The organism is Pseudomonas sp. GW821-FHT01E10 (assembly GCF_059422365.1).
Map to the genome: position 1 here is coordinate 1 of NZ_JBWKWT010000013.1, position 112,141 is coordinate 112,141.

The window sequence follows — 112,141 nt, forward strand, 5'->3', positions numbered from 1 at the left end:
CCATGTGAGAGTAGGTCATCGTCAAGATTAAATTCCGAAACCCCTATCTGCGTATGCAGGTAGGGGTTTTGTTTTGCCCGTAGGAAAGTGCTTTGGCAACAGAGGGCTAGCGGATGGCCATCCCTGGTAATGGTCGCATCGTTCGTGAAACTTCGGCAGAGCGCGCTAAAAACCATGCCGTTTTTGGTATGGTGCAGCTCGTTTCAACGGACTGACTGCAAGCCTACGGATCGGTACTCCCGTTTATAGTCAAAGAGTTGCTGCAGAAATGCCCGGACCGATACCAATCAAGGACCACGAGAAAGAGACGCTCCTGGTCAACAAAAGACTGATGGCCTGCGCCTTGTTCGTCGCCGCCATTACTTGCGCGCTGGTGGTGCGCATGTACGTCCTGCAGGTTGTCGAGTTCGACTATCACTCGACAATCTCCGAAAACAACCGCGTCCATGTCCTGCCGATCACTCCAACTCGTGGGCTGATCTACGACCGCAATGGTGTGGTCCTGGCAGACAACCGGCCCAGCTTCAACCTGACCATCACCCGCGAACGCGCTTCCGATGTCAAACGCGAGCTGGATGAAGTGGTCAACCTCCTGCACCTGCCGGCCGAGGACCGTACACTGTTCGACAAGGCGATGAAGCAGGCCAGGCACCCCTTCGTCCCGGTCACGCTGTTCTATGAGCTCAGCGAAGAACAGATCGCCGTACTCGCGGTCAACGAGTTCCGTCTGCCCGGAATCGATGTAGAGCCGCAGTTCGTTCGCCACTACCCCATGGGCGCGCACTTTGCGCATTCGATCGGCTACGTCGGTCGCATTAACGAAAAAGAATCCAAAGCCCTGGACACGGTGGAATACCGTGGCACCCAATCCATTGGCAAAACCGGTATCGAGAAATTCTACGAATCAGAATTGCACGGCCATGTGGGGTACGAAGAAGTCGAAACCAATGCCCAGGGCCGCGTGCTGCGAGTGCTCAAGCACACCGACCCGATCCCCGGCAAAAACATCGTCCTGAGCCTCGACGTCAAGCTTCAGGAAGCCGCCGAGGAGGCATTGGGCGATCGGCGTGGCTCGGTGGTCGCTCTCGATCCGTCGACCGGCGAAGTATTGGCCATGGTCAGCAAGCCAAGCTTCGACCCGAACCTGTTTGTGACGGGCATCAGCTTCAAGGAATACGCGGCGTTGCACGATTCCATCGACCGGCCGCTGTTCAACCGCGTGCTGCGCGGGCTCTACGCACCTGGCTCGACCATCAAGCCGGAAGTGGCGATCGCCGGCCTCGACGCCGGAGTCGTAACCCCGCAGACCCGCGTCTTCGATCCGGGCTATTACCAGTTACCGGATTTCGATCATAAGTACCGTAACTGGAATCACAGCGGTGATGGCTGGGTGAACATGGACACGGCGATCATGCGCTCCAACGACACCTACTTCTACGATTTGGCCCATAAGCTGGGCATTGATCGTCTGCACGACTACATGGCGATGTTCGGCCTGGGCGAGAAGGTCTCGCTGGACATGTTCGAAGAGTCTCCCGGGTTGATGCCGTCTCAGGCCTGGAAGCGAGCCACGCGGCGACAGGCGTGGTTCCCCGGCGAGACAGTGATCCTCGGCATTGGCCAGGGCTACATGCAGGTCACCCCTCTGCAATTGGCCCAGGCCACCGCGCTGATCGCCAACAAAGGTGTATGGAACCGGCCGCACCTGGCCAAGACCGTGGATGGCGTCGCGCCGGTGGACGAGCATCCGATGCCGAACATCCTGCTCAAGGATCCGCGTGACTGGGAGCAGGTCAATCACGGCATGCAGATGGTAATGCACGACGCCCGCGGGATTGCCCGAGCGGCGGCGCAGGGCGCGCAGTACCGCATCGCCGGCAAAAGTGGCACCGCGCAAGTGGTGGCGATCAAGCAGGGTGAACGCTACAACCGGGCGAAAACCCTGGAGCGCAACCGCGACAACGCCTTGTTCGTCGGATTTGCTCCGGCCGAACATCCGCAGATTGTCATCTCGGTGATGATCGAAAACGGCGAGGCCGGTGGTCGCGTCGCCGGCCCTGTGGTGCGGCAGATCATGGATGCCTGGCTACTTGATCAGGACGGCCACCTGAAGCCGCAATACGCCGCGCCGAGCAAAGCCCCGGGCGACCCTCACGTTTAAGGATCAAGGCTTCACAGCACAGGCTCCCGAATGCTGAGCATGTGCTGGAAGCTTTCCAGGAACACGGTTTCGGCCTGATTCATCTTCTGCTCGCGATTCCACAACAGCTGGATATCGAAATCCACCACGCCGTCTTCCGGCGGCAAACGCCAGAGCAAACCTTGCTCGACATCCCTGCGCACCAGATGAGTTGGCAAACACCCAATACCAAACCCTGCGCAGATCAAGCGGTAAATCTCTTCGAAACTGGTGGATGACGCAACGATCTTGCCGGTAAAGCCTTGCTGGTCGCGAAACAGGGTCAGGGGTGAAAGATTGCCGCCGAGCTGATCGCTGGTGAAACTGACGAAGTTCTCTGCAGCGAGCTGTTCAAGGGTCAGATTCTCTTGTCCGAAAAGTCGATGACGCTGCCCGCAAAAGTACGCATAACGCTCGCGAAACAATACTCTCTGTTCCAGTCGCGGCTGCGGTAAACGGCATAATCCGACGCCAATGGTCGCGGTCTTTTGCAGCAACGAACTGATGATGTTCGAACTGCCCATCACCTCAACTTCCAGCTCGACTTTCGGGTGGGTTTCATGGAAGTCGGCGAGGAACTCATCGTAGTGTCGTGCTTGCACGCCGCTGACGGTGAGGATGCGGATCTTGCCGACCACGTCGTCGTGCCGACTCTCCAGCACCGTTCCCAGGCGCGAAATATCGCCGTAAATGTCCGTTGCAATGCGCAGGACTTCTTCCCCGGTTTCCGTCAGATCGAACCGCCTTCCACTGCGGGCGATCAACACACATTCCAGTTGTTCTTCCAGACGCTTCAAAGCCTGGCTGACCGCCGACTGGGTGATGTGCAGCCGCGCGGCGGCCCGACTCATGCTGCCTTCCTGACCGATCACCAGATAAGTGCGCAGCAGGTTCCAGTCGAGACGGTCATTCAGAAAGCGGCGACCAACCCACGGGTTCGAAGTGGAGGGCATAAGGATTCCATGTAGTAGCAGTACTAATAGTAAATATAAGATTATGAAAATTGACTAATCCTGTCATGGCAGCGATAAAGCCCACAAGCGCCACAGAGTGCGCTGCTAAAGAGGTGTATTCGTGAGTAAACCTGAACACATCGGCACGGTTGAATGGCAAGCCCGTTGCGAACTGGCCGCGCTGTATCGCCTGGTCGCGCACTTTCGCATGACCGACCTGATCGACACCCACATTACCCTGCGGATTCCAGGGCCTGAGCATCACTTTCTGATCAACCGCTACGGGGTTATTTTCGACCGCATGCGCGCCTCGGATCTGGTGCGCATCGATCAGGAAGGGCGAGTGGTCGATCCGGCCTACAAAGGTCATCGGGTCAATGCCGCAGGCTTTGTGATCCACTCGGCAATCCACATGGCTCGCCCTGACCTGAATTGTGTGATCCATACCCACACCGCCGCCGGCATGGCCGTCGCCGCGCAGAAGCACGGCTTGTTGCCGATCAGTCAGCACGCGTTGAAGTTTTACGGCAAGTTGGCGTATCACACCTATGAAGGCATTGCCCTTTCGCTGGATGAGCGAGAGCGTCTGATTGCCGATCTGGGGCCGCATCGGGCGATGATCCTGCGTAATCATGGCCTACTGGTCGGTGGCTCCGGCGTGGCCCAGGCATTTCAGGAAATTCACTTCCTGGAGCGTGCCTGTCAGGCACAGGTTCAAGCGCTGGCCGGTGGTTCGGCGCTGCATTACCCGTCTCGGGAAGTCTGTGCGCACACCGCCGAACAGTTTGACCGCGATGAACAGGACAACATCATCGACCTGGCCTGGGAGGCTGCTCTGACCCTGATCGAATCCCAGCGCGAGTCCTACTTATCGTAAACTCTGTCATCAACAGCATTGTTTTGCTGTCCCGCGAAGGCGTCAGCGCATTCAACATCGACGTTGACTGACACACCGCCTTCGCGGGCAAGCCTCGCGCCTGTAGGAGGACATGTCCGATTTCAGAAGACCCCTTTCGCGAGCAAGTTCCCGCAGGATTGCTGCTCACCCTGTGGGGGCAAGCTTGCTCGCAATGACGATCTGACTATCCCTGCTACTTATCAATTTTTTCTGGCAGCGGCGCAAACAACGCCTCGATATCATCGCTCTGCAACTTCCAGTCCCCGGTCTTGCGTCCATCCAGCACGCCTGCGGCCAGATCGGATTTTTCCTTCTGCAGATGCTGAATCTTCTCTTCCACCGTGCCCCTGGCAATCATCTTGTAGACGAACACCGGCTTCTCCTGACCAATGCGATACGCACGATCCGTCGCCTGATTTTCCGTCGCCGGGTTCCACCAAGGGTCGTAGTGAATCACCGTATCGGCTTCGGTCAGGTTCAGGCCTACACCGCCAGCCTTCAAGCTGATCAGAAAGATCTGACGCTTGCCGCTCTGGAATTCCTTGACTGGCGTGCGTCGGTCACGGGTCTGGCCGGTCAGGATTGCATACGCCACGCCACGTTTGTTCAGTTCGTCCTCGATCAGCGACAGCATTGAAGTGAACTGCGAGAACAGCAAAATCCGCCGACCTTCCTCGAACAGCTCTTCAAGCATTTCCATCAGGCTATCGAGTTTGCCGGAGGTACTGCCGCGAGCGGGTAGGGCAGCATCGTTGACCAGGCGCAAATCACAGCACACCTGACGCAGCTTCAGCAGTGCCTCAAGAATGATGATCTGGCTGCGTGCCACGCCTTTGCGGGTGATCTCGTCGCGGACTTTTTTGTCCATGGCCAGGCGCATGGTTTCGTACACATCGCGCTGGGCTTCATTGAGCTCGACCCAATGGACGATTTCGGTTTTCGGCGGCAGTTCGGTGGCCACTTGTTCCTTGGTCCGGCGCAGCAGGAACGGTTTGATCCGACCGTTCAGGTGTTGAAGTCGTACTTCACTGGCACGTTTTTCTATCGGCACGCGGTAATCACGGTTGAAGTTTTTCACGTCACCGAGCCAACCCGGCAGCAGGAAGTGGAACAGCGACCACAGCTCGCCCAAGTGGTTTTCCAGCGGCGTGCCACTGAGGCACAGGCGTTGGCGAGCATTCAGCTCGCGGGCGGCATGGGCGGCCTTGCTGTTGGGGTTCTTGATGTACTGCGCTTCATCCAGCACCAGTACGTGCAACGGCTGCGCGGCCAGACGTTCGACGTCCTTGGGCAGCAGTGCATAGGTGGTCAGGATCAGGTCGTAATCGGCCAGGTTATCGAAATGCTTTTTGCGACTGACGCCGTACAGCGCCAGCACTTTGAGTTGCGGCGTGAAATGCGCCGCTTCGTCGAGCCAGTTCGGAATCAGGCTGGTGGGCATGACCACCATGCACGGCCGATCGAGGCGCCCGGCATTCTTCTCGCTGAGAATGTGTGCCAGGGTCTGTAGGGTTTTGCCCAGGCCCATGTCGTCCGCGAGAATCCCGCCGACTTCCAGTTGTCGCAACGACTGCATCCAGCTCAGGCCTTCCAGCTGATACGGACGCAAGGTGGCATTCAAGCCTTCGGGCGCTGCGGCGGTGTGGTCCTTGATGTCGCGCAGGCGCTGGGCAAAGGTGCGGATCTGCTCGCCACCTTCCCAGAGCAGCGGCAGGCCTTCCAGCGGGTTCAGTCGCGTGGCGTCGGCCTTGCTCAGGCGCAGCGTGGTTTCGCCGGGCTCTTGCAGGTAAAACTCGCCAAGGGTGGCCAGCACTGGTTTCAGGCGGCCGAAGGGCAGGGCGACCTGCAACGGGCCCTGGTCGGTGCTGCGACGTTGTGGGATGTTCACCAGGATCAGTTCGTCGTCACGACGTCGGGCGAGCCGTTCCGGGTTGAGGATTTCGGTGTGGGAGCGCATCAGGTTCAACAGGATCGGCAGCAGGCTCAGGCGTTCGCCGTTGACGATGATCCCCAGTTCCAGGTCGAACCAGTCGCGCTCCGGTGCCTGCTCGACGGTGGCGTACCAGTCGTCCACGGCGGTCAGGTCGAAGCCGAAATCCTCGTCGATCTGCAACTCCCAGCCTTGGGTGCGCAACTTTGGCAGTTCATTGAGGGTGAAGGTCAGCCAGGCGCTATCGTTGACCATCTCGTAGAGTTCGCCGGCACTTTCCGGCAAGGCCTTGCTTTGTCGGGTGGCGACTTTGAAACCGAGGATCCGCAGCTGCTCCCTGTAGGTCTGTTCGACTTCCGGGTGACGTTTTATCCGCAGCGTCTGTGTCTCCTGACGAATCAGGATGTCAGCGTTTTTCTGTCCGCTGACGTATTCGTCCAGATAGCTGAAGGACAGCGCCGCGCGATGCTGAATGTAACGCTGCATTTTTCCGTTGCGCGGTTCGAAGGCGCTGAACTCGATGCTCGCCAGCCACAGGCGCGGCACCGGTTGCACGTTGTCCACCAGCACTTGCGGCGGCGCTTTCGGGCTACGGTTTTCCAATACGGCCTGAAGTTTTTCCAGCAGTTCGGCGTCTTTCGCGGCTGCCGGATACGCGAGGGTTTCCTGCACTTGCAGCAACACCGCTGCGCAATGTTTGCAGTTGCTGTGAACCGGGCAGGTGCACGTGGCGTCGATCATCAGCAAGGTGCCTTTGGCCGACTCGCGCAGGCGAATGGTCTGACGGTAAACGTTACCGCCAGAGCCTTCGCAACTGGCGGTGATGGTGGTGTCGCCGACTTCGACGATCCTGACGCGGTTCTCCAGTGCGTAGCGGCGGCCACGCTCCAGGCTCTGTTCCTTGAATCGGCTGACCCAGGATGTTGCCAGGGGTTTGCTCAGGGTCGCGGACATAGGGGGCGTTCTCAATTAGTTTTCCCGTCGCGTTGTCGCCTTAAAGCGGGCCAGGCAAGGCGCAGGCCGCTGGGAATGGTTGTTCCCTTTCCAAGGCCTGCAACGCAGCCTGGCCCGCTTTAAGGCACAACCCGAAGGGCCGGGCCTGCTGTTGTGCAGGGCTGCGTTGCTCGAAGCTTATTTGGAATGACCAAACCACGCTTCTCGCGCCTTGCCCTGCACAACAGCAGACCCGGCGCGGCGTGAAAACTAATTGAGAACGCCCCCTAGCCTTCAATCAGTCCGGAATTTCATCAGGGACTGGCCGAGGTGCAGGGGCGGTCAGCGAGGTGATTTTGATCAACAGGCCCAGGTGACCATTGTCGAGGAAGTTCAGCAGGCCGTTCTTGGTGTGGCTTTCCTGCTTCAGGCGTTCGCTGGCGGTGACCATGCCGTTGGCGTCAATCTGATTGACCCAGAAGTCGGCGTCGACGTCAGTGAAACGCCCCAGTTTCAGGTTCAACGTGCCCTCGATCGGGAATTGGCCGAACTGTTCCTTGCCTTCGCTGATCGCGATTTTGCTGGCTTCTTCACCCAGGTTCTGTTGCCAGGCCTTGTGCAGCAACACCGTGTACTCGTTGCTGGCAGTGAGTTTTTCCACTTCGGCATTCAGGCTTGGCGTGCGAAAGCTGTCGGGGCTGATGCGTTGGGCACCGGCAGCCCAGTCTTCTGGCGCGGCGCGGCTGACGATGGCAGGCACGGCGTTTTGCCGTACCAGAATCATTTCAACCTGATACAGATCAGCGGCAAACGCGGTCGAGGCGAGCAGCGACATCAACAACGTCATCAGCAAGGTCAGTGAGCGAAACAGGCGCATGCGGCGTCCTTCAAGCAGTGGTCGGAATGAGGCGCTCGAATAGCGCCTCTACAGTATTAAAGCGTTCTTCGGGGCGCTCCATCGGCACGAGGAACTTGAACATCGTGGCGCCTTCGAATTTGTAGCGTTTGGGCTGGCTCTGGATCAGTTTGATCAGTGTCAGCGGGTCGACCGGGGTCTGTGCCGCGAATTCGATCCGACCGCCTTGCGGGCCGCCGTCGACTTTCTTGATGCCCAGCTGTTCGGCTTGCAATTTCAGCGCCGTGATCCGCACCAGGTTCTTGGTCGGTTCCGGCAACAGGCCGAAGCGGTCGATCATCTCCACTTGCAGGTCCTTGAGGCCTTCCTCATCGGTGGCCGAGGCAATGCGTTTGTAGAGAATCAGTCGAGCATGAACGTCCGGCAGGTAGTCTTCAGGAATCAACGCCGGTACACGCAGATTGACTTCCGGACCGCCACCCAGCGGTTGATCGAGGTTCGGCTGTTCGCCCTTGCGGATCGACTTCACCGCACGCTCGAGCATTTCCATGTACAGCGTGAAGCCCACGGCCTGGATCTGCCCGCTCTGGCCGTCGCCCAGCAGTTCGCCGGCGCCACGGATTTCCAGGTCGTTGGTGGCGAGCACGAAGCCCGCGCCGAGGTCCTGGGTGTTGGCGATCGCTTCCAGACGCTTTTCCGCGTCGGGAGTGATTTGCTGGCGTGGCGGTGTCAGCAGGTAAGCATACGCCTGGTGGTGACTGCGACCTACCCGGCCACGCAACTGGTGCAACTGGGCCAGGCCGAACTTGTCGGCGCGCTCGATGATGATGGTGTTGGCGCTCGGCACGTCGATGCCGGTCTCGATGATGGTCGAGGCGATCAGCACGTTGAAGCGCTTGTGGTAGAAGTCGCTCATCACCTGTTCGAGTTCGCGTTCGCGCATCTGCCCGTGGCCGATGCCGATCCGCGCTTCCGGCACCAGTTCGGCGAGGTCGGCGGCGCATTTCTCGATGGTCTTCACATCGTTGTGCAGGTAGTAGACCTGGCCGCCACGTAGCAACTCACGCAGCAGGGCCTCTTTGACCGTGCTCTTGTTCTGCTCCATGACGAAGGTACGCACCGACAAGCGACGGGCCGGCGGTGTGGCGATGATCGACAGGTCGCGCATACCCGACACCGCCATGTTCAGCGTCCGCGGAATCGGCGTTGCGGTCAGTGTCAGGATGTCGACTTCACTGCGCAGTGCCTTGAGCTGTTCTTTCTGACGGACACCGAAACGGTGCTCTTCGTCGATGATCACCAGCCCCAGGTTTTTGATTTTTACGTCATCTTGCAGCAGCTTGTGTGTGCCGATAACGATGTCGATCTTGCCTTCGGCCAGGTCCGCAACCGCGGCGTTCACTTCCTTGGCCGACTTGAAACGGCTCATCACTTCCACGGTCACCGGCCAGTCGGCAAAGCGGTCGCGGAAGCTGTTGTAGTGTTGCTGGGCGAGCAGGGTGGTCGGCACCAGAATCGCCACCTGACGACCGCCGTGCACCGCGATGAACGCCGCGCGCATGGCCACTTCGGTCTTGCCGAAGCCGACGTCGCCGCAGACCAGCCGATCCATCGGTTTGGGCGCGAGCATGTCTTCGCGCACCGCTTCGATGGTGGTTTGCTGGTCCGGGGTTTCTTCGAACGGGAAACCGGCGCTGAAGGTCGCGTAATCGGCTTTCGGGTCGGCGAAGGCATAACCCTCGCGAGCGGCGCGGCGGGCATAGATGTCGAGCAACTCGGCGGCCACGTCGCGCACCTGTTCGGCGGCCTTGCGCTTGGCTTTCTGCCAGGTCTCGGAGCCAAGGCGGTGCAGCGGGGCCAAGGCATCGTCACTGCCGGTGTAGCGGGCGATCAGGTGCAGGTTGGCCACCGGCACGTACAGCTTGGCGCCTTCGGCGTATTCGAGGGTCAGGAACTCGGCGGCCTGGTTGTCGATTTCCAGGATCGTCAGCCCCAGATAGCGGCCGACACCATGATCGATGTGCACCACCGGCGCACCTTCGCGCAGCTCGGTGAGGTTTTTGATCACCGCATCGTTGTTCGCGTCGGCGCGTTTTTCGCGGCGACGGCGCTGCATTACGCGCTGACCGAACAATGGGCTTTCGGCAACCAGGGCCAGCGCTGGGTCGTCCAGCAACAGGCCCTCGTCGAGCGGTGCAATGGTGATCGCCAGGCGCTCTTTGCTGGCGACAAAGTCTGGCCAGCTGTCGACGGTTTTCGGTCGCAGCTTCAAGCGTTCGAGCAATTCCAGCAGCACTTCACGACGGCCCGCGGACTCGGCGGTAAACAGCACGCGGCCGGGGAATTCGTCGAGGAAACTGGCCAGCGCCGCCAACGGCTGAGTGGCCTTGGCTTCGATGGCCAGGTTCGGCAGCGGCTGAGCCGGGAAGCGCTCGCGGCCGACACCGGTTTCGACGTCTTGTTGACTGGCCACCACACGGGGCCAGCTCTTCAGGCGCGCAAAGCAGTCTTCCACCGGCAGGAACAACTCGGCCGGTGGCAGTAAAGGACGGGACGGATCGACGCGGCGCTCTTCATAGCGGTTGCGCACATCGTTCCAGAAATTTTCCGCAGCCTGTTCGATGCCCGGCAGGGAAAACACTTGCGTGTCCTGGGGCAGGTAATCGAACAGAGTGGAGGTTTCCTCGAAGAACAGTGGCAGGTAGTACTCGATGCCCGCCGGCGTAATCCCGCTGCTCAAATCCTGGAAAATCGGGCAGCGACGGAAGTCGACATCGAAGCGCTCGCGAAACCGCGCCTTGAAACGGGTCACGGCTTCTTTCTGCAGCGGGAATTCCTTGGCCGGTAACAGTTTGACCGAGTCGACCTTGTCGATGGAACGCTGGTTTTCCGGGTCGAAAGTGCGCAGGGTTTCGATTTCGTCGTCGAACAGGTCAATGCGATAAGGCAACTTGCTGCCCATCGGGAACAGGTCGATCAGCGAGCCACGCACAGTGAATTCGCCATGCTCGTACACGGTATCGACGTATCGATATCCGGTGGCTTCAAGCCGGGTGCGCATCTGCTCGACATCGAGTTTCTGGCCGACATCCAGCACCAGGCTGCTGCCGAGCAGGAATTTGGTCGGCGCCAGACGGTGCAGGGCAGTGGTGATCGGCACCACCAGAACGCCATGCGCCAGCTCCGGCAACCGATACAGGCTGGCGATGCGTTGCGAGATGATGTCCTGGTGTGGCGAGAACAGGTCGTAGGGCAGGGTTTCCCAGTCGGGGAAGTGCAGAACAGGCAAATCCGGGGCGAAGAAACTCAGCTCCTGTTCCAGCCGTTCGGCACTCTGGCTGTCGGCGGTCAGTAGCAAGGTAAAGCGCTTGGCAGCGCTGGCGGCCTCGGCGATGGCCAGGCTCAGGGCGGCACCGGGCAGGTTGCCCCAGTGCTGTTTACCTGCCGCGGCAGGGAGAAGCGGTAGACGCAGAACGGGCACGGAAGGTTGAGCTCCAAGCGTTGCGACAAAGTCGGTAATTGTAACGGTCTCGGGTGCCGGCTGTCAGTTGCAGACTGTGTCTATATACACAGGGTGAGCAAAATGTAGTGGTAATGACAAAAACTGGCGATTTAATACTGGAAATGTAGTGCTAAAATCGCTCGGTGTTACGGATGGTTACGGACACTGTGGCGTTATCGTCGAAAAATTGACTGTGCTGAAAGCCCCGTATTTACTGGGCTGGCGCGGGGCGTGATTTTTTTGAACGGAATTTTGTTACCGCTCGTGCGACAGGCGCGCATTGCTACGGGAGGCACTCGGCGGCATAATGTAGCCCCTTTTTTCTGCCCCTACATGTGGAAGGTTCCCGTGACTCAGAAGCCCGACCAGTGTCTTGGTGAATGGATCGACCGTGAAGCACTCGCAGAAGCGATGATTCCGCTTATCGGTCAGCTCTACCGCAATAACAACGTGGTGAGCTCGATCTATGGCCGCAGTCTGATCAACCAGTCTGTCATCGCGATTCTCAAAGCTCACCGCTTTGCTCGCCATCGCCAGTCCGATGACAGCGAATTGTCCGTCCACGAAACATTCCCGCTGCTCAAGGCAATGAGCGAGCTCAAGCTCGGCGCTGCTTCGGTAGATCTGGGCAAGTTGGCCGTCAAGTTCAAGGCCGAAGGCAATGGCCGTACCGCCGAAGCGTTCGTCCGTGACGAACTGGCTGATGTGGTCGGCAAGCAGAATGGTTCCGGCCGTACCGGCACCGACGTTGTCCTGTACGGCTTCGGTCGTATCGGTCGTCTGCTGGCGCGCATCCTGATCGAGAAAACCGGTGGTGGCGACGGCCTGCGTCTGCGCGCCATCGTTGTCCGCAAGGGCGCCGAGAACGATCTGGTCAAGCGTGCCAGCCTGCTGCGTCGCGACTCGGTGCACGGTTCGTTCAACGGCACCATCACCATCGATGAAGCCAACAACACCATCACCGCCAACGGCAACCTGATCCAGGTTATCTACGCGAAGAACCCGACTGAAGTGGACTACACCCAGTACGGCATCAAAAACGCGTTGCTGGTGGACAACACCGGTGTATGGCGTGACGCCGACGGCCTGGGTCAGCACCTGGCCTGCCCGGGTATCGACCGCGTTGTTCTGACCGCGCCTGGCAAAGGCAAGCTGAAGAACATCGTTCACGGTATCAACCACGGTGAAATCACCGCTGACGACAAGATCGTTTCTGCCGCTTCCTGCACCACCAACGCCATCGTGCCGGTGCTGAAAGCTGTCAACGACAAGTTCGGCATCGTCAACGGTCACGTTGAAACGGTTCACTCGTACACCAACGACCAGAACCTGATCGACAACTTCCACAAAGGCAATCGTCGTGGCCGTAGCGCCGCGTTGAACATGGTGATCACCGAGACCGGTGCTGCCACTGCTGCCGCCAAGGCGCTGCCTGAACTGGCCGGCAAGCTGACCGGTAACGCGATTCGCGTTCCGACGCCAAACGTGTCGATGGCCATTCTCAACCTGAACCTTGAGAAAGCCACCACCCGTGAAGAGATGAACGAGTACCTGCGCTACATGGCGCTGCACTCCGATCTGCATAAGCAAATCGACTTCGTCAATTCGCAGGAAGTGGTTTCCACCGACTTCGTGGGCTCGCGCCACGCAGGCGTAGTGGACGCTGAAGCGACCATCTGCAACGACAACCGCGTTGTTCTGTACGTCTGGTACGACAACGAATTCGGTTACAGCTGCCAGGTAGTTCGCGTGATGGAAGACATGGCCGGTGTAAACCCGCCAGCATTCCCGCGCTAAGCCTTAGCCGCACATGAAAACGCCCCGACTTCGGTCGGGGCGTTTTTTTTTTTTTTGTGCGGGGCGCAATCTGCCGGGAGAAAGTGCTGGCAGCCGGTTAGCCGCAAGCCTTCATGTCTACGGGGCCGACAAACTCGTTGCCGCGGCCCATCACGCACGCCACGCTCTGGTTGCGCTGACGTTCCCATGCCTGAACCGGATAGGTCTTGTTCCAGGCTTCGTACAATTGCCGATCCTGTTTCGACAGGCGTAAGCCGTACTGCTTGCTCATGTAGAAATAGGTTCGGGCGATCATGCCGCGAATGGAAGGTCGGGGCATGACCTTCTTCGCCTTGAAGTCGATCTGAGTCAGGCACGAGCCATATTGACCCGATTGCACGGGTAGCCAGCCGAAACTGAAATTGCTCCGATCGCCATTTACCTCGCCGATGCTGGGTACCAGATTGTGCAGGTCGGCCTCAGCTTTTTGATAGGTCGGATCGTAGCGCGTGCAGTTCTTGCGACCTCCTTGTTGCCAGCACTGACGCTGATGGCCGATCTGCCAGGCCGGGACAATGTGTTCCCACTCGATGCGCGAGGCGCGCTTGGCGTTTTTGCGTGGCACATAACCACAGGCGGCGAGGTTCACGCGGTCGCCGGTGTATTTGCAGCCGCAATAGAACTCGGTGGATTGCGGAGCGTACAACTTCCAGGCGACTTCCTTGGCTTCGTTGAAGGTGCGTGGGGCGCCAGCCTGGGCGCCAAGGGTGATGAGCAGAAACAGCAAAGCAAGCCAGCGGACGCTCATTGACTCAGTCTTCCTTCGGCACAACCCAGAAAATCTGCACGCCGCCATCGTCGCGATGGGCGAGGGTGACGTTGTCGTTCTCGTCGATTTCTTCGAGCAAACGCTCCCACTCATCCACGGGTTCGTCCGGAAGACGGAAGATCAGTGCAGCTTTGGCTTTCTGGGCGGTGGGGGAATTGATGATTTTCTGAATGCGCATACCCAGGCGTTCGTAAGCGTCAGGAGAGGCGGAGGTAGTGGCCACGGAGTTATCCTTATTAAGCTGTACGTGCATACAGTATTTAACTGTAGGCATTTTCGCAACTGCTTAAAATTCAAGAAAATCCTCTGACAGTGGTTTTTTCCGTTTGGTGTAGGGCGAAGGGAGATTTTTTATCGGAAAGAGGTCGTGAACCACTCGCCAGGACTGGCGAGTGGTGACAGCGGTGCCCGACCGCGAACGGGGCGGGCGCGGGCGAATCAGTACTCCCAGAACATCCGTTGCAGCTCTTTGCTGTCGTTGGTCTTGGTCAGTGCGACCATGGCCAGGATGCGGGCTTTTTGCGGGTTCAGGTCGTGAGCAACAACCCAGTCGTACTTGTCGTCAGGCTGTTCAGCGTTACGCAACACGAAACCGCCGGCATTGACGTGAGAAGAGCGAATGATTTGTACGCCGTCTTTACGCAAGGCCTGCAGGGCGGGAACCACGCGGGACGATACCGAGCCATTGCCGGTGCCGGCGTGGATGATGGCTTTGGCGCCCGACTGCGCAAGGGCTTTGTAGGCGGTGTCGCTGACGTTGCCATAGGAGTAGGCAATTTCGACGTCAGGCAGACTCTTGATGGTTTTGATGTCGAATTCCGAGTCCATGGTGTGACGCTTGGCCGGCAGGCGGAACCAGTAGGATTTGCCTTCGACCACCATGCCCAACGGGCCCCAGGCACTTTTGAACGCCTCGGTCTTGATGTTGATCATTTTGCTGACATCGCGACCCGACTGGATTTCATCGTTCATGGTCACCAATACGCCTTTGCCGCGCGCGTCTTTGCTGCTGGCCACGGCGACGGCGTTGTACAGGTTCAGCATGCCGTCGGCCGACATGGCGGTGCCAGGGCGCATGGAGCCGACGACGATAATCGGCTTGTCGGTTTTCTCCACCAGGTTCAGGAAGTAAGCAGTTTCTTCCAGGGTGTCGGTGCCGTGGGTGATGACAATGCCATCGACGTCTTTGCTGTCGGCCAGTTCAGCCACGCGACGTCCCAGTTGCAGCAGGTTGTCGTTGGTGATGCTTTCGGATGCGATCTGCATGACTTGTTCGCCGCGAACGTTGGCCAATTGGCTCAGTTCCGGAACTCCTGCGATCAATTGTTCGATGCCGACTTTCGCCGCTTGGTAGGTGGCGCTGTTGGCGGCGCTGGCGCCCGCGCCGGCAATGGTGCCGCCGGTGGCCAGGATCACCACGTTCGCCAGTTTCTGTTGGGTTTCGATTTCTTTTGCCTGAAGGGCTGTAGGCAGAAGCATAAGCAGGGCCAAGGCGCCCGGAATAAAAGTGTTGAAGGCAGATTTCATTATTGTTTTCTCTAGTAGTGAGGCGGTGCAGATGCAAGTTCATCTAGAAGCGCCCCAAGCAGATCTGAACGCCGGGGGTGTAGAGGAAGAGCAGGATCTGTACCAGTCGGACGCTGGAGAAGGTGATCTTTTAACCTGATGATTTTTATCAATATTGTTGCCGTGGCTGGCGATACTTCGCGCCTGGCTGTCCGGGTTTCCGAATATGTTCAGCTTTTATGTTCGGCTCACCGACCTTCATTGAGAAGGTCGCCTTGCAAAATCGAAAATCGGTGCTAAAGAAAACCCCGCACAGGTCGATGCTCCTTTAAAGGATCTATTTTTTCAGGAGTTCACATGTCGTTTACTGTCGGTTTTGCAAATGCAGGCGCAATCACTATCGGGGGTAAATCCCCGGCGACCATCAACGACTTGAGTGAAGCAACATCCGACGCCTCGGCCCAGGCGCTCGGCGAAGAGCAGGGCGACGATAAGCAGGTCAGAACCGCTGGCGGCGCGGCGGCTCAGAGCGAAAGCAAATCCGAGAAAACCAGCAGTCAGAGTATTGCGGTGCAGGTATTGCTCAAGCGCATGCAGGAACTGCAGCAGCAACTGCGCGAACAGCAACAGCAACTGGCGGCCGCTCAGGCGGCGAATTATTCGACCCCGGAAGCCAAGGCCAGCGCAGTCATGACAATCCAGGGGCAAATCGCCAGTACCAGCGCTGCGCTGGCGCAAGTGACCGGCAATCTGGTCAAGGAGCTGGCCAAGGATTCCAGCGGCGGCGGTCTGGTCAACACCACGGCGTGAGGCAAAACGGGGTTGGCTTTTGCCAACCGAGACACGGAACGGGGCGTTGACAAATCTCGGCAGGGTTCGCATAGTTCGGTCTACGCAAACGTTTGCGCGGTCGCCGTCGATGGGTTGATCCATTGATGATCCAGCGCAAGCGTTGCTAAGAATAATCATAAGATCGGAGTGAACCCATGAAGCTGCCATTCGCTGGACGTCTTCTCGCTGTCGCTATGCTGGCTGCCGCATCCGCCGCGTTGCCTGTCTCTTCGGCATTCGCCGCAACCCCTGAAAAACCTAAAGTCGCGCTGGTCATGAAATCCCTGGCCAACGAGTTCTTCCTGACCATGGAAGACGGCGCCAAGGCCTACCAGAAAGACCACTCCGGCGACTTCGAGCTGATCTCCAACGGCATCAAGGACGAAACGGACACGGCCGGCCAGACGCGCATCGTCGAGCAAATGATCCTGTCCAAGGTCAACGCACTGGTCATCGCTCCGGCAGACTCCAAGGCCATGGTCCCGGTTATCAAGAAAGCAGTCGATGCTGGTATCACCGTGATCAACATCGATAACCAGCTGGACCCGGCTGTCGTCAAAAGCAAAAACATCACCGTTCCATTCGTAGGCCCGGACAACCGCAAAGGTGCGCGCCTGGTGGGTGAATACCTGGCCAAGCAACTGAAGGCCGGTGACGAAGTCGGCATCATCGAAGGCGTTTCCACCACCACCAACGCCCAGCAGCGCACGGCCGGCTTCAAGGATGCGATGGAAGCGGCGCAGATCAAAGTCGTGTCCCTGCAGTCCGGCGATTGGGAAATCGACAAGGGCGGCAAAGTGGCCTCGTCGATGCTCAGCGAATACCCGAACATCAAGGCCCTGCTTGCCGGCAACGACAGCATGGCGGTCGGCGCGGTCTCTGCCGTACGTGCCGCCGGCAAGGCCGGCAAGGTGCAAGTGGTCGGTTACGACAACATCAATGCGATCAAGCCAATGCTCAAGGATGGCCGCGTCCTGGCCACCGCCGACCAGTTTGCTGCCCGGCAAGCAGTATTCGGCATCGAGACCGCGCTGAAAATCATCAAGGGCGAGAAAGTCGATAGCGGCGCCAACGGCGTCATCGAAACTCCGGTAGAGCTGGTTACCAAGTAGTCTTTCTGGCGACACAACGGTGCTCGCCCCTTGGGGCGGGCGCATGGAGAGTTTTTATGTCAGTTTCCGCCCCGAACGCTGTCCTCTCGGTCAGCGGTATCGGTAAGACCTACGCTCAACCTGTCCTGACCGGCATCGACCTGACGCTGATGCGCGGCGAAGTGCTGGCGCTGACCGGCGAGAATGGTGCCGGCAAAAGTACGCTGTCGAAAATCATTGGCGGGCTGGTCACGCCGACCACCGGCCAGATGCGATTCCAGGGGCAGGATTACTGCCCCGGCAGCCGCAGCCAGGCTGAAAAGCTGGGCGTGCGCATGGTCATGCAAGAACTCAATCTGTTGCCGACATTGTCGGTGGCGGAAAACCTGTTCCTCGACAACCTGCCCAGCCTCGGTGGCTGGATCAGCCGCAAGCAACTGCGCAGGGCGGCGATCGAGGCCATGGCTCAGGTCGGCCTCGATGCCATCGATCCGGACACCCTGGTCGGTGAGCTGGGTATCGGTCACCAGCAGATGGTGGAAATCGCCCGCAACCTGATCGGCGATTGCCATGTGCTGATCCTCGATGAGCCGACCGCGATGCTGACGGCCCGTGAAGTTGAAATGCTGTTCGAGCAGATCACTCGCCTGCAGGCGCGCGGCGTGGCGATCATCTACATTTCCCACCGTCTCGAAGAACTGGCACGGGTGGCCCAGCGCATCGCGGTATTACGCGACGGCAACCTGGTCTGTGTCGAGCCGATGGCCAATTACAACAGCGAGCAACTGGTCACCCTGATGGTCGGCCGTGAGCTGGGCGAGCACATCGACATGGGCCCGCGCAATATCGGTGCTCCGGCCTTGACGGTCAAAGGGCTGACCCGTTCCGACAAGGTTCGCGATGTGTCCTTCGAGGTGCGCGCCGGCGAGATCTTCGGGATCTCCGGTTTGATCGGGGCAGGGCGCACCGAATTGCTGCGCCTGATCTTCGGTGCCGATACAGCCGACAGCGGCACCGTCGCGCTGGGGTCGCCGGCTCAGGTGGTGGATATTCGTTCGCCGGCCGACGCGGTCGGTCATGGTATCGCGCTGATCACCGAAGATCGCAAGGGCGAGGGTCTGCTGCTGACGCAATCGATCAGCGCCAATATTGCCCTGGGCAATATGCCGGTGATTTCCAGCGGTGGCTTCGTCAACAACGGTGACGAGATGTCGCTGGCCCAGCGTCAGATCGATGCCATGCGCATTCGCAGTTCCAGCCCGACGCAATTGGTCTCGGAATTGTCCGGCGGTAATCAGCAGAAAGTGGTGATCGGCCGTTGGCTCGAACGCGACTGCACGGTGATGCTGTTCGACGAGCCGACCCGAGGCATCGACGTCGGCGCCAAGTTCGACATCTATACATTGCTCGGTGAGTTGACCCGTCAGGGCAAAGCACTGGTGGTGGTGTCCAGCGATCTGCGCGAACTGATGCTGATCTGTGACCGCATTGGGGTGCTGTCGGCAGGGCGTCTGATCGACACCTTCGAGCGTGACAGCTGGACCCAGGATGATTTGCTTGCCGCCGCGTTCGCCGGCTACCAAAAACGTGATGCGTTGCTCAACGAAGCAGCGCCTAGGGATCTTCCATGAATACTGCAACTCTGGTCGGCAAACGTAGTGGCAATTTTTACGGCCTCGGCACTTACCTGGGCCTGGCCGGTGCCTTGCTGGCGATGGTCGCGCTGTTCTCTGTGTTGAGCAGCCATTTCCTGTCTTACGACACCTTCAGCACCCTGGCCAACCAGATTCCCGATCTGATGGTGCTGGCGGTCGGCATGACCTTCGTATTGATTATCGGCGGAATCGATTTGTCGGTGGGTTCGGTGCTGGCGCTGGCGGCGTCGACAGTCAGCGTGGCGATTCTCGGCTGGGGCTGGAGCGTGCTGCCGGCGGCGTTGCTGGGAATGGGCGCCGCGGCACTGGCGGGCACCATCACCGGTTCGATTACCGTGGCCTGGCGGATTCCGTCGTTCATCGTGTCCCTCGGTGTGCTGGAAATGGCGCGGGGCCTGGCATACCAGATGACCGGTTCGCGCACCGCTTATATCGGTGACGCCTTCGCCTGGCTGTCCAACCCGATCGCATTCGGCATCTCGCCGTCGTTCATCATTGCCTTGCTGATTATCTTCATCGCCCAGGCTGTGCTGACGCGTACGGTGTTCGGTCGTTACCTGATCGGCATCGGCACCAATGAAGAGGCGGTACGTCTGGCGGGGATCAATCCGAAGCCCTACAAGATCCTGGTGTTCAGCCTGATGGGGCTGTTGGCCGGTATCGCTGCGTTGTTTCAGATTTCTCGCCTGGAAGCGGCGGACCCGAATGCCGGCTCCGGTCTGGAGCTGCAAGTGATCGCCGCGGTGGTGATCGGCGGCACCAGCCTGATGGGCGGGCGCGGTTCGGTGATCAGCACCTTCTTCGGTGTGTTGATCATTTCCGTACTGGCGGCCGGTCTGGCGCAGATCGGCGCGACCGAGCCAACCAAACGCATTATTACCGGTGCGGTTATCGTGGTGGCGGTGGTGCTCGATACCTATCGCAGTCAGCGCGCAAGCCGGCGGACCTGAGTCATGGCAACGATCAAGGATGTAGCGGCACTCGCGGGCATTTCCTACACCACGGTTTCCCATGTGGTGAACAAGACGCGGCCAGTCAGTGAGGAAGTGCGGATCAAGGTCGAGGCGGCAATCAAAAGCCTCGACTACGTGCCCAGCGCCGTGGCTCGCTCGTTGAAGGCGAAAACCACTGCGACCATCGGCCTGCTGGTGCCCAACAGCCTCAACCCGTACTTCGCCGAGCTGGCCCGTGGCATCGAGGATTACTGCGAGCGCAATGGCTATTGCGTCATTCTCTGCAATTCCGATGACAACCTGGACAAGCAGCGCAGCTACCTTCGCGTGCTGCTGGAAAAACGCATCGACGGCTTGATCGTAGCGTCTGCCGGTGGTGACAGCAGCCTGGCCGAAGGCCTGACGGGCGTGCGTACGCCGATGGTGATCGTCGACCGTGACCTGGAGGGAGTCGATGCGGACCTGGTGCGCATCGATCACGAATACGGTGCCTATCTGGCGACCCGGCACTTACTGGAGTTGGGGCATCGGGACATCGCCACGATTGGCGGCCCGGCGAGTACCAGCGTGGCGCAGATGCGTCTGGCCGGTTATTGCCGGGCGTTGAAAGAGGCGGGCGTCGAGGTGCCGCGCGAGCGCATGCTGGAAAGCGACTTCACCAGCACCGGCGGTTACAACGCCGCCGCGATCCTGCTGGAAAAGAACCCGCCCAGCGCGATCTTCGCCGGCAACGACATGATCGGCATCGGTGTGTTGCGTGCCGCTGCCGAGCGCAATATTCGTGTGCCCACCGAGCTGTCGGTGATTGGTTTCGACGATATCCAGATGAGCCGTTACGTCTATCCGGCGTTGACCACCGTGGGCCAGTCAATCTTGCAACTTGGCGAGATGGCGGCCGAGGTGTTGCTGCGTCGGATCGCCGCGCCGGATCTGGCGACCGATCAGCGCATCGTGACGCCCAGTATTGTCCTGCGGGAATCGACCGCGCCGCTGGCCGGTGTGTTTGCCCAATATCGCTGAGCCGAAAGCACCGCTAAACAAAAAAAAGCACCGCTGAAATCGAATTGATGAGTAAAGATGTATGCCAGCAAAAGTAGTGGTAATAGGCAGCCTGAACATGGACCTGGTGACCCGGTCGCCACGGCTGCCCCGTGGTGGTGAAACGCTGATCGGCCAGTCATTTGCCACGGTTTCCGGCGGCAAGGGTGCGAACCAGGCCGTGGCCGCGGCGCGGCTGGGAGCGCAGGTGTCGATGGTCGGTTGTGTCGGCAGCGATGCTTATGGCGAAGCGCTGCGCGGAGCGCTGTTGGCCGAGCGGATCGATTGCCAGGCCGTCAGTACGGTCGAGGATTCCAGCGGCGTGGCGTTGATCGTGGTCGATGACAACAGTCAGAACGCGATCGTGATTGTTGCCGGTGCCAACGGCGCGCTGACCCCTGAGGTGATCGACCGTTTCGACAACGTATTGCAGACGGCGGATGTCGTCATCTGTCAGCTGGAAGTGCCGGATGCCACGGTCGGCCATGCTTTGAAACGCGGTCGTGAGCTGGGCAAGACCGTGATCCTCAATCCGGCGCCGGCCAGTCGCCCGCTGCCGGCGGATTGGTATGCGGCCATCGATTACCTGATCCCCAACGAAAGCGAAGCGTCGGCCTTGAGCGGTTTGCCGGTGGATTCCCTGAGCACTGCCGAAGCCGCCGCGACCCGCTTGATCGCCATGGGCGCCGGTAAGGTGATCATCACCCTTGGCGCTCAGGGATCGCTGTTCGCCAATGGCATCACCTTCGAGCATTTCCCGGCACCGAAAGTGAAAGCAGTCGATACCACCGCGGCCGGCGACACGTTTGTCGGTGGTTTCGCAGCGGCGCTGGCGGCCGGCAAAAGCGAGGCCGAGGCGATCCGTTTCGGTCAGGTCGCCGCTGCGCTGTCGGTCACCCGGGCTGGCGCGCAACCTTCGATTCCTACCTTGTCCGACGTACAGGCGTTTAAAGCACCATGAAAAAGACACCTTTGCTCAACGTCGCGTTGTCGCGGCTGATCGCATCCCTGGGTCATGGCGACACCGTTGTGATCGGCGATGCCGGCTTGCCAGTACCGCCCGGCGTCGAGTTGATTGACCTGGCCTTGACCCATGGCATTCCGGATTTCATCAGTACCTTGAAGGTTGTGCTCAGCGAAATGCAGGTCGAAAGCCATGTGCTGGCCCATGAAATTCTCGATAAAAAACCGTCGGCCTTAAGCGTGCTGGATGAACTGAATGCCGAAGGTGCGCTTGGCCGGCGCGAGCTGATCAGTCATGAACAATTCAAGGCGCTCAGCCGACAAGCGAGGGCGATTGTTCGTACAGGCGAATGTCAGCCGTACTGCAACATCGTTTTGGTGGCTGGCGTAACGTTCTAACTTTCCGTTCTTCCCACGCACAAGGAGTGCGCTATGCATCGCTATGCTCAGAAACTGCATCACCTGCTTCGGAGTCTGCTGCTTTTGTCCCTGATTACCGCAACAAGCGCCTACGCGGCGGAAAAGATCGACTTGATCATCGACACCGATCCAGGTGCCGACGACGTGGTCGCCTTGCTGTTTGCCCTGGCCTCGCCGGAAGAGTTGAACATTCGTGCGCTGACCACCGTCGCTGGCAACGTGCGTCTGGACAAGACCTCGCGTAATGCGCGTCTGGCCCGTGAATGGGCAGGGCGTGAGGAGGTGCCGGTGTACGCGGGGGCGCCGAAACCGCTGATGCGCACGCCGATCTATGCCGAAAACATCCACGGCAAGGAAGGTCTGTCCGGTGTCACCGTGCATGAGCCGAAGAAAGGCCTGGCCGAAGGCAATGCAGTCAACTACCTGATCGATACCCTGAAGGCCGCCAAACCCCATAGCATCACCATCGCCATGCTCGGCCCGCAGACCAACCTGGCCTTGGCGCTGATCCAGGAGCCTGAAATCGTTCAGGGCATCAAGGAAGTGGTGATCATGGGCGGTGCGCACTTCAATGGTGGCAACATCACCCCGGTGGCCGAGTTCAATCTGTTCGCTGACCCGCAGGCGGCGGAAGTGGTGCTGAAGAGTGGCGTCAAACTGACCTATCTGCCGCTGGACGTGACCCACAAGATCCTCACCAGTGAAGCGCGCCTGCAGCAAATCGCCGCATTGGACAACAATGCCAGCAAGCTGGTGGGCGATATTCTCAACGAATACGTCAAAGGTGACATGGAGCACTACGGCATTCCGGGTGGCCCGGTGCATGACGCCACGGTCATCGCTTACCTGCTCAAGCCGGAACTGTTTACCGGTCGCTCGGTAAACGTGGTGGTCGACAGTCGAGAAGGGCCGACCTTCGGTCAGACCGTTGTCGACTGGTATGACGGCCTGAAGGCACCGAAGAATGCCTTCTGGGTTGAAAATGGCGACGCCCAGGGCTTCTTCGATCTGCTGACCCAGCGCCTGGCTCGCTTGAAGTAATCCATAGACCCGCAGGTGCCAGCCTGCGGGGTTTTCCGCTACTCGGTATCCGTTGCACTCATGCCCTTATAGTCGTCGGAGTACTTCTCGAGAACCTGGGTTATGAAGGTCTGGGCGGCCTGTGTCCCCAATTCCTTGACCAGCAAATCGATACCAATGATTGCCAGCTCTTCCGGACTGCCCGGGCTGTAAGAGCTGTGGCCCTGTGGCCACTTGATTGTGATATTGGCGTCGATGCTTACGGTGGTCATGATGGCGCTCGTGAAGTCGGGAAAGTCTGAGTGTCGAGTTAACCATTTTGCAGGACGTTTGGCACTCCGACTTAGGCATCAGGAGAGGGCTATGCGACACTTGGTCTTTGAATTTTCAAGGATTGTGCTGTGCAGATCGATTTGAACACTCCTGACGGCTTGACCCTCGAAGCAGTGCGTCAGCTACTGGCCTCTGCCAGCGACGATGAGCACACTCAGTTGCGGGTCACCAAGGGCGGCATCGCTTACATTTCGTCGGGTGTCGTGGGTGGTACTGATATCGACGGGCTGCGGTTTCGCCTGGAAACATGGGCCAAGGGCTCGGGTTATGTCGGACGGGTCGCAGCCAGCGATGAGGTGTGGGTCATGCAGATCTTCAACGCGCTGAAAGACAACTGGCCGAATCCGCCGTACGACTACATCGACGTCTATTGAAGGCTGTTCATATTCAGTCACGATTGCGGGATGAACGCCAGGGCGATGCTCAGGCAAACTCGCCACTTGTCCAGATCGAGGGCAGGGCGATAGCGCCCGCCTTGAAACCAAACACCAAAATGGCGGTCGCACGATCTCTGCTTAATTTTTGAAAGAAAGGAGGCTTCATGCCTTGGAAGCTCGCATCATTGGGTACGTTGTTGGCCGCCACTCTGCTGGCCGGTTGCAGCAGTACGTCCACCGAGTCGGCAAAGGACCCTGTGGCGACCGATACCGGCCACAGCCGTTGTGAAGCAAAGGCTGCCGAATTCACCATTGGCAAAAAGGCTTCGCCCGAATTGCTGGAGCAGGCGCGTACCCGTGCAGGCGCGCAGAATGCCCGGTTTCTCAAGCCTGATGACATGGTGACTCTGGAGTACCGCTCCGATCGCCTGAACCTGAGCACCGACAGCAATCTGGTGGTCACCCGCGTCAACTGCGGCTGATTGTTTTTGTTTCACCCATAAAAAACCCCGTCACATGGACGGGGTTTTTTTAGTGCGCCAGAAAATTACTCTGGGCGAACTTGTGCAGCTTGCATACCCTTTTGGCCTTTCTCAGCCACGAAGGAAACGGTTTGGCCTTCTTTCAGGCTTTTGAAACCGTCGCTTTCGATAGCTTTGAAGTGTACGAACAGGTCGTCACCGCCACCTTGAGGAGTGATGAAGCCGAAGCCTTTTTCATCGTTGAACCATTTAACGGTGCCGGTTTGGCGATTAGACATGGTGTATCTCCAAGAAACATATATTTTCAGTAGTACTGTGCTGCTCAGGCCAACTGGGCACACCGGAGTATCATAGTCGAAATGTTCGCTTTGGGAGCCCCCCGGACGTGCTGTTTGCCCTACAGTCGCGTTCTCTTTGTTGCTCTGTATGGCTGAAAGCCCCGTTTTAAAAGGCTTTCAGCCGAAAGTAAAGACAATAAAAAAAGCTGTAAAACCTGCATAAATCGTACGAAAAAGCTGAAATCCATCACTTTTTATCAGCGTTGGGCCGAGTCAAAAGGACTTTTTCCTCACTTTTTCGCCGGTGCATTGGCCTTGCATTTGGCGATCTCGCCCAGTGCCTTTTGTTGCAGTTCCGGGGTGGCCTTGTTGTCCATCAGCGACTGAATATCGCTGGCCGGGTAGGATTTGATCGCGTCGGCGCCACAAGCGCAGTGGGATTTTGCCGCAGCAGCGCCAATCTGAGGGGAAGCCGCCTGTGTGCACTGAGCCATGTACTTCTCGCGCTCACCCTTTGGCCAGTCGGCGTGGGCCGCCAGCGGCAGCAACAGGACGACGGGTGCGACTACTGCGAATAAACGATTCAGACGCATGCTGAGATGCTCCTTTCGGGTCAATGTCTTTTATCTGATGGGTGACACGGGGTTCAAGTTCAGCACTCTGGCACAAAAAAGCCTGATTTGCCCCAGCAGAAAACCTCGGTGCATCGATGACCGTTCATCTGTGCTAGCATGCCTGGCTCGGGTGTTTGCAGGCTCCGGATGACCTTCCGTCCCGGCAGCGGCAAATGCGCGAATAACCCTGATTTGAATCCCAGTCACTCTGGTTCGGTTTTCCGGTTGGCCGCAAGGCTCCTGCCGCTGTAAGGCAGGCGTTCGTCATTGAATGGCCTGGATCGGATCTTGTACTGGCTCATCCCAACCCACGTGACCTTTGGTAGGGGTCACCACTAGGAGAGGAGGCGCCATGCCAACTATTACTCTTCCCGACGGCAGTCAACGTTCATTCGATCACCCGGTTTCCGTAGCCGAGGTCGCCGCATCCATCGGTGCAGGCCTGGCCAAGGCCACCGTAGCCGGCAAGGTCAATGGCAAGCTGGTCGACGCCAGCGACATCATCGACAGCGATTCTTCGCTGCAAATCATTACGCCAAAGGATGAAGAGGGGCTGGAGATCATTCGCCACTCTTGCGCCCACCTGGTTGGCCACGCGGTCAAGCAGCTGTACCCGACGGCCAAGATGGTCATCGGTCCGGTCATCGAAGAAGGCTTCTATTACGATATCGCCTTCGAGCGTCCTTTCACGCCTGACGACCTGGCCGCCATCGAACAGCGCATGCAGCAGCTGATCGAGAAAGATTACGACGTGATCAAGAAAGTCACTCCGCGCGCCGAAGTGATCGAAGTGTTCAAGGCTCGCGGCGAAGACTACAAACTGCGTCTGGTCGAAGACATGCCGAACGAGCAGGCCATGGGTCTGTACTATCACGAAGAATACGTCGACATGTGCCGCGGTCCGCACGTGCCGAACACGCGCTTCCTGAAATCCTTCAAGCTGACCAAGCTGTCCGGCGCCTACTGGCGTGGCGATGCCAAGAACGAGCAATTGCAGCGCGTCTACGGCACCGCATGGGCGGACAAGAAGCAGCTGGCGGCTTACATCCAGCGCATCGAAGAAGCTGAAAAGCGCGATCACCGCAAGATCGGCAAGCGTCTGGGCCTGTTCCACACCCAGGAAGAGTCGCCGGGCATGGTGTTCTGGCACCCGAACGGCTGGACGCTGTACCAGGTGCTCGAGCAGTACATGCGCAAGGTTCAGCGCGACAATGGTTACCTGGAGATCAAGACTCCACAAGTCGTTGACCGCAGCCTGTGGGAGAAATCCGGGCACTGGGCCAACTACGCCGACAACATGTTCACCACGCAGTCGGAAAACCGCGACTACGCTATCAAGCCGATGAACTGCCCGTGCCACGTGCAGGTGTTCAATCAGGGCCTGAAAAGCTACCGCGAGCTGCCGATGCGTCTGGCCGAGTTCGGTGCCTGCCACCGTAACGAGCCGTCGGGTGCACTGCATGGCATCATGCGTGTTCGCGCCTTCACTCAGGACGATGCTCACATCTTCTGTACTGAAGAGCAGATGCAGGCCGAATCCGCCGCGTTCATCAAGCTGACCATGGACGTTTATGCCGACTTTGGCTTTAAAGAAGTCGAAATGAAACTGTCCACTCGTCCGGAAAAACGCGTCGGTTCCGACGAGTTGTGGGATCGCGCCGAAGCGGCATTGGCCGCAGCCCTTGATAGTGCGGGCCTGCCGTACGATCTGCAGCCGGGCGAGGGTGCGTTCTACGGTCCGAAGATCGAGTTCTCGCTGAAAGATTGCCTCGGCCGTGTCTGGCAGTGTGGTACCCTTCAGCTCGATTTTAACCTGCCTGTCCGTCTGGGAGCCGAATACGTCTCCGAAGACAACAGTCGCAAGCACCCGGTGATGTTGCATCGGGCGATCCTGGGTTCCTTCGAGCGCTTCGTCGGAATTCTGATCGAGCACTACGAGGGTGCATTCCCCGCGTGGCTGGCGCCGACCCAGGCAGTGATTATGAATATCACTGATAAACAAGCCGATTTTGCCGCCGAGGTTGAAAAAACTCTCAACGAAAGCGGATTTCGTGCCAAGTCTGACTTGAGAAATGAAAAGATCGGCTTTAAAATCCGCGAGCATACTTTGCTCAAGGTTCCCTATCTCTTGGTTATCGGAGATCGGGAAGTCGAGATGCAGACTGTCGCTGTGCGTACTCGTGAAGGTGCTGACCTGGGCTCGATGCCCGTCGCCCAGTTCGCTGAGTTTCTCGCGCAAGCGGTTTCCCGGCGTGGTCGCCCAGATTCGGAGTAATTATTATTAAGCGTGAAATGAGACAAGATAAACGAGCTGCACCGAAAGCCCCGATCAACGAGAATATCTCGGCACGCGAGGTTCGGTTAATTGGGGCTGAAGGTGAACAGCTTGGGATTGTGTCAATTGAAGACGCGCTTCTTAAGGCTGAAGAGGCCAAACTGGATTTGGTGGAAATTTCCGCCGATGCAGTACCCCCTGTTTGCAAACTGATGGACTACGGCAAATCGATCTTCGAAAAGAAGAAGCAGATTGCCGCGGCCAAGAAAAACCAGAAGCAGATTCAGGTTAAAGAAATCAAGTTTCGTCCAGGGACGGAGGAAGGGGATTACCAGGTAAAACTGCGCAACCTGGTACGTTTCCTGAGTGACGGGGACAGGGCCAAGGTATCCTTGCGATTCCGCGGCCGTGAGATGGCCCACCAGGAGCTGGGGATGGAACTCCTCAAGCGAGTTGAAGGTGACTTGCTCGAGTACGGTTCGGTCGAACAGCATCCTAAGATGGAAGGACGCCAGCTGATCATGGTCATCGCCCCGAAAAAGAAGAAGTAATCAACAGGGCACGGCAGGCCTTCTGATTATGTTTATCAACTGAATGCGGAGTATCCGAACATGCCAAAAATGAAAACGAAAAGTGGTGCTGCTAAGCGGTTTTTGAAAACTGCTAACGGTATCAAGCACAAGCACGCTTTCAAGAGCCACATCCTGACTAAAATGTCGACCAAGCGTAAGCGTCAACTGCGCGGTAGCAGCTTGCTGCATCCGTCTGACGTGGCAAAAGTCGAGCGCATGCTGCGCCTTCGTTAATTTTAGTCAAGAATAGAGGAAGTAACTCATGGCTCGTGTAAAGCGTGGCGTCATTGCCCGTAAACGTCACAAAAAAATTCTGAAACTTGCTAAAGGCTACTACGGCGCTCGCTCGCGCGTATTCCGTGTTGCCAAGCAAGCGGTAATCAAGGCAGGCCAATACGCCTACCGTGACCGTCGTCAGAAAAAACGTCAGTTCCGCGCTCTGTGGATCGCTCGTATCAACGCTGGTGCACGTATCAACGGTCTGTCCTACAGCCGTTTCATCGCCGGCCTGAAAAAAGCGTCCATCGAGATCGACCGTAAGGTTCTGGCTGATCTGGCAGTGAACGAAAAAGCGGCGTTTGCTGCGATTGTCGAGAAAGCTAAAGCCACCTTGGCTTAAGTACCCCCGACAGTCACCCGGTCTCACCTCTGTGGGGCCAGGTGTTAAACGTCATAAATAGGGGAAGAGCCTTCAAGCTCTTCCCCTATTTTGTATCTGGAGTCTGTACATGGAAAACCTGGATGCGCTCGTCTCTCAAGCACTAGAGGCTGTGCAAAGCGCTGAAGATATCAATGCCCTGGAGCAAATCCGGGTTCACTACCTTGGCAAAAAGGGTGAATTGACTCAGGTGATGAAGACCCTGGGGAATTTGCCGGCAGAAGAGCGTCCGCAAGTCGGTGCGCTGATCAACGTTGCCAAGGAGCGTGTCACAGAGGTTCTCAATGCGCGCAAGGCGTTGTTCGAGGAGGCCGATCTTGCGGCCAAGCTCGCCGCCGAATCCATTGACGTGACCCTGCCTGGCCGCGGCCAGACCTCAGGCGGTCTGCATCCGGTTACCCGGACTCTGGAACGTATCGAGCAGTTCTTCACCCACATTGGCTACGGCATCGCCGAAGGCCCTGAGGTCGAAGACGATTACCACAACTTCGAAGCGCTCAACATCCCAGGCCATCACCCGGCCCGGTCGATGCATGACACCTTCTATTTCAATGCCAACATGTTGCTGCGCACCCATACCTCGCCGGTACAGGTCCGCACCATGGAATCGAAACAGCCGCCGATCCGCATCGTCTGCCCAGGCCGTGTGTACCGCAGCGACTCCGATATCACCCACTCGCCGATGTTCCATCAGGTCGAAGGCCTGCTGGTCGACCGCGATATCAACTTCGCCGACCTGAAAGGGACCATCGAAGAGTTCCTGCGCGTGTTCTTCGAAAAAGAACTGGCCGTGCGTTTCCGTCCTTCGTACTTCCCGTTCACCGAGCCATCCGCTGAAGTCGACATGGAATGCGTGATGTGCAGCGGTAAAGGCTGCCGTGTCTGCAAGCAGACTGGCTGGCTGGAAGTCATGGGCTGCGGCATGGTTCACCCGAACGTGCTGCGTATGTCCGGGATCGACCCGGAAGAGTTTTCGGGCTTTGCCTTCGGCATGGGCGTTGAGCGTCTGGCCATGCTGCGTTACGGCGTGAACGACTTGCGTCTGTTCTTCGACAACGACTTGCGGTTCCTCGCGCAATTTCGCTAGTCGTAACGAATTCTTAGGAGAGCAGGATGAAATTCAGTGAACAATGGCTGCGTGGCTGGGTAAGCCCGCAGGTAAATCGCGACGAGCTGGTTGCTCGTCTGTCGATGGCCGGTCTTGAGGTCGATAGCGTTACGCCGGCCGCCGGTGAATTCAGTGGCGTGGTAGTGGGCGAGGTGCTGAGCACCGAGCAACACCCGGACGCCGACAAGCTGCGCGTTTGCCAGGTCAGCAGCGGCGCGGAGACCTTCCAGGTTGTGTGCGGTGCGCCAAACGTGCGCCCGGGCCTGAAGATCCCGTTCGCCATGATCGGTGCCGAACTGCCAGGCGATTTCAAAATCAAGAAAGCCAAGCTGCGTGGCGTTGAATCCAACGGCATGCTGTGCTCCCAGGCTGAGCTGCAAATTGGCGAAGGCAACGACGGCCTGATGGAATTGCCGGCCGATGCGCCGGTCGGTCAGGACATTCGTGAATACCTGAACCTGGAAGATGCCAGCATCGAGGTCGACCTGACCCCGAACCGCGGTGACTGCCTGTCTCTGGCCGGTCTGGCCCGCGAAGTTGGTGCGCTTTATGCTGCCCCGGTGGTGCGCCCGGCCATTGCCAGCGTTCCTGCCGTGCACGACGAAGTGCGTTCGATCGAAGTACTGGCGCCGAACGCTTGCCCGCGTTACCTGGGTCGCGTGATCCGTAACGTTGACCTGTCCAAGCCTACGCCGCTGTGGATGGTCGAGCGCCTGCGTCGCGCCGACGTGCGCAGCATCGACGCCGCCGTCGACATCACCAACTACGTGATGCTGGAACTGGGCCAACCGCTGCACGCATTCGATCTCGCCGAAATCAATGGCGGCATCCGCGTGCGCATGGCCGAAGATGGCGAGAAGCTGGTGCTGCTCGACGGTCAGGAAGTCAGCCTGCGTAGTGATACGCTGGTGATCGCCGACCACACCCGCGCCTTGGCTATCGCCGGCGTCATGGGGGGCGAGCACAGCGGCGTCAACACCGCGACCACCCGCGATATTTTCCTGGAAAGCGCGTTCTTCGACCAAATTGCCGTCGCTGGCAAGGCGCGTTCCTACGGCCTGCACACCGACGCTTCGCACCGCTACGAGCGCGGCGTGGACTGGAAGCTGGCCCGTGAAGCCATGGAGCGCGCCACTGGCCTGCTGCTGGAAATCACCGGTGGCGAAGCCGGCCCGATCGTCGAAACCGTCAGCGAGCAGCATCTGCCGTCGATCGCACCGATCACCCTGCGTGCCCAACGCATCACCCAGATGCTGGGCATGGAAATGGATTCGGCCGAAGTCGAGCGTCTGCTCAGCGCTTTGGGCCTGAGCATTACTGTCGATGGGGCAGGGCAGTGGCGCGTTGAAGTGCCAAGCTTCCGTTTCGACATCAGCCTGGAAGTCGACCTGATCGAAGAGCTGGCCCGTCTGTACGGCTACAACCGTCTGCCGGTTCGCTACCCGCAAGCCCGTCTGGCACCACAAGCCAAGGCTGAAGCGCGTAGCGATCTGCCTGAGCTGCGTCGTCTGCTGGTGGCCCGTGGTTATCAGGAAGCGATCACCTACAGCTTCATCGATCCGAAACAGTTCGAGTTGTTTAATCCGGGTGTCGAGCCGCTGCTGCTGGCTAATCCGATTTCCAACGACATGGCGGCCATGCGTTCGTCCCTGTGGCCGGGTCTGGTCAAGGCGCTTCAGCACAACCTGAACCGCCAGCAGGATCGCGTCCGCCTGTTCGAAAGTGGCCTGCGTTTCGTCGGCCAACTGGAAGGCTTGAAGCAAGAGCCGATGCTGGCCGGTGTGGTGTGCGGTAGCCGTCTGCCGGAAGGCTGGGCGCAAGGTCGCGATGTCGTGGATTTCTTCGACGTCAAAGCCGATGTGGAAGCGGTGCTGGGCTTCGCCGGTGCACTGGATGCGTTCACGTTTGTGCCGGGTAAACACCCTGCGTTGCACCCGGGTCAAACCGCGCGCGTCGAGCGTGATGGTCGCCTGGTCGGCTATGTCGGTGCTATCCACCCTGAATTGTCGAAAACCCTCGGTCTCGACCGTCCGGTCTTCGTTTTCGAGCTGGTTCTGGCCGAAGTGGCTTTGGGCAAAATGCCAAAATACAGCGAGTTGTCGCGCTTTCCTGAAGTGCGTCGTGACTTGGCATTGATTGCGGCCACGGACGTGCCGGCCACTGCTGTGCTGGATGTAATCCGTGAAAATGCAGGCGAATGGCTCACGGACCTCAGGCTATTTGACGTGTATCAGGGTAAAGGCATTGATCCTGATAGAAAAAGCCTTGCGGTCGGCTTGACCTGGCAGCATCCATCGCGCACTCTTAATGACGATGAGGTGAATACCGCAACGCAAAACATCCTCACCTCGCTCGAACAAAGGTTGAACGCCACGTTAAGGAAGTGACGTATGGGGGCTTTGACGAAAGCTGAGATGGCGGAACGTCTGTACGAAGAGCTGGGCCTGAACAAGCGGGAGGCCAAGGAATTGGTCGAACTGTTTTTCGAAGAAATCAGGCACGCGCTCGAAGACAACGAACAAGTCAAATTGTCCGGTTTCGGCAATTTCGACCTTCGGGACAAACGCCAGCGGCCTGGCCGCAATCCGAAAACGGGAGAAGAAATCCCGATCACGGCTCGCCGTGTGGTCACCTTTCGTCCAGGGCAGAAGTTGAAGGCCCGAGTTGAGGCTTATGCTGGAACCAAGTCATAACGACGAACTACCCGTCATCCCGGGCAAACGCTACTTCACCATTGGTGAAGTCAGCGAGCTGTGTGCGGTAAAACCACACGTGCTGCGCTACTGGGAGCAGGAGTTTCCTCAACTCAACCCCGTCAAACGCCGCGGAAACCGCCGGTATTATCAGCGCCAGGACGTGCTGATGATCCGGCAGATCCGCGCGCTTCTTTACGATCAGGGGTTCACCATCGGCGGCGCACGCTTGCGTTTGTCCGGCGATGAAGCCAAAGACGACACCACCCAATACAAACAAATGATCCGCCAGATGATCGCCGAGCTGGAAGATGTTCTGGTGGTCCTCAAGAAATAAATTCCTGCTTTTAAATACTTCCAGTTTTCAAAAGCTTGCGATATATTCTTGAGCGTTCCTCGAGATGAGGGACAGAGTCAACGCTTAGTCGGGGCGTAGCGCAGTCCGGTAGCGCACTAGCATGGGGTGCTAGGGGTCGAGTGTTCGAATCACTCCGTCCCGACCATTTATCTTTCAAGAAATCCAGTCACTTAGCGGTGACTGGATTTTTTTATGGGTTGCCGTTTTTTCGAGGTACTGATTTTTGCCCCACTTTTTGCCCCTCTGAGGTTTTCGATTATCCGCTGGTCAGGTGGTAGGGGATCTCCCCGCATTGATAGGCATTCATCAACGCCTCTGCCGTGTGCGCAAACGGCCCCGCGAATTTGAGCAGCACCGAGATACCAGACAACGGTAACCGCTCCATTGGCGTGGAACGTTTGGCGGAGCGAGCCTCAGCGTCTCTGTGTATCACGGTCATTTCAAGACGGTCACCAATCTGAGCCCTTGCAGTATCAGAATAGTGTCCGCCTGCTCCAGGCGATGACGTTGGTGATGGTCAATGCCAACGGCGGCATGGCTGCTGCCTAGCCGGCTACGAAAGCGCAACGCAATTCAGTCGAAATTACGCACGGGTGTTTGGTCTTCCACCTGCACAGGATGCCGCGAGTGTTGCCGCTGATGCGGAGTTGACCCAAATGCCGGCGCAATGCTGACCCACTTAAAACCACCCCAAATCCAACACTGGTAATGGCCTATGGAGAAACGGCTTGTGTCAGTGAAACTTCGGCAGCAGGGTCAATTGTGTTCTGGCGGTAACACTGGGGCAACGTGGCGACCGGATATAAACGTGAATGGTGACTGGAGGCATTCGCCGACACGACGCAACATGCTTCTCGGTTGTGCGGTAAAGCGCTTTGCGAAAGCTAATTGTGATCGCGGAGCGGCTCTTAAGCTTTGCTCAGGCGCAATTGGCACGCTGGCCTCATCAAGCAAATCTCGTTCGCCCACTACCTGTGCCTAAAATTCAAAGCAGGTGTGCTTTTCTAGCTATATCCATCAAATCTTGTCGAGCCGTAATCTTGGGCACGGTGGTTTCCAGCGCTTTTAGTGTCCGGCAACCACCTGCAAACCCGACGATGCGCGTGCTCTGCACTGATCATCAGTCGGGACAATAAAAATAATACTCAGCGGGAGATAATCCTATGGGACTCGCTCAAGATAAAGTTGGTGCCGTTGCGTCGTTCACACGGGTTTCCAAAGGCGCTGGAGCCGCCTCGTGGGGAGCAATGGCGTTGCTCTGGCTTGTCTATGCCATGGACGCTAACTCACGTCAGATGTTCTTCATGGTGTTGCCCTCGATCACGAGCGAATTCAAAACCAGTGCAGAACTGACGGGGCTGCTGGCGGCGTTCATCACCATCGCAACGTCCTTGATCGCCGTGCCTTGCATGATCTGGGCGGATAAAGGCGGGCAGGGCTGGATGCGCAAGTATCGTCACCTGCCGATCGTAATTGCCTACACGCTGTTCACCTTTTTGACTGGCTTGAATTTCCTGACTGCATCGCTGGGCATGCTCGTGGCCTTGCAGGTGATTTCCCACGCCTTCGGTGGCGCCGGTGAAGCGATCGAAGTCACTTCGTTGTCCGAGTGGTGGTCTCGCGAGCGGCGCGGATTTGCATTGGGTCTGCATCACACGGGCTATCCGTGGGGGACGCTGATCGGAGGTCTGGCGATCAGTGCATTGCTGAACGCTTACGGTCCTGAAAACTGGCGCTTGGCTTTCCTGCTGTTCCCAGTACCTATGATCATCATCTTCTCCATCTATTGGTGGTTCTGCACCAAAAAGCGCTACGAGTCCTTTGTTGATCATGTGCGTGATGCAGGTGAAACCGTCCCGGCACTGAGCGCAGCGCAAGGGACTGTCGTTGCTCCCGAAGGTGCTTTTCGCTCCGCAATCCGCAATCCGAATATCAGCACCATCGCGCTGGTCTCAATGCTCGCTATCGTCGGATATTTCGGGATCAGTTTCTGGTTGCCGCAATACCTGGCGTTCGTGGCCCATTACAACTTCGCCGAGGCGGCAGCCTATTCGGTGCTGTTCACCATCACCGGAGGGCTCGGGCAAATAGCATGGGGCTGGATCTCGGATCGGCTGGGTCGCAAGTTGTGCCTGATCGTGGTGTTCGCCTGGCTGGCAATCGGTATGTACCTCTTCAAATTCTCGTCAGTGAGCCTAACCTGGCTGATCTGCATTCAACTGTTCGCCGGGTTCGCGATGAATGCGCCCTATACGCTGCTGTATGCAATTGCTTTTGACTCGGCCAAGCCTGGTACCACTGGCATCGCGGGTTCCATTGTTAACGTGGGTATTTACGCAGGCGGCTTCGGTCCCTTCGTGATCGGCATGTTCATTGGCGCCGGTGGTGGATTCGATCAAGTGTCCGGCTACAACTACGCCCTGTATTTCATTTCCGGGCTGATGATCGTTGCTGCGCTGGTTACGGCCTTCTTCACTCGCGAAACCACGGGGTGGTTCCTCAAGCACGACAAAGCGTTGGTTTCCAAAGCGTCTTGCAACATGGCGAGCTGAGATCGTCGAACAAACTGAATACGTCACACCTGCAATCTATAAAAAATCCCTCGTGGGATGTCCAATGTCAGGAGAAATTACAATGTCACTCATCAAAGACAGTCAGTGGTTGAATCAATTTGCCGAAGAGCTCAACAGCGATGCTGACTGGACAGCTGCAGCGCGCTATTTCGATGGTCGGATTCAGTTTAAGCACGACAGCGGTTTTTCCACTCTGGCGGTTCTCTGCGGCAAGGTGGTAGCCGTTTTTCCTGAAGGTAGCCCGTTGGGCGCAGACATCGTCGTATCCGGTCCGGATGAAGAGTGGCAGCGCGTTCTGGAAGGCAAGATCGATTGGTTCGAGGCCCTCTCGCCAGGATTGGGCAAGCTTGAGTTAGAAGGGAATGTTGTCGCTGCCTGGCAGTACGTAGATGTCATGGCCCGGGCATTTGATGCCATGAAGCGTGTAGGCAAGGCAAAAGGAGAAAGCACCGTCTCCTGGTCCCCCGCCCCCAAGCCGTCGGGCAAGGAAACCACAGGGCACTACATTACTGTTGATGGCATCCGCGTTTATTACGAGGAGGCTGGGCAGGGTCACTCCATCGTCTGCTTCCATGCCGCGTCCCAGGACTCGCTCATGTATCGCCATGTACTTGACGGCCTTTCCGATGAGTTTCGGGTGATTGCAATCGATGCGCCCGGACATTCAAAGTCGGAGCTCCCGGCTTCCGGTCCGTTTCATAGCCTGACACGCCACGCCGAGTTCAACGAGCGGTTGATGCAGGCCCTGGGTCTGGAACGTCCAGCGATCATCGGGTGTTCCATGGGGGGCAACCTTGTGTTGGAACTGGGGGCCCGTAAACCCGACGCCTACAGCGCGATCATTTCAGCCGAAGGTGCGGATTACACGCCGACAGTTTCGGATTTCTTTCTCGACATGCTGCTGATGAATGGTACGCAAATCATTGGTGCATGGTCGCGCTCGATGACTGGCTATCGGACTCCGCCCGACCGCGCTCAAGAAGTGGTATGGCAGATTTCCCGCACGACGCCGCAAGTCATGCGCGGCGACCTGACAGGCTACGCCAATTTTGACCAGCGCTCCCAGGTGGGCAAAATCAAGGCGCCGGTGATGCTGCTCCGCGGTGATGCTGATTGGTTGGTCTACCAGGAAAAAGTCGAAGAAACGGCATCAAGAATTCCCGGCAGCAAGATTGCAGTGCTTGCAGGCACGGGTCACTACCCAATGACTGAGAACCCTCTTGAGTTCTGTGACACCGTCCGAAGCTTCCTGCATGAAGCTGGGCTTGGAAATGCTGGCTGACACGCTCGACGTCCAAAGATAACCGGGGTGGCTGCGACGATAAGCAGCCCTCTCACCTAATAAAAAATCAATGAGCAGTAGTGCACGCACTGCCTTGTTCGCTCATTAGTAAGGCTTTTCTTTGAGGAGAATCAACATGCTGCCGGACGCCAATTCGCAAGGTAAAAATATTCAGGTCAATGGCACGACGCTTTGGGTCGAAGATACAGGTGAGACCCATCTTCCAGTCGTTCTTTGTCTTCACTCCTGCTTTCTCGACGGGACTATGTTTGACGGCCTGGTGCAGGCTGCAGCCGGACGGTTTCGGGTCATACGGCCAGATTTCCGGGGGCAGGGCAAAAGCGCACTGGATGATGTCGACATCATCACCATGGATCAGTGTGCTGACGACATGGCCGCGTTGATTGAAGTGATGCAACTCAAGGCAATCAATGTCATGGCTCAGTCGATGGGCGGCGATGTAGCCTTCCGGCTAATCGCCAAACGACAGGATCTGTTTCGTTCCCTAGTGGTGGCTGGGTCATCAGCCTGCGGTGAGCCACCGGAGCAAGGAGCGCGGTTCGCGCAATGGGTTGTCGATGCGGGTGAGCAAGGATTCACGGGCGAAATTCTCGATATGACCATGGAAGTAATGTTCGGCAAGACCACGCGCAATAACCCTGAAAAGCAGGCGCTGTTGGCGTACTGGCGTGATCGCATTGAAGCTTTGCCAAAAACGCTGCGCCCTGCGATGAAAGGGGTTATGCATCGTGAAAGCTGTGTCGCTCTGTTGTCATCGATCAATATTCCGGTGTTGATCATCAACGGTGAGGAGGACATGCCGCGACCTCCGGCATGGTCCGATGAGATGAAGCGAGAATTGCCAAACTCGAAATTGATCCGGCTCAGCAAGATTGGGCATAGCCCGACCTTGGAAGCGCCCGAGCAGGTACTTCCTGCGATCATCGAGTTCTACTCAAACCCACGCGTATGAGGACTTCATTTTTCGTTCGCAGCGTTTAAGTTCGGACGCTTTCACGAGCACCTACTGTCTTTATCAGCCTTATTTGGAGCGTCTGCATTTCGCGGGCGTTTCAGGTTTTTTCATGCCCGTGGGTCACGAAAATTTGAAGCGTTTTCAGATCGGCAATCCTAACTGAGTAGTTGGCACTGTTCATTTTTTTGCAATAAATATGAAGCGCTTCATAAATGAGCTTGGTTAATAACAAATTTAAAACAGAACCTTTCATATCCATGTGCACGATGGCTTTCATGAGTGTCGTTTAAAAGATATGAAGCGTTTCAAATGGTGCCCAAATGCGCTGGCGCCAAACCAGGAGATAACAACAATGAGTACAAAAAACTGGGTTAAAACCGCCTGCGTTGTGCTTTCCCTGACGACCCCGATTGCCGTATACGCGGACATCAAAATGGGTGCCCTTTATCCCCTTAGCGGTTCTTTGGCTCTGCTCGGTGATGAGAGCTATCGTGGCCTCGAAATAGCGGTCGCGGAGCGTAACGCTGCCGGAGGCTTGAAAGGTGAGCAGATCAAACTGCTCAAAGCCGATGCGGTTGACGCAGGCCAGGCTGTAGGTGCCGCCCGCAAACTGACGTCTGTTGAAAATGTGACCGCCGTGTTCGGCAGCTATTCCTCAGCCCTGTCATTTGCTGCCACGCAGGTTACGGAAATGGCCGGGGTGCCGTATTTCGAGCTCGGTGCGGTCTCCGACAACATCACCGAGCGAGACCTCAAATACGTCATGCGTAGCAACCCAACCGCCAGAAATTTCGCTGAAGGGACGATCACGGCGATTACGCACATTGTGGGCCCCTCGCTGAAGGTCGATCCCAAGCAACTCAAGATTGCCATCATCCATGAGGATGCCCTGTACGGTACGACCATCGCTGGGTTCCAGAAGCAGCTGGCGCAAGAGCAAGGGCTGAACGTGGTCGAGGTGCTTCCATATTCTGCCAAAGCCGTGGACCTCTCGTCGCTGATTCTTCGCTTGAAAGGTGCACAAGCGGACGTGGTACTGCAGACCAGTTATCAGAACGATACGACACTGTTTTTCCGTCAGATCCGTGAAGCCGGTTTCAAACCTAAAGCCGTAGTCGGTGCGGGTGGCGGATATTCCATGCAGGACACCGTAAAGGTCGTCGGCGCTGAAAACATGGAAAGTGTTCTGGACGTGGATTTTCCTCAGTTTCAAACCAATGAAAATGGAGCTCCGGGCATCAGCGCGTTCGCCAAAGCCTACAAAGATCGCTTTGGCAGTGAGCCGCGATCAGGGCATAGCCTGATCAACTATGTCGGTGCGAAAGTCTTTCTTGATGCCATGGAAAAAAGTGCGTCCCTGGACGCCGATGCGATCCGTGCATCGGTCGCGAGTGTGGATATTCCTGTTGGCGGTACGGCCGCAGGTATCGGAGCCAAGTTCGCTGAGAATGGCCAAAACCAACGCGCCAATACGGCAATCATGCAGTGGCAGGACGGGGTACTGAAAACCGTTTACCCCGACGCAGCCGCCGTGACCAAAGCTCGCTTTTCCGATCAACCCTGAAGCCTGTAATCCTGTTGAAGCTTGATCATTGAGCTTCACGGATTCGCTCGCTCGAAAAGAGGGCGCAAACCATGGAAATTTTCATCCAGCTGCTTCTGAACGGCTTATTGCTCGGTGGCACGTTGGCCATTATCAGCATTGGCCTGACCCTTATTTTCGGCATCGTCCGGGTGGTCAATTTCGCCCACGGCGAGTTTCTGATGATTGGTCTGTACGCGGTGTATTTGATGAACGCTCACTTTGGCATTCATCCTTATGTGGCGATCATTCCTACAACAATCATTTTGTTTGCCGCTGGTGCCGCGATGCAGCGGTTCATCATTCAGCCATTGCTCAGCGCCGAAGGGCACATCCAGATTTTTGCGACTGTGGGTGTCTCAATTGCATTCATGAACGGCGCGCTGTTGATCTTCGGCGCCGACGTCATGACCGTGCAGAACATAAGCTTTGGCACCAGTACTGTCAGCATGGGCGCATTTCGCGTGAGCAGTGGTCAGTTGATCACCTTCGCGATGTCACTCGCTCTGGTCGCGGGGTTGCACTGGTTTTTGCAAAACACCTTCCTGGGTCGAGCCGTTCGGGCCACTGCACAACACCGCAATGCGGCGCAGTTGATGGGCGTCAACGTAAAGAAAATCTACATATTCGCATTCGGTTTGGGCTGCGCCTGCCTGGGCGTCGCATCTGGCCTTATCGCACCTCAGTACCCGGTTTTTCCTACGGTAGGGACGTTCTTTGTCCTGACTGCATTTGTGATCGTTGTGCTCGGCGGTCTTGGAAGTCTTTCGGGGGCTTTGGTAGGCGCAATGCTGATCGGAATCGTCGACAGCCTTGCGGGTTACTACATCGCTCCAGACCTGAAGGAAGTTGTTTATTTCTCGATCTTCCTGGGCATTTTGGTGTTCCGTCCGACAGGCCTGTTTGGCGCCGGTCGCGGGTCTGAATAAGGAGAATGGTCATGAATATTCTGCATCCGCGTGTTTATGTCAGCGTACTGGTCTTGGCTCTGCTGCTGGCCATTCCCCTAACGGCTGGTTCCCCCTTCATTTATCACTTGTTCATCCTGATTTGCAGTTATGCAGCGCTCGCCAGCGCTTGGAATATTGTCGGAGGTTTTGCTGGTCAACTCTCCCTCGGCCATGCGGTGTTTTACGGTGTGGGGGCTTATACCACCACATTGCTGATGATCAACCTCGGCATCAGTCCGTGGATCGGGATGTTCGTTGGCGCGATATTGTCGTCCATTGTGGCGGTGTTGATCAGTTGGCCTTGCTTCAGATTGCGCGGGCCGTTTTTTGCCTTGGCGACGATTGCGGTACTGGAAGTCGTGCGGCTGATGGCCATTAATCAACATGACGTGACGGGTGGTGCCGCTGGCTTGGGCGTACCGCTTAAGCTGGGCGTCGAATGGATGTTGTTTCGCCCGCGCTGGCCTTATCTACTGATTGCTTTTGGTTTTCTCATCATCACTTTGGTGGTGTCCTGGAAGATCAAGAACTCACGCTTGGGTTATTACCTGATTGCAGTTCGCGAGCGTGAAGACGCGGCGCATGCGGTGGGTGTGAACTCGGTCAAAGTCAAATTGATTGCGGTCGTCTTATCGGCACTCCTCACCAGCCTGGTGGGCAGTTTCCATGCGATGTACCTGACCTTCATCGAGCCGGGTTCTATGTTCTCGCTGGAGATGTCGATTCAGATAGCCATGTTCGCGCTGATCGGCGGCCTGGGCACTGTTTCGGGGCCCTTGATCGGGACGTTGTTGGTGTTGCCATTGGCGGAGCTTGCGCGCGGCTGGCTTGGCGACATGGGCAGCGGAGTTCACGGCCTGGTCTACGGCATTGTACTGGTTGTGGTCGTGCTGACGATTCCACAGGGTGTGGTGGGGCGATTTGGCGCGCGCGTGTTCGGCTGGATCGACGCGCTGCCCGGTGGACGCCAGCCACATGCTAACGCTGACAGGGCAGTTGAATCCCCGGCGCCTGAACCGCAATTGGTAATGAGCGGCGAACCCATTCTGGTTGCTGAAAATCTGCACAAATTCTTTGGCGGGCTGCATGCGACCAACGACGTGTCGCTGAGCTTGGCCGAAGGCGAAATCGTCGGTGTAATCGGCCCGAACGGCGCGGGTAAAACCACGGTCTTCAATCAGCTTTCTGGATTCCTTCTGCCCTCCAAGGGGCAGGTCAAAGTTCGCCTGCGCAGTGGAGATTGGGTCACCCCGAACAGCCCGGCCGAGTTCGCCAAGGCCGGCATCGGGCGCACCTTCCAGATCGTTCAACCGTTCGCTGATTTGAGTGTTTGCGAAAACATCATGCTCGGTGCATTCATGCACACGGCTGATGCGAAGGCGGCGAGGGCAATCGCGGAGCAAGTCGCTGAACTGACCGAGCTCACCAACCTGCTGGATACTCGGGCACGCAACCTCACCGTCGGCGGTATGAAGCGGCTTGAAATGGCCCGTGCCCTGGCGACTCGTCCGAGGATCTTGTTGCTGGACGAAGTGATGGCCGGACTCAACCCTACGGACGTGGCCAAGGCGATCGCCGTTATTCGCAGAGTCCGCGACTCCGGCGTCAGCGTCTTGATGATCGAACACCTGATGCAAGCGACCATGAGTCTGTCGGACCGCATCATCGTAATCGGCTCCGGGACTTTGATCATGCAAGGTGAGCCGAAGGATGTCATCAGCGATCCACAGGTGATCGAAGCCTATCTCGGCAAGGAGTACAGCCATGCTTAAGCTCGACAATATCCATTGCGGATATGGCGGTACTGAAATTCTTCGTGGTGTTTCTTTCGAGGTCAATGCTGGCGAAGTGGTGACCATCGTCGGAGCCAACGGTGCGGGTAAAACCACGACTTTGCGCAGTCTGTGCGGCATCGTTACCCCCTCCCAAGGCACGATCGAATTCGAAGGGCAGCGCATTGACGGGAATCGTCCGGATCAGATTGTCGATGCCGGCCTGACGTTGATACCGGAAGGGCGTCAGTTGTTTCCGTTCATTAGCGTGCGCGACAACCTGTTGATGGGGGCCTACAAACGTAGTGCTCGTGCGGGTTACAAAAAACGTCTCGACGATGTTCTGGATCTCTTTCCACGGGTTCGTGAGCGCCTGGATCAGAACGCTGGAACGCTTTCGGGCGGTGAGCAACAGATGGTCGCCATCGCTCGCGGCCTGATGGCCGAGCCCAAGCTATTGATGTTCGACGAGCCGTCGTTGGGCTTGTCGCCGCTGCTGGTCTCACAGGTTTTCGAGATCATCAACAAGATCCTGGAGCTGGGGACAACCGTGCTGATCGTCGAGCAAAACATCGTCCATACCCTGCGTATCGCGCATCGAGGCTACGTACTTGAAAACGGCGAGGTAGTGCTGAGCGGCACGGGCCAGGAGCTCCTCGATAACCCTCATGTCAAACGTGCCTACCTGGGGCTCTGATCGAGTCGACCTGTGCTGTGCGCTATTACTCCGTAACAAAGATGAGAACACGCTATGACAAATTCTAGACACTCCGGACGTGTTGTTTTGGTCACTGGAGCCGGTGGTGGTATTGGCGCTGCTATTGCAGAACTTTATTGCCTGGAAGGTGCTGCAGTCGCCCTAGTCGATGCCGATAAAGTGAAGGTTCAACAGCAGGCTGAACTGCTGCGTGAGGCAGGGTTTACAGTCGGTTGGGCCAAAGCCGATGTGGCTGATTATCAAGAGTGCGCTGGCGCCTGTGACCGTTTGGGTCAGGAGTTGGGCCCTATCGATACCTTGATCAATAACGCAGGTATATCGCCAAAGCACGATGGCGCTCCTGCGCCGATCTGGACAATGAGCCCCGAGGAATGGCAACGGGTTGTCAACATCAACCTCAATGGCTCATTCAACCTGGTCCGGGTTTTGACGCCTGGGATGGTGGAGCGCGGTTTTGGCCGCATCGTCAACATGTCTTCAGTGGCGGGCAGTGCGTTTTTGCCGATAGTGGCGGCTCACTATAGCGCCACCAAAGCAGCCATCGTTGGTTTTACCCGTCATTTGGCCGGTGAGTTGGGGCCGTTTGGGATAACGGCAAATGCATTAGCGCCAGGGCGAATCGAAACCCCATTGCTCAAAACCGTTTCGGCGCAGGCCAACCAGGCGGTTGTCGACGAGACACCACTACGTCGGCTGGGAACACCGCTTGAGGTGGCTAGGGCGGCGTGCTTCCTCACATCGAGCGAAAGCGATTTTATTACTGGCCAAGTCGTCGATGTGGCGGGCGGATGGTTGATGCGGTAACGACCGAAGGTAAAAAAGAATGAGTTTGATCGGGTCGTTCAACAGAAATTGACAACCCGATTCTAAACAGTAATCACTTTTTTGGAGGGCATCAGCCATGGTCAAAGCTATGGGTTTCCCCGGGCGGTACGAGCAAGGCCCTGGAGCTTTGAGGCAGTTGGGCAGAGTACTGACTGATATGGGACGGTCTCGTCCGTTGGTTTTGTGCGATGAGTTCGTCGCCAGGCATTTATGGCCGGAGGTTGGCAATGCTTTGCTAGCGCATGGTTTCGAGCCCTTGCACATCGAATTTCCGGGTGAATGCACTCATGCAGCCATTGCCTGGTTGTCTGAGCAAGCCTTGTTACATTCGCCTGACACCATCATCGCGCTGGGAGGAGGTAAGACGATTGATACGGCCAAGGGGCTGGCGGTAAATCTCAACGTTCCGATCATTGTCTGCCCGACTATTGCGTCGAGTGACGCGCCGACCAGTCGGCTGATCGTGCTCTACGATGATGACCACAAAGTTGTGGGAGTGGAGTACCTGGAGATGAACCCCTCAGCCGTCATTGTTGATACCCATGTCATCGCTCAGGCACCTGCACGTTTCTTTGCTGCGGGCATTGGTGATGCCATCAGTAAAAAATTTGAAGCCCATCAATGCCATTCCGCTGGTGGCAATAACTCTTTTGGAACCCCCGCGCTGCACACCGCGTTGATGCTGACCGATCTGGTGTTCGACACGCTGATGCAGTACGGCGTGTCGGCTTATCAGGCGGTTTGTCGTAACGAGGTCAATGACGATGTCGAGCGGGTAGTCGAGGGCACCGTGTTGATCAGTGGTGTGGGTTTCGAAAGCGGCGGGTTGTCGTTGTCCCATGCGCTGGTACGCGGATTGACGGCCATTCCGACCATGGCCTCAATGCTTCACGGTGAGCTGGTTGCCTTCGGTACCCTGGTACAAATGGCGGTGGAGGAGCGTCCTGTCGACGAGATCGAGAAGGTTGCTCGTTTGCTGCATGACGTGAAGTTGCCCGTCACCTTCGCTCAACTGGGCCAGAACACGCCGTTCACCACGACGCAAATCAACACAATGGTTGAAGCCACCTTATCGGCTGCCTATGCCAAAAATATGAATCCACCCTTGAACTACGCGCGCCTTGTTAATGGTTTAGCAGCGGCTGACAACATCGGCGCACGCCTGACAAATACCAAGTCATCTTCCTTGTGATCCGGCTTCAATCAACGGCCCGAGCTGTCTTATAAATACAAAAGTGAGATCGTAAAAGTGAACGAAAAAACTGTGCCTCATATTCACGAACTGCTAAAAGACTCGCCTAAAAACTGGGGCAAATGGGGCCCGGACGACGAGGTAGGCGCTCTCAACTATTTGACTGGCGTTGAAGTACTCAAGGGCATTGCCGAGGTCAAGCAAGGCAAGACCTTCACCTTGCAGGTCCGAATGGCCGATCCCAACGGCGACCCGATCTGGCCTGGGCGCTCGCAGGCCAAGCGAATGAATATTATGGACCGGGGCCATTACAACTGCGGCAAAGGCCCGCACTTTCCGGGCTCTTATGAGTATGCCGATGACGTGATGTTTTTCCATTTGCAAGGGTCGACCCAATACGATGCGCTGGGTCACGTCTGGTATGACGATCAAATCTGGAACGGTTATGACGCCGATACCACCATCGGTTCATTGGCCAAGGCCAGCGTCGCACCGATCGGCGAGCGAGGTGTGGTCGGGCGAGGCATTCTGATCGACATCGCGCGGTATCGCGGCAAGGACGTTCTTGACCCAGGAGAGACGTTCAATCACTTGGACTTGATGAACGCCGCGCAAGCGCAAGGTGTGACGATTCAGAAGCGTGACATCCTGATCATCAGAACCGGCTGGATTGGCTCGTTTTACTACCGCGACCCAGAAGAGTTTTATAAAGATTTCATCGAGCCGGGTCTCACTTACAGCCCGGAGTTGGTCAGTTGGTTTCACGAGATGGAAATTCCCAACCTCGTCACCGACACCATTGCCAACGAAGTGACAGTTGATCCCGTCTCGGGTGTGGCATTGCCTCTTCACAATGCCCTGATGCGTAACCTAGGCGTCACGTTGACCGAAATCGCGCAACTGGATCCTCTGGCGGCGGATTGTGCCGAGGACAAACAATGGACGTTCCTTTATACCGCAGCGCCTTTGAAGGTGGTTGGCGGCACCGGGGCGCCGGTCAACCCGATCGTTATCAAATAGAATCGACGCTTTAGGGGGTCTTCGGATCCCCTCTTTTTTGTGCGCTCGAATCATCCCTTCCGATTTAAAAAATTGTTAGCATGATGATCGCTCCTGCCTCGAAAAACCGATGCTTGGACGCTGATTGGCGGCGATCGTCAGTCACCGCGCCGTTTCAGGAATGCTGACTTTCTAATGAAAAAAACTGAAAAGCCCAAACTTAAAGACGTTGCCGAATTGGCGGGTGTAGCCATCGGCAGTGCATCCCGGGCGCTCTCAACTCCCCACTTGGTAAAACCTGCGACACTCGAAAAAGTTGCGGCGGCGGTCCTCAAGCTTGGCTATGTCCGAGATGGAGCAGCGAGGGCGCTCGCTTCGCGCCGAACCCACAGCATCGGTGCGATCTTTCCGACGTTCAACAACCCCGTATTCGCCGAAGCGGTTCAGGCCCTCCAGCAGCGTCTGAATGAGTTGGGTTACCACCTGATCATTTCGTCCCATGAGTATGATCAGGAGCGCGAGCTGATCAATGTGCGCAACATGATTGAGCGGGGGGTTGAGGGGTTGTTGCTAGTGGGGACGGAACACAGTCCAGCAGTGTATGACGCGCTTGATGCCTCGCATTGCCCCTTCATCCTGATGTGGTCATTGGACGGTTCTCACCCTCACCATTGCGTTGGTTTCAGCAACGAAGAAGGGGGACGCATGGTGGCTAAACATCTTGTGGATCTAGGTCACAAGAATATTGCAATGATCAGTGGAGTTGTGGCCTACAACGAGCGGGCTAAATACCGGCTCAAGGGGGTTGCAGATACATTGAAGGAGGCGGGGATTGAGCTGGCGTCCACTCAGATCATTCAACAACCCTTTACGCTGGAAGGCGGCCGGGCGGGGCTCAGAATAGCGATGGAGCTGACGCCAAGGCCAACTGCAATTGTCTGTAGTACGGACGTAACCTGCATGGGGGCAATAGCAGAAGCACGTTTACAAGGCATTCATGTGCCCACTGAGTTGTCCATTACCGGTTTTGATGACATCGACTTCGCGGCGGTCTCAGTACCAGCGCTCACGACTGTTTGTGTGCCCTCAACCGACATTGGCATTAGTAGCGCTAATAACATTATTGCGATGATCGAAGGCCGCCCGGTTGCCAGGCGTGAGCGTGTTCAAATTGACCTTGTAGTAAGGCAAAGCACCGCCCCTGTGAAGCTCTGATTCCGCCGGCTAAATGCCCGACGGAAGACTCGCGCCGGCTATGACTGTGCGTCACAGGTGGTTTGAAATTGTAGCTATTTTCATCGAGGGGTCACTGCCATAACCTTTCAGTCAGCGGAAATCAGAGCGCAATCATCGTGCTGTGAATTCGTTAATAAAAACTGAGAGGTCCAGTAATGAATACTCCTGTCAAACCTGATGAACTCGCGATTCCGTATCAGTTGCCCCAAGTTCCCTACATGACGCCAGACATGGTTCACCCGGGTGTAATGACCCAATGGCTGGAAGATGACGAGTTGTGGGTTCCGGTCACCAAATCTGTTTCATTCAAGCCTCTTCTGCTCAACACCAGTGGCGGGTACTACATCAACCTTCTGCGTGTACGTCAGGCCGGCGTGCTTTCTCGTCACCGGCACACTGGTGGCGTGCATGCGATCGTTCTTAAGGGGCGCTGGTATTACCTCGAACACGATTGGGTAGCCGAAGAGGGTTCTTTTGCGTATGAGCCGCCAGGTGAAACCCACACTCTGTTCGTGCCTGAAGATGTCGAAGAAATGATCACCTGGTTTCACGTTCAAGGTGGCTACACTTACGTCGATCCTCAGGGTGTAGCAGTGGGCTATGAAGACGTTTTTACCAAGCTCGAATCCGCCCGCGCTCACTATAAAACGCTGGGTTTGCCCGACGACTACATTGAGCAGTTCATCCGGTAACTCGGGCCATAAGAAAAAACGCGCTTCGGCGCGTTTTTTCTTATGGCCGCTCAGGGAGCATCAGTCTGAACAATCTACGTTAGGATAGGGCATGGACAATTACTCACAGCTACTCGCCTTTATCTGGTCTACCGAGTGTGGAAGCTTTTCGGCGGCTGCTCGCGCTCATAACATCACGCCATCGGCAGTCAGTAAATTGATCACTCGATTGGAGGACCGACTGCAAGTTCGGCTTTTCCAAAGAGGGTCACGCATCCTTACGCTGACGGAGGAAGGAGCCGCTTACCTGCGTAGTGCCAAGGCAGTCGTTGAGGCCATGAACGAGGCTGACTCCCTGGCAGAAGCTTTACCATCGAGAGTCAGTGGAACCCTTCGTATTCACACCATGACCTCTTTTGCCAAGCACCAAATAGTGCCTTGGCTTCCTGAGTTTCTGGATTTGTATCCATCACTGGATGTTGAAATTCAGCTGGGTGCGCAATTCGTTGATCATTTCGAACAGGGGCTCGATATCGCAATCCACAGTGGAGTGCTGCCCAGCTCTTCACGCATAGCCAGGCGAATAGGTGAGTGTGAATGGCTTATCTGTGCGTCGCCGCAGTACTTGTCCGAGCATGGTATTCCGACGAAACCTGCAGATCTGTTGGACCATCGATGCTTTAACTTTAGCTTTGTGAGCCCTTGGAACAAGTGGTCGTTTCTTCAAGACGGTGAGGGGGTCTCGGTCCCCGTTACAGCCAGTGCGTCTTTTACTCAAGGTGATCTACTGCGAGACATGGCTTTGTCGGGGGCCGGGGTCGTAAAGCTTGCCGATTTCCACATTGGACTCGATGTAAAAGCCGGAACGCTGGTGCCGCTGCTGGAGGAGTTCAAGTCAGGGGTTATTGAACCTATCTATTTGTTGTATTCAGATCGAAAACACCTGAGTCCGCGTATTCGGGTATTTATCGAGTTCTTCCAGAACAAGTGGCGTCAGAATCCCTGGAAGGTGAATTGAAAGTCGAACCAGAGTAGAACGTGATGGTGTTAGTGGAAGTGTTAGCATTGCGGAGTACCGCGTGATTAATCGGCCAAACGTTATTTAGCATTACACAGACGTTGTTGCCCTCTAACTTCCAATAGCTCGACAAAGGCGCGTACCTTTTCGTAGCGTAAACATGGCAACGCGAACCTTACCGGTGTTCCGGTGGGTTTGATGTGCGAGGGACCCTCCGGCGGCGATCATCGTCTCTTAGCCATGTGTCGAGTGATGGCGGCCCTATGTGACAGAAGCGCAGAAGCGCGACAACCGGGAAAGCTGTCGCGCTCTGACTTTCGACTTAGCGGTTGGCGTCAGCCAGACCAGCCTCAATGAAGCGTACTGAGCTCTCCATCGCCTGCTGACCTTCTGGCAGCATGCTGGAGTAGAAGTGCCAGGCGTGGAACATTGCAGGCCACACTTCCAGATTGACTCGCGCACGGTTGTCCGCCAAGTGGCTTGCAAGGCGCATGGCGTCACTTAGCATCAGCTCGTTCTCGCCAATCTGTACCAGAATGGGTGGGAGTCCAGTGACGTCCGCAAAAACAGGAGAAGCCAAAGGGTGGTTGGCCAGCGCGTCGCCCAGGAATGCTCTGGCAAGAATATCCAGAACAGGCTTGGAGTTCAGCGGATCGAGGCCTTCACGGTTGCTCATGGAGGCGCCTGTGTGTTCAAGGTTTGCCCAAGGCGAGATTGAGGAACCGACCGCAGGCAATGGATGCCCTTTGGATTTTGCCGCCACCATTACGCTTACAACCATCGCGCCGCCAGCTGACTCGCCTGAAAATGCAATCTTGTTAGCTGGGATTTTTTGTTCAAGCAACCACTCATATGCACGCAAAGTGTCGTCGATGGATGCCGGAAACTTATGCTCTGGAGCAAGGCGGTAGTCAGGCATATACACTCGGGCTCCAAGCATTTTTGCGTAGTTGCCGCTAATGCCATGGTAGCCGTCAGGACGACCAACTATGTACGCCCCACCATGGATGTACATCAACACTGCGTCGGTCTTGATCTCATCCGGAGTTACCAGCGTGCCCGGGACGCCGCCCATGTCCACGCCTTCAAACTTGACCCCAGCAGGCGCCGGATTCTCCGCAAGCATTTTTGCATAGGAATCGCGGATATCGCTCATTTTCGTGGTGGTATCGATTCCCTTAAGAACAGGTACCAAATCGCTCAGGCTGTTGGCCCAGGTTTGAACGGCTGCTTGTACTTTAGTATTCATATTGACCTCAATAGATCGGTGGGTATTGGAGTGGCTAATTGAGATGCTATTCTTATTATTAGGGAATTTGGATCCCTATAACGGGTGCAAAGGCGCCCCACCGTTGTGAGAAGCTGAGGTCGTATGGAAATTTATAACCTGAACGACATCGCCGCTTTCGTGAGCTCGGTCAATACTGGAAGCTTCACTGCGGCGGCCAAGCAACTCGGCCTTACCCGTTCGGCAGTGGGTAAGTCGGTTGTCAGGCTAGAGGCGCGATTGCAGGTGCGTTTACTCAACCGCACAACCCGCAGCCTGAGCATGACGGATGACGGACGGGTTCTGTATGAGCGATGTGTTGGAGTCTTACAGGATCTCGACGATGTAGAGGACGCGCTCGCGTTTCGTCGTTCGACACCTAGTGGGAGATTGCGGATGAGCCTGCCAGTTGCGTTGGGCAGGCTTCACGTTCTTCATCACATCGAATGCTGTTTGAAAGATTGGCCCTCGCTCAGCATCGACGTCATGTTCTCTGACAGGCTGGTAGACCTGATCGATGAGGGGTTCGACTTAGCCATGCGCATTGGCCCTCCCAAGGAGGACTCTCGATTACTCACGCGCACTGTGGCTTATCAGCAAATGATCACCTGTGCTTCGCCCAAGTATCTGGCTGAGCATCCAAAGCCTCAAACGCCTGAAGATTTGTCCGCACACGAGTGTCTGCATTTCGTGAGCGGGGGGAGATTGCTTCCCTGGAATTTCCGTGTGAAAGGTCAGCCTGTTTCCGTCACTCATGCTGGGCGACTGCAGATGGATAGCGCTGAAGCGTTACATCAATCAACTATCGCAGGCTTGGGAATTGCGACGCTTCCGTCCTACGTGGTTAACGATGAGCTACGTAGCGGTAAGCTCGTTCGACTGCTTGCAGAGTTTGCCGAGGCAGCAGAGCCTATCCGGGTGATTTACCCGAGCAAGCGACACCTGTCTCCCAAGATACGCCTCTTCATCGATAAGCTTGTAGAGGCATGGTCACCTTGTCCGCCATGGGAGCAGCGTTCGGCTGACTATGTCCGTCCTGCCTGATGGAAGGGCTTTGCCAAAGGAGGGCGGTCGCTATGTCCACTTGAGCCGGCATCCATTGCTAAATAGCCCGGCATCTGGCCGGGCTCTCTTTGAATGCAAAGTATCGTTATCATCCATACCTCAGGGCCGCCAGATCCCGACATCCAATGCATCCACCGCGTTGGGCAACAAGCGGCGGCAAAAAATGCATCGGCGATTTTCTGTTGTTCACCCAACTCATCGCGTTTCACCGGCTGTACCTGATACGTTCGGCGTAGGCGTGGAGAAAGGGCCACTGCGGGAAATGCTTGAGCAAACTACCGGGGGGTGAGAGATCTATCTGCAAAATTTCGCCCTGGTGGTCGGCGAGGTCACACCAGAGGATCGCGGCATCGATAGGGTGGTAAGTGCTTCTGATCGAGACCATGGTAAACAGCCTCCTGCTGAATTCATCCTAGAATCGCTGGCTGGGCTACTAGCTCTGCGCCTCTGTCGAGCGAGCCAGATTCCCAATATCAATTGGGATCCACTTCTGGTGACAGCTCTGTATGGGGATAGTTCGCGACACAAGACGCGGTAGCGACAGTTTTTGGCGTAAGGCAGGAGAACAGCGCCATTGAACACGAAGTTGCTTTAGGGGCGTTGCAAACTCCAGCTTGGGCGCCTCGATCGCATTGCGACGCGGATGAGTCAAAATGACTGCGTAGCGACGATTTCGTACTGCGCTACGGCCTACTGTTGGCGCCGATGCCGAATTGAGCCAGATGCTGATGCAAGACTGACCCATCTCCAAATCTGCACAAATTCAGCAGAGCCAATGGTTCGCGAGAAGCAGGCAGTGTCAGTGACATCTCGGCAACTGGCTCAATTCGGCATCGGCGCCAACAGCGAAAGAACAGGATGTACCCCCAAAACTACCCCAGTGACGAGTGCTGGAGGAGCGATCGCGAATGTTGATTTTCTACACACGACCAGGGTGGAAGTAGGTGATTTCCAGTGGTACCGCCATATTGCGGTTGGATAGGGTTGCTACGGTGACAGCAGATTGGAGTATTTCGCTTGAGCGGTGACATAGATGGCTTCATATCACTTGAATTGAGTGAAGGCGATATTAAAAAAACATTTATAAATCAAATACTTAAAAATTTACTTAGCATAGGGTGCTAGGGGTCGAGTGTTCGAATCACTCCGTCCCGACCATATAATTTAAGGGGTTGCGAGATTTTATCTCGCGACCCCTTTCTATTTAAAGTCGTTTTCCCCCCACAAAACCACTGGCTCTGGCTGGAATCTCAGCGGATATCAAGGAGCTGGTTGGTGTTCTGTCGCACTATCAGCGCACCAATAGAGGCCTGCATCTGCTTTATTTAAGTCGGTGACATTGCCTATGGCGGTTTCGGCGTTCATTGAGCCGGTGATACCTCAGACTCAAGGCATTTCCGCGTTTAACATTCGTCGAATGGTTATTGATGAACTACGTTCGCTGGGCATTGATAAAGTCTATAAATGCCCTCAAAGGCGAGGGCAGATAGCGTCTACCAGGGTAATAGAGAAATGGTCCGGTAAAGCTCTGCCACCATGGTTCCAGCACCGGTTCAAGTGCCCCACTTTCCAGATAGGGCTCAAGCCAGTCCTCAAACAGGTAGACGATACCCAGCCCATCAATCGCAGCCTGAACAGTCAGGTCCACGGCGCCTCCCACCCTGACAATCAACGGCCCAGTCGGGTCCACGCTCACGGTTTCGCCATGACGTTCGTACTCCCAGAGCGGCATCGCGCCACTGGGAAATCTGCCCCGCAGGCATGCGTGCTTCAACAGAACTCGTGGGTGCTCTGGTCGACCTCTGGCATCGAGATAAGCCGGTGATGCGGCCGTCGCGAAGCGTTGAAGTCGTGGGCCGATGGGGACTGCAATCATGTCCTGCTCAAGGCGTTCATCGTAACGAATACCTGCGTCACAACCTGCCGCAAGCATGTCGACGAAGTTCTCCTCGATCGTCACTTCCAGGCTGATGTCGGGATAGGTTTGCAGGAAGGGGGTAATGATCGACGGCAGCACAAGTCTTGCGGCGCTGGCAGGAACATTCAGCTTGAGGGTGCCTGAGGGGCGGTCGCGGAAGTTGTTCACCACATCAAGAGCCGACTCGACTTCGCCCAATGCGGGCACGATGCGTTCCATCAGCATTGCGCCAGCTTCAGTCGGAGCCACGCTCCGGGTGGTGCGATTGAGCAGCCTCACACCTAGCCTGGCTTCCAGGCGTCGCACCGCGTCACGGCGCTGGGATAGCGGACGGCGAGTCCAGGGCTGATTAGTTGGAGCTTTTACTAAGCAGCCCAGTAAGCGCCAGCGAATGGCTCGCGATCGCCGTGAGACATTACGCTGACTGACGTCTAATCCAGTAATTTGCTCATAGTGCCTATCGGGATTGCGCCATGGTCGGATAGTCCGTGTAACCGCGATCCTCACCTTGGTAGAACGTCGTCGGGTCGGCTTCGTTCAGGGCTCTATTGTGTTTGAATCGCTCTACCAAATCCGGGTTGGCCAGGAACGCGGTGCCAAACGACACCAGATCAGCATCGCCTAAGCTGAGCGCCGTTCCGGCTCGCTCTGCGTCATAGCCACCATTGGCGATGTAGGTGCCACCGAAACGACGCTTTAGTTCTCTGAAATCAAATGGCCCTGCACCGAGTTCAACCACGTGAAGGTAGGCCAACCCATAGCGACTGAGCATCTTCGCCGCGTAGTTGAAAGTTGCTTGGGGATCGCTGTCGCTCATGGAGAAATAATTGAAGATTGGCGACAGGCGAACGCCTACGCGGCTGGCCCCGAAGACCTCGATGACGGACTCGACTACTTCCTTGAGAAATCGAGCGCGATTCTCTACAGATCCGCCGTAGGTATCGGTTCGGGTATTGGTGCCATCGCGTAGGAACTGGTCGATCAAGTAACCGTTTGCACCATGGATTTCAACGCCGTCGAATCCAGCACGTTTTGCGTTTTCAGCACCTTGGCGAAAATCAGCGATCACGTCAGGAACCTCATCGAGATCCAGAGCTCGAGGCAATTCGTAAGACTTCAGTCCCTCAGGCGTATAGATCTCGCCATCAGCCTTGATTGCTGAAGGTGCTACTGGCAGGGCGCTGTTGATCTGCACCAATGGATGTGAGAGCCGTCCGACATGCCAGAGTTGCAGGAATATCCGTCCACCTTCTGCATGAACAGCGTCGGTCACTTGTCTCCAGCCGGCGATTTGTTCGGAGGTGAAGATGCCCGGCGTTCTCATATACCCTTTGCCTTGTGCCGAGACCTGAGAGCCCTCGGTGATGATGAGTCCGGCACCGGCACGTTGCCGGTAATACTCAACCACGGTGGGCGTCGGAGCATCACCTTCACCGGCGCGGCTTCGCGTCAAAGGCGCCATGACCATGTGGTTTTTCAGAGGGAGGGAGCCGATTTGTGCAGGGGACAACAGCAGGTCGAGATTGCTCGTGGTCATGATGTATCTCAGTAGGTGCGGATTAATAATTCGGGATTGGTGGGATGTTTAGCGGGGAGTCGTATCGACTGAAGGCGCGCCTCAGGGGCTAGCTCAGTCGTCCCTCCTGCCGCAGGCGTTCGCCGATGCGCTGTATCTCAGTTTCGCCCTGTGCCAGAGCTGCCCTGCTCGTGTGTACCGAGTAGTAGCCCGTCACCAGTTCGTGCGGATGCTTCACTGCTGAGCCCAGTACGAATGAGCATTCGCCTTGAGCCACGAAATCGATGTATTGCTCGGACTCCTCGAATACGGCGAGTTCGCCGGCATTGATCAGGCCCCCTGTGTCCAGCCGTCCTGCATTAACCGCGAGCCAGGCCACGGTGTGTCCGGACGGCGGGGTATACCGCCAGCGCTCGCCGTCTTTCAAATTCACGGCGAGATAGTTCATGTCACTCGGCGCTTCAATCAGGCTCTGCGCATTACCGTAGCGGCCCAGGAGCACGCGCGCCGGGCCTGATTGCGGAACTTGGGAGGGCGCAAGATAGACACTCAGCGCGGGGGCGTTTTCCAGCGACGGCGGTAGTGCCACCCAGAGCTGGAATCCCTGCATTGAGGACTCGTTGGCTAGCGTAGCGTCGTGCCAAACCCCATTGCCGGCGCGCATCCACTCAACACCACCGGCAAGCAACACACCCGTCGCGCCAGTGGTGTCTTCATAGGCGACGTCGCCTTTGGTCATGAAGGTAACCGTCGCGATCCCTGAGTGCGGGTGCATGCCGAAATTGGACTTACCGCGACTGGCGTTCAAACTGAAAATATCAAGGAAAATGAAAGGCTTTAAAAGCTCGCCCAGATCGCCCGGGCTCATAAGCCGCGTTATAGGGCCATGGGTGCTGCCTTTAGTGCGATGGACAATGGCGCGTTGCAGAACAGCGACGGTGGCGGTCATATGTTTTCTCTCGGGGGTTTGAGCGCCTGGGCCCACCAGACAATGTCATCGAGCAGCGCTTTGGCTGTCTGGGAGGTCAAATGCAGCAATGCCTGAAGGATATGCGTCTTTGGATTGCTTTATTAGATGGCATAATTGGATTGAACCAATCCATTTAACGAAGGGGTGGCGATAAAGTGATTGACCTGAATGACGTCGCCTTGTTTGTACAAGTGGTACGCAACGGCAGCTTTGCCGAAGCGGCGCGGCAGCTTGGAATGCCGCCCAACACCTTAAGCAGGCGCGTTCAACAACTCGAGGCGCAGCTCGGCACACGGCTGCTGCAGCGCTCCACGCGCAAGCTCACACTTACCCATTCAGGTCAGGCTTTTCATGACCGCTGCTCTGGCGCGGTAGAAGGCCTGATCGATGCCGGACAGCAATTAATGACGGGAAATCAGGAGCCGAGTGGCATCGTGCGCATTGCGGCGATGGCTGATTTCTTCGACTTCTTCCCTATGGAATGGGTGGCCGATTTTCTAGCCTTGCATCCACGGGTTCAGCTTGACTTCGTGCTAAGTGATGCGCGCGCCGATTTGATCGCTGATCGGATCGACATTGCGTTTCGAGGGGGCACTTTGCAGGATTCGGGATACGTCGGTCGCCAACTCATTGGAGCAGGCAATGAAGGTTTGGTCGCCAGCCCCAAGTACCTCAATAACCGAGGTGTGCCCGCTACGCTAGAGGATCTGGTCAATCACGACTGTGTGAGTTTCGGCCATCCTAGCGGCGTCACCACGTGGCGTCTTAATGGGCCGAACGGTGTTGAGGAAGACGTGCAGATTACCAGCCGTTTCAATGGAAACACGGCTCAGGCATTGCGTAAGGCCACGGTGGCTGGCTTGGGTATTGCGTTGCTGCCGCCCACGATAGTTGATTTCGATCTTCGGGCTGGCCGCCTTGTGCCTGTGCTACCGCATTACCATCGCACTGGATACGGCCTGCATGTGCTTTATCCCAGTCGGCAACATTTGCCGTTGGCGGTATCAGCCTTTATAGGACTGGTGATGGAGAAGCTAAAATTGGAAGCATTCCCAGCAAGGGTTTTACCTGAGCAGGTTTGACACGGTATTTGGGCTTATGGCTTTCACACAGCGGGACGGGTAGTAATTTCCTCCACCATTAGTCACGTCATCTGTATTTACGGGTCGAGTGTTCGAATCACTCCGTCAAGACCATATTTCATGAGTAAAATCAGATAGTTAAGCCGATCAGCTGGATCGGCTTTTTTGTGCCTGCGCAAAAAACGCGCAAAACTACCCGGTGATTTCGCTGATTTTCAGGTCTGGAATTGCCTCAGACCAGACGATTTTTTCGTGGTCCCGTTGGTAGTTTTTGGTCATGCCTTCGCTCGCATGCTCCGCAATTTTCTGCCCATCCTTTCCGGCTTTCTTGTACAGGTGCAGTGACAGCGCTCGCACTTCGTGAAAGCCTGGCATCTCCTCTTTCTTCCATCCCGCGTAGCAGTTCGCCGCCTCCCTGGCCTCCTTGAGCGCTCGCGTCAAATACCGATCCTCAACCTTCGTCCAGTGGTCCTTGGTCTGCGCCTGTTTCTGTTTCGGGCGATCGGGCTTCCGGTGCATCAGGTGCGGTGACGCAGTGTCATCACGGCAGCGACTGATAACTGCCTGCAACTCGAGCGTCACTCGAAAGCGAATCCACACTGCGTCACTGGGCTTCGCCGTCTTCTTCTGCACCAGATAGAGGTATCCCTCCCGAACGCCATCAAAGCGCATATCGAGAATGTCGGTGTGGCGCTGGGCGATGATCAGGGTGAGGCCTCGCAAAATGGTCGATTGCTATCCCGCGCCGCGCTTGCTTGGTTTTGGAGGCGCGTCAGGACACTCATCGGCCCATCGCGTAACCGTCATGTCATTGAATTGCTCCCCAATGGTGTCGACGCGCAGGCAAGCGCCGTTCTTTGAGTAGAACAAGATGCAACGCGAGCTATCAAAAGAGCAGGTATCGACCTCGAAGAGCTTGCGTGCAGCCAGCTCTCGCTCCACGCCACTGTATTCATAGCCTTCGGTGGTATGCATCCGCGTCGGCTTCCATCCTTGTCTGACGAGCTTGGCCCTGGCCGAGACCAAGGGCTCACCGACGGCGATGCCTGCCGGCCCGCGCCTGTCATTTGTCGCCTGCGAGCCATCCGCAAACGTTGCGCTGGTGCCAATGCAATAAAGTACGACGAGCGCGAGGATCGAAGCCTTTATTTGACAATCCCTTCAGCCGATTTGTAGCTCGCCAAAAACTCTGAATACACAGAATCCACCCTTAGCAAGGAGCGAAAATGGCGGACTGATATTGATGCCCCTAATCTGTCTCGGGACACTTGAAACCCCAACCATGAATTATCATGTCTTTTACTTCTTCACCAGTAGTGCTGACGACTAGACAAGTTTTGTTTTTTTTGTAATTGAACTCGCAATATTGAACTCCCTCAGTGCATCTTTCGACTTCACTGATACCCATATTTCTAAGTATTTTCATAGCTCCGCCAGGCTCCATTTCATTCGTTAAATTTGGTTTCCAGCCATGTTTAATCAATGCATTTCGTGCACTTAAAAATGACATTCCTTTTTTAATGGGCACATCTGTTGCGTTCGCAAGAAGGCTAAAGCAACAAAGCAAAATGCAAGCAAAGGAGTGGTGTTTCATTTTGTAGTACCGCCAAATTTCTTGTAAGTGGTTACGACATCGTCATACGGCATATACGGTTGACCGGACGGATGTCCACCCACCGGGCGATTAGCTTGGCCGGGGCCCATCGGTAAAGATTCCCATTGTCTAGATGCTTTTCGTACTGCATCTTTAATGTCGCCATTTACGAGTGAATCAATTGCACGCACTCTGCGAAGAATTTCGCAGGCCAACAACGTCTGCCAGGCGATTTCGACGCAGTTGTCCATGGCCTGAATGGAATAGCCATCAAGCTGGTTGAGCCAGGCGTTGTAATTGGGCATGCCAACGCTGCGGAAGGCGTCGATCAGTATCTCGGCGACTTCTTCGCCCCAGTGGATGAAGCGCCCCGGGCTCCAGGGGCCTGTCTGGACATGGATAAACCAGCCCAAGCTTGGCAAGTCACCATTGGCGAGTCGTAACGTGCCGTGCTGCGAGGAAAAACCACAGGTGATGTGGACGGTCAGCCAGCCCTGGTGTTGCTGGATAAATCCAGTGGGGTCGAATTGCGCCAGCGGTACGACGTGATAGCCCGTGCCGGGCATAGACCTGACGACCAACTCAGCGTCCAGTCTGGAAATGAAGGCCTGGATCGCCTTGCCTTCGCCGGACATCGTGCAAAGAATTTCAACCGGTGTGCTCGCAGGTATGTCGCTGAACCCGAGGATGCGAACTAACCCATAAAGACGTAATGAGGTTTTCAGGCCGCTGGGATGATGCGAGGTATCGAGCGTGCAGGCGCAGGGGGCAGGCACGTCCATAGGTGAAGAGCGCATCCAATTTTACCGTCCATGTAAATTTGCGTCGCGAAGGATGCCCCAGGCAGAAACTGCGTACAACAATATTTACAATGTTTAAGTTGACAGCTGATTACGTGAGCCATAGTGCCATAGTTAGTCACGGTATGGCTTCGATTGCAGTGGGCGCCGTCCCCAATGACTGGTCCGTATAGCTTTTTGGCGCCCCTGCAAGCATGGGTGTTTTACCCTCACAGAACGGCTGGTTCTGGATGAATTTTTCGAATGTGATACCAATTCGGTATTTGTCCCGCCCCAGCTTGTTAATTGAGTTGCTTCTGTCCGTAGGCGGACACTCGATGATGGGTTTGGCACCGTCAGATGTCGATGCTCACACGGCGTAACGGTGGGCGAGCTTATTGACTCATCTGATCCATCATGAGTGCAGATGGGATGAGTAAGGTGTTGGTGTAATAGGCTTTATAGCCATACGCCGTTATGCGGACCTTGCAAGGAATTTCTGTTTGGGCTGCAATTAGCAGCTTGATTACGTCATAGCTATTTAGATCAAGTTGGGTTCCATCACGATTGGTATGATAAAAAACAAGATCTGCTAGAAAGGTATGGTTGGTTTTGTTTTTTCTCTCTGAGGTCACTCGTCCCTCTGCTTTCACGTTGATGGAGTGATCCACCGAGAAGTCCAAGTCATTGTCCAGAGAGCAGGTCAACATCGGCGTTAACTGGTTGGCGTTTTCGTATGTGTTGAAGGCGTTCAGTAAATCGATGTTTGACGTGAAGATGATTGTGTAAAGATTATTTGGCCCAAGCCCAAAAGACGACAGTGTCAGGTCGGTTGGCGGGATGCCGGCTGTTTTTGCGCAAGCGGTGCATAGGAGTGTCGATGCGTAAATGAGGCTGCGATGTAGGGTCATTGGTCAAAAATACATCGCTAGTCCTCTGCTTGCATAGGTAGGTCCGCCCCGACATGCAACTCTACGGGTGCAGAGTGTCTGTATACGGATCGGGTGACACTGATTTTGAGAATATTCCCCGTGGCGATGGTATGCACCCTCGCCACAGGGCACGACGATTACTCCTTCAATTCGACGTGATCCAGTGCCTGGTTCACCGCCAGTTCACCGAGCATGACCACTTGCGCAATGCCCAGCAGGGTCTTGCGATGTGAGGTTTCCAGCAGCGCCGCGAAATTGTTGAGCATGACGGTAGCCGAGCCGAGTGTTTCGCTGGCGTTGGCCAGCAGGGATTCGGTGTTGTACTTCGGGTTGGCGAGGTACATGGGCTCGGGTTCGTTGGCCGTGGCCATGATCTGGGCGGTCGGGTTGAGGTAGTGGTCGAGGGCGCGTTCGGCGGCTTCGTGGAGCTTTTTTGAATCGAGGGATTCGTAGGGGGATGTCGGGTCTGTGGCAGGCGGATTGGGTGTAGGTTTGAACATGGATGAAACTCCTGATGCGAGTTTATTTAAATGGGAGCCATCACATTCGCTACCAAACGAATTAGGGTGATGGCCATACGCGGGTTGGTAGACCGGTCGCATCAGGAACCCGGCGCCCTCGAAAGAGCCCCGCGCATGGCCACCATAATAGGTGATGCCGTGCGCCGTGATACGAACGGGCTACCAAACCCGATCACTGTTTTTCAGTGACCGGGAAACGATAAAACCCGAGCCCAAAGCGCACAAGCCGGCGGATTCTGGCGCAGTCGTAGGCAACGACGCAAGGCGTTGTAGCCTCGATGAAGTAACACCGGGTGTACTTAAACACGCAGCTAAACATCCAGGGTAAGGCGAGCGGATATACAGAGCTACGTCCTGCCTACGCACCAGGCTGGTGATATTCAGCAACTGCTGCCGTATAGGTGCAACGGGTATAATTAGGCAGAACGGTGTTCCCGGCACATCAGACCAGCACATTCCCCTACTATGACGAAAGAGCTAAATCCCCATGAAAATGACTGATAGCTGCACGTTTCAGATAACTGGCTGGGACGAGAAGCCGTCTCAAGAGCTTGAGGGCACTCCGAAACTCTCACACGCCAAAGTCACGCAGTCCTATGCTGGCGCCATCGAGGGAACAAGTAGCGTCGAATACCTCATGTCTTATAGCGTCGACGGCACAGCTAGCTTTGTTGGTTTTGAGCGGATTTGTGGTGTGGTCGCAGGTAAGAGCGGAACATTTGTTGTTCGGCATTCGGGATCATTTTCGGAGGGAAAGGCACACAGCACTTGGAGTGTCGTGAAGGGGGCAGGCACGGGGGATCTAATCAATCTTAGCGGTAATGGTAACTACGTTGCTGGTCATGGTGAGCCGGCACAAGTGTCATTTGAATATTCGTTTGAACCTGACAGCTAAAGTGTATTGGCTGGACGCATCCACTCTGGCACAGCGATGCGATTATGGGTGGGGGGTGTCCATCCCATTGCTTACGAAAGATCAGCCTTAAAGTCGTCAGCGTCATAATCACAGAAACCCAGCGAGGCTGGAATTCCAGCCTCGCAGCGCCAAGACATTGATCCTATTTTTGGCTGAGCGCCGCTATCGATACTCCCGAAGCGACGAAGGTGAGTCCTGCCCCTACGTTCAGGCCATTTACCAGCCGTGGGCTCTGACGCAAAAAACGGGACAGTACAGTGGCAAATACGCCCATAAGTGCGAATCCCACTGCCGTAAGGGCGGCGAACCATATGCCGTACACCAGCATCTGCACGCTCACTGAGCCGCGTTGTGGGTCGACGAACTGCGGGATGAACGCAAGGACGAAAAACCCAGGCTTCGGATTGAGTGCTGCCGAGAGTAATCCCGTGAGGAAAATGCTCGGCAGTGATTGCCGAGTCGCTGGCTGGAAGCTGATCAGGCTACGGGAGCGTAGGACTTTTATGCCAAGCCAAAGCAAATAACCGGCACCGATAAGCTTGACGACCCAGAAGGCAACGGCGGACGTCTGCATCAGCAAAGTCAGTCCTAGCGAAGCGGTTGCCACATGAAAGAGAATTCCCGCCCCGGATGCCATCCCCGACACGATAGCGGCGATCTTGCCCTGGCTGAGTCCTCGGCCTACGGCCAGCAGATTGTCCGGGCCTGGGGCGAGCACCAATAGCAAGCACGCGGCAGTATAGGCAAGCCAGATATTGATCGGAAACACGGCATTCTCCTTAAGCCTCACCGAGGCATCCATCCTCACGTAGCACCAGAATGTGCCTGTGCCAGACTGCAAAGTCAAAGCCACTGCGTTTGAGAATAACCTCAACCGCCGATTGACTCGTGCGTCTTAATGCAGAGTCGAAATCCTTCGACTTTCTCCAATCCTGATCCGATCAAGCGCCCGGTTTAGTGCATCCAAGGCATCAAGGAGGGCCTTCGCCTCAGCTTCCCGGCCATCCCCCCAAAGGCGTTCTGCCATTTTGTTCAGGGCCTGGATGGAGCGCTCAATTTCAGCAGCTGTCGCCGCTTTGCTTTCCGGTTGTTTCTTCAACATGAGTACCCTTCGGCAGGGAGGACGCGAATTAATTAAAAAGGGTCGCGAGATTTTACCTCGCGACCCTTTTTATTTGTCTCAGTTTTACTATTGATGCAATCAGCGCCGATCCAACCAAACCGTCTGCGCATTGCAAAACTCCCGCACCCCAAAATGCGACAGCTCCCGGCCAAAACCGCTTTTCTTCACACCACCAAACGTGACACGTGGGTCCGTCGCGCAATAGCCGTTGATAAACACCCCGCCGGTCTCCAGTTCACCCGCCATCTGCTCCGCCAGCTGAGCATTACCTGTGTAGATGGTTGAGGCGAGCCCGAATTCGCTGTTGTTGGCCAATTCCAGTGCATGGGCGGCGTCGCGTGCGGTGATGATCGAGGCTACCGGGCCGAACAGTTCCTGTTTGAATGAGGTCATCCGGTCGGTGACGTCAGCGAAGACGGTGGGCTCGTAAAAGTTGCCGGGGCCTTCAGCTTTCTTGCCGCCCATCAGCAATGTCGCGCCTTCTTCCAGGGTGTTGCGAACCTGACGATCCAGTTCATCACGCAGGTCGAAGCGGGCCATGGGGCCGATGTAGGTGTCTGGGGCCAGTGGATCGCCGACGATCAGTTGGCGGGTGGCTTCGACGAACTTGTGGGTGAATGCCTGGGCAATGCCTTGCTCGACGATCAGGCGCTTGGCGGCTGCGCAGACTTGGCCGGTGTTCTGATAGCGGCCAATGACGGCGGCCTTGACCGCCTCGTCGAGGTCGGCATCGTTGAGCACAATGAACGGATCGGAGCCGCCCAGTTCCAGCACGCACTTTTTCAAGGCTGCACCGGCCTGTGCGCCGATGGCAATGCCGGCCCGTACGCTGCCGGTGAGCGTCACCGCGGCGATGCGTGGGTCGGCGATGGCTGTGGAGACGGCGTCCGGCGTGACGTTGATGACCTCGAAAACACCTTCGGGAAAGTCAGCGTGCTTGAAGGCATCCCGCAACAGCCAGGCGCAGCCCATCACGTTGGGGGCATGTTTGAGGACGTAGGTATTACCGGCGATCAGTGCTGGAACGGCGCCGCGCAGGACCTGCCAGATCGGGAAATTCCATGGCATCACGGCGAGAATCGGCCCGAGCGGGCGGTATTCAATGCGTGCCTTGCCGCCCTCGACCATTGTCGGTTCGGCACTCAGCATGGCAGGGCCGTGTTCGGCGTACCACTGGCAAAGCTGCGCGCACTTTTCGATTTCACCGCGTGCCTGAGTGATGGGCTTGCCTATTTCCTGGGTGATCATGTTCGCCATCGTGGCGGCGTTGTCGCGCAATACCTGAGCCAGGGCGATCAACAGCTGCGAGCGTTGATCAACGGGTTTGCTGCGCCAGACGCGGAACCCGGCAGCGGCGCGCGACAATGCGGCGTCCAGGGTCGATGGGGATTCGAAAGGGTAGTGGCCGATCTGCTCGCCAGTGGCGGGGTTGATCGAAATGGCATGGGTGAGACTGGAAATTGGGGTCATGACACCGTCCTGCAGGGTGAGAATCAAAATGGCTGGTTCGCGCGCGCCAGAATGGCTTGGGCACGACCAATGACCGGTGCATCGACCATTTGCCCATCCATCACGAACACGCCTTCCCCGGAGCTGGCGGCATCGATGATGCGTCGCGCCCAGTGCAATTCTTCAGCGGTGGGTTGTAATGCCTGATGGATGATCGCCACTTGGCTCGGATGGATGCACAGTGCGCCGCCGAAGCCCATGTCGCGGGCAAATTCAACGGCGTCGTGCAGGCCGGTGGTGTCCTCGATCGAGGGGAAAACACCATCCAGCGCAGGCGCTAGCCCGGCAACCCGGGTCCAGAGCAACACGGCATAACGGGCGTGGCTGAGCACTTCATCGGCGGCGCGGCTGCCGGTGGTCAGGTTCAGGTCCAGGCCCAGATCGAGACTGCCGAACGACAGCCTCTCAACACCCGGGGCGTTGGCAATCGAGCCAAGTGCAGCCAAGCCTTTGGCGCTTTCGATGATCGGCCAGACCGGTTTGCCGGTGCTGCCTGCGGTGTGCACTTGCGCACAGGTTTCAGCCTTGGGCAGCAGAATGGCGGTCACACCGGCATGGCGTCGGCAAAGATCCAGGTCTGCAGCGTGTGCCCAGTGATCCGGGGCATTTACGCGAGCCAGAATCCGGGCGTCCGGGTGGTCACTCAAGAAGCGCTGCAGATTATCCCTGGCCTGTTCCTTGAGGTTTTCCTGTACGGCATCTTCCAGGTCGACAATCACCCGGTCCGCGCCGGTGGCGATGGCTTTGGGGATGCGCTCTGGACGCGTGGCCGGGACAAACAGGGCGGTGCGAACGATCGATGGATTCATGGGGTTTCTCCCTCGCTGAACTCGACTTCACCGATTTGTGCGGTGCCGTCCTGATTGCCCGCCCAAACCTGCGCCTTGCCGCTGTCGATCAGACGCCCGCCCACTTCGAAGGGTTGCGGTGAAATCAGCGGCCTGACACCCCGGAACGCGAAGCGCTTCAAGCGCGCGGTCGGGTGCGCTCTGGTGAAGGCACGCAAGTTGAGGGTGGCGATCAATGGACCATGCACTACCAACCCCGGATAGCCTTCGGTCTCTGTGACGTAGGGCCAGTCATAGTGAATCCGGTGGCCATTGAAGGTGACCGCGGAATAGCGGAACAGCAGGGTCGGGGAAGGTTCGACCGGGTCTCGCCATTGGCCTTCAGGGAGCGCTTCGGTGCCGCTCAGTTTGGGCGGTGTCGGTTCCCGGTAGACGATGTCCTGCTCATCTTGCAGGGCGCGTTGGTCGTCCTGGAAATACTCATGGCGTACCGTGACGAACAGCAACGACCCGGTGCGACCGTGCTTCTCTTCGACGTTGAGAATGGTCGATACGCAGGTCACATCCGCCTCTACCTTCAAGGGCTGGTAGAACTCGATTCGGCTACCGGCCCACATGCGATTGCGGTTGTGGGCTGGCGGCAGGAAGCCGCCGAGCGCTGGATGGCCGTCCGGGCCCAGTTCGCTGGCGGCAACCGGCTCCTGAAAAAACGCCCAGTGCCACAGCGGCGGCAGCGCTTCGCCAGGCAGTGGCGCCACTTCGCTCAAGGTGGCGGCAATGCGTTTGACCAGGTTGAAGCTGATCCGGTCCTGGCTTTCCTGATGACGTCCGATCCACGCTGAAAAATCGATATTGCTCATACATGTCGCTCCTGTCGGTCGGTGATCAGGCCAGGGCGGCCATTTCTGGAATCGCTTCGAACAAATCCGCCACCAGGCCGTAATCGGCCACCTGGAAGATCGGCGCTTCTTCGTCCTTGTTGATCGCCACGATCACTTTGGAGTCTTTCATGCCGGCCAGGTGCTGGATCGCGCCGGAGATACCGACGGCGATGTACAGCTGCGGCGCAACGATCTTGCCGGTCTGACCGACTTGCATGTCGTTGGGTACGAAACCTGCGTCAACCGCAGCGCGTGAAGCACCGACGGCAGCGCCCAGCTTGTCGGCCAGGGCGTACAGGTGTTTGAAGTTGTCGCCGTTCTGCATGCCGCGACCGCCGGAAACGACGATCCTGGCAGCGGTCAGTTCCGGACGATCGGACTTGGCCAGTTCTTCACTGACGAAGCTGGATTTCCCCTCGTCGTAAACGGTGGCGACCGCTTCGACGACCGCTGAACCACCTTCAGCAGCCACCGGGTCGAAACCGGTAGCCCGCACGGTGATCACTTTGACCGCCGCGTCGGACTGCACGGTGGCGATGGCGTTACCGGCGTAGATCGGGCGCTTGAAGGTGTTGGCGCTTTCGACCGAGATGATCTCGGAGATCTGATCAACGTCCAACTGAGCGGCTACGCGTGGCAGGATGTTTTTGCCGTTGGAGGTGGCCGAGGCCAGCACATGGCTGTAAATCGTGCGCTGCTCGATCACCAGACCTGCCACTAACGGGGCAACGTTTTCCGGCAGTTGATGCGCGTAGGCGGCGTTGTCGACCACCAACACTTTCGCCACACCGGCAATTTTCGCCGCGGCTTCAGCCACTGCACCAACAAGTGCGCCGACCACCAGAACGTGGATGTCGCCACCGATTTTCGCGGCGGCAGCCACGGTGTTCAGCGTGGCCGGGGCCAGCACTTTGTTGTCCTGCTGGTCATTTGAATAGTCAGCAATTACCAGAATCGTCATTCAGATCACCCTCGCTTCGTTCTTCAATCTCTCCACCAGCTCAGCCACCGACTTGACCTTGATACCCGCGCTGCGTGCAGCTGGCGCTTCGACTTTCAAGGTTGTGTTGGTGGAGGCGGTGGAAACGCCCAAAGCGTCCGGAGTCAGCGTCTCGAGAGGCTTCTTCTTGGCTTTCATGATGTTTGGCAGGGACGCGTAGCGCGGCTCGTTCAAACGCAGGTCGGTGGTGACGATGGCCGGCAGCTTCAGGGAAACGGTCTGCGCGCCGCCGTCGATTTCGCGGGTCACGGCAACGCTGTCGCCGCTGACTTCGACTTTGGATGCGAACGTGCCCTGACCGTAGCCGCTCAATGCCGCGAGCATCTGGCCAGTCTGGTTGTTGTCGCTGTCGATGGCTTGTTTGCCGAGGATCACCAGCTGAGGCTGTTCCTTGTCGACCACCGCCTTGAGCAGCTTGGCCACGGCCAGGGAGGTCATGTCTTCAGCGGATTCGACGAGGATGGCGCGGTCGGCACCCAGGGCCAGCGCGGTGCGCAGTTGCTCTTGAGCGGTGGACGGGCCGATGGAAACAACGACGATTTCAGTCGCAATACCGCTCTCTTTCAGGCGTACAGCTTCTTCTACGGCGATTTCGCAGAACGGGTTCATCGACATCTTCACGTTAGCGAGGTCGACGCCGGAATGGTCCGCTTTCACACGAACTTTCACGTTGTAATCGACCACGCGTTTCACAGCTACGAGGATCTTCATTGGGCAGTGTTCTCTCGAAAATCTTTGATCGTTGCAGTCAGATGGCCCCGGCGGCGCGCATTTCTTCAATGCGCTCCGCGCCCAGCCCCAGTTCCCTGAGCAGCTGTTCGGTGTGTTGGCCAAGACCTGGTACGGCATCCATGCGTGGCTCGAATGCATTGTTGCTGCCGGGCGGGATCAGGCTTGGAACGGGGCCGGCGGAGGTTTCGACGGCTCGCCAACGGTCACGGGCCTGAAGTTGCGGGTGGTCCCAGACACCTTGCATGTCATTCACCCGGGCGTTGGCGATCTGCGCATGGTCGAGGCGATCGATCACCGCATCGAAGTTGAGCGTGGAGAACGATTCGATGATCAGTTCCCGCAGCGCGTTGCGGTTCTCGACTCGTTTGAAGTTGGCCGAGAAACGAGCATCTTTCGCCAGTTCGGGTGCAAGCAGCACCTTCTCGCAAAACAGCTGCCATTCACGTTCGTTCTGCAAACCCAGCATCACGGTGGTGCCGTCACCGATGGGGAAGGGGCCATAGGGGTAAATGGTGGCGTGCGCTGCACCGGCGCGAGGGGGCGGAGGCGCCCCGTCGTAGGCGTAGTACATCGGGTAGTTCATCCACTCGACCAAGCTTTCGAGCATCGACACATCGAGGTGGCTGCCTTCGCCGGTCCGTTCGCGCAACAGCAGCGCGGACAGAATCCCGGTGTACGCGTACATGCCGGCCGCAATGTCGGCGATGGAGCAACCGGCCTTGGCCATTTCGTCCTCGCCCGGGCTGCCGGTGACCGACAGAAAGCCGCCTTCACTCTGGATCAACAGGTCGTAGGCTTTTTTCTTCTCGTAGGGACCACCGACGCCATAGCCTGAAATGTCACAGACAATCAGGCGCGGAAAGCGCTGGTGCAACACCTCAAATGACAATCCCATCCGCGCAGCGGCACCGGGCGCGAGGTTCTGTACGAGCACGTCGGCAGTGGCCAGCAAACTGTCCAGCACCTCGGTGGCCGAGTCCTGTTTCAGGTCGAGGGTCAGGCTTTCTTTCGAGCGGTTGGTCCAGACGAAGTGCGAAGCCAAGCCGTTGACGCGTTGGTCGTAGCCCCGGGCGAAATCACCTGTGCCTGGACGTTCGACCTTGATCACCCGGGCGCCGAGGTCGGCCAGTTGGCGGGTGCAGAAGGGCGCTGCAATGGCATGCTCAAGGCTGACGACGGTAATGCCATCGAGCGGGCGGAGGCCTTTGGGCTGGCTCATGATGTTTATCTCTCTTGTTATTAGAAAGAGCGCGGCAGTTCGAGCAGGTGTTCGGCAACGTACGACAGGATCAGGTTGGTGGAGATGGGCGCTACCTGATACAGACGGGTTTCGCGGAACTTGCGCTCGACGTCGTATTCGCAGGCGAAACCGAAACCGCCGTGGGTTTGCAGGCAAGCATTGGCCGCCTCCCAGGAGGCTTTCGCTGCCAGGTACTTGGCCATGTTGGCGCTGGCCCCGGCGTTGATCACGCTGTCGTATTCCTCGCAGGCACGCCAGCGCATCAGGTCGGCCGCTTCGATTTCGATGTGGGCTTCGGCGATCGGGAATTGCACGCCCTGGTTCTGCCCGATCGGGCGCCCGAACACCACGCGGTCGCGGGCATAGGCGCTGGCCTTTTCGATAAACCAGCGACCGTCACCGATGCACTCGGCGGCAATCAGGGTGCGTTCGGCATTCAAGCCGTCGAGGATGTACCGGAAGCCTTTGCCTTCTTCGCCAATCAGGCTGTCAGCGGGGATTTCCAGGTTGTCGAAGAACAACTCGTTGGTTTCGTGGTTGACCATGTTCGCGATGGGCTGCACGGTCATGCCGTTGCCGATGGCCTCGCGCAGGTCGACGAGGAAGATCGACATGCCTTCGGATTTTTTCTTCACGTCGGCCAAGGGCGTGGTGCGCGCCAGCAGGATCATCAAGTCGGAATGCTGGATCCGCGAGATCCACACCTTCTGCCCGTTGATCACGTACTTGTCGCCTTTGCGTACGGCGGTGGTCTTGATTTTGGTGGTGTCGGTGCCGGTGGTGGGCTCGGTCACGCCCATCGATTGCAGGCGCAATTCACCGTTGGCCAGCTTCGGCAGGTAGTAACTTTTCTGCGCCTCGCTGCCGTGACGCAGCAGGGTGAACATGTTGTACATCTGCCCGTGCACGGTCCCGGAATTGCCGCCGCAGCGGTTCACTTCTTCGAGGATCACCGAGGCCTCGGCCAGCCCCAGGCCGGAGCCGCCGTATTCAACCGGGATCATCGCCGCCAGCCAGCCCGCGTCGGTCAGGGCCTTGACGAAGGTTTCTGGAAAGCCTTTTTCTTCGTCGATTTTGCGCCAGTAAGCGGCATCGAATTCTGCGCAAAGAGCGCGTACGCCCTCGCGGATGGCATTGAGTTCTTCAGCGTTGCGATCAGTCATTATTATTCTCCTCAACGCGTCACGCACGGCATCAGCCCTGCGTGACGCGGTCCGGGTAGGGCGCAATCAGATCGGGTTGAAACCCAGCGCAGCACGAAAGCGATTTTTGATGTAGTGACCATCACGCGGTGGCAGCACCCGTGGCGGGTTTTCCGCTTTGATCTTGATCGTTGCGAGCTTGACGCCGTCGCGGGTGGCGAAGCGCTCGCGCAGGTCATGCACGCCTTGCATGTCACGGATTTCGTCGGTCCAGCTGAAGCCGCAGGTCTTCGCCACCTGGTCCAGGGAAATACCAAAACCCGCGTGGCTGACTTGCATGCCGGTTTCGCCAAAGTGACCGTTATCCAGCACAGCGATGGTCAGGTTGGCGGGTTTTTGCAGCGCGACGGTGGCCAGTGCGCCGAAGCCCATGAGCAACTCGCCGTCACCGGTGACCACCACCACTGACTTGTCCGGCTGGGCGTTCGCCAGGCCCAGGCCGACGGTGATGGCACTGCCCATGGCGGCCCAGAGGTAGTAATTCAGATCGTGGTCGCCGGCGGCCATGACGTCATAGGACGCCGAGCCCAGGCCGGTCACGACCAGCACGTCTTTGCGGTCGGCCAGCAAGGCCTTGACCACTTCGCGGCGGCACAGGGTGTGGTTGGCGCTTACTTGACCCATTTCTTTTCTCCAATCAGGCGCTGGCCGAGCAGCAGGGCAGTGGACGAATCACCGTTGAAGGCCATGGTCGCGGCACCGTGCAGCAGCGGGGCGACGTCTTCGGGAACGTCGGCGCGCCAGGTCATGACTTTCATCAGGTTCAGGGAGGCTTCGGTGGCCTGGCCCATCGGGTTCTGCCACGCGTTGAACTCGGCCCAGTCACCGCGCATGGTCACCACCATCAACAGCGGGAAACCGGCACAGACCTGCAGTGCCAGGGTGTTGATGCAGTTGCCGACACCGCTGGATTGCATCAAGAGTGCGCCGCGCTCACCGCCCAGCCAGGCGCCAGCGAGGTAGCCGATGCCTTCTTCTTCGGTGGTGAGGACGACGGCCTTGATGTCCGGGTCGGCATACGACATGCGGATGGCCGCCGAGTGGCCTGCATCCGGTACGAAGACCACATGTTTGACGTCGTGGGCCTTGAGCACGCGGAACACGTCCTCCTGCCAATCCTGTCCCACGGTTTGTTCAGCTTCTGTTGACATGCCAGTCTCCCAAGCAGTGCTGCTTTTGTGTTTTCACACATTCTGGGAGTGCTGATTGCTGCCGACGACTACCGTTTTTGTCTTTGAGATATGCCTGTTCTGTATAGCTTGGAGGTGAGTGCGTGGCGCAGCAGGGAACGGCGATAACCACACATTATGGGAAGAGCAAAACCGAGCAGCAGCCTTGCGCAAAGGTGCCGAGCCTGGGCGCCGGGCCATAGCATTCGGGCATATCAGCTAGAGCGTGATCCGCTCTTATTGAGGAGGTGGGGCTAGGGTAGTTTTCCGGCTACGGGGTTACAGCGCGTAACCGACGCAACAACAATAAGAAGGGGTTACACCTAATGAAAAACAGGCTACCGGCTGCGGCAGGCATTCTGATCGCCATGCTATTGGGGGTTCTTATCGGTTACATGATTTTCCTGAACTTCCCGGACAAAGCGATGGCAACCAGGATCGCCGGTTATATCTCGGTCATCTCTGACATTTTTCTACGCCTGATCAAAATGCTCATCGCTCCTCTGGTGTTCTCGACCCTGGTGGTGGGCATCGCTCATATGGGGGATGCAAGCGCTATCGGCCGGGTATTCGGCAAGGCACTGGGCTGGTTCGTGACAGCCTCATTGATCTCGCTGTCGGTGGGGTTGGTCATGGCGAACATGTTGCAGCCCGGGCACAACCTGGGATTGCCGCTGCCAGACGTGACCAGTACAACCAACTTGCAAACGTCGGTATTCACCCTCAAGGATTTCATGACCCATCTGGTGCCAAAATCCTTCGCGGAGGCCATGGCCACCAACGAAATTCTTCAAATCGTGGTGTTCTCGATATTTTTCGGCGTCGCGTTGGCCTCCTTGGGCAAGAAAGCCGCCGGCCTGGTGAATGTCATCGAAGACCTGTCCCACGCAATGTTGAAGGTCACCGGTTATGTGATGAAGCTTGCACCACTGGCGGTGATGGCGGCCATGGCAGCGACCGTTGCCATCAACGGCCTGTCCATTCTGGTCAAGTTCGCCGTGTTCATGCGTGACTTCTATTTCGGGCTGATCGTGCTCTGGGTCATGTTGGTGTTTGCCGGCTGGATGTTCCTCGGACGGCGTGTGTTCAAACTGGTGGTGTTGATCAGAGAGGCTTTCCTTCTGTCTTTTGCCACTGCCAGTTCCGAGTCGGCTTACCCGAAGATTCTTCACGCGCTGGATCGTTTTGGAGTCAAACGCAGAATCTCCAGTTTCGTCATGCCCATGGGCTATTCCTTCAATCTGGATGGCTCGATGATGTACTGCACCTTTGCCGTGCTGTTCATCGCTCAGGCGTATGGCATCGAGATGTCTATCGGTACGCAGATCACCATGCTGTTGACGCTGATGCTGACCTCCAAAGGCATGGCCGGCGTGCCGCGTGCTTCGCTGGTGGTCATTGCAGCGACCCTGACTCAGTTCGATATCCCCGAAGCCGGTCTGCTGCTCATTCTAGGGATCGATACCTTTCTGGACATGGGCCGCTCGGCGACCAACGCGGTGGGCAATTCCATCGCAACAGCGGTGGTGGCCAAATGGGAGGGCGAGTTGGTGAGTGAGGACGAGGCCGAGCGTCATGCAACTGCGCTGGATGTTCAGGGTGATACAGGAGAAAAACCGCTGACGGTCTGACCTGTTATCGGTGCATCTTCAAGATCAAAGGGTGAGCATTCACAGAGGTGGGTGCTCGCCCTTTGTCATGATCAGGACTTGCGTTGCAGGGTGTGGTAACCCAACTCTGACCTGGCCTCCCTGAGGGATTTTCCTTCAGCGATCAGGGCGCGGATATGGGCTTCCACCGCTTCGATCGAGCGGGCGCAGGCGGCCACTTCACTGGCACGTTCCCGAGGCACGATGAGCACGCCGTTGGCGTCGGCGATCACAATGTCTCTGGCGCACACGCGGGCCTGGCCGATGGACACCGGCTGATTGACCGACGCTACTTCGACCCGATCTTTCCCGGTACGCATGAACCGGCCTTTGCTGAACAGTGGATAGCCATCACCGAGTGCCTTGCTGACATCTCGGCAGACACCGTCGATAACGGTCGCTGCAATCCGTTGGCTCCCTGCATATTGGGTCATGATGTCGCCCCAGACGGTGCAATCGGTGCGCCCGTTGTTGTCGATCACCACCACGTCGCCTTCGGCCACATCGTCGATGAAATCTCCGACCGTTCCCGGCGGGCAACTGGCGCTGACGTAGCGCACGGTGAAGGCTGGCCCGACCACCACTTGCCGATAGTTATCCAGTGGCATGATGCCCAGGCACTGGCCAGGCAGGCCCAGCTTATCCAGGGCATCGGACACACCCGGCGTATCCAGGCCTTCAAACAGGGCAACCAATTCTTTGTCTTGGGGGGACATGTGTAACGCCTCGCAGTGATGACAGAATCGTTCAAACAGAAGCCGCTCACATGAGCGGCTCGGCTTTGTTCGCAATGCATTTCAAACCGGGGCGTTCAATCTCGCCCGAGGCTCGGAAATGGTCAGCAAGAGGATGAAGCTGATAAATGAGCCGACCGCCAGCCAGGCGAACACATAGTTCCAGCCATAGTTGTCCAGCAGCAGCCCGGTAATGAAGGGGGTGGCCGCCGCGCCCAACTGACCGATCATGTTCACGATGGCGTTGGAAATGGGGAACGTCTTTTTGGTGGTCAGGCCCATTGGGTAAACCATGTAGGAGGAGAAGCCCAGGCTCAGCACAACGCCGGTCAGCATCAGCAACAAGCCATAGGGCAGGGGTTCGGCGGGCGAATTGATCAGCAGATACATCATCAGCGACGTGCCGAGCGCAGACAGCAGCATGCCGGGTTTACGCCGCCCGCCCATTAGCCGGTCCGAGCAGAAACCACCCAGCAGGTTGCCGAGCACGGCGCCCACCCATGGCGCAGCCGACACCAGCCCCATGTTCATGATCGAGAACTGTTTGACCGTCATCAGGTAGGTCGGAATCCAGGCCAGCAGTACGCTCGATACGCCCAGTTGGAAGCAATAACTGGTGGCGCAGCCCCAGATGTTCCAGGACTTGAACACCTGCCGGTTGGTCTCCAGGGGCGTTTCATGGCGTGCACGTATGACTCGATCGAGTTTGCCCACCCAGGCTGGAATCTTCCGTGGGCGGGTTTGCTGAGTCGCTTCTGTGCTGCCGGTTTCCTCGATGATGTGGTTGAGCTCGGCTGCGTTGACGAACCGGCTCCGGGAAGGGTGATCGGTGACCATGAAGTACCAGATCACCGCCAGTACGATGCCGGGCAGGGCGAAAAAGTAGAAGATCTCTCGCCAGCCCCATACCGAAATGATCACTGCACAGAGCGGTGGCACGATCACTGGCCCGAACTTGACGGCGGACAGAAATATCCCTGAGGCGGTGCCTTTTTCCCGCGCTGGAAACCAGTTGTTGATGGTCGTGGTCATGCTGATCGGCAGTGGGCCTTCAGCGACGCCAAGTCCCAGGCGATACAGTTTCAATGCCAACAGTGAGCTGGCAGTACCCACCAGACCGGTCAGCAATGAGGTCAGCACCATGGCGCCAGGCAGGATCCTGCTGACGCCGTAACGGCCGAAAGCAAACCCGGAAGGGATTTGTGCCAGGGCATAGGCCAGCAGAAACAGGCTCATCAAGCCACCGGCCTCGGCATTGCTCATTTCAAACTCTTTACGAATAAACGGCAGCGCGACACCCAGGTTGGCCCGGTCGGCGGCAGCGATGGTGTAAATCAGAAAAATCAGGGCCGCAACCACCCAGCGGTAATTGCTGCGCACAACAGGTTTTATGACTTCAGGCATAGACATGGGGTGGACCTTGTTTTTGTCGGTGTTGTCCGGCCAAAGTAATGAGTGTGAATCTGCAAAAAAAGCGACAAATATTCCGCTCAACAGATCACTTTTATCGATGAGAGGCTGCAGCCAAATGCGTGCTCTATCGAATGTGCCGCATAAAGAAAACCCGGCCGTGGCCGGGTTTTGCTTGGTCCATATTCGAGTTAACGCAGAGCAGCGCAGAATGCGCGTATCGCCTCGCAGGCCTTGCGCAATGAAGCGTCATCCAGTGCATAGGCAATGCGAATGTAAGGGCCAAGGCCAAAAGCGCTGCCATGCACCACGGCCACATCTGCTTCGTCGAGCAGCGCGTGGGCCACATCTTCGTCGGTGTGCAGAACTCGCCCGCCTGGGGACGTTCGGCCAATCAGTCCGGCGCAGGAGGCGAATGCATAGAACGCACCTGCTGGAGCCGCGCATTCGAGTCCTGGAATGTCGTTCAGCAGCGTCACCATCAAGTCTCGGCGGCGCTGGAACACGACACGGCTTTCGTGGATGAAATCCTTAGGCCCCTCCAGTGCTGCGAGTGCCGCCTGTTGCGAGATGGAACTGGCGCCAGAGGTTTGCTGGCCTTGCAGTTTTTCCATGGCCTCCAGCAACCAGCGCGGCCCGGTGGCAAAACCGATGCGCCAGCCGGTCATGGCGTAGGCCTTGGAGACACCGTTCATGGTCAGGGTTCGCGGAGCCAGTCGTGGCTCCGCATGGGCCAGGGTATGGAACGCTTGATCGTCGAAGATCAGGTGCTCATAGATGTCGTCGGCCAGGATCAGTACATGGGGGTGATCCAGCAACACCGCCGCCAGTGCGCGAAGCTCAGCCTCGCTGTACACCGCGCCGGTGGGATTGGACGGTGAGTTGAGGATCAACCAGCGGGTTTGCGGGGTGATCGCGGCGGCCAGTGCCGGGGGCGTCAGCTTGAAACCGGTGTCGGCGTCGCAGGTGACGATCCGCGCTTCACCGCCGCACAGTTGCACCATCTCCGGGTAGCTGACCCAGTACGGCGCCGGCACGATAACCTGGTCGCCCTCGTTGAGTGTTGCAGCCAGGGCGTTGTAGATCACCTGTTTGCCACCGTTGCAGACGAGGGTGTCTTGCCAGGTGACGTCCAGGCCATTCTCGCGGCGGAATTTGGCGGCCACTGCTTCTCGCAGTGAACGGACCCCGGCGACCTGGGTGTAGCGGGTATGGCCGTGTTCAATGGCATTAATGGCCGCTTCGCGCACATGCCTGGGGGTATCGAAGTCGGGCTCGCCGGCGCACAGCGAAATGATCTTCGCGCCTTGTGCCCGGCGTTCCGCCACCCGGTCCATGATCCGGTAGGTCGCGGAAGGTTGCGCGCTGGCCAGGCGCTGGTTCAGTCGTTGGATATCAAGGCTCATGCGCGGGTTCTCCACTCGGTCAGGTTCATCAATTCCAGGGTCGAGCGGCCTTCGGTCAGCGCCTGCATCATCTGCGTTTCCTTGTTCGCGCGCACCTCGCCTTCGGCCAGGGTACGCGCCGCATCCGCCTTGGGGATGATGATGACGCCGTCATCGTCGGCCACCACCAGATCACCCTGAGCCACCAAGGCACCGTTGAAATTGAACGGTTGCCCCACCGACGGGGCGCTGGCCTTGACCGTGCCTTTGACCGAGATGCCACGGGCAAATACCGGGAACTGGCGTTTCTTCAGGGCCGCGATATCGCGTACGCCGCCATCGATCACCAGACCTACCACGCCAGCCGCTTCGGCCGCCACGGTGAGCACTTCGCCCCAGTAACCGGCGATGAAACCGCCCGTGCCCACGACCAGTACGCTGCCACGGGGCACTCGTTCCATCGCCAGGTGCAGGGCCAGGTTGTCGCCCGGCGAACATTCCAGCGGGTAGGCGGGGGCGGCGATGAAGGCGCCGTCCCAGATCGGGCGGATCACACTGTCGACCGCGCAGGGCAGATGGGACGCTTCATACAGCGTCGAACTGCCCAGTACTTTTGCCCGTTGGTGAAAATCCGCGGGGAAGGGGAGCGTGCTCATCAGGCTTTCCTCTGCAGGCTGTGGTAGCCCAGGGCGGCCCGGGCTTCCTTAAGGGTTTTGCCCTGAGCGATCAGGGCACGAATGTCGGCTTCGACCGATTCGATCTGACGGGCACACGCCGCCACTTCCGCCGCACGCGCGCGAGGCACGATCACCACGCCGTTGGCGTCGGCGACCACGATGTCTCGGGAGCAGACCCGTGCGGTGCCGATCGACACTGGCTGGTTGACCGACTGCACCTGCACCCGGTCTTTGCCGGTACGCATGAAGCGGCCCTTGCTGAAGATCGGATAGCCATCGCCCAGCGCCTTGTTCACGTCACGGCATACGCCGTCGATGACCGTGGCGGCGATCTGCCGGGTGCCGGCGTACTGGGTCATGATGTCGCCCCAGACGGTGCAGTCGGTGCGGCCGCCGTTGTCGATGACCACCACGTCGCCGGGCGCCACGTCTTCGATGAAATCGCCCACGGTGCCAGGCGGTACGCTAGCCGAGACGTATTGCACGGTGAACGCCGGACCGACGATGACCTTGCTGTAGTTGTCCAGTGGCGCCACACCGAGGCATTGGCCGGGCAGGCCAAGTTTGTCCAGGGCATCGGAGACACCCGGAGTGTCCAGACCTTCAAACAAGGCGACCAGTTCTTTGTCTTCGATGTTCATCAGGCGTGCTCCACGTGGATCGCTTCGAATTGGGTGTCATGCATCACTTCGGCTACCGAGCGACCGCTGCGGACTGCCTCGACCATGCCGTCCTGGCGGCGAGCAATACGCTCGCCAAGGTCGACCACTTTCTCGATATGGGTTGAGGGCACGAACACCGTGCCGCAGGTATCGGCGATGACATAGTCGTTCTCGCTGACATCGACGCCGGCGACGTTGATCGTCACGCCAGCATCGATCTGCACCACCCGATTGCGCGCGCTGATCATGGTCACGCCACGGCCGTAAACCGGGTAACCGATGGCTTCGCTACCGTCGATGTCGCGACTGAAACCGTCGATCACCGTGCCGCGCACTTTCTTGCCGGCCGCTGCGTTTGCGAGGATGTCACCCCAGCAGGAGATGCCTTCGATACCACCGGCGATCACCAGCACGCGATCGTCGCTGTCGATCTGTTCAACCACCGGGGTAATCAGGTGCACTGTGGGCGCACTGTCGGATTTTGGCGCCAGCAGCACCGTGCTGGCGCGGCCGACGATCCTTGGGCAGTTCCACAACGGGCGCAGCCCAACGGTGGCACCCGGCAGGCCGAGGAAGTCGAGCGCATCGGAAACCGTATTGGTATCCAGCGCCGCCAAGCGATCCAGCAAACTCTTGTGGATCATGCTCTTGTTAATCATTGGAAAAGCCCCAGTGGTGACGGAGGCGCCCAGTGTCTGCGAGAGCATTTGATAGGTATATTACGAATCACAGAAGCGTTGGATACGCTAAACCTATGGATAAATCATGATCAATTTTCGTCTGATTCGTCATCTCTGGTTGTTCCTCGCGGTGGCCGAAGAACAGAATTTCGGCCGCGCGGCCAAGCGGCTGGGCATGTCCCAGCCACCGCTGAGCGAGCAGATCCAGGTGCTGGAGCAGGCGCTCAAGGTCAAGCTGTTCGACCGTTCGCGACGCGGGGCGAAACTGACCCCTGTTGGCGCCGCGATCCTGCCGGCGGTGCGCAAGTTCGCCGACCAACTGGAGCGTCTGGAGCTCGCCGTGGAGGAGGCGGTGGCGGGGCAGTCGGGGATGTTGACCATCGGTGCGATTTCCACGGCGATGTTCGATGTGTTGCCGGGGCTGATCGAGCAGCTGAAGAACGATTACCCGCACCTCACCGTGTCCGTGCGCGAAATCGACAGCGTCGAAGCCGTCCCGGCACTGGAGGCCGGTGATATCGATTTGGCCTTCGCCCGGCTGGACGGTGATCTTGGCGCTTCGATCAATTCACTGCCGCTGTTGGAGGATCGCCTGGTGGTGGCGCTGCCCAGTGATCACCCCTTGGCTTCGCGCACACGCATCAGTCTGTCCAGTCTGTCCAATGAGCCGTTGGTGATGTTTTCCCGCAAGGTCAGCCCGGTGTACTTCGACAATCTGATCGCGACCTGCCGGGCCAGCGGGTTTTCCCCTCGGGTGCTGCATGAAGTGCGTTCCGTCGCTTCGCAAATTGCTTTTGTCAGCTATGGCCAAGGCATCGCACTGGTGCCGGCGTCACTGAAAAAACTGGCGCCGGACAACGTTGTGTTTCGGGCGCTGAGCCAGAAGCTCAATGTCGTGACCACCGCAGTGGCCTGGAATGCCGATCGGCCCAATCCGGTGGTGGAGGACGTCGTTGCCCGGTTCCGGGCCAAGGTGTGAGTTGGCCCAAGGACTGTGTGCGAACACCGATTGATAGGATTGGCCTATGAAAGCCTTCCTCAATCAGGAATTTACAGAACACCCGATTCCCTTGAAATTGCGAGCCTGGCTGCTGGCAGCCAGGCTCGGCGTAACCTTTCCGCTCAAGGAGTCCAACATCTTGCCCTCACCAGAAATGTTCACTCACGTGCAACTCCCTCTGACGGTGGAGGGTGTCCAGCTGAACGTGGCCGCCATCCATCGCGACGGCCACCTGGCGCCGATTGTGTTCCTGCATGGGTTTGGTTCGACCAAGGAGGACTACGCCGATATCGTGCATCAGCCCGCGTTTGCCGGTCACCCTTTCATCGCTTACGACGCACCGGGTTGCGGAGAAAGCCAGTGCAGTGACCTTTCCAGGATTTCCATTCCCTTTTTGTTGCAGACGGCGCTGCAGGTGCTGGCGCATTTCGGTATCGAGCGCTTCCATCTGGTCGGCCACTCGATGGGCGGGCTGACCGCGCTGATGCTGGCCCATCAGTTCCCGGATCGGGTGCTTAGCTTCGTCGATATCGAGGGCAATATCGCCCCGGAAGACTGCTTCCTCAGCCGGCAGATAGTCGATTATCCGAGCGACGATCCCGAGGCGTTTTTCGCCGCCTTCATCGAACGTGCCCGGCACGCCCCGGCGTATGCCAGCGCACTCTATTCCGCGAGCTTGCGGCACAAGGTGCGTGCCGGTGCGGTGCGAGGGATTTTTCAGTCGATGGTCGACCTCTCCGATAACGCCGACCTGATGAGCAAGTTCCTCGGGTTGAAGTGCCCGCGGATGTTCATGTACGGCGAACGGAACGCGTCATTGTCCTACTTGCCACACATCCAGGCAGAAGGTGTGCGGCTGGCGCCCATTCCCGAGTGTGGGCATTTCCCGATGTATTCCAATCCGATCGCGATGTGGCAACAGATCGCCGATTTCCAGGCGAGCACTGCGCAATAACAAAACAGGGCGCAGAACCTGTGGGATCGCGGCACCGCGCGCTCCCACAGGACTTTTGGCGCTCAAATTTCTTGGTCAGACCCCGGCAGCGCTCGGTTTTGAGTAACCCTTGAGCCCGGTGCGCTCTTCGATCTCACCGGAACCGCTGATGTACCCGTAGCGAGACAGATTCGGCATCAACATCGCGGCGATGAAGGTGATGGTCACCACCGCGGCGACATAGAAAAAGAAATACTCCTCGATCCCCTGCGAACGAAGCGACAAGGCGACGTACTCGGCAGTGCCGCCGAATGCCGCATTGCCGACGGCATACGGAAAGCCCACGCCCAGAGCGCGCACGGCAGGTGGGAACAGTTCGGCTTTGACGATCCCGGCGATCGGGGTGTAGAGCGAGGCAATGGCCAGCCCGCCAAACACCAGCAGAAACGCCATAAACGGGCTGCTGACCGACTGCAATGAATAGAGCAGGGGAATCACCAGCAACATGGCCAACCCGGAAAACATCAGCATGTGCGCCTTGATCCCGATGCGGTCGGCGAGCAAACCAAAGAGCGGCTGGCAGAGCATGAAGCCGACCAGGGCGGCGGTCATGATGAAGCTCACCGTTTCCGGGCTGAAGCCTGCGGAGATCACCAGGAATTTCTGCATGTAGGTGGTGAAAGTGTAGAAGTACAGCGAGCCACCGATGGTGAACGCCACCACCAGAGCGACCGCCCGTTTGTGTTTGAACAGGCCGCGCAGAGAGCCGGCATCTTTGCGGTTCATGTCTTTTTTGGTTGCGGTTTCATGCATGGCCCGCCGCAGATACACCACCACGATCGAGCTCAGGGCGCCGATGAAGAACGGAATCCTCCAGCCCCATTCGCGCAACTCTTCGCCGGTCAGGGTTTGCTGGAGAATGACCACGGTCATCAAGGCCAGCAACTGACCGGCAATGATGGTGAAGTACTGGAAGGAACCATAGAAACAGCGACGACCTGGTGTCGCAATTTCGCTGATGTAGGTGGCGCCGGTGCCGTACTCCGCGCCGACGGACAGGCCCTGAATCAACCTGGCCACCACCAGCAGGATCGGTGCCGCGACCCCTATGGTTGCGTAGGTGGGCATGACGGCGATCAGCAGCGAGCCGGCGCACATCATGAACACCGAGATAATCATCGACACCTTGCGGCCACGAGTGTCGGCAATCCAGCCGAATATCCAGCCACCGAGTGGGCGCATGAAAAAGCCGACGGCGAAGACCCCAGCGGTCGCCAATAGCTGACTGGTGGTGTCCCCCTTGGGGAAAAACGAAGCGGCAAAGTAGATGGCAGTGTAGGCGTAAATGAAAAAGTCGTACCACTCCACCAGATTGCCCGAGCAGGCACCCATGATGGCTTTGACGCGGTTCGGCGCTCTCATCGGAGCGGCTGCGGCAGCGTGGTCTTTGGTGTCTGTGATTGATGCGGACATGCTGTTCACCCTTTCTTCAAGGCGAGGCGATACGAGGAGCACGCTGATGCGTGTCCGACGTGACTGGCTCGATGGGTTGTCGGGTTTAACGAAGCGGAGTGAACTCGTTCGTGGCCGGGTTTACTGAAGAGAAAGGGGAGGGAGGATGCACGAGCATGGCGAGCTGTACGTGGCCGGGGGAAATCGGACAGGTCAGGTAAGACGAAGCATTGAACATCATGGCGCGAGCCCTCGAATCTTATTCTTGTAGTGAGTCGAGCGCTCTTTGGCGCCGACGTTGATTGCACGCTACCGCAGAGTCAGGAGGCTAATAAGCCGTCAGGCAGGCCTAACTGATATACCTGAATTCTATAGCTTGGCGTGCAGCCCCGGCGCGCTGGGGGATACAGCCGACTCGCCAGTCTTGAGGCCTCGCGATACACGGTTGGCGGGGCATTCCAAGGTGCGCAAATGCGATTACACTCACAGCACTTTCGACGCATATCGCGCCGAGCCCGATGCTGACTGGCCTGGTAATGGATGTCGTTCAACTCAAGACCCTGATTCATGTGGCCGAGCTGGGCAGTCTCAGCAAGGCCTCGGATCGTCTTCACATCGCGCAGCCGGCCCTGAGCCGGCAAATCCGGTTACTGGAAAAGGAACTCGGCACCTACCTGTTCGACCGACATGGGCGAGGCATGGAAATTACCGAGGCCGGCCGCGAAGTGCTGGCCCATGCCACCCGAATCATGGAAGAGATGGAGTCCATCCGAAGCTCGGTGGTGGGCGGAAAAACCTCTTTCCGTGGAACGGTGGTCATCGGGACAACGCCGACGGTCGCGGAAATCGTCACCGTCCCTCTGGTTCGCAAGATCAAAGAGGCGCATCCGAATCTCGGCATCAGGTTTTCCTCGGCCTTCAGCGGCTACCTGCTGGATTGGGTTCAGCGTGGCGAGTTGGAACTGGCGATTTCCTACGATCCGCAACCCCTGCACACGCTGCGTATCGTGCCGGTGATGATGGAAAACCTGCTGCTGGTCGGCCCTGCCAGCGCCAACCTGCGTCTTGATACGCCGGTGTCGTTCGCGTCGCTGGCCGAGCAACAGTTGGTATTGCCCAGCGCCCGACATGGCCTTCGGGTGATTTTGGATAATTGTGCGCGTGAAGTCGGGATCAAGCTCAAGACCAGCGTTGAAGCCGATTCCTTCGGCGCGATGATCGACCTGGTCCGCAATGGCTTCGGTTTGACCGCTTTGCCGTTGGCCTCGATTTACGCGCAAATCGAAGCGGGCGTGCTCAGTGCGGCACCGTTGGTCGACCCCGCTCCCATGCGTAAATTGGTCCTGGTCTTTCCCGCGGACAGGCGCGTCAGCCCGGCCGCGAAATTTGTCGGGGATGCCTTTATCGAAATTGCAGCCGATCTGGTCAATCGCAAAATCTGGGCCGGGCACATGCTTTGAGCCATCGGCCAATCTGTTAGCCCCTACCCGTTGTTGCGCAGCTGCTCACGACTTCTGCTTTTTTCTCACCACTGATGACACTGTCTTGAACCATCAAACGCGACTGCCTGGCGTATTCGGCATTTTTATATTGGGGATGCTGCAAGTTCTGGTCTGGGGAGGTTCGTTCTTCCTGATGGCCGTCATGGCTGAGCCAATCATGAAAGAGACCGGCTGGGCCAGCCAATGGGTGTATGGCGCGCTGTCTCTGAGCATTCTGGTTTCTGCAATGCTGGCGCCATTGACCAGCCGGCTTATCGCCCGCTACGGCGGCCGCCCCATCCTTGCCAGTAGCGGCCTGGGCGTCGCCATCGGGTTGTTTCTGATGGCGAGCTCGACCTCGTTGCCGATGTTTCTTTTGTCTTGGGCAGTGATTGGCGTCGGTATGGCGCTGGGGCTGTATGAAGCGTTGTTCGCCGCTTTAGGTTCTCTGTACGGGGAGCGGGCGGGCAGTGCGATTACCGGGATCACGCTTATTTCAGGGTTTGCGACAACGCTGTCATGGCCAGCGGTTGCGTTGGTCATCGAGCACGTTGGCTGGCGCACGACGTGCTTGGCATACGGGGTGTTATTGGTCATTGCCGTAGCACCGCTTTATCTCTGGGTGCTGGCGCGGGGCGCGGGGCCACTCGCAAAAAGCCGTGCCGTGAGTGATGAACGCCTCTCGATCGACCGGCGGATCTACCTGCTGCTCACACTGATTTTTGCGTTGGGTGCAGTGATCATGACGGCGATGTCTGTCCAGCTGATTTCATTGTTGCAGGGGCAGGGCTATTCGCTCGCAGCCGCCATCGGACTGAGCGCCTTGCTGGGTCCAAGTCAGGTAGGTTCACGTGTTCTACAAGTGTTTTCGCGAAAGAGACATCCAATCTGGACGACATTGATCTGCGTGGTATTCGTGGCAGTTGGTCTGTTGCTGGTGACCATGGCGCCGGCAATGACCGCAGTGGGACTGGTGATCTACGGCGCGGGTAATGGTTTGCGGGCGATCGTTCGAGGACTACTGCCGCTGGCCCTTATGTCGCCCACCCATTATGTTTTGCTGATGGGGCGCATGGCTCGGCCTTCGCTCATTGGACAAGCCTTGACTCCCCTCGCTGGCGGCTACCTATTGCAGACCTGGGGCGCTGGCGGAGTGCTTGCGGGCTTGAGTTCGTTGGCCGTATTGAATGTGCTGTTGGTATTTTTGCTCATTCGGTGGGTGTGAAAAAACTAATCACTTCACGACAATTTTTTAGCTCTTCACAATGGCCGCTTTCGAAAGTAGTCGGCTTCCGTACCGGCGAAGAGTGTGTAGTTAACTGACTGCACAATTTATAAAGTTCTGCAGGAAAATCGAGTTGTCACTGCGACGCCAGGCGAGTGTAAGCCGGGCGATGGGGGAGACATCATTGATCGCTTTGAAAACCACCCCTGTGGCATGCACTTGCTGCATCGACGCCGGTACAAGCGAAACCCCTAATTCTGCCGCTACCAAATGCACGACAGAGGCAAGTTGTGGAGCGCTTTGTCCCAGAATCGGGTCAAAACCAGCATCGCGGCAAGCAGCGATAACGGTGTCGAACAAGGTGGGTCCTACTTCCCTGGGATAGAGAATAAACGGGTCCTTACTGAGATCTTTCAGGTTCAATTTTTTCTGGCGTGCAGCCACATGACATTTCGGTAGAACTGCGAGCAATGGTTCCTCCGACAGAGTTCGCATCGTCAAATGATCAGCTTCAGCTACTCCAGGGCGTATAAAAACCGCGTCCAGGTCACCTTCGTTAATGCCTGCCATCAATCGAATGGTATTGCTTTCCTCCAGGGTCAAATCAACATCCGGGTAGGCCCGTCGAAAATTACGAATCGCCGCAGCCACGACCGGATTGAAACTTGCGGAGGCAGTGAAACCTATGCGCAGCGCCCCTAACTCGCCCCGAGCGGCTCGTTGAGCCGCGTGCGTTGCTCGTTCTACCTGAGCCGGTATGTTTCGAACCAGGTCATGAAACGCCTGCCCTGCCGCAGTCAATTCTGCGCCTTGCGGAATTCGGTGAAATAAACGGGTGCCCACTTCACGCTCCAGGTCGCGGATCTGCAAGCTCAATGGAGGTTGACCGATGCCGATGTTCTGAGCCGCACGGGTGAAATTCTGCTCTTGAGCGACGGCTAGAAAGTAGCGGATGTGACGTAACTCCATAGCTAATAGCTCCATAGGTATTTGTAAAACATATGAAGATCGACAGTTCCATACAATAGTCCATTGGGATTTGTCTAGCTATGGTGGTTCACGCGCCGGCAAGGATCACAGCACGCCTTGCGGCACCGTCACCCCCCTCTGGAGTAGAAAATGTCCGTACGTATGCGCAGTGCTCTTTTCACGCCGGCAACACATCCTGAACGTTTCGCCAAAGCCGAGGAGGTGGATGCCGATTTTTTGATCATTGATCTGGAAGACGCGATAGCGCCTAAAGACAAAAAAAGTGCTCGTGCTACTGCTTTCACCACACTCAATGCTGCCAAGGAAGCGCGGTTCCCTTGCATTATTCGTATCAACGGACTGGATACGTCTGCGGGGCTTTGTGACGTGCTTGAACTGCTGGAAAGTCCGGTTCAGCCTGAATTTCTGCTACTTCCAAAAACCGAATCCGTTGCACATTTGCAGATAGTGGACCGTCTGCTCAGCGAAAAAGGTCTGAGCACTCGTTTGATCGGATTGATCGAAAGCGCAGTAGGGCTCAAGGCGGTGGCAGACATCGCTCATGCGACGCCCCGACTCGCCGCCCTCATGTTCGGGGCTGCGGATCTGGCGGCGGATTTAGGCTGTGGACCCTTTGCAGCGAATCTCACCTTCGCACGTGTATCGCTTGTGAGCGCGTGCGCGACAGCGGCTATCGCTGCTATCGATTCTCCTTTTTTCGATATTCGCGACTTGGCCGGGCTTGAGCGGGCAGCGCTCCAGGCTGCCGACATGGGGTTTGCCGGTAAAGCGGCGATCCACCCAAATCAGATTGCTGCCATCAATCAGGCGTTCACACCGACCGTCGATGAGATCGCCGCAGCGCGGGCCATTCTGATCGAAAATTGTCGAGGCGTGGGGCAAGTGAACGGGGTCATGGTCGATGAGGCCGTCGCTCGCCAAGCCCGCCGAGTGCTGGCCCGCGCAGGCCAATCTGCTGAAGTATAAGGACCGGCAAACCTGATCTCATGCACTATCGAGTATTTCCTGGCTGACAAAGAATCTCTATCAGGTGATCTCGCAACACATTCTTTTCACGCGGGCTGCGTTGTACGCACACTCGCAAATCACGCTTGGCCCATCCCTCTACAAGATCGATAACCTGAAGGCGATCCAGGTCTGCTGGCTCTAACGCTGAGCGTGGAGCGATGCCGATACCCGCTCCCGATGAGACCAGACGGGCAATCGCCCGAAATCCGGAGACCTGGACGCGCACATCCAAGCGCCCGCCAAGGGCGCTGGCGTGATTCATCAAAAAGGTATGCAGTGCGGCGCCGGATTGAAGGCTGATAAATGGGAGCCCCAGGCATTCGGAAAAACTAACCGAATGCTGGTTGTCGAATCGGCCGTTTAACGGCGCCAACAGGACTAACTGGTCCTGCCTGTAGGGCAGAAACTCCAGGTCTGGGTGGTCAGACTCCAGCGCTACGACTCCGATGTCGGCACGGCCTGCGGACACGGCGGAAATAATGTCATGGCTCAATCGTTCCTCGAGGGTGATGCGGACATTGGGGTACTTGGAGAAAAAGCGCGCCAGGTCATCCGGCAAATATGAGCTGATGGCATTGTTGTTGGCAAAAAAGGTCACGTGGCCGATCAAGCCATTGGCGAACGGTTGCAAGTCAGTCGTCATCTGCTCCAACTGAGCCATGCAGCGTCTTGCATGTTCGACCAGCACATGACCCGCCGGGGTCAAACCCACACCCCTGGCCTGGCGCAGCAGCAAGGGTGTCCCGAGGCTGGCTTCAAGCCCTTTTATGCGCAAACTGACTGAGGAGGGGGCCAGATTACAGCGCTCGGCGCCGCGCGACAGATTGCTTTCCTCGGCGACGGCCAAGAAGACCTTAAGGTCGATCAAGTCGTACAACATTGCGTTAGTCTCCGGCGAAATCATGAGAATTTTTTCTAATTTAACCTCTTGTAAGCCCTGCAGTGTTTGTATTTTACAAACTCAGTCTTCGTAAAAGCTCGCTGCTCCCCTGACCGTGGTTTGCACATACTTGTGCACGCAAACTGTCTATGGGAGAACCTGATGTCCACTACAAAACCTTTAAAAGGCATTACCGTCGTTTCCATCGAACAGGCGTTGGCCGCGCCGTTGTGTACCTCTCGTTTGGCGGAGATGGGTGCAAGGGTCATCAAGGTCGAGCGCGCAGAAGGGGACTTTGCCCGGGGCTATGACGATGCCGCCAAAGGTCACTCTTCGTATTTTTTGTGGACCAACCGAGGCAAGGAATCGCTGGTACTGGATTTCAAAAATGCCGCCGACGCGTCGCTGCTCAAACGGATCATTGCCAGCGCCGATGTCTTTGTTCAAAACCTGGCGCCCGGTGCCCTTGCTCGCGCCGGGTTTGACAGCTCGGAACTGCGCGAACTGAATCCACAATTGATCACCTGCGATATCAGTGGTTACGGTACTGAGGGGCCCGCCAGTGGTTTGAAAGCGTATGACCTGTTGGTCCAATGCGAAAGCGGTCTGGCCGGCATCAGTGGCTCACCTGAAGGCTATGGCCGGATCGGCGTGTCGATATGCGATATCGGGGCAGGGTTGAATGCTGCGATTGGTGTGCTTTCTGCGCTGCAGTTACGTGAAAGAACCGGGCAGGGCACTGGCATCTCCGTCTCGTTGTTCGATGGTGCCGCGGACTGGATGACCATTCCTTACTTGCACGAGATCTATGGCAATGGTGCTCCTACACGCCAGGGTCTGCGCCACCCTTCAATTGCTCCATACGGTGCTTATACCACCGGCGATCAGCGCGACATCGTGATCAGCATTCAGAACGAACGCGAATGGCAGCAGTTCTCTAACCTGTTTCTTGAAGGCACCGGCGCATCTACTGATCCTCGTTTTGCGTCCAACACAGAACGCGTCCGTAACCGAGACGCTTTGGATGCGCTGATCAGTGCGTCCTTCGCCAGCCTGAGCGCCGAACAGGCGATCCACAAACTGGGTCAGGCCAATACCGCTTTTGGTCAGGTGCGCTCCGTCGCCGAGATGGCAGAACATCCAGGCCTTCGTAAATGGCCAATGGCAGTCGAGACCGGTGAAGTCGAGATGATTGCGCCTCCGGTACGCGCTCCTTGGGACGATCAGCGATTTGAAAAAGCTCCGCTCCTGGGCGAACACAGTGATCGGCTGCGCAAAGAATTCCAGGTGACAGCAACACAGAACAAACAAGAGGAGGTCCCTGCATGAGCACTATTGATCTTCAACACCTTCGGCAATGGATCGGCAAGACCCATGTCGACCGCGATGTCCTGTCTTCACGCCATGCGCGTTTGATGGCTGCCACACTGGGCATTCCACAAAGCGATTTGGTCTCGGGTCATCCATTGCCGCCATTGTGGCACTGGTTGTATTTTCTGGACGGACTGGCGCCTGAAGAGTTGGGACGTGACGGTCACCCGGCACGAGGTGGCTTCTTGCCTCCCGTGCCGCTGCCGAATCGCATGTGGGCCGGTGGACAGCTTGAATTCAAGAAAGCATTGCCGTTGGATGGCAGCGTCGAGAAACGCTCCAGTATTGTTTCAATCGAACACAAACAAGGTCGTAGTGGCGAGCTAGTGTTTGTCACCGTATTGCATGAGATTTTGCATGCTGGCGAAGTTGCCATTTCCGAACACCACGACATCGTCTACAAGGAGGCAACTCCCGTCGACTCGAACAAACCCTTCGCCGCGATGCCGCCAGCCACTCATTCCTATGAATGGCTGCCGACCTCGACCACGTTGTTTCGCTATTCAGCACTGACTTTCAATGGTCATCGCATTCACTATGACGCTGATTACTGTCGAGATGTTGAACACTACGCGAGTCAAGTAATACATGGTCCACTGAACGCAACTCTGCTGGCAGGCTATGCCGAACGTATCGCGGGTAAACCAGTAAAACTCTTTAATTATCGAGGCGTTCGTCCTGCCTTGTTGGGAGCGACGCTAACATTAAATGCTGTCTATGAAGGTGACAACTTACTGTTATGGGTCAGTTTGCCTGATGGCGCAGTCTCGATGCAGGCGCGCGCCAGTTTTTGAGTCTGCATTGCAGTGAAAAGTGCACGATGAAGTCACATCAGGAAGATTAATATTTCAGTTGGGGTGGCTTTTATCCTAAATGTTTTATTGATTGATTAGATGATCAAGCAGGCAGTCTGTGTGAGTGACTTTTGTCTTCGCATAGACTGTTGTTGTGCTGGTGGTTTAGCGCGTAAACGCGTCAACAGATTATTTCCGCTCGTGGAGATTGAAATGATAATAATAAGTAATGTTGATAACAGTGCAGTCAAGCGTCCTCCCATTACAAATAAAGCACGGGTTCGAGCGATACTCGGAGCTTGCTCGGGCAATTTGGTTGAGTGGTATGATTTTTTTATTTATGCCTATACCTCTATCTATTTTGCATCGCTGTTCTTCCCGGCAGGAGATCAAAACAGTCAACTGTTAGCGACAGCTGGAATTTTTGCTGTCGGCTTTTTTATGCGCCCCCTCGGTGGTTGGATATTTGGTTACATTGCGGATACGCGCGGTCGAAAAATATCAATGATCATTTCAATCTTCATGATGTGCGGTGGTTCTTTGATGATCGCGATCATGCCAACGTATGAGTCGATTGGTGTCGCGGCCCCCATCCTGTTGGTTGTAGCGAGGCTGATGCAGGGCCTTTCGGTGGGCGCGGAGTACGGAACAGGCGCCACTTACATCAGTGAAATGTCGACTGCCGGGCGCAGATCATTTTTCGGTTCATTCCAATATTCCACCATTATTGCAGGTCAGCTACTTGCGTTGCTGACGGTTGCGGTTCTTCAGCACGTATTGCTTCCGGACGATTTGAAAGCCTGGGGTTGGAGAATTCCATTTTTAATCGGCGCGATTAGCGCCATTGTGGTCGTGTTTCTACGTCGATCCATGACCGAAACAGCCTCAGTAAAAGAAATGAAGAGTAAGGAGGCCGGATCCATTCGAGCGTTGCTAAAGCATAAGCGAGCGGTGATTTTAACGGTGGCCATCACCATGGGATGTTCGCTTTACTATTATACGTTCACATCCTATATGCAGAAATACTTGGTGTTGTCGGTGGGGCTGGATGCGGGGACGGTCAGTTTCATTATGACGTCTGCCTTAGTGTGCTTCATGATTTGTCAGCCATTTTTCGGCATGCTGGCAGACCGTATTGGCGTGAAAAAAAGCATGATGATATTTGGTGGTTTGGCAACCGCTTTGGTTGTGCCAATTTTAATCACGTTAAAGACGGTGTCGAGCCCATATGCAGCATTTGCGCTAATTATGTCTGGTCTCCTTATCGCCGCATTTTATACGCCCGTCACGGGTGTGCTTAAAGCGGATCTTTATCCTGCTTCTGTCAGGGCGTTGGGCGTTGGCCTGCCTTATGCGATCGGCAATGCATTGTGTGGCGGTACCGCCGAGTACGTGGCATTGATGCTTAAATCGATGGGGATTGAAAGTTACTTCTTTTATTACGTAGCGGCATTGGTATGCGTGACGTTCATCGCTTCGATATTAATGCCTGATTTGCGTAAGCACGGGTATCTGGATGGCACTGGAACGGTCGAGGACAATTTCGCGAAGTCGCCTGAGTACGGTCGTAGTGCGCACTCGTAAATTGGACATGAGGTAACTATTGCGCTTTTGCCACTGTTGCATGTGCCACGAACACATGAGGCAGTGGTTTTTTGATGATTGGGCTACCTGTAACCCAAATGTGTGGACAGGGACATTTACGCCACTGTCAGCCATGCACGCTGCTCAGATACTCGAACAACTTGGCCGCTTCCGGGGTCAGTTGCGCCTGACTCGCAACCCCCACGAACAAGGTGCGGTGCGCCCAGTCATCGCTCAGGTCGACAGCAATCAGACGGCTGCCGAGCAATTCGGCACGTACGGATGACAACGGCAAGATCCCGATGCCCAAGCCGGCTTCGATCATCCGACAGATGCCGTCGAAGCTGCTGACCTGGATCCGCACCTTGAGGATCTTGCCCGCACTGACGGCGGCATCGGTGATTCTGCGCAGCAACGAGCTGCCCTGGTTGAGCGCGACATAATCGAAGCCAAGCGTGTCGGCAAAGGACACGTTGCGCTCATTCGCCAGTTCATGGCCGACCGGCACCAAGAGCACGAGTCGGTCGTCGCGATAGGGCAGTTTGTACAGGCCCTCGGCCGGTACGTTGTCGGCAAAAATGCCGATGTCGGCGCGCCCGTTTTCCACGGCTTGAATAATCGGTTCGCTGAGTGCTTCTTCCAGCCCGATACGCACGTTCGGATTGGCGCGCAGGAAAGACGCGAGGTCGTCCGGCAGAAACTGGACGACGGCGGAAGTGTTGGCGAACAGCCGCACATGCCCGCGCACCCCGACCGCGTAATCGCTGGCGTCGCACGCCATCCGGTTCACGCCTTCCAGAATCGTTCTGGCATGTTCAACGATCCCTTGTCCCGCGGCGGTCAGTTCGAGCCCCCTTGGCAGGCGCACGAACAGTGGGCACTGGGTCGTTCGTTCCAGCTCGGCTAACCGTTTGCTGGCCGCCGAGACCGTCATGTTGGCCTTTTCGGCGGCACGGGTCAGGTTGCCGGATTCGGCGGCGAAGATCAGCAGGCGCAATGACAGCAGATCGAAATGCAGGGGATTGATCATCAAGAGGATCCAAGGTTTTCCATTCTGGAAAGAGTAGTGGCGAAATATGAAATTTTCATCTGCCCGGTTTGTGTCGATTATCCATGCCACAAGTACTCAACAAGAACGGGAAACGTCATGAGGTTACCTCTGCAAGGTGTCAAGGTCGTGGAGCTCGGTCAACTGATTGCCGGGCCATTTGCGGCGAAAATGCTCGGTGAATTTGGCGCCGACGTGATCAAGATCGAGCCTCCGGTCACCGGTGACCCGTTGCGCAAATGGCGCTTGCTGCATGACGGTACTTCCGTCTGGTGGGCCGCGCAATCTCGCAACAAACGCTCGCTGACCCTTGATTTACGCCAGCGTGAAGCCCAACAGGTCGTGCGTCAGTTGCTGGCCGACGCGGATGTGCTGATAGAGAACTTTCGCCCGGGGACTCTGGAAAGCTGGGGCCTGGGTTGGGACACGCTGCACGCGCTGAATCCGAAACTGATCATGCTCCGGGTCTCTGGTTACGGCCAGACCGGGCCGTACCGTGACCGTCCCGGATTCGGCGTGATCGGTGAAGCGATGGGCGGATTGCGACATCTTTCCGGCGAGCCCGGGCGGACCCCGGTAAGGGTTGGCGTTTCCATCGGCGACTCGTTGTCGGCCTTGCACGGGGTCATCGGGATTCTGCTTGCCCTGCGTCATCGCGAGCAGAACGGCGGTGACGGCCAGCAGATCGACGTGGCGCTGTACGAGTCGGTGTTCAACATGATGGAAAGCCTATTGCCCGAATACTCGGTGTTCAATGCCGTTCGTGAGCCCGCCGGCAGCAGTTTGCCGGGTATCGCGCCGACCAATGCCTATCGCTGCCGTGACGGTGGTTTTGCCTTGATCGCCGGCAATGGCGACAGCATCTATCAACGCCTGATGGAAGTGATTGGGCGCCGCGATCTGGGGGCTGATCCAGCGCTTGCGCAGAACCACGGCCGAGTGCTGCAGGTTGAGCGCATCGATGCCGCCATCTCCGAATGGACCGCGCGACTCAGCCTCGACGAAGTTTTGTCGGTCCTGACCGAGGCGCGCATCCCGGCCGGCCGGATTTACAACGCTGCCGACATTGCCCAGGACCCGCATTACCGGGCGCGCGACATGCTGCTCGACAGCCAGCTGGACGACGGCACGCCGGTGACCTTGCCCGGCATCGTCCCCAAGCTGGGTACCACGCCTGGCAGCGTGACTCGCTCGGCGCCGACCCTTGGTCAGCATACCGCCGAGATTCTTGGCGAGCTTGGCATCGACGCTGCGCAGCAAGCCGACTGGCGCCAGCGCGGCATCATTTGAACCGGAGAATCAACATGCAACGTCTTTTCTTGCAGGAAGTCGCAACCCGTGACGGCTTCCAGAATGAAGCGCGCTTTATCGAAACCGTCGACAAGATCGCCATGATAGATGCGCTCAGCCAGTGTGGTTTCGCCAAGATCGAGGTCACCTCGTTCACATCGCCCAAGGCCATTACCGCGCTGCGCGATGCCGAGGCGGTGATGCAGGGTATCCGGCGCAATCCGGCGGTGGAGTACACCGTGCTGGTGCCTAACGTGCGCGGTGCCGAGCGGGCCCTGGCGTGCAACATCGATGAAGCCAACCTGGTGATGTCGGTAAGCGAACCGCACAACCGTTCCAATCTGCGCATGAGCCGCGAACAGTCGTTTGCCCAGCTCAGCGAAGTGGTCAGCGTGATCGGCCAGGGGCCGGTGGCGATCAACGTGTCGTTGTCGACCGTGTTCGGCTGCCCGATGCAGGGCGATGTTCCGGTAGGGGAGGTGTTGCACTGGGTCGAGCGCTTCGCCGAGCTGGGAGCTCGCGGCGTGACCTTGTGCGACACCACTGGCATGGCGTACCCGAGTCAGGTCGAGATGCTGTCCCGGGCCGTCCGTGAGCGTTTTCCGGCGCTGCAGCTGACCCTGCATTTCCACAATACCCGTGGCATGGGCCTGGCCAATGCGCTGGCGGCCATCGAGGCCGGGGTCGATCGTTTCGATTCGTCCCTTGGCGGCCTGGGCGGTTGCCCTTATGCGCCGGGGGCCAGCGGCAATGTGTGCACCGAAGACCTGTTGCACATGCTGCAGTTGATGGGCTTCAACACCGGGGTTGATCTGGACCGGGTGCTGGCTGTCGCCGCGCAGTTGCCGGGTCTGGTCGGTCACGACATTCCCAGCCAGATCCTCAAGGCCGGCAAACGCCTGGACCTGCACCCGATTCCAGCCCATGTCGCCAACCTGGAAAAACAGGTGCCGTCGGCCCGAGCCCAGGAGCTGCACTCATGATCGATCATCTCGACCATTTAGTGCTGACCACCATCGACCCCGTGGCTGCCGAGGATTTTTACGTGCGGGTCATGGGCATGCAGGTGCAAACCTTTGCTGGTGGGCGCAAGGCGTTCGCTTTCGGCCAGCAGAAAATCAACCTGCACGTGCGTGGCCACGAGTTCGAGCCCAAGGCGCATTTGCCGGTGCCGGGAGCGCTGGACCTGTGTTTTATCGCCTCGATCCCTCTGGACCAAATGATCGCGCACCTGGCCCGTGTCGACTGGCCCATCATCGAAGGCCCGGTGTTACGTACCGGTGCCACCGGGCCGATACGTTCGGTGTATGTGCGTGATCCGGACCTGAACCTGATCGAGATTTCCGAACCCGTCCAGCCGGAGCGTGCAGCATGAAAGTGGTATTTCTTGATAGCGATAGCCTGCCCGTGAGCATTGCTCGCCCGGCCTGGGTCTCGGACTGGCAGGACCGCCCCGACACGACACCGGACCAAGTGGTGGAAGCCGCCCGGGATGCCGATGCGGTGATCACCAACAAAGTGCGCATCGGCCGGGCCGAACTTGAGCAACTGCCGAACCTGCGCTTTATCTGCGTCGCGGCCACCGGTTACGACTGCATTGATCTGGCGGCCTGCCGTGATTTTGCCGTGACGGTGTGTAACGTCCCGGCCTACTCGGCACAAAGCGTCGCCGAGTCGGTGATCGCGTCAATCTTCGCCCTGCGTCGACAGCTGTTCGCTTACCAGGCTGCGGCGCTGCGGGACTGGCCGGATTCGCGGCATTTCTGCGTCCATCGCGCGCCGATCCGGGATGTTCAGGGCAGCGTGTTGGGCATCATCGGCCGAGGTGGTATCGGCTTGGCTACGGCGCGTCTGGCGAGCGCCCTGGGCATGCAGTTGCTGTTTGCCGAACACCGTGGCGTGGTCCCGGTGCGCAAGGGGTACCAGTCCTTTGAAACGGTGCTGGCGCAAAGCGACGTGATTTCTCTGCACTGTCCATTGACCGAGCGTACCCGACACCTGATCGGGGCCCTGGAACTGGCGCAGATGAAACCCGGCGCGTTGCTGATCAATACCGCTCGCGGACCGCTGGTGGACGAAGCGGCGGTGCTCGATGCGCTGGACAGCGGTCGCCTCGGTGGCGCGGCCCTCGATGTGCTTTGCCAGGAGCCACCACCGGCCGACCACCTTTTGCTCAGTAGTCGCCACGCCAACCTGATCGTCACTCCCCACGTGGCCTGGGCCAGCCAGAGCAGCCTGCAACGGCTGGCCGACGGCATCCTTGGCAACCTGCAGGGCTACTACTTGGGGAACCTGATCAACCTCGTGTCGTGAAGGCTTCACCACCCAACAAGAAGGTCCACTCATGAAAACAATAACAATCACACCGGTCCGTCAGTTTGTCTCGTTGTTCATTGCCGCGCTGTCCCTGGGCGCATTGCTGCAGGTAACGCCTGCCGTGGCGGCCGCCATCGTGCCGCCAGGTGCTCCGGTGGTTGGGATGATCGATCACGTCGACCACATCGTCCTGACTGCCACCGACCCGCAAGCGACCATTCATTTCTACACCGAGGTGATGGGCATGCACCTGGAAAAATTCGGCGAGGGCCGGGTGGCTTTCACGTTCGGCAACCAGAAAATCAACATGCACGTGCGCGGTCATGAAATCGAACCCAAGGCCCACGTGCCCGTGCCAGGGGCCCTGGACCTGTGCTTTATCGCCAGCGCGCCACTGGACAAAGTCATCGCCCACCTCAAAACGGTGAACTGGCCGCTGGTGGAAGGTCCGGTGACCCGAACCGGGGCCCGGGGGCCCATTCGCTCGGTGTACCTGCGTGATCCCGATCTCAACCTGATCGAGATTTCCGAGTACATCCAGCAGTAATCATCCCCCGAACACTCTTTCCCAGGCGATCGATCGTGCACCGATGTGGCGGTCGGCTACCTGGGGAAATGCATCACGCCTGCGAGGAAGCCATCATGACAACAACAATTACACCCTCGATTGCCGAAAAAAAGCCGAGCCATTCACGCCTGCGCCGAGTGTTCCGCCACCTGTATGTGCAGGTGCTGCTGGCGATTGTGCTGGGCATCATCTTCGGTCATTTCTATCCCAGTCTCGGCGAAGAAATGAAGCCCCTGGGCGATACGTTCATCAAGCTGATCAAGATGCTGATTGCGCCGATCATCTTCTGCACCGTGGTCAGTGGCATTGCCAGCATGCAGAGCCTCAAGCGCATCGGCCGGGTTGGCTTCAAGTCGTTGCTGTACTTCGAAGTGCTGACCACCCTGGCGCTGGTGATCGGGCTGATCGGGGTCAACCTGATGCAGCCTGGTACGGGCATGCACATCAACCCGGCGACCCTCGACGGCCATGCCATCGACAGCTACAGCAAGTTGGCCCATGAACAGAGTGTGGTGGGCTTTCTCACCCATATCGTGCCCAGTACCGTGTTTGGTGCCTTTGCCGAAGGCGATATTCTCCAGGTGCTGTTCATTTCCATCCTGTTTGCCTTCGCCTTGCAGATGCTCGGTGCTGCCGGCAAGCCGTTGCTGAACCTGATCGATCTGGTAGCCCAGGCGTTTTTCCGCATGGTCAAGATCGTGATGTATGTCTCGCCGCTGGGGGCCTTCGGCGGCATGGCCTTTACGATCGGCAAGTACGGCGTCGGCTCCCTGGGGGCGTATGGCAACTTGCTGATCTGCTATTACGTGACGGCGCTGTTTTTTGTGTTCGTGATTCTCAACCTGGTCGCGCGTCTGGCCGGTTTCAGCCTGTGGCAGTTTCTCAAGTACATCCGCGATGAGCTGTTTCTGGTGTTGGGCACCTCATCTTCGGAGTCGGCCTTGCCTCGGTTGATGGGCAAGCTCGAGCGCCTGGGGTGCGAGAAGTCGGTGGTGGGGCTGGTGGTGCCTTCGGGATACTGTTTCAACCTCGATGGCAGCTGCATCAACATGACAGTGTTGGCGATTTTCATCGCCCAGGCGCTGGATATTCCGCTCGACCTGTGGCACCAGGTCACCCTGTTGTTGATTCTGTTGCTGACCTCCAAGGGCGCGGCCAGTGTCACCGGCGGTGCGTTCATTACCCTCGCGGCCACCCTTGGCAGCCTGGATGTGATTCCGGCGGCCGGGTTGGTGTTGGTGCTTGGGGTCTACCGGTTTATTTCCGAGGGCGGGGCATTGATCAACGTCATCGGCAACGGTGTCGCCACGCTGTTCATCGCCAAGTGGGAAGGGGCGCTGGACGAACAGACGTTGACGTCAGAGTTGCGCAATGGTTGTGCCAGGGAGGTTGAGGCACAGTCCTGAACGAGTTGTCGCAAGACAGCCCCAAGACCGCCCGGTCCACGAAAGCCGGGTGGTTTTGGGTTTTCAGGTTGCCCATGGCGCAAGCCCTGTCAGATATCACTTCTTCGACGATTTGCTGCTGGCAGGAATATGCAAATAAGACATCACGCTTTCAGTCAGCTCGGTCGCCAACTTGACCGCTTCTTTATTGCGCGCCATCACACCCGCCACCAATCCTTCGATCAAGGCGAGCACGGCGATGTTGGAGCTGGTCATTACCGGATGGTCGGCGGGGGCAAATAGCACGTGTTCGGCAATGCTGGTGAGCGGCGATGCGGGTGAGTCGGTGATCGCCAGCACCGAGGCGCCGCGCTCATTGGCGAAGCGTGCGAGTTGCAGGGTGTCGAGGGAATAGCGCGGCAGGGAGATCGCCAGCAACACATCCTGATCGGTGATGGCGGCCAGGCGGTAAGCGGCATTTTCGTTGCCGCCCTCCATGCTGATGGCGGTGGCGTCGGCACAGAAGGGCATCAGGGTCGAGGCGGCGAGGCCGGCGAAGTAGACGCTGTTGCCAAAGCCCAGGATGTAAATTTTACGCGCTTCGATCAGGCGGGTGACGAAGGCTTCAAAGGTGTCGGCGTGGTTGTTGGTGGCTGCCGTGGCGAGGTTGCTGGTGGCGCTCTGGATTTGCTCATGCAGGCCAAATGCACCGCCAGGACGATGCGCCAGTTCGTTGCGCAGTTTGTCGACCGGCGACACCATCTGCTGCAACGTCGCGACCAGCTCGGCCTTCATGCCGGTGTAGCCACCCAGGTTCAGTGCCTTGGCCAGACGATTGACCGCGGCCGGCGAGGTGGAGGTTTCATGGGCCATTTCTTCGATGGTCAGCGTCGCGGCCCTTAGCGGGTGACGCAGGATAAAATCCGCCACCTTGCGCAGTGAAGGCTGTAGATCGGAAACGATTTCCGCCAGTTTACGCATCACCGGCGCGGCATAGACCGTGGTGTCTTTCGAAGGGGTCGGCATGTCCGGCTCTACAGTTCCTGAGGGTTGGAGATGGGGCAGGCGCATAACCTGTAGGAGCGAGGCTTGCCCGCGAAGAACGATAACGCGCAATGCCTGAAAAACCGCGGTGTTCGCTTCGCGGGCAAGCCTCGCTCCTACGGGGTTTTGCGCGGGGGCATAAGTTGGCTGGAGTGTATGATTATTTCAAGCTGCCGGCCAGAAACTGCCGAAGCCGCTCGGACTGCGGATTGACCAGCACTTCACGCGGATTGCCGCGCTCCTCGACCAGGCCCTTGTGCAGGAACACCAGCTGGTTCGAGACCTCGCGGGCAAAGCCCATTTCGTGGGTCACGACCACCATGGTGCGGCCTTCGAGTGCGAGGTCCTGCATGACTTTCAGCACCTCGCCGACCAGCTCGGGGTCGAGGGCTGAGGTCGGTTCATCGAACAGCATCACTTCCGGCTCCATGGCCAGTGCCCGGGCAATCGCCACCCGCTGCTGCTCACCACCCGACATATGCGCCGGCCAGGCGTCCATGCGGTGCGCCACGCCGACTTTGTTCAGGTAATGCTCGGCCTTTTCCCGTGCTTGTTTCTTGTTCATGCCCAGCACATGTACCGGGGCCTCCATGACGTTTTCAAGGGCGCTCATGTGCGACCAGAGGTTGAAATGCTGAAACACCATCGACAGTCGCGAACGCATGCGTTGTAGCTGTTTGGGCTCGGCAGCCTTGAGCCCGCCGAGTTTGTTGGTCACCAGCTTGAGCGGTTCGCCATTGAGCACGATGTTGCCGGCGTTGGGCTGTTCCAGCAGGTTGATGCAACGCAGGAAGGTGCTTTTGCCGGAACCGCTGGAGCCGATGATGCTGATCACATCACCGGCTTTCGCCTCCAGGGACACGCCCTTGAGCACTTCGTGGGTGCCGTAGCTTTTGTGAAGATCCTGAATTTCAAGTTTGTACATGGTTTCAACTCTCTGGAATCAGTCGCTGAGCAAGCGGCCTTGGCGAATAGGGCGAGTACCGGCCACTTTGGCCAGCCACAAACCGGGCTGGGCAAAGCGCAGACGTTCACGGGCATAGAGGATGCCGTCGGTGCTGGCGCGCACGATGCTGTGGCGATCGGTCAGCGGATCAATCACTTCGAACAGCGGGTCGCCGACCCTGACCCGGGCACCCAGCGGTTGCAGAAAACTCACCACGCCGGGGTGCGGCGCATAGGCGTACTGCGCGCCGGCGAATGGCGTCACTTCACACTCGGTCGGTGGCGCGGCCGGCCAGTCACCGCTGATCAGGCCTTGCTCGGCGAGATAGCCGAGAATGGCCTGCGCGCTGTCGATGCAGGGCTCGCGTTCGGTATCGGCCATGCCGCGCAGTTCAATGGTGGTCGCCACACAGGCCAAAGAAATATCGGCTTCAGGAAAGAGTTCGGCCAGGCGCAACCAGGGAATCGCGCAGGCTTCATCAAAGGCACTGCCGCCCGCATCCTCGGCCAGCAATGCGGCGCCGGCACCCAGTCGAGCGGCCAATGAGCGCAGGCGCGGCCAGTGTTGCGGCATGGCGTAAAGCAGCATGATCGACTCGAAATCGCAGTGCAGGTCCAGCACCACATCGGCGTCACAGGCATGTGAAAGCAACAGGCGGCGCAGGCCATCGAGTTCCGAGGTCGGCGGTGGCATGTCGGCGAGAACATCGGCCATGGCGCGGCGGATCAGCCCGGTGTTGACGTCGGCGTGGGCGCCCAGTTGACCTTTCACCAGCGCCGCCACAGCTTCGGCCAGCTCTGGAAAATCACGATTGAAGTTCTTCCCGCTGGAGAACTCAAAACGACCTTGATGGGTGGCCTGGAACATCTGGGCGATGCCAATCGGGTTGGCCATCGGCACCAACTCGACGACCCCATTCAGGCGACCTTGTTCTTCCAGCACGCGCAGACGCTGCTTAAGTTCAACCGCCACGCGCATCCCCGGCAACTCGTCGGCATGCAGGGAGGCCTGGATGTAGGCCTTGCGTGGCCCGCTGCCAAAACGAAACAGCGACAGCCGTCGTTCTGTGCCCGAGGGTCCCCACGGCAACAGGTATTCAATGTGCTCCATAACAGCTCCTTAGTGCTTGCGCGGTGCCAGATACGCCAGCCAGCGGCGCTCGGCCAGCTTGAACAGACGAACCAGGATGAAGGTCAGGGCCAGGTAGATAAGGCCGGCGGTGATGAACGCCTCGAATGGCAGATAGAACCGCGAACTGACCGTACGAGCGGCTCCGGTGATGTCGACCAGGGTGACGATCGACGCCAGGCTGGTGGTCTGCAGCATCATCAGCACTTCGTTGCTGTATTGCGGCAGTGCCCGGCGCAAGGCCGACGGCAGGAGCACGCGGCGGTACAAGGTAAAGCGCGACATGCCCATGGCCTTGGCGGCTTCGATCTCGCCGTGGGCCGTGGCCTTCAAACTGCCGGCCAGCAGTTCCGCGCTGTAGGCGCTGGTATTGATCGCGAAGGCCAGGCAGGCGCAAAAGGTTGCGCTGGACAGGTAAGGCCAGAGCACGCTTTGGCGTACCGCTTCGAACTGCGCCAAGCCGTAATAGATCAGGAACAATTGCACCAGCATCGGGGTGCCGCGAATCACATAGGTGTAGAGCCAGGCCGGGAAGCTGATCAACGGCGATCGGGAGACGCGCATCAGCGCTAAAGGAATCGCCAGCACCAGGCCAACGGCCAGGGAAATCAGTAGAACTTTGAGGGTCAACAAGGCGCCATTGAGGTACAGCGGCAGGTTTTCCCAGATCAGGTTGTAGTCGAGAATCATGGCTGTGCTCCCCGTCACAGTTCGGCGGCTTTGACGCCGACCGAGTAGTGTTTTTCCAGATAGCGCAGCACCAGCAATGACACGCTGGTCAGCAGCAAGTAGAGCGCGGCCACCGCGAGGAAAAACGTGAACGGCTCATGGGTGGCGTCCGCTGCGTTTTTGGCTTTGAACATCATGTCCTGCAACCCGATCACCGAGATCAGCGCGGTGGATTTGGTCAGCACCAACCAGTTGTTGGTGAACCCCGGAATGGCGAAACGAATCATCTGCGGCACCAGAATCCGCCAGAACACCTGAGCGCCGCTCATGCCATAAGCCACACCGGCTTCGGCCTGGCCTTTGGGGATCGCCATAAAGGCGCCACGAAAGGTTTCCGAGAGATAGGCACCGAAAATGAAGCCCATGGTGCAGACGCCGGCGATAAAGGGGTTGATGTCGATGTAGCGGGTGTAACCGAGCGCGAGGGCAATGCGGTTCACCAGGTCCTGGCCGCCGTAGAAAATCAGCAGGATCAGCACCAGGTCGGGAATACCGCGAATCAGGGTGGTATAGCCTTCGCCCAGCATCGCCAGCCATTTGAACGGTGACAAACGAAAGGCGGCGCCGATCAGACCCAGGGCAATCGCCATGGTCATGGAGGTCAGGGCCAGATTAATGGTCAGCCAGGCGCCATCGAGAATGCTCGATCCGTAGCCGTGAAGCATGATGAAGTTCCTCAAGCGAGCGCCGGGAGGCGCGCGAGACAAGCCAGAAGTGGCACCCGCAAACGCCGGCGCCAGGGTTTCGGGTAACGGCTTATTCGCCGTAGATATCGAAGGCGAAGTACTTGGCCATCACTTGCTGGTACTTGCCATTGGCGCGGATGGCGTCAATCGCTGCGCTCAGGCGTGTAACGTTCGCACTGTCGCCTTTACGCACCGCGATCCCGGCGCCTCTGCCGAAGTATTTCGGGTCGTTGATGTCCGGCCCAACCAGAGCGAAACCTTTACCTATGGGGGTTTTGATGAAGCTCTCATCGGTGTTGACGATGTCGGCGAGGGTGGCGTCCAGGCGACCTGATGCCAGATCGAGGAAGGCTTCATTTTGTGAGCCGTAGCGGACCACTTCGACGCCGGCTTGCGCCAGTTGCTCAGTGGCGAAACGGTCGTAGGTCGAGGCGCGTTGTACGCCGACTTTCTTGCCTTTGAGATCGACCAGCGGGTCGTTGATCACGCTGCCGCTCTTCATCGCGAACTTGCCCGGCGTGTGGTAGTACTTTTTGCTGAAGTCGACCGACTTCATCCGGTCTTCAGTGATCGACATCGACGACAGCACAGCGTCGATCTTGCGCACTTTGAGCGACGGGATCATGCCGTCGAATTCCTGGATGACCCACTCGCATTTGACCTTCATCTCTGCACACAGCGCGTTGCCGATGTCGTAATCGAAACCACTGACATTGCCCTCCGGCGTCTTGAAGGAGAAGGGCGGGTAGGCGGCTTCGATGCCGATACGCAGGCTGTCCTCGTCGGCGTGTGCCAGCAAGCTTGCGGCGCACAGTGCCAGAGCACCTAGAAGTTCTGTCTTGTTCATATTGTTGACTCCTTGGATGGGGCGTTGGTGATACGGGGCTGCCGTCCGGTCTGGCGAGGTGGACTGTCCTGATGATTTGCGAGGCTATAAATGACATAAAATATTTCACAGATCAACTGTATGAAAATAAACATATCAAAGCGAGGCGACAAGCGGAGTACTCATGGGCAGTAACCGCAGCCCTGCCAGCGAGCCTTTGAATAAAAAACGGGCGCCGATCAGGGCGCCCGTTTTTTCATTCCGGTATCAAGGTATTTGTTTTGCTCATCCCTCGGCTTTCGTCGATTTGATGAGGTTGTTGCGCAGTTTCACGATCGCGTTCTGCAACTGTGTGAACTCGTCCGGTTCCAGACCCGTTGCGTGGGAAAGGCCCGTTTCGGGGCGGTCTTCGCGTAGCTGTCGACCACTTTTCGTCAGGCTGATCCGCACCTGCCGCTCGTCCTCGGGATCACGTTGCCTTTGCAGGTAGCCCATCGCTTCCAGTTTCTTCAGGATCGGTGTGAGCGTGTTCGATTCGAGAAACAGCTTCTCGCCAAGGCTGCCCACGGTTTGGTGGTCTTCCTCCCATAGCGCAACGATGGTGATGTATTGCGTATAGGTGAGCCCCAAGTGCTCGAGTATCGGCTTGTAGGCCTTGCCGAAGGCCAGGTTCGTGGAATAGACCGCAAAACACAGGAAGTCGGAGAGCTTCAGATCAGCGGGGACGGTCTTGTCAGTGCGTTTCATGTGCTTCCTCGTTGGCCAAAGTAGAAGGCTCGCAAAGGCAAAATATACCTCGTATACGATTTTGTCGGAACAGCTCTGATTTGTTGACGGTGGCCGGTCTGACAGCAACGTCTGACCGGCCGCACGTATGGGTTTGTGATTCGCACGCGCTTAAAGCGCATGCGATGTATTTGCAGAAAAAAATGCAATCGTGGTGCGTTAAACCGTGAGGACGTTCAGGGCCACGTCGATATTGCCGCGCGTCGCCTTCGAGTACGGGCAAATTTGATCGGCGGTGTGCGCCAGTGTCGTTGCAACGTCGTGCGCCAGCCCCGGCACGCGGAGCGTCAATCGAGCCTGAAGGAAGTAGGCCGCACCGGTCTGGCCCAGATCGACTTCGATGTCGACCGACAGATCAGACGGCAGCACCACGTTCATGTCATTGGCCACCAGCCCGACAGCGGCGGTGTAACAGGCCGACCATGCACCGGCGAACAGTTGCTCGGCGGTCGGGTGTGGCTGAATGGCGGTGAACACGTGCGCCGGTTTCGCGCTTCCAGGCGACGACAGCGTAATGTCGAGGCTGCCGTTATGACCACGCGACGTGTTGCCAGCGGCGCTGGCGGTGGTGTGAGTTTTGCCGGTCATCAGGACTTTTTCGATCTTGCTCATGGGGTGGATCCTCAACGTTTCGAATGATGTGATTTGTGTGTCGCATACGTTTGTATCGCATGCGATGTAATAATTGCGCAGGCACCCATCGCTGTCAATCAGTCGGGTTGCGTCGCCCGACGAGTGGCCTGTGGATGCCACCCCTGCCTGCCGGCTTACTGTCATGAAATGAAAAGCCATTGTCGTCTGATGAGAAGCGGCTCGTCAGGCGGCGTCCTACAGTCCAGTCAGCGCAAATCGACGCTGCACGCCAACCTTGCAGACTGGAGAATAAGAAAACATGGCCAAAGCCGTACGCTTCTACGAAACCGGTGGTCCCGAAGTCCTCCGTTATGAGGAGGTCGAAGTCGGTGAGCCCGGTCCAGGCCAGGTTCGTCTGCGTCATGTGGCGGTGGGCCTGAACTATGCCGATACCTACTTTCGCAATGGCACTTATCCGATCCCGATGCCCAATGGCATGGGTGTCGAAGCCTCCGGCGTGGTCCAGGCGATCGGCGAGGGGGTTACCAACGTGCGCGTGGGGGATCGCGTCACCTACACCGGTTTTCTCAATACATTGGGTGCCTACAGCACCGAACGGCTGATCCCGGCCGCACCGCTGATCAAGTTGCCGGAAACCATCAGTTTCGAGACCGCCGCGGCGATGACCATGCGCGGCCTGACGTCGTCGTACCTGATGCGGCGCATTTACGATTTCAAGGCCGGCGACAGCATTCTGCTGCACGCCGCCGCCGGTGGTGTGGGCCTGATCGTGGCGCAGTGGGCCAAGCTGCTCGGCCTGACCGTCATCGGCACCGTGTCCACCGAGGTCAAGGGCGAAATCGCCCGGGCCCATGGCTGCGACCATGTGATCAATTACAGCCATGAAGACGTCGCCCAGCGTGTGCGCGAGTTGACGGACGGCGTTGGTGTCAACGTGGTGTTCGACAGTGTCGGCAAGAACACCTTCATGGGTTCCCTGGATTCGCTCAAGCGTCGCGGCCTGATGGTGTGCGTCGGCACGGCTTCCGGTCCGATCCCGGCCGTCGATCCGGTACTGCTGGCGATGAAAGGCTCGCTGTTCATGACCCGTCCGGCCCTGGCCGACTACATCGCCGACCCGGCGGAAAAAACCGCGTTGGCCAATGAGTTGTTCGACCATGTCGGCAGCGGCCGGATCAGGATCGAGATCAACCAGCACTATGCCTTGCAGGATGCCGTCCAGGCCCATCGTGACCTGGAATCACGCAAGACCACGGGCTCATCGATTTTCGTCATTTAAGGGAGTCGTCTTCCATGAAAGTCGAACAATTGACCTGCAGCATTGGCGCGGAACTGCTGGGCGTCAACCTCGCCGATGCGGCGCATGACGACGGTCTTTTTTCCGAGATCCGTGCTCAGTTGCTCACGCATCGCGTGGTGTTCCTGCGTGATCAGGAGATCACCCGGGCCGAGCACGTGGCCTTCGCCCGGCGCTTTGGCGAACTGGAGGATCACCCGGTGGCCGGCAGTGACCCGGATCATCCAGGGCTGGTGCGCATCTACAAGCGCCCGGACCAGCCGATGGACCGTTACGAGAACGCCTGGCACACCGATGCGACCTGGCGCGAAGCGCCGCCAATGGGCTGCGTGTTGCGTTGCGTGGAATGCCCGCCAGTCGGCGGCGACACCATGTGGGCCAACATGGTGGAGGCCTACGCGCGGTTGCCGGATGACGTAAAGGCGAAGATCGCCGACCTGCGTGCGCGCCACAGCATCGAAGCGAGTTTCGGTGCCGCGATGCCGATTGAAAAGCGTCTGGCGCTCAAGGCGATGTACCCGGATGCCGAGCATCCGGTGGTCCGTACTCATCCGGAGACTGGCGAAAAGGTGCTGTTCGTCAACGCCTTTACTACCCACCTGAGCAACTACCACACCCCCGAGCGGGTGCGCTTTGGCCAGGACGCCAACCCGGGTGCCAGTGAGTTGCTGCGCTACCTGATCAGCCAGGCTTACATCCCCGAGTACCAGGTGCGCTGGCGTTGGAAACCCAACAGCGTCGCCATCTGGGACAACCGCAGTACCCAGCACTACGCCGTCATGGATTACCCGCCATGCCATCGCAAGATGGAACGCGCCGGCATCATCGGCGACAAGACTTAACGATCGACCGCAGCTGCATTCGCTCTCACAGACACGTCCGCCCGGCGCGATCCGGGCGTGTGGACAACCATAATAATAGGAGTAACCCATGCAATTCTTCGACGATTCCCTGCACCCGGAAAACATGGAAAAGGTAGTCATCACCGTGGCCCCGTATGGCCCCGAGTGGATGCCGGAAGACTTTCCCGAAGACATCCCGTTGACCATGGATGAGCAGGTGCAGAAAGCGGTCGATTGTTATGAGGCGGGTGCCACGGTTTTGCACCTGCACGTGCGCGAACTGGACGGCAAGGGTTCCAAGCGTCTGTCCAAGTTCAACGAGTTGATCGCCGGTGTGCGTGAAGCCGTGCCGGACATGATCATCCAGGTTGGTGGTTCGATTTCTTTCGCACCCGAAAGCGATGGTGAAGCGGCCAAGTGGCTGTCTGACGATACGCGCCACATGCTCGCGGAGCTGACGCCAAAACCGGATCAGGTGACGGTGGCTATCAACACCACCCAGATGAACATCATGGAGCTGCTGTATCCGGAATACCTGAAAGGTACGTCCCTGGCCAACCCTGCCTATCAGGCGGCCTACAGCGAAATGACCGTACCGGCAGGCCCGGCCTGGGTCGCCGAACACCTCAAGCGCCTGATGGACAACGGCATCCAGCCGCACTTCCAACTGACCGGCATGCATGCCATGGAGACCCTTGAACGCCTGGTACGCAAAGGCGTGTACAGGGGGCCGTTGAACCTGACCTGGATCGGCATCGGCGGCGGTTTCGATGGCCCCAATCCGTTCAACTTCTTCAACTTCATCCATCGCGCGCCGGACGGTTGCACCCTGACCGCTGAATCGCTGCTCAAGAACGTACTGCCGTTCAATACCATGGCGCTGGCGATGGGGCTGCACCCTCGCGTGGGGATTGAAGACACGATCATTGATCAGAAGGGCAAGCGTTTCAGCTCGGTGCAGCAAATCGAGCAAACCGTACGCATCGCCCATGAACTGGGTCGCGAAATCGCCACCGGTAAAGAAGCTCGCGAGATCTATCGCATCGGTGTGCGGTACCAAAGCATCGAAGAAACCCTGTTGGCCAATGGCATGGCCCCCAACCGCAAGGCTGGACAAAAAGGTGTGCCGCAACGCGGCTGATCGACTGATCGGCAGACGAAGCGGGCGGTTAAACGCCTCCCGCTCGCTGCATGGCAACACGCTTGATAACAACAATAAAACGAAGCTTTGAGGAGGCTGCATGGCCTTTCACCCAATCGCCGCAGACGATGACGACGGCAGTGGCGTCGGCGTTGCGCGCAAGTATGCCTGGATCGTCTTTGCACTGACGTTCGGCCTGCTGATTTCCGATTACATGTCGCGCCAGGTACTGAATGCGGTGTTCCCGATGCTCAAGGGCGAGTGGGCCCTGAGCGACGGTCAGCTCGGTCTGCTCAGTGGCGTTGTCGCCCTGATGGTCGGCCTGCTCACCTTCCCCTTGTCGTTGTTGGCGGATCGCTTCGGTCGGGTCAAGAGCCTGGCGTTGATGGCGCTGTTGTGGAGCCTGGCCACACTGGGCTGCGCGTTGGCGCAGGACTACCAGCAGATGTTTATCGCCCGCTTCATGGTGGGTGTCGGCGAGGCGGCCTACGGCAGCGTCGGCATCGCGGTGGTGATTTCGGTGTTTCCCAAACACATGCGGGCCACCCTGGCCAGTGCCTTCATGGCGGGCGGCATGTTCGGTTCGGTGTTGGGCATGGCGCTGGGCGGTGCTATCGCCGCCAAACTGGGCTGGCGCTGGTCGTTTGCCGGCATGGCGCTGTTCGGCCTGCTGCTGGCGGTGCTTTACCCGATCATCGTCAAGGAAGCACGCATTGCTCCGCAACGTGCCGCGCAGGCGGCGAACAAGGCGGCTGCCGCGGTCAAGCGTCCGCTACGTACGCTGTTTTCCAGCCGCTCGGTGATCGCTGCCTACATCGGCAGTGGCTTGCAACTGTTCGTCGGCGGCACCGTGATCGTGTGGATGCCCAGCTACCTCAATCGTTATTACGACATGGCCACGGACAAGGCGGGCGGCGTCGCGGCGATCATCGTGCTGTGCAGCGGCGCGGGGATGATCCTGTGCGGCATGCTCAGCGATCGACTGTGTCGCCCTTCGCCGGAGCGCAAAGTCGCTTTGGCCATCGCCTATTGCCTGGGCAGTTGTCTGCTGTTGTCGACGGCCTTCGCCCTGCCGCCAGGGCCTGTGCAATTGGTGCTGATCTGCCTGGGGATGTTGATTGCCGCCGGCACGACCGGTCCTTGCGGAGCCATGGTTGCCAACCTGACCCATTACTCGGTCCATGGCACGGCCTTCGCCACGCTGACCTTGGCCAACAACATGCTGGGGCTGGCGCCTGGGCCGTTCATCACCGGCCGGGTGTCCGACCTCATCGGCTTGCAGGCGGCTTTTCAAATGGTGCCACTGGTCAGTATCGCGGCAGCGGCCGTGTTCTTTTACGCCAAGTGTCATTACCACAAGGACATGGCCCGGCTTCAGGGCGAGCAAGTCCACGATTCGATTGGCAAAGCGGTGTTAGAGGTGAAGTTGTGAGTGGTCGTTTACGTATTGATGTGTTTTTCGATTTCATCTGCCCCTGGTGCCTGATCGGCAAGCGCCAACTTGCGCGCGCGCAAGACCTGCTGCGTGTCCAGCAACCTGGCGTGGAAATCACCACGGTGTGGCACGGGGTGCAATTGCTGCCGCAGCTGCCGGCACAGGGTGAACCCTTTGTCGATTTTTACCTCAAGCGCCTGGGCAGTCTTAAAGCCGTAGCGATGCGCCTGGCCCAGGTGCAGCAGGCTGCGATGGCGGTGGGCGTGCCCATCGATTTGAGTCGTATCGTCCGCATGCCCAATACCGCCGACGCCCATCGCTTGCTGGAGCGTGCGAGGGTGCTCGGCAATAGCGCCCAATGCGATGTTTTGCTTGAGCGTTTGTTCGCTGCTTACTTCCAGCTCCAGGGATCAGAGAGCGGTGAGGATCTGGGCTGCCAGGAGACCTTGCTTGCCATCGCCCGGTCGTGTGGTTTCGACCCTGATGCCATGGCACCCTGCCTGCAAGGCGACGGCGATCCTTACATTGGCAACGAGGCGGGAGCCGCCAGCGGCGTGCCCAGTTTTCAGTTCGATGGTCGCCTGACAGTGGTGGGCGCTCAGCCTGCCGAGGCGCTATTTGACGCCATGTGCGAAGCCTTGCTCGACAGTCATCGTGCGCGGCAATCGGCATGAGTCTTCGAATCCCCGTGCCCGCTGGAAAACTCCCGCCGGCAGGCGGTCGTGCGCTGTTCGAATGCGATGGTAAAAGCCTGGCGTTATTCAACATCGAAGGTGACCTGTTCGCCATTGACGACAGTTGTCCGCACCAGGGCGCCTCGTTGTGTGGCGGGCGCCTTGAGGGGCGGGTGATCCAGTGCTGCGCCCATGGCCTGCGCTTCGATCTGCGCAGCGGTTACTTGCTCAATTCAACCCAGGTCAAAGTTGCCAACTATCCGGTCGAGACAATTGACGGCCAGGCATTCATCGTCATCGCTTGCGAGGAGCCCGCGCCATGAACGCTATCGCGCTTACCCGTATCCACAGCCGAACGCGCGAATTGGCGCCAGGCTTTATCGTCAGCTTGATCGTGGCGGCCGCCGCGTCCTTTTTGTCCGAGCACTACGGTGCGCCGGTGATGCTGTTTGCCTTGCTGTTGGGCATGGCGCTGAACTTCCTGGCCAGTGAGGGTGCCTGCAAGGCTGGCATCGAATTCACTGCACGTACTGTGTTGCGCATTGGCGTGGCCTTGCTCGGCATGCGCATCACCCTTGAGCAGATTGCCGCGCTGGGCTGGAAGCCTGTGGCGCTGGTGGTGATTCTGGTGGTGGTGACGATCGGCGTCTCGGTGATCGCGGCCAAGGCGATGGGGTTTCAGCGCTTGTTCGGCATGCTCACCGGCGGGGCCACTGCGATTTGTGGTGCCTCGGCGGCGTTGGCGCTGGCGGCGGCGTTGCCCAATCATCCACAGAAAGAACGTGCGACGTTGTTCACGGTGATCGGGGTGTCGGCGCTGTCGACCCTGGCAATGATCGTGTACCCGATGATTGCCAATTGGCTGTCGTTGTCGCCGCAAGTGGCGGGGGTGTTCCTGGGGGCGACCATCCACGATGTCGCCCAGGTCGTCGGCGCTGGTTACAGCCTGTCGACCGAAACTGGCGATACCGCCACGATGGTCAAGTTGATGCGGGTGGCGATGCTGCTGCCGGTGATCGTTTGTGCGGCGATGGTCACGCGTATGCAGGGTGCCGATCCGACCGGCAAGCGACCACCGCTGCTACCGTGGTTCGCCGTCGGTTTTCTGCTGCTGGCCTGTATCAACAGCACCGGCTGGGTCGCCCCGGTGGTGCAAGGTTCGGTCAATGAACTGTCGCGCTGGTGCCTGGTGGTTTCCATCAGCGCCCTGGGTATGAAGACTCAGCTCAAGGAGCTGGCGGCGGTTGGCATCAAGCCCATTCTGCTGATGGTGGGGGAGACGGTGTTCTTGGTCGTGCTGGTGTTGTTATTGCTGCGCTGGGGACTGTAAGCCCGCGACAACCTCATTCACGAGCGGCGTTGCACTGCGTTGCCTCCATGGCGTAGTGGGACTCTCGGCCGGTGTCACTGACACCGGTTCTTTTACGGCGACTGTGCCAGCAGTCGCCGTTTTTTTTGGCTCAGGTTTTTTGCGGCGCGGGCAGGGTGGTTGGGGCAGTCGGTGACTTGACGGTGTGTTTTTGTGCGCTGCGCCATGTAGCGGGCGGCATGCCGAACTGGGTGATGAACCAGCGCGTGAAGGAGCTCGCCATGGAGTAGCCGAGCATGTCGGCGATACGACCCAGCGAGTAATTCGGATTGTCCAGGTAGCGCAGCACCAGGTCGCGGCGCACGTCGTTGATCAGGTCGTTGAAGGCGCAGCCGTCGTCTTTGAGGCGACGCTGCAGAGTCCGGACATTCATGCCCTGGGTCTGGGCGATCTGCTCGATGGTGGCGCGTCCCATCGGCAGCAGCAGGTAGATGGCTTTGCGCACCTCGAACAGTATCGACGGGCCTTCGTGGTTGAGCAGCGAGTCGAGGTAACTCTGGGCGTAGCGCGCCATGGCCGGGTCGGCATTGGGGTTGGTCATGTCGAGGCTGGCGTCGGAGCAGACAATGCCATTGAACTCACTGCCGAACTCCAGCGTGCAGCCGAACAGGCGGCGATGCAGTTGCAGGTTGTCCGGGGGCTGGTGCGTGAAGTTGACGCTGTAGGGGTGCCAGTGTGTACCGAGCAAGGCAGCGCACAGGCGGAACATGACCCCGATGGCCAGCTCGGTGGCCTGGCGGGAAGGCATTGGCGATTCAGTGACTACCTCCTCGCGAATGATCACCATCTTGTCGGCCTCTTCAATGAAGATGGCCAGCGAATCATTCATCAGGTGACGGTAATTCACCACGACCTGCAAGGCATCACGCAGCGTACGTTGGTGGCTGAGGAGCAGGCTGACGACTCCGAAGTCCGAGAGCTGGCGCGACTCGGCCATGCTCAGGCCGAAACTCTGGCAGCCGCTGGCGGCGGCCGAGTCTTCCAGCAGGCGTACGGCGGCATCAATGGGAATGCGGTGTTCGGGCGCTTGCAGCAGGGCTTT

Annotated in this window: 108 protein-coding genes, 1 tRNA gene and 4 pseudogenes (1 of these 113 cut by a window edge); 61 read left to right on the forward strand and 52 right to left on the reverse strand. The window is 57.7% G+C overall.

The genetic code is table 11. The annotated features are described in order from the left end of the window. Window positions 1-268 precede the first annotated feature (268 nt). Entirely contained in the window at window positions 269-2,161 is a 1,893-nt protein-coding gene (mrdA, locus tag AC07V0_RS20995; RefSeq protein ID WP_064616806.1) for a penicillin-binding protein 2, read from the forward strand. An 11-nt stretch (window positions 2,162-2,172) separates the two neighbouring features. Here the strand turns inward: mrdA and AC07V0_RS21000 are convergent, their stop codons facing one another. Beyond that, window positions 2,173-3,132, reverse strand: a complete 960-nt coding sequence (locus AC07V0_RS21000; RefSeq protein ID WP_064616807.1) for a LysR family transcriptional regulator — start codon at window positions 3,130-3,132, stop codon at window positions 2,173-2,175. Between the two features lie 121 nt (window positions 3,133-3,253). On the opposite strand from AC07V0_RS21000, the gene AC07V0_RS21005 reads away from it, so the two are divergent. Beyond that, window positions 3,254-4,009: a class II aldolase/adducin family protein gene (locus AC07V0_RS21005; RefSeq protein ID WP_495019866.1), complete on the forward strand. Its 756-nt coding sequence runs from the start codon at window positions 3,254-3,256 to the stop codon at window positions 4,007-4,009. Window positions 4,010-4,223: 214 nt separating this feature from the next. Here AC07V0_RS21005 and AC07V0_RS21010 read toward each other — a convergent pair whose 3' ends face one another. The 3 genes from AC07V0_RS21010 to mfd form a co-directional block, all read right to left on the reverse strand. Beyond that, window positions 4,224-6,914 (reverse strand): SNF2-related protein, encoded by a 2,691-nt coding sequence (locus tag AC07V0_RS21010; protein WP_495019867.1) that lies wholly within the window; start codon window positions 6,912-6,914, stop codon window positions 4,224-4,226. Between the two features lie 277 nt (window positions 6,915-7,191). Beyond that, entirely contained in the window at window positions 7,192-7,770 is a 579-nt protein-coding gene (locus AC07V0_RS21015; RefSeq protein ID WP_018930294.1) for a CsiV family protein, read from the reverse strand. 10 nt (window positions 7,771-7,780) lie between these two features. Next, the gene (mfd, locus tag AC07V0_RS21020) at window positions 7,781-11,230 is read right to left on the reverse strand and encodes a transcription-repair coupling factor (protein ID WP_018930293.1); all 3,450 of its coding nucleotides are present in this window, start codon (window positions 11,228-11,230) and stop codon (window positions 7,781-7,783) included. A gap of 354 nt (window positions 11,231-11,584) precedes the next feature. Between mfd and AC07V0_RS21025 the strand changes: the two genes are divergently transcribed. Further along, window positions 11,585-13,048 carry a glyceraldehyde-3-phosphate dehydrogenase gene (locus AC07V0_RS21025; RefSeq protein WP_026286742.1) on the forward strand — a complete coding sequence of 488 codons (1,464 nt, stop codon included), beginning with the start codon at window positions 11,585-11,587 and terminating at the stop codon, window positions 13,046-13,048. A 97-nt stretch (window positions 13,049-13,145) separates the two neighbouring features. Here AC07V0_RS21025 and AC07V0_RS21030 read toward each other — a convergent pair whose 3' ends face one another. The 3 genes from AC07V0_RS21030 to AC07V0_RS21040 all read right to left on the reverse strand — a co-directional run bounded on the left by AC07V0_RS21030 (window position 13,146) and on the right by AC07V0_RS21040 (window position 15,383). Then, window positions 13,146-13,835 (reverse strand): endonuclease, encoded by a 690-nt coding sequence (locus tag AC07V0_RS21030; RefSeq protein ID WP_495019868.1) that lies wholly within the window; start codon window positions 13,833-13,835, stop codon window positions 13,146-13,148. 4 nt (window positions 13,836-13,839) lie between these two features. Further along, complete coding sequence (locus AC07V0_RS21035) at window positions 13,840-14,130, reverse strand: DUF1654 domain-containing protein (protein ID WP_064616810.1); 291 nt, start codon at window positions 14,128-14,130, stop codon at window positions 13,840-13,842. A gap of 164 nt (window positions 14,131-14,294) precedes the next feature. Then, window positions 14,295-15,383 (reverse strand): asparaginase, encoded by a 1,089-nt coding sequence (locus AC07V0_RS21040; protein WP_018930289.1) that lies wholly within the window; start codon window positions 15,381-15,383, stop codon window positions 14,295-14,297. Window positions 15,384-15,719: 336 nt separating this feature from the next. Here AC07V0_RS21040 and AC07V0_RS21045 point away from each other — a divergent pair, with 336 nt between their 5' ends. The 8 genes from AC07V0_RS21045 to AC07V0_RS21080 all read left to right on the forward strand — a co-directional run bounded on the left by AC07V0_RS21045 (window position 15,720) and on the right by AC07V0_RS21080 (window position 23,354). Continuing rightward, a complete protein-coding gene (locus AC07V0_RS21045; RefSeq protein WP_086945274.1) occupies window positions 15,720-16,172 on the forward strand; it encodes a hypothetical protein in 453 nt (150 codons plus the stop codon). 176 nt (window positions 16,173-16,348) lie between these two features. Beyond that, window positions 16,349-17,305 (forward strand): sugar ABC transporter substrate-binding protein, encoded by a 957-nt coding sequence (locus AC07V0_RS21050; RefSeq protein ID WP_019582837.1) that lies wholly within the window; start codon window positions 16,349-16,351, stop codon window positions 17,303-17,305. A gap of 56 nt (window positions 17,306-17,361) precedes the next feature. Further along, window positions 17,362-18,915 (forward strand): sugar ABC transporter ATP-binding protein, encoded by a 1,554-nt coding sequence (locus AC07V0_RS21055; protein ID WP_018930286.1) that lies wholly within the window; start codon window positions 17,362-17,364, stop codon window positions 18,913-18,915. Further along, window positions 18,912-19,889, forward strand: coding sequence for an ABC transporter permease (locus AC07V0_RS21060; RefSeq protein WP_007940220.1), 978 nt, complete (start codon window positions 18,912-18,914; stop codon window positions 19,887-19,889). The genes AC07V0_RS21055 and AC07V0_RS21060 overlap by 4 nt, the downstream gene beginning before the upstream one ends. A 3-nt stretch (window positions 19,890-19,892) precedes the next feature. After that, the gene (locus tag AC07V0_RS21065; protein WP_019649606.1) at window positions 19,893-20,912 is read left to right on the forward strand and encodes a LacI family DNA-binding transcriptional regulator; all 1,020 of its coding nucleotides are present in this window, start codon (window positions 19,893-19,895) and stop codon (window positions 20,910-20,912) included. A 61-nt stretch (window positions 20,913-20,973) separates the two neighbouring features. Next, window positions 20,974-21,891, forward strand: a complete 918-nt coding sequence (gene rbsK, locus AC07V0_RS21070) for a ribokinase (RefSeq protein WP_495019869.1) — start codon at window positions 20,974-20,976, stop codon at window positions 21,889-21,891. After that, window positions 21,888-22,292 carry a D-ribose pyranase gene (gene rbsD, locus AC07V0_RS21075; protein WP_018930283.1) on the forward strand — a complete coding sequence of 135 codons (405 nt, stop codon included), beginning with the start codon at window positions 21,888-21,890 and terminating at the stop codon, window positions 22,290-22,292. Before rbsK ends, rbsD begins: the two co-directional genes overlap by 4 nt. A gap of 33 nt (window positions 22,293-22,325) precedes the next feature. After that, on the forward strand, window positions 22,326-23,354 hold the full coding sequence (locus tag AC07V0_RS21080; RefSeq protein ID WP_086945278.1) for a nucleoside hydrolase: 1,029 nt from the start codon (window positions 22,326-22,328) through the stop codon (window positions 23,352-23,354). A 38-nt stretch (window positions 23,355-23,392) separates the two neighbouring features. Here the strand turns inward: AC07V0_RS21080 and AC07V0_RS21085 are convergent, their stop codons facing one another. Next, window positions 23,393-23,605, reverse strand: a complete 213-nt coding sequence (locus tag AC07V0_RS21085) for a hypothetical protein (protein ID WP_018930281.1) — start codon at window positions 23,603-23,605, stop codon at window positions 23,393-23,395. A gap of 129 nt (window positions 23,606-23,734) precedes the next feature. On the opposite strand from AC07V0_RS21085, the gene AC07V0_RS21090 reads away from it, so the two are divergent. Both AC07V0_RS21090 and AC07V0_RS21095 read left to right on the forward strand, forming a co-directional pair. Continuing rightward, window positions 23,735-24,040 carry a hypothetical protein gene (locus tag AC07V0_RS21090; protein ID WP_018930280.1) on the forward strand — a complete coding sequence of 102 codons (306 nt, stop codon included), beginning with the start codon at window positions 23,735-23,737 and terminating at the stop codon, window positions 24,038-24,040. 167 nt (window positions 24,041-24,207) lie between these two features. After that, window positions 24,208-24,525 carry an I78 family peptidase inhibitor gene (locus AC07V0_RS21095; RefSeq protein ID WP_018930278.1) on the forward strand — a complete coding sequence of 106 codons (318 nt, stop codon included), beginning with the start codon at window positions 24,208-24,210 and terminating at the stop codon, window positions 24,523-24,525. A 65-nt stretch (window positions 24,526-24,590) separates the two neighbouring features. On the opposite strand, the gene AC07V0_RS21100 is transcribed toward AC07V0_RS21095, so the two are convergent. Both AC07V0_RS21100 and AC07V0_RS21105 read right to left on the reverse strand, forming a co-directional pair. After that, window positions 24,591-24,803: a cold-shock protein gene (locus AC07V0_RS21100; RefSeq protein WP_003179963.1), complete on the reverse strand. Its 213-nt coding sequence runs from the start codon at window positions 24,801-24,803 to the stop codon at window positions 24,591-24,593. A 290-nt stretch (window positions 24,804-25,093) separates the two neighbouring features. Beyond that, on the reverse strand, window positions 25,094-25,396 hold the full coding sequence (locus AC07V0_RS21105; RefSeq protein ID WP_018930277.1) for a hypothetical protein: 303 nt from the start codon (window positions 25,394-25,396) through the stop codon (window positions 25,094-25,096). A gap of 373 nt (window positions 25,397-25,769) precedes the next feature. Between AC07V0_RS21105 and thrS the strand changes: the two genes are divergently transcribed. The 13 genes and pseudogenes from thrS to AC07V0_RS21170 all read left to right on the forward strand — a co-directional run bounded on the left by thrS (window position 25,770) and on the right by AC07V0_RS21170 (window position 37,909). Beyond that, window positions 25,770-27,692, forward strand: coding sequence for a threonine--tRNA ligase (gene thrS / locus AC07V0_RS21110; RefSeq protein ID WP_007940231.1), 1,923 nt, complete (start codon window positions 25,770-25,772; stop codon window positions 27,690-27,692). Further along, window positions 27,692-28,243 carry a translation initiation factor IF-3 gene (gene infC / locus AC07V0_RS21115; RefSeq protein ID WP_172435341.1) on the forward strand — a complete coding sequence of 184 codons (552 nt, stop codon included), beginning with the start codon at window positions 27,692-27,694 and terminating at the stop codon, window positions 28,241-28,243. Before thrS ends, infC begins: the two co-directional genes overlap by 1 nt. 60 nt (window positions 28,244-28,303) lie before the next feature. After that, complete coding sequence (rpmI, locus tag AC07V0_RS21120; protein WP_002553160.1) at window positions 28,304-28,498, forward strand: 50S ribosomal protein L35; 195 nt, start codon at window positions 28,304-28,306, stop codon at window positions 28,496-28,498. Between the two features lie 28 nt (window positions 28,499-28,526). Beyond that, a complete protein-coding gene (gene rplT / locus AC07V0_RS21125; RefSeq protein WP_007905879.1) occupies window positions 28,527-28,883 on the forward strand; it encodes a 50S ribosomal protein L20 in 357 nt (118 codons plus the stop codon). 109 nt (window positions 28,884-28,992) lie between these two features. Next, complete coding sequence (gene pheS / locus AC07V0_RS21130; RefSeq protein ID WP_007940232.1) at window positions 28,993-30,009, forward strand: phenylalanine--tRNA ligase subunit alpha; 1,017 nt, start codon at window positions 28,993-28,995, stop codon at window positions 30,007-30,009. 26 nt (window positions 30,010-30,035) lie between these two features. Continuing rightward, window positions 30,036-32,417 (forward strand): phenylalanine--tRNA ligase subunit beta, encoded by a 2,382-nt coding sequence (gene pheT / locus AC07V0_RS21135; RefSeq protein WP_495019870.1) that lies wholly within the window; start codon window positions 30,036-30,038, stop codon window positions 32,415-32,417. A gap of 3 nt (window positions 32,418-32,420) precedes the next feature. After that, window positions 32,421-32,723 carry an integration host factor subunit alpha gene (gene ihfA, locus AC07V0_RS21140; RefSeq protein WP_002553164.1) on the forward strand — a complete coding sequence of 101 codons (303 nt, stop codon included), beginning with the start codon at window positions 32,421-32,423 and terminating at the stop codon, window positions 32,721-32,723. Further along, complete coding sequence (locus AC07V0_RS21145; protein ID WP_003179985.1) at window positions 32,704-33,060, forward strand: MerR family transcriptional regulator; 357 nt, start codon at window positions 32,704-32,706, stop codon at window positions 33,058-33,060. The genes ihfA and AC07V0_RS21145 overlap by 20 nt, the downstream gene beginning before the upstream one ends. 89 nt (window positions 33,061-33,149) lie before the next feature. Continuing rightward, window positions 33,150-33,226, forward strand: a tRNA-Pro gene (locus AC07V0_RS21150). A gap of 261 nt (window positions 33,227-33,487) precedes the next feature. Then, window positions 33,488-33,755 (forward strand): annotated as a pseudogene (locus AC07V0_RS21155) (helix-turn-helix domain-containing protein); the annotation flags it as partial. 489 nt (window positions 33,756-34,244) lie between these two features. Further along, a complete protein-coding gene (locus AC07V0_RS21160) occupies window positions 34,245-35,633 on the forward strand; it encodes an MFS transporter (protein ID WP_432668422.1) in 1,389 nt (462 codons plus the stop codon). Window positions 35,634-35,715: 82 nt separating this feature from the next. Continuing rightward, window positions 35,716-36,936, forward strand: coding sequence for an alpha/beta fold hydrolase (locus tag AC07V0_RS21165; protein ID WP_495019871.1), 1,221 nt, complete (start codon window positions 35,716-35,718; stop codon window positions 36,934-36,936). Between the two features lie 136 nt (window positions 36,937-37,072). Further along, window positions 37,073-37,909: an alpha/beta fold hydrolase gene (locus tag AC07V0_RS21170; protein ID WP_495019872.1), complete on the forward strand. Its 837-nt coding sequence runs from the start codon at window positions 37,073-37,075 to the stop codon at window positions 37,907-37,909. 100 nt (window positions 37,910-38,009) lie between these two features. Here AC07V0_RS21170 and AC07V0_RS21175 read toward each other — a convergent pair whose 3' ends face one another. Beyond that, window positions 38,010-38,189, reverse strand: coding sequence for a hypothetical protein (locus tag AC07V0_RS21175; RefSeq protein WP_495019873.1), 180 nt, complete (start codon window positions 38,187-38,189; stop codon window positions 38,010-38,012). 75 nt (window positions 38,190-38,264) lie between these two features. Here AC07V0_RS21175 and AC07V0_RS21180 point away from each other — a divergent pair, with 75 nt between their 5' ends. The 10 genes from AC07V0_RS21180 to AC07V0_RS21225 all read left to right on the forward strand — a co-directional run bounded on the left by AC07V0_RS21180 (window position 38,265) and on the right by AC07V0_RS21225 (window position 48,875). Then, window positions 38,265-39,476, forward strand: a complete 1,212-nt coding sequence (locus AC07V0_RS21180; RefSeq protein ID WP_495019874.1) for an ABC transporter substrate-binding protein — start codon at window positions 38,265-38,267, stop codon at window positions 39,474-39,476. Between the two features lie 71 nt (window positions 39,477-39,547). Continuing rightward, window positions 39,548-40,423 carry a branched-chain amino acid ABC transporter permease gene (locus AC07V0_RS21185; RefSeq protein WP_495019875.1) on the forward strand — a complete coding sequence of 292 codons (876 nt, stop codon included), beginning with the start codon at window positions 39,548-39,550 and terminating at the stop codon, window positions 40,421-40,423. Window positions 40,424-40,434: 11 nt separating this feature from the next. Next, window positions 40,435-42,216 (forward strand): branched-chain amino acid ABC transporter ATP-binding protein/permease, encoded by a 1,782-nt coding sequence (locus AC07V0_RS21190; RefSeq protein ID WP_495019876.1) that lies wholly within the window; start codon window positions 40,435-40,437, stop codon window positions 42,214-42,216. Next, entirely contained in the window at window positions 42,209-42,913 is a 705-nt protein-coding gene (locus AC07V0_RS21195; RefSeq protein WP_495019877.1) for an ABC transporter ATP-binding protein, read from the forward strand. Before AC07V0_RS21190 ends, AC07V0_RS21195 begins: the two co-directional genes overlap by 8 nt. 54 nt (window positions 42,914-42,967) lie before the next feature. Next, window positions 42,968-43,738, forward strand: a complete 771-nt coding sequence (locus AC07V0_RS21200) for an SDR family oxidoreductase (RefSeq protein WP_495019878.1) — start codon at window positions 42,968-42,970, stop codon at window positions 43,736-43,738. Between the two features lie 97 nt (window positions 43,739-43,835). Further along, entirely contained in the window at window positions 43,836-44,951 is a 1,116-nt protein-coding gene (locus AC07V0_RS21205) for a glycerol dehydrogenase (RefSeq protein WP_495019879.1), read from the forward strand. 57 nt (window positions 44,952-45,008) lie between these two features. After that, window positions 45,009-45,971 (forward strand): cyclase family protein, encoded by a 963-nt coding sequence (locus tag AC07V0_RS21210; RefSeq protein ID WP_495019880.1) that lies wholly within the window; start codon window positions 45,009-45,011, stop codon window positions 45,969-45,971. Between the two features lie 174 nt (window positions 45,972-46,145). After that, window positions 46,146-47,165 carry a LacI family DNA-binding transcriptional regulator gene (locus tag AC07V0_RS21215; RefSeq protein ID WP_495019881.1) on the forward strand — a complete coding sequence of 340 codons (1,020 nt, stop codon included), beginning with the start codon at window positions 46,146-46,148 and terminating at the stop codon, window positions 47,163-47,165. A gap of 176 nt (window positions 47,166-47,341) precedes the next feature. Beyond that, the gene (locus tag AC07V0_RS21220) at window positions 47,342-47,878 is read left to right on the forward strand and encodes a 2,4'-dihydroxyacetophenone dioxygenase family protein (RefSeq protein WP_110749246.1); all 537 of its coding nucleotides are present in this window, start codon (window positions 47,342-47,344) and stop codon (window positions 47,876-47,878) included. Between the two features lie 91 nt (window positions 47,879-47,969). Further along, a complete protein-coding gene (locus AC07V0_RS21225; RefSeq protein ID WP_495019882.1) occupies window positions 47,970-48,875 on the forward strand; it encodes a LysR family transcriptional regulator in 906 nt (301 codons plus the stop codon). Window positions 48,876-49,197: 322 nt separating this feature from the next. Here the strand turns inward: AC07V0_RS21225 and AC07V0_RS21230 are convergent, their stop codons facing one another. Next, window positions 49,198-50,124 (reverse strand): alpha/beta hydrolase, encoded by a 927-nt coding sequence (locus AC07V0_RS21230; RefSeq protein WP_495019883.1) that lies wholly within the window; start codon window positions 50,122-50,124, stop codon window positions 49,198-49,200. A gap of 123 nt (window positions 50,125-50,247) precedes the next feature. Between AC07V0_RS21230 and AC07V0_RS21235 the strand changes: the two genes are divergently transcribed. Continuing rightward, window positions 50,248-51,186, forward strand: a complete 939-nt coding sequence (locus AC07V0_RS21235; RefSeq protein ID WP_495019884.1) for a LysR family transcriptional regulator — start codon at window positions 50,248-50,250, stop codon at window positions 51,184-51,186. Window positions 51,187-51,306: 120 nt separating this feature from the next. Here the strand turns inward: AC07V0_RS21235 and AC07V0_RS21240 are convergent. From AC07V0_RS21240 to AC07V0_RS21255, 4 genes and pseudogenes are all read right to left on the reverse strand, one after another. Next, a pseudogene (locus tag AC07V0_RS21240) lies at window positions 51,307-51,437 on the reverse strand (ABC transporter substrate-binding protein); the annotation flags it as partial. 1,202 nt (window positions 51,438-52,639) lie between these two features. Further along, window positions 52,640-53,449: pseudogene (locus AC07V0_RS21245) on the reverse strand (LysR family transcriptional regulator); the annotation flags it as partial. Between the two features lie 133 nt (window positions 53,450-53,582). Further along, entirely contained in the window at window positions 53,583-54,662 is a 1,080-nt protein-coding gene (locus tag AC07V0_RS21250; RefSeq protein ID WP_216744557.1) for an alkene reductase, read from the reverse strand. A gap of 88 nt (window positions 54,663-54,750) precedes the next feature. Next, window positions 54,751-55,590, reverse strand: a complete 840-nt coding sequence (locus AC07V0_RS21255; protein WP_064616816.1) for a pirin family protein — start codon at window positions 55,588-55,590, stop codon at window positions 54,751-54,753. 176 nt (window positions 55,591-55,766) lie between these two features. Between AC07V0_RS21255 and AC07V0_RS21260 the strand changes: the two genes are divergently transcribed. After that, the gene (locus AC07V0_RS21260) at window positions 55,767-56,693 is read left to right on the forward strand and encodes a LysR family transcriptional regulator (RefSeq protein WP_495019885.1); all 927 of its coding nucleotides are present in this window, start codon (window positions 55,767-55,769) and stop codon (window positions 56,691-56,693) included. 192 nt (window positions 56,694-56,885) lie between these two features. Here AC07V0_RS21260 and AC07V0_RS21265 read toward each other — a convergent pair. The 6 genes and pseudogenes from AC07V0_RS21265 to AC07V0_RS21290 all read right to left on the reverse strand — a co-directional run. Next, window positions 56,886-57,407: pseudogene (locus AC07V0_RS21265) on the reverse strand (site-specific integrase); the annotation flags it as partial. A gap of 21 nt (window positions 57,408-57,428) precedes the next feature. Continuing rightward, window positions 57,429-57,668: a hypothetical protein gene (locus AC07V0_RS21270; protein ID WP_495019886.1), complete on the reverse strand. Its 240-nt coding sequence runs from the start codon at window positions 57,666-57,668 to the stop codon at window positions 57,429-57,431. Window positions 57,669-57,942: 274 nt separating this feature from the next. After that, on the reverse strand, window positions 57,943-58,287 hold the full coding sequence (locus AC07V0_RS21275) for a hypothetical protein (RefSeq protein ID WP_495019887.1): 345 nt from the start codon (window positions 58,285-58,287) through the stop codon (window positions 57,943-57,945). Further along, window positions 58,284-59,084 (reverse strand): lysozyme family protein, encoded by an 801-nt coding sequence (locus tag AC07V0_RS21280; protein WP_495019888.1) that lies wholly within the window; start codon window positions 59,082-59,084, stop codon window positions 58,284-58,286. Before AC07V0_RS21280 ends, AC07V0_RS21275 begins: the two co-directional genes overlap by 4 nt. Window positions 59,085-59,461: 377 nt before the next feature. Then, on the reverse strand, window positions 59,462-59,977 hold the full coding sequence (locus AC07V0_RS21285) for a hypothetical protein (RefSeq protein WP_086945282.1): 516 nt from the start codon (window positions 59,975-59,977) through the stop codon (window positions 59,462-59,464). Between the two features lie 158 nt (window positions 59,978-60,135). Continuing rightward, window positions 60,136-60,498: a DUF6124 family protein gene (locus tag AC07V0_RS21290; RefSeq protein ID WP_086945283.1), complete on the reverse strand. Its 363-nt coding sequence runs from the start codon at window positions 60,496-60,498 to the stop codon at window positions 60,136-60,138. Between the two features lie 508 nt (window positions 60,499-61,006). Here AC07V0_RS21290 and AC07V0_RS21295 point away from each other — a divergent pair. Further along, entirely contained in the window at window positions 61,007-61,414 is a 408-nt protein-coding gene (locus AC07V0_RS21295; protein WP_495019889.1) for a DUF3224 domain-containing protein, read from the forward strand. Window positions 61,415-61,577: 163 nt separating this feature from the next. On the opposite strand, the gene AC07V0_RS21300 is transcribed toward AC07V0_RS21295, so the two are convergent. From AC07V0_RS21300 to AC07V0_RS21350, 11 genes are all read right to left on the reverse strand, one after another. Beyond that, window positions 61,578-62,204, reverse strand: coding sequence for a LysE family translocator (locus tag AC07V0_RS21300; RefSeq protein WP_026331974.1), 627 nt, complete (start codon window positions 62,202-62,204; stop codon window positions 61,578-61,580). A gap of 126 nt (window positions 62,205-62,330) precedes the next feature. Continuing rightward, the gene (locus AC07V0_RS21305) at window positions 62,331-62,537 is read right to left on the reverse strand and encodes a hypothetical protein (protein WP_018930267.1); all 207 of its coding nucleotides are present in this window, start codon (window positions 62,535-62,537) and stop codon (window positions 62,331-62,333) included. A gap of 99 nt (window positions 62,538-62,636) precedes the next feature. Then, the gene (locus AC07V0_RS21310; RefSeq protein ID WP_495019890.1) at window positions 62,637-64,028 is read right to left on the reverse strand and encodes an aldehyde dehydrogenase family protein; all 1,392 of its coding nucleotides are present in this window, start codon (window positions 64,026-64,028) and stop codon (window positions 62,637-62,639) included. A gap of 23 nt (window positions 64,029-64,051) precedes the next feature. Beyond that, complete coding sequence (locus AC07V0_RS21315) at window positions 64,052-64,876, reverse strand: HpcH/HpaI aldolase/citrate lyase family protein (RefSeq protein WP_495019891.1); 825 nt, start codon at window positions 64,874-64,876, stop codon at window positions 64,052-64,054. Further along, window positions 64,873-65,715, reverse strand: a complete 843-nt coding sequence (locus tag AC07V0_RS21320) for an HTD2 family dehydratase (RefSeq protein ID WP_495019892.1) — start codon at window positions 65,713-65,715, stop codon at window positions 64,873-64,875. The genes AC07V0_RS21315 and AC07V0_RS21320 overlap by 4 nt, the downstream gene beginning before the upstream one ends. Window positions 65,716-65,740: 25 nt before the next feature. Further along, window positions 65,741-66,697, reverse strand: coding sequence for an electron transfer flavoprotein subunit alpha/FixB family protein (locus AC07V0_RS21325; protein WP_495019893.1), 957 nt, complete (start codon window positions 66,695-66,697; stop codon window positions 65,741-65,743). After that, window positions 66,698-67,447 carry an electron transfer flavoprotein subunit beta/FixA family protein gene (locus tag AC07V0_RS21330; protein ID WP_495019894.1) on the reverse strand — a complete coding sequence of 250 codons (750 nt, stop codon included), beginning with the start codon at window positions 67,445-67,447 and terminating at the stop codon, window positions 66,698-66,700. Between the two features lie 37 nt (window positions 67,448-67,484). After that, window positions 67,485-68,687: a CaiB/BaiF CoA transferase family protein gene (locus AC07V0_RS21335; protein ID WP_495019895.1), complete on the reverse strand. Its 1,203-nt coding sequence runs from the start codon at window positions 68,685-68,687 to the stop codon at window positions 67,485-67,487. A gap of 20 nt (window positions 68,688-68,707) precedes the next feature. Next, window positions 68,708-69,871, reverse strand: a complete 1,164-nt coding sequence (locus AC07V0_RS21340; protein ID WP_495019896.1) for an acyl-CoA dehydrogenase family protein — start codon at window positions 69,869-69,871, stop codon at window positions 68,708-68,710. Between the two features lie 66 nt (window positions 69,872-69,937). Further along, on the reverse strand, window positions 69,938-70,534 hold the full coding sequence (locus AC07V0_RS21345; protein WP_019581903.1) for a thiamine pyrophosphate-dependent enzyme: 597 nt from the start codon (window positions 70,532-70,534) through the stop codon (window positions 69,938-69,940). Next, window positions 70,522-71,061 carry a thiamine pyrophosphate-binding protein gene (locus tag AC07V0_RS21350; RefSeq protein ID WP_018928360.1) on the reverse strand — a complete coding sequence of 180 codons (540 nt, stop codon included), beginning with the start codon at window positions 71,059-71,061 and terminating at the stop codon, window positions 70,522-70,524. The genes AC07V0_RS21345 and AC07V0_RS21350 overlap by 13 nt, the downstream gene beginning before the upstream one ends. 344 nt (window positions 71,062-71,405) lie before the next feature. Here AC07V0_RS21350 and AC07V0_RS21355 point away from each other — a divergent pair, with 344 nt between their 5' ends. Then, window positions 71,406-72,710 carry a dicarboxylate/amino acid:cation symporter gene (locus AC07V0_RS21355; protein ID WP_495019897.1) on the forward strand — a complete coding sequence of 435 codons (1,305 nt, stop codon included), beginning with the start codon at window positions 71,406-71,408 and terminating at the stop codon, window positions 72,708-72,710. 71 nt (window positions 72,711-72,781) lie between these two features. Here AC07V0_RS21355 and AC07V0_RS21360 read toward each other — a convergent pair whose 3' ends face one another. The 6 genes from AC07V0_RS21360 to AC07V0_RS21385 all read right to left on the reverse strand — a co-directional run bounded on the left by AC07V0_RS21360 (window position 72,782) and on the right by AC07V0_RS21385 (window position 78,240). Further along, the gene (locus AC07V0_RS21360) at window positions 72,782-73,444 is read right to left on the reverse strand and encodes an RraA family protein (protein ID WP_495019898.1); all 663 of its coding nucleotides are present in this window, start codon (window positions 73,442-73,444) and stop codon (window positions 72,782-72,784) included. A gap of 81 nt (window positions 73,445-73,525) precedes the next feature. Then, on the reverse strand, window positions 73,526-74,872 hold the full coding sequence (locus AC07V0_RS21365; protein WP_495019899.1) for an MFS transporter: 1,347 nt from the start codon (window positions 74,870-74,872) through the stop codon (window positions 73,526-73,528). A gap of 191 nt (window positions 74,873-75,063) precedes the next feature. Then, complete coding sequence (locus AC07V0_RS21370) at window positions 75,064-76,278, reverse strand: pyridoxal phosphate-dependent aminotransferase (RefSeq protein WP_495019900.1); 1,215 nt, start codon at window positions 76,276-76,278, stop codon at window positions 75,064-75,066. Continuing rightward, complete coding sequence (locus AC07V0_RS21375; RefSeq protein ID WP_018928351.1) at window positions 76,275-76,913, reverse strand: RraA family protein; 639 nt, start codon at window positions 76,911-76,913, stop codon at window positions 76,275-76,277. The genes AC07V0_RS21370 and AC07V0_RS21375 overlap by 4 nt, the downstream gene beginning before the upstream one ends. Further along, window positions 76,913-77,575, reverse strand: a complete 663-nt coding sequence (locus AC07V0_RS21380) for an RraA family protein (protein WP_018928350.1) — start codon at window positions 77,573-77,575, stop codon at window positions 76,913-76,915. Before AC07V0_RS21380 ends, AC07V0_RS21375 begins: the two co-directional genes overlap by 1 nt. Next, the gene (locus AC07V0_RS21385) at window positions 77,575-78,240 is read right to left on the reverse strand and encodes an RraA family protein (protein ID WP_019581913.1); all 666 of its coding nucleotides are present in this window, start codon (window positions 78,238-78,240) and stop codon (window positions 77,575-77,577) included. The genes AC07V0_RS21380 and AC07V0_RS21385 overlap by 1 nt, the downstream gene beginning before the upstream one ends. 121 nt (window positions 78,241-78,361) lie before the next feature. Between AC07V0_RS21385 and AC07V0_RS21390 the strand changes: the two genes are divergently transcribed. After that, window positions 78,362-79,255 carry a LysR family transcriptional regulator gene (locus AC07V0_RS21390; RefSeq protein WP_018928348.1) on the forward strand — a complete coding sequence of 298 codons (894 nt, stop codon included), beginning with the start codon at window positions 78,362-78,364 and terminating at the stop codon, window positions 79,253-79,255. Window positions 79,256-79,415: 160 nt separating this feature from the next. Continuing rightward, window positions 79,416-80,231, forward strand: a complete 816-nt coding sequence (locus tag AC07V0_RS21395) for an alpha/beta fold hydrolase (RefSeq protein ID WP_026286601.1) — start codon at window positions 79,416-79,418, stop codon at window positions 80,229-80,231. A 75-nt stretch (window positions 80,232-80,306) separates the two neighbouring features. Here AC07V0_RS21395 and AC07V0_RS21400 read toward each other — a convergent pair whose 3' ends face one another. Beyond that, on the reverse strand, window positions 80,307-81,683 hold the full coding sequence (locus tag AC07V0_RS21400) for an MFS family transporter (RefSeq protein ID WP_026286600.1): 1,377 nt from the start codon (window positions 81,681-81,683) through the stop codon (window positions 80,307-80,309). 497 nt (window positions 81,684-82,180) lie between these two features. On the opposite strand from AC07V0_RS21400, the gene AC07V0_RS21405 reads away from it, so the two are divergent. After that, window positions 82,181-83,122 (forward strand): LysR family transcriptional regulator, encoded by a 942-nt coding sequence (locus AC07V0_RS21405; RefSeq protein ID WP_018928345.1) that lies wholly within the window; start codon window positions 82,181-82,183, stop codon window positions 83,120-83,122. A gap of 136 nt (window positions 83,123-83,258) precedes the next feature. Then, a complete protein-coding gene (locus AC07V0_RS21410; protein WP_495019922.1) occupies window positions 83,259-84,368 on the forward strand; it encodes an MFS transporter in 1,110 nt (369 codons plus the stop codon). 90 nt (window positions 84,369-84,458) lie between these two features. Here the strand turns inward: AC07V0_RS21410 and AC07V0_RS21415 are convergent, their stop codons facing one another. Beyond that, entirely contained in the window at window positions 84,459-85,337 is an 879-nt protein-coding gene (locus tag AC07V0_RS21415; protein ID WP_018928343.1) for a LysR family transcriptional regulator, read from the reverse strand. Between the two features lie 150 nt (window positions 85,338-85,487). On the opposite strand from AC07V0_RS21415, the gene ripC reads away from it, so the two are divergent. Next, window positions 85,488-86,324 (forward strand): itaconate degradation C-C-lyase RipC, encoded by an 837-nt coding sequence (gene ripC, locus AC07V0_RS21420; RefSeq protein WP_138867094.1) that lies wholly within the window; start codon window positions 85,488-85,490, stop codon window positions 86,322-86,324. A gap of 25 nt (window positions 86,325-86,349) precedes the next feature. On the opposite strand, the gene AC07V0_RS21425 is transcribed toward ripC, so the two are convergent. Beyond that, complete coding sequence (locus AC07V0_RS21425) at window positions 86,350-87,246, reverse strand: LysR family transcriptional regulator (RefSeq protein ID WP_018928341.1); 897 nt, start codon at window positions 87,244-87,246, stop codon at window positions 86,350-86,352. A gap of 162 nt (window positions 87,247-87,408) precedes the next feature. On the opposite strand from AC07V0_RS21425, the gene AC07V0_RS21430 reads away from it, so the two are divergent. The 3 genes from AC07V0_RS21430 to AC07V0_RS21440 all read left to right on the forward strand — a co-directional run bounded on the left by AC07V0_RS21430 (window position 87,409) and on the right by AC07V0_RS21440 (window position 90,995). Then, the gene (locus AC07V0_RS21430; protein WP_018928340.1) at window positions 87,409-88,575 is read left to right on the forward strand and encodes a CaiB/BaiF CoA transferase family protein; all 1,167 of its coding nucleotides are present in this window, start codon (window positions 87,409-87,411) and stop codon (window positions 88,573-88,575) included. Continuing rightward, window positions 88,572-89,411: an HTD2 family dehydratase gene (locus tag AC07V0_RS21435; protein ID WP_018928339.1), complete on the forward strand. Its 840-nt coding sequence runs from the start codon at window positions 88,572-88,574 to the stop codon at window positions 89,409-89,411. Before AC07V0_RS21430 ends, AC07V0_RS21435 begins: the two co-directional genes overlap by 4 nt. A 213-nt stretch (window positions 89,412-89,624) precedes the next feature. After that, a complete protein-coding gene (locus tag AC07V0_RS21440) occupies window positions 89,625-90,995 on the forward strand; it encodes an MFS family transporter (RefSeq protein ID WP_495019923.1) in 1,371 nt (456 codons plus the stop codon). 127 nt (window positions 90,996-91,122) lie between these two features. On the opposite strand, the gene AC07V0_RS21445 is transcribed toward AC07V0_RS21440, so the two are convergent. Next, window positions 91,123-92,025 (reverse strand): LysR family transcriptional regulator, encoded by a 903-nt coding sequence (locus AC07V0_RS21445; RefSeq protein WP_018928337.1) that lies wholly within the window; start codon window positions 92,023-92,025, stop codon window positions 91,123-91,125. A 117-nt stretch (window positions 92,026-92,142) separates the two neighbouring features. Between AC07V0_RS21445 and AC07V0_RS21450 the strand changes: the two genes are divergently transcribed. From AC07V0_RS21450 to AC07V0_RS21475, 6 genes are all read left to right on the forward strand, one after another. Continuing rightward, the gene (locus tag AC07V0_RS21450; RefSeq protein WP_477759625.1) at window positions 92,143-93,333 is read left to right on the forward strand and encodes a CaiB/BaiF CoA transferase family protein; all 1,191 of its coding nucleotides are present in this window, start codon (window positions 92,143-92,145) and stop codon (window positions 93,331-93,333) included. Window positions 93,334-93,347: 14 nt separating this feature from the next. After that, a complete protein-coding gene (locus tag AC07V0_RS21455) occupies window positions 93,348-94,316 on the forward strand; it encodes a hydroxymethylglutaryl-CoA lyase (RefSeq protein WP_019581920.1) in 969 nt (322 codons plus the stop codon). After that, complete coding sequence (locus AC07V0_RS21460; protein ID WP_138867096.1) at window positions 94,313-94,708, forward strand: VOC family protein; 396 nt, start codon at window positions 94,313-94,315, stop codon at window positions 94,706-94,708. The genes AC07V0_RS21455 and AC07V0_RS21460 overlap by 4 nt, the downstream gene beginning before the upstream one ends. After that, window positions 94,705-95,646 (forward strand): D-2-hydroxyacid dehydrogenase, encoded by a 942-nt coding sequence (locus AC07V0_RS21465; protein WP_495019901.1) that lies wholly within the window; start codon window positions 94,705-94,707, stop codon window positions 95,644-95,646. Before AC07V0_RS21460 ends, AC07V0_RS21465 begins: the two co-directional genes overlap by 4 nt. A gap of 166 nt (window positions 95,647-95,812) precedes the next feature. Then, window positions 95,813-96,196, forward strand: a complete 384-nt coding sequence (locus AC07V0_RS21470) for a VOC family protein (protein ID WP_111453875.1) — start codon at window positions 95,813-95,815, stop codon at window positions 96,194-96,196. Window positions 96,197-96,291: 95 nt separating this feature from the next. Next, entirely contained in the window at window positions 96,292-97,623 is a 1,332-nt protein-coding gene (locus AC07V0_RS21475) for a dicarboxylate/amino acid:cation symporter (RefSeq protein WP_111453667.1), read from the forward strand. Between the two features lie 96 nt (window positions 97,624-97,719). On the opposite strand, the gene AC07V0_RS21480 is transcribed toward AC07V0_RS21475, so the two are convergent. From AC07V0_RS21480 to AC07V0_RS21515, 8 genes are all read right to left on the reverse strand, one after another. Beyond that, entirely contained in the window at window positions 97,720-98,628 is a 909-nt protein-coding gene (locus AC07V0_RS21480; protein ID WP_007940239.1) for a MurR/RpiR family transcriptional regulator, read from the reverse strand. A gap of 178 nt (window positions 98,629-98,806) precedes the next feature. Beyond that, window positions 98,807-99,571 carry an ABC transporter ATP-binding protein gene (locus AC07V0_RS21485; RefSeq protein WP_018928329.1) on the reverse strand — a complete coding sequence of 255 codons (765 nt, stop codon included), beginning with the start codon at window positions 99,569-99,571 and terminating at the stop codon, window positions 98,807-98,809. A gap of 18 nt (window positions 99,572-99,589) precedes the next feature. Continuing rightward, window positions 99,590-100,702, reverse strand: a complete 1,113-nt coding sequence (locus AC07V0_RS21490; RefSeq protein WP_495019902.1) for a succinylglutamate desuccinylase/aspartoacylase family protein — start codon at window positions 100,700-100,702, stop codon at window positions 99,590-99,592. Window positions 100,703-100,711: 9 nt separating this feature from the next. Next, window positions 100,712-101,410, reverse strand: a complete 699-nt coding sequence (locus AC07V0_RS21495) for an ABC transporter permease (RefSeq protein ID WP_018928327.1) — start codon at window positions 101,408-101,410, stop codon at window positions 100,712-100,714. A gap of 14 nt (window positions 101,411-101,424) precedes the next feature. Further along, entirely contained in the window at window positions 101,425-102,114 is a 690-nt protein-coding gene (locus AC07V0_RS21500; protein ID WP_258613377.1) for an ABC transporter permease, read from the reverse strand. A 91-nt stretch (window positions 102,115-102,205) separates the two neighbouring features. Next, on the reverse strand, window positions 102,206-102,982 hold the full coding sequence (locus AC07V0_RS21505) for an ABC transporter substrate-binding protein (RefSeq protein WP_495019903.1): 777 nt from the start codon (window positions 102,980-102,982) through the stop codon (window positions 102,206-102,208). Window positions 102,983-103,246: 264 nt separating this feature from the next. After that, window positions 103,247-103,708, reverse strand: a complete 462-nt coding sequence (locus AC07V0_RS21510; protein ID WP_018928325.1) for a MarR family winged helix-turn-helix transcriptional regulator — start codon at window positions 103,706-103,708, stop codon at window positions 103,247-103,249. 198 nt (window positions 103,709-103,906) lie between these two features. Beyond that, entirely contained in the window at window positions 103,907-104,359 is a 453-nt protein-coding gene (locus AC07V0_RS21515; protein WP_028939803.1) for an Ohr family peroxiredoxin, read from the reverse strand. Window positions 104,360-104,639: 280 nt separating this feature from the next. On the opposite strand from AC07V0_RS21515, the gene AC07V0_RS21520 reads away from it, so the two are divergent. From AC07V0_RS21520 to AC07V0_RS21550, 7 genes are all read left to right on the forward strand, one after another. Continuing rightward, complete coding sequence (locus tag AC07V0_RS21520; RefSeq protein WP_495019904.1) at window positions 104,640-105,620, forward strand: quinone oxidoreductase family protein; 981 nt, start codon at window positions 104,640-104,642, stop codon at window positions 105,618-105,620. Window positions 105,621-105,634: 14 nt separating this feature from the next. After that, window positions 105,635-106,480, forward strand: a complete 846-nt coding sequence (locus AC07V0_RS21525) for a TauD/TfdA dioxygenase family protein (RefSeq protein WP_495019905.1) — start codon at window positions 105,635-105,637, stop codon at window positions 106,478-106,480. Window positions 106,481-106,568: 88 nt separating this feature from the next. Next, window positions 106,569-107,621, forward strand: coding sequence for a beta-keto acid cleavage family enzyme (locus AC07V0_RS21530; RefSeq protein WP_495019906.1), 1,053 nt, complete (start codon window positions 106,569-106,571; stop codon window positions 107,619-107,621). Between the two features lie 100 nt (window positions 107,622-107,721). Further along, on the forward strand, window positions 107,722-109,053 hold the full coding sequence (locus tag AC07V0_RS21535; protein WP_018928320.1) for an MFS transporter: 1,332 nt from the start codon (window positions 107,722-107,724) through the stop codon (window positions 109,051-109,053). Further along, a complete protein-coding gene (locus AC07V0_RS21540; protein WP_495019907.1) occupies window positions 109,050-109,730 on the forward strand; it encodes a DsbA family oxidoreductase in 681 nt (226 codons plus the stop codon). The genes AC07V0_RS21535 and AC07V0_RS21540 overlap by 4 nt, the downstream gene beginning before the upstream one ends. Continuing rightward, window positions 109,727-110,053, forward strand: a complete 327-nt coding sequence (locus AC07V0_RS21545) for a Rieske (2Fe-2S) protein (protein ID WP_026286598.1) — start codon at window positions 109,727-109,729, stop codon at window positions 110,051-110,053. Before AC07V0_RS21540 ends, AC07V0_RS21545 begins: the two co-directional genes overlap by 4 nt. After that, window positions 110,050-111,060, forward strand: coding sequence for a YeiH family protein (locus AC07V0_RS21550; protein ID WP_495019908.1), 1,011 nt, complete (start codon window positions 110,050-110,052; stop codon window positions 111,058-111,060). Before AC07V0_RS21545 ends, AC07V0_RS21550 begins: the two co-directional genes overlap by 4 nt. 130 nt (window positions 111,061-111,190) lie before the next feature. On the opposite strand, the gene AC07V0_RS21555 is transcribed toward AC07V0_RS21550, so the two are convergent. After that, window positions 111,191-112,141, reverse strand: the 3' portion of a protein-coding gene (locus AC07V0_RS21555; protein WP_495019909.1) for an AraC family transcriptional regulator. Its footprint extends 102 nt past the window's final position; the window shows 951 of its 1,053 coding nt (coding positions 103-1,053); its start codon lies off the right edge, out of view — the gene reads right to left on this strand; the stop codon is at window positions 111,191-111,193.

What these genes read in the sequence shown, in the direction of transcription:
- mrdA (WP_064616806.1), top strand. Translation starts at nt 269, where the DNA reads ATGCCCGGACCGATACCAATCAAGGACCACGAGAAAGAGACGCTCCTG.
- AC07V0_RS21000 (WP_064616807.1), bottom strand. Translation starts at nt 3,132, where the DNA reads ATGCCCTCCACTTCGAACCCGTGGGTTGGTCGCCGCTTTCTGAATGAC.
- AC07V0_RS21010 (WP_495019867.1), bottom strand. Translation starts at nt 6,914, where the DNA reads ATGTCCGCGACCCTGAGCAAACCCCTGGCAACATCCTGGGTCAGCCGA.
- AC07V0_RS21015 (WP_018930294.1), bottom strand. Translation starts at nt 7,770, where the DNA reads ATGCGCCTGTTTCGCTCACTGACCTTGCTGATGACGTTGTTGATGTCG.
- AC07V0_RS21025 (WP_026286742.1), top strand. Translation starts at nt 11,585, where the DNA reads ATGTGGAAGGTTCCCGTGACTCAGAAGCCCGACCAGTGTCTTGGTGAA.
- AC07V0_RS21030 (WP_495019868.1), bottom strand. Translation starts at nt 13,835, where the DNA reads ATGAGCGTCCGCTGGCTTGCTTTGCTGTTTCTGCTCATCACCCTTGGC.
- AC07V0_RS21035 (WP_064616810.1), bottom strand. Translation starts at nt 14,130, where the DNA reads ATGCCTACAGTTAAATACTGTATGCACGTACAGCTTAATAAGGATAAC.
- AC07V0_RS21040 (WP_018930289.1), bottom strand. Translation starts at nt 15,383, where the DNA reads ATGAAATCTGCCTTCAACACTTTTATTCCGGGCGCCTTGGCCCTGCTT.
- AC07V0_RS21045 (WP_086945274.1), top strand. Translation starts at nt 15,720, where the DNA reads ATGTCGTTTACTGTCGGTTTTGCAAATGCAGGCGCAATCACTATCGGG.
- AC07V0_RS21050 (WP_019582837.1), top strand. Translation starts at nt 16,349, where the DNA reads ATGAAGCTGCCATTCGCTGGACGTCTTCTCGCTGTCGCTATGCTGGCT.
- AC07V0_RS21055 (WP_018930286.1), top strand. Translation starts at nt 17,362, where the DNA reads ATGTCAGTTTCCGCCCCGAACGCTGTCCTCTCGGTCAGCGGTATCGGT.
- AC07V0_RS21060 (WP_007940220.1), top strand. Translation starts at nt 18,912, where the DNA reads ATGAATACTGCAACTCTGGTCGGCAAACGTAGTGGCAATTTTTACGGC.
- AC07V0_RS21065 (WP_019649606.1), top strand. Translation starts at nt 19,893, where the DNA reads ATGGCAACGATCAAGGATGTAGCGGCACTCGCGGGCATTTCCTACACC.
- rbsK (WP_495019869.1), top strand. Translation starts at nt 20,974, where the DNA reads ATGCCAGCAAAAGTAGTGGTAATAGGCAGCCTGAACATGGACCTGGTG.
- rbsD (WP_018930283.1), top strand. Translation starts at nt 21,888, where the DNA reads ATGAAAAAGACACCTTTGCTCAACGTCGCGTTGTCGCGGCTGATCGCA.
- AC07V0_RS21080 (WP_086945278.1), top strand. Translation starts at nt 22,326, where the DNA reads ATGCATCGCTATGCTCAGAAACTGCATCACCTGCTTCGGAGTCTGCTG.
- AC07V0_RS21085 (WP_018930281.1), bottom strand. Translation starts at nt 23,605, where the DNA reads ATGACCACCGTAAGCATCGACGCCAATATCACAATCAAGTGGCCACAG.
- AC07V0_RS21095 (WP_018930278.1), top strand. Translation starts at nt 24,208, where the DNA reads ATGCCTTGGAAGCTCGCATCATTGGGTACGTTGTTGGCCGCCACTCTG.
- AC07V0_RS21100 (WP_003179963.1), bottom strand. Translation starts at nt 24,803, where the DNA reads ATGTCTAATCGCCAAACCGGCACCGTTAAATGGTTCAACGATGAAAAA.
- AC07V0_RS21105 (WP_018930277.1), bottom strand. Translation starts at nt 25,396, where the DNA reads ATGCGTCTGAATCGTTTATTCGCAGTAGTCGCACCCGTCGTCCTGTTG.
- thrS (WP_007940231.1), top strand. Translation starts at nt 25,770, where the DNA reads ATGCCAACTATTACTCTTCCCGACGGCAGTCAACGTTCATTCGATCAC.
- rpmI (WP_002553160.1), top strand. Translation starts at nt 28,304, where the DNA reads ATGCCAAAAATGAAAACGAAAAGTGGTGCTGCTAAGCGGTTTTTGAAA.
- rplT (WP_007905879.1), top strand. Translation starts at nt 28,527, where the DNA reads ATGGCTCGTGTAAAGCGTGGCGTCATTGCCCGTAAACGTCACAAAAAA.
- pheS (WP_007940232.1), top strand. Translation starts at nt 28,993, where the DNA reads ATGGAAAACCTGGATGCGCTCGTCTCTCAAGCACTAGAGGCTGTGCAA.
- pheT (WP_495019870.1), top strand. Translation starts at nt 30,036, where the DNA reads ATGAAATTCAGTGAACAATGGCTGCGTGGCTGGGTAAGCCCGCAGGTA.
- ihfA (WP_002553164.1), top strand. Translation starts at nt 32,421, where the DNA reads ATGGGGGCTTTGACGAAAGCTGAGATGGCGGAACGTCTGTACGAAGAG.
- AC07V0_RS21145 (WP_003179985.1), top strand. Translation starts at nt 32,704, where the DNA reads ATGCTGGAACCAAGTCATAACGACGAACTACCCGTCATCCCGGGCAAA.
- AC07V0_RS21160 (WP_432668422.1), top strand. Translation starts at nt 34,245, where the DNA reads ATGGGACTCGCTCAAGATAAAGTTGGTGCCGTTGCGTCGTTCACACGG.
- AC07V0_RS21165 (WP_495019871.1), top strand. Translation starts at nt 35,716, where the DNA reads ATGTCACTCATCAAAGACAGTCAGTGGTTGAATCAATTTGCCGAAGAG.
- AC07V0_RS21170 (WP_495019872.1), top strand. Translation starts at nt 37,073, where the DNA reads ATGCTGCCGGACGCCAATTCGCAAGGTAAAAATATTCAGGTCAATGGC.
- AC07V0_RS21175 (WP_495019873.1), bottom strand. Translation starts at nt 38,189, where the DNA reads ATGAAAGCCATCGTGCACATGGATATGAAAGGTTCTGTTTTAAATTTG.
- AC07V0_RS21180 (WP_495019874.1), top strand. Translation starts at nt 38,265, where the DNA reads ATGAGTACAAAAAACTGGGTTAAAACCGCCTGCGTTGTGCTTTCCCTG.
- AC07V0_RS21185 (WP_495019875.1), top strand. Translation starts at nt 39,548, where the DNA reads ATGGAAATTTTCATCCAGCTGCTTCTGAACGGCTTATTGCTCGGTGGC.
- AC07V0_RS21190 (WP_495019876.1), top strand. Translation starts at nt 40,435, where the DNA reads ATGAATATTCTGCATCCGCGTGTTTATGTCAGCGTACTGGTCTTGGCT.
- AC07V0_RS21195 (WP_495019877.1), top strand. Translation starts at nt 42,209, where the DNA reads ATGCTTAAGCTCGACAATATCCATTGCGGATATGGCGGTACTGAAATT.
- AC07V0_RS21200 (WP_495019878.1), top strand. Translation starts at nt 42,968, where the DNA reads ATGACAAATTCTAGACACTCCGGACGTGTTGTTTTGGTCACTGGAGCC.
- AC07V0_RS21205 (WP_495019879.1), top strand. Translation starts at nt 43,836, where the DNA reads ATGGTCAAAGCTATGGGTTTCCCCGGGCGGTACGAGCAAGGCCCTGGA.
- AC07V0_RS21215 (WP_495019881.1), top strand. Translation starts at nt 46,146, where the DNA reads ATGAAAAAAACTGAAAAGCCCAAACTTAAAGACGTTGCCGAATTGGCG.
- AC07V0_RS21220 (WP_110749246.1), top strand. Translation starts at nt 47,342, where the DNA reads ATGAATACTCCTGTCAAACCTGATGAACTCGCGATTCCGTATCAGTTG.
- AC07V0_RS21225 (WP_495019882.1), top strand. Translation starts at nt 47,970, where the DNA reads ATGGACAATTACTCACAGCTACTCGCCTTTATCTGGTCTACCGAGTGT.
- AC07V0_RS21230 (WP_495019883.1), bottom strand. Translation starts at nt 50,124, where the DNA reads ATGAATACTAAAGTACAAGCAGCCGTTCAAACCTGGGCCAACAGCCTG.
- AC07V0_RS21235 (WP_495019884.1), top strand. Translation starts at nt 50,248, where the DNA reads ATGGAAATTTATAACCTGAACGACATCGCCGCTTTCGTGAGCTCGGTC.
- AC07V0_RS21250 (WP_216744557.1), bottom strand. Translation starts at nt 54,662, where the DNA reads ATGACCACGAGCAATCTCGACCTGCTGTTGTCCCCTGCACAAATCGGC.
- AC07V0_RS21255 (WP_064616816.1), bottom strand. Translation starts at nt 55,590, where the DNA reads ATGACCGCCACCGTCGCTGTTCTGCAACGCGCCATTGTCCATCGCACT.
- AC07V0_RS21270 (WP_495019886.1), bottom strand. Translation starts at nt 57,668, where the DNA reads ATGCATACCACCGAAGGCTATGAATACAGTGGCGTGGAGCGAGAGCTG.
- AC07V0_RS21275 (WP_495019887.1), bottom strand. Translation starts at nt 58,287, where the DNA reads ATGAAACACCACTCCTTTGCTTGCATTTTGCTTTGTTGCTTTAGCCTT.
- AC07V0_RS21280 (WP_495019888.1), bottom strand. Translation starts at nt 59,084, where the DNA reads ATGCGCTCTTCACCTATGGACGTGCCTGCCCCCTGCGCCTGCACGCTC.
- AC07V0_RS21285 (WP_086945282.1), bottom strand. Translation starts at nt 59,977, where the DNA reads ATGACCCTACATCGCAGCCTCATTTACGCATCGACACTCCTATGCACC.
- AC07V0_RS21290 (WP_086945283.1), bottom strand. Translation starts at nt 60,498, where the DNA reads ATGTTCAAACCTACACCCAATCCGCCTGCCACAGACCCGACATCCCCC.
- AC07V0_RS21295 (WP_495019889.1), top strand. Translation starts at nt 61,007, where the DNA reads ATGAAAATGACTGATAGCTGCACGTTTCAGATAACTGGCTGGGACGAG.
- AC07V0_RS21305 (WP_018930267.1), bottom strand. Translation starts at nt 62,537, where the DNA reads ATGTTGAAGAAACAACCGGAAAGCAAAGCGGCGACAGCTGCTGAAATT.
- AC07V0_RS21310 (WP_495019890.1), bottom strand. Translation starts at nt 64,028, where the DNA reads ATGACCCCAATTTCCAGTCTCACCCATGCCATTTCGATCAACCCCGCC.
- AC07V0_RS21315 (WP_495019891.1), bottom strand. Translation starts at nt 64,876, where the DNA reads ATGAATCCATCGATCGTTCGCACCGCCCTGTTTGTCCCGGCCACGCGT.
- AC07V0_RS21320 (WP_495019892.1), bottom strand. Translation starts at nt 65,715, where the DNA reads ATGAGCAATATCGATTTTTCAGCGTGGATCGGACGTCATCAGGAAAGC.
- AC07V0_RS21325 (WP_495019893.1), bottom strand. Translation starts at nt 66,697, where the DNA reads ATGACGATTCTGGTAATTGCTGACTATTCAAATGACCAGCAGGACAAC.
- AC07V0_RS21330 (WP_495019894.1), bottom strand. Translation starts at nt 67,447, where the DNA reads ATGAAGATCCTCGTAGCTGTGAAACGCGTGGTCGATTACAACGTGAAA.
- AC07V0_RS21335 (WP_495019895.1), bottom strand. Translation starts at nt 68,687, where the DNA reads ATGAGCCAGCCCAAAGGCCTCCGCCCGCTCGATGGCATTACCGTCGTC.
- AC07V0_RS21340 (WP_495019896.1), bottom strand. Translation starts at nt 69,871, where the DNA reads ATGACTGATCGCAACGCTGAAGAACTCAATGCCATCCGCGAGGGCGTA.
- AC07V0_RS21345 (WP_019581903.1), bottom strand. Translation starts at nt 70,534, where the DNA reads ATGGGTCAAGTAAGCGCCAACCACACCCTGTGCCGCCGCGAAGTGGTC.
- AC07V0_RS21350 (WP_018928360.1), bottom strand. Translation starts at nt 71,061, where the DNA reads ATGTCAACAGAAGCTGAACAAACCGTGGGACAGGATTGGCAGGAGGAC.
- AC07V0_RS21355 (WP_495019897.1), top strand. Translation starts at nt 71,406, where the DNA reads ATGAAAAACAGGCTACCGGCTGCGGCAGGCATTCTGATCGCCATGCTA.
- AC07V0_RS21360 (WP_495019898.1), bottom strand. Translation starts at nt 73,444, where the DNA reads ATGTCCCCCCAAGACAAAGAATTGGTTGCCCTGTTTGAAGGCCTGGAT.
- AC07V0_RS21365 (WP_495019899.1), bottom strand. Translation starts at nt 74,872, where the DNA reads ATGTCTATGCCTGAAGTCATAAAACCTGTTGTGCGCAGCAATTACCGC.
- AC07V0_RS21370 (WP_495019900.1), bottom strand. Translation starts at nt 76,278, where the DNA reads ATGAGCCTTGATATCCAACGACTGAACCAGCGCCTGGCCAGCGCGCAA.
- AC07V0_RS21375 (WP_018928351.1), bottom strand. Translation starts at nt 76,913, where the DNA reads ATGAGCACGCTCCCCTTCCCCGCGGATTTTCACCAACGGGCAAAAGTA.
- AC07V0_RS21380 (WP_018928350.1), bottom strand. Translation starts at nt 77,575, where the DNA reads ATGAACATCGAAGACAAAGAACTGGTCGCCTTGTTTGAAGGTCTGGAC.
- AC07V0_RS21385 (WP_019581913.1), bottom strand. Translation starts at nt 78,240, where the DNA reads ATGATCCACAAGAGTTTGCTGGATCGCTTGGCGGCGCTGGATACCAAT.
- AC07V0_RS21390 (WP_018928348.1), top strand. Translation starts at nt 78,362, where the DNA reads ATGATCAATTTTCGTCTGATTCGTCATCTCTGGTTGTTCCTCGCGGTG.
- AC07V0_RS21400 (WP_026286600.1), bottom strand. Translation starts at nt 81,683, where the DNA reads ATGTCCGCATCAATCACAGACACCAAAGACCACGCTGCCGCAGCCGCT.
- AC07V0_RS21405 (WP_018928345.1), top strand. Translation starts at nt 82,181, where the DNA reads ATGCTGACTGGCCTGGTAATGGATGTCGTTCAACTCAAGACCCTGATT.
- AC07V0_RS21410 (WP_495019922.1), top strand. Translation starts at nt 83,259, where the DNA reads ATGCTGCAAGTTCTGGTCTGGGGAGGTTCGTTCTTCCTGATGGCCGTC.
- AC07V0_RS21415 (WP_018928343.1), bottom strand. Translation starts at nt 85,337, where the DNA reads ATGGAGTTACGTCACATCCGCTACTTTCTAGCCGTCGCTCAAGAGCAG.
- ripC (WP_138867094.1), top strand. Translation starts at nt 85,488, where the DNA reads ATGTCCGTACGTATGCGCAGTGCTCTTTTCACGCCGGCAACACATCCT.
- AC07V0_RS21425 (WP_018928341.1), bottom strand. Translation starts at nt 87,246, where the DNA reads ATGTTGTACGACTTGATCGACCTTAAGGTCTTCTTGGCCGTCGCCGAG.
- AC07V0_RS21430 (WP_018928340.1), top strand. Translation starts at nt 87,409, where the DNA reads ATGTCCACTACAAAACCTTTAAAAGGCATTACCGTCGTTTCCATCGAA.
- AC07V0_RS21435 (WP_018928339.1), top strand. Translation starts at nt 88,572, where the DNA reads ATGAGCACTATTGATCTTCAACACCTTCGGCAATGGATCGGCAAGACC.
- AC07V0_RS21440 (WP_495019923.1), top strand. Translation starts at nt 89,625, where the DNA reads ATGATAATAATAAGTAATGTTGATAACAGTGCAGTCAAGCGTCCTCCC.
- AC07V0_RS21445 (WP_018928337.1), bottom strand. Translation starts at nt 92,025, where the DNA reads ATGATCAATCCCCTGCATTTCGATCTGCTGTCATTGCGCCTGCTGATC.
- AC07V0_RS21450 (WP_477759625.1), top strand. Translation starts at nt 92,143, where the DNA reads ATGAGGTTACCTCTGCAAGGTGTCAAGGTCGTGGAGCTCGGTCAACTG.
- AC07V0_RS21455 (WP_019581920.1), top strand. Translation starts at nt 93,348, where the DNA reads ATGCAACGTCTTTTCTTGCAGGAAGTCGCAACCCGTGACGGCTTCCAG.
- AC07V0_RS21460 (WP_138867096.1), top strand. Translation starts at nt 94,313, where the DNA reads ATGATCGATCATCTCGACCATTTAGTGCTGACCACCATCGACCCCGTG.
- AC07V0_RS21465 (WP_495019901.1), top strand. Translation starts at nt 94,705, where the DNA reads ATGAAAGTGGTATTTCTTGATAGCGATAGCCTGCCCGTGAGCATTGCT.
- AC07V0_RS21470 (WP_111453875.1), top strand. Translation starts at nt 95,813, where the DNA reads ATGATCGATCACGTCGACCACATCGTCCTGACTGCCACCGACCCGCAA.
- AC07V0_RS21475 (WP_111453667.1), top strand. Translation starts at nt 96,292, where the DNA reads ATGACAACAACAATTACACCCTCGATTGCCGAAAAAAAGCCGAGCCAT.
- AC07V0_RS21480 (WP_007940239.1), bottom strand. Translation starts at nt 98,628, where the DNA reads ATGCCGACCCCTTCGAAAGACACCACGGTCTATGCCGCGCCGGTGATG.
- AC07V0_RS21485 (WP_018928329.1), bottom strand. Translation starts at nt 99,571, where the DNA reads ATGTACAAACTTGAAATTCAGGATCTTCACAAAAGCTACGGCACCCAC.
- AC07V0_RS21490 (WP_495019902.1), bottom strand. Translation starts at nt 100,702, where the DNA reads ATGGAGCACATTGAATACCTGTTGCCGTGGGGACCCTCGGGCACAGAA.
- AC07V0_RS21495 (WP_018928327.1), bottom strand. Translation starts at nt 101,410, where the DNA reads ATGATTCTCGACTACAACCTGATCTGGGAAAACCTGCCGCTGTACCTC.
- AC07V0_RS21500 (WP_258613377.1), bottom strand. Translation starts at nt 102,114, where the DNA reads ATGCTTCACGGCTACGGATCGAGCATTCTCGATGGCGCCTGGCTGACC.
- AC07V0_RS21505 (WP_495019903.1), bottom strand. Translation starts at nt 102,982, where the DNA reads ATGAACAAGACAGAACTTCTAGGTGCTCTGGCACTGTGCGCCGCAAGC.
- AC07V0_RS21510 (WP_018928325.1), bottom strand. Translation starts at nt 103,708, where the DNA reads ATGAAACGCACTGACAAGACCGTCCCCGCTGATCTGAAGCTCTCCGAC.
- AC07V0_RS21515 (WP_028939803.1), bottom strand. Translation starts at nt 104,359, where the DNA reads ATGAGCAAGATCGAAAAAGTCCTGATGACCGGCAAAACTCACACCACC.
- AC07V0_RS21520 (WP_495019904.1), top strand. Translation starts at nt 104,640, where the DNA reads ATGGCCAAAGCCGTACGCTTCTACGAAACCGGTGGTCCCGAAGTCCTC.
- AC07V0_RS21525 (WP_495019905.1), top strand. Translation starts at nt 105,635, where the DNA reads ATGAAAGTCGAACAATTGACCTGCAGCATTGGCGCGGAACTGCTGGGC.
- AC07V0_RS21530 (WP_495019906.1), top strand. Translation starts at nt 106,569, where the DNA reads ATGCAATTCTTCGACGATTCCCTGCACCCGGAAAACATGGAAAAGGTA.
- AC07V0_RS21535 (WP_018928320.1), top strand. Translation starts at nt 107,722, where the DNA reads ATGGCCTTTCACCCAATCGCCGCAGACGATGACGACGGCAGTGGCGTC.
- AC07V0_RS21545 (WP_026286598.1), top strand. Translation starts at nt 109,727, where the DNA reads ATGAGTCTTCGAATCCCCGTGCCCGCTGGAAAACTCCCGCCGGCAGGC.
- AC07V0_RS21550 (WP_495019908.1), top strand. Translation starts at nt 110,050, where the DNA reads ATGAACGCTATCGCGCTTACCCGTATCCACAGCCGAACGCGCGAATTG.